Annotated in this window: 124 protein-coding genes, 4 tRNA genes and 1 riboswitch (2 of these 129 cut by a window edge); of the genes, 58 read left to right on the forward strand and 70 right to left on the reverse strand. The window is 68.7% G+C overall.

Annotation, left to right across the window (positions count from 1 at the left end; translation table 11 throughout):
- Nucleotides 1–403, reverse strand: partial view of a hypothetical protein gene (locus ACIBG8_RS44105; RefSeq protein ID WP_397349244.1) — the 5' portion only. 272 nt of this gene lie to the left of the window's left edge; the window shows 403 of its 675 coding nt (coding positions 1–403); its start codon is at nucleotides 401–403; its stop codon lies off the left edge, out of view.
- 99 nt (nucleotides 404–502) lie between these two features.
- On the opposite strand from ACIBG8_RS44105, the gene ACIBG8_RS44110 reads away from it, so the two are divergent.
- Together ACIBG8_RS44110 and ACIBG8_RS44115 are read left to right on the forward strand one after the other, a co-directional pair.
- Nucleotides 503–2473 carry an NAD(P)-binding protein gene (locus ACIBG8_RS44110; protein ID WP_397349245.1) on the forward strand — a complete coding sequence of 657 codons (1971 nt, stop codon included), beginning with the start codon at nucleotides 503–505 and terminating at the stop codon, nucleotides 2471–2473.
- A complete protein-coding gene (locus ACIBG8_RS44115; protein ID WP_397349246.1) occupies nucleotides 2470–3321 on the forward strand; it encodes a PrsW family intramembrane metalloprotease in 852 nt (283 codons plus the stop codon). Before ACIBG8_RS44110 ends, ACIBG8_RS44115 begins: the two co-directional genes overlap by 4 nt.
- Here ACIBG8_RS44115 and ACIBG8_RS44120 read toward each other — a convergent pair.
- Together ACIBG8_RS44120 and ACIBG8_RS44125 are read right to left on the reverse strand one after the other, a co-directional pair.
- A complete protein-coding gene (locus ACIBG8_RS44120; RefSeq protein WP_397349247.1) occupies nucleotides 3254–4204 on the reverse strand; it encodes an acyltransferase family protein in 951 nt (316 codons plus the stop codon). The two genes, ACIBG8_RS44115 and ACIBG8_RS44120, sit on opposite strands and share 68 nt — an antisense overlap.
- 38 nt (nucleotides 4205–4242) lie before the next feature.
- Nucleotides 4243–5178 carry a HEAT repeat domain-containing protein gene (locus tag ACIBG8_RS44125; protein ID WP_397349248.1) on the reverse strand — a complete coding sequence of 312 codons (936 nt, stop codon included), beginning with the start codon at nucleotides 5176–5178 and terminating at the stop codon, nucleotides 4243–4245.
- 224 nt (nucleotides 5179–5402) lie between these two features.
- Here ACIBG8_RS44125 and ACIBG8_RS44130 point away from each other — a divergent pair, with 224 nt between their 5' ends.
- From ACIBG8_RS44130 to ACIBG8_RS44145, 4 genes are read left to right on the forward strand one after another with little or no spacing between them, the layout of a single operon-like run.
- Nucleotides 5403–7460, forward strand: coding sequence for a nitrate- and nitrite sensing domain-containing protein (locus ACIBG8_RS44130; RefSeq protein WP_397349249.1), 2058 nt, complete (start codon nucleotides 5403–5405; stop codon nucleotides 7458–7460).
- Nucleotides 7457–7864 carry a roadblock/LC7 domain-containing protein gene (locus ACIBG8_RS44135; protein WP_397349250.1) on the forward strand — a complete coding sequence of 136 codons (408 nt, stop codon included), beginning with the start codon at nucleotides 7457–7459 and terminating at the stop codon, nucleotides 7862–7864. The genes ACIBG8_RS44130 and ACIBG8_RS44135 overlap by 4 nt, the downstream gene beginning before the upstream one ends.
- Nucleotides 7861–8220, forward strand: coding sequence for a DUF742 domain-containing protein (locus tag ACIBG8_RS44140; protein ID WP_397349251.1), 360 nt, complete (start codon nucleotides 7861–7863; stop codon nucleotides 8218–8220). The genes ACIBG8_RS44135 and ACIBG8_RS44140 overlap by 4 nt, the downstream gene beginning before the upstream one ends.
- Nucleotides 8201–8767 (forward strand): GTP-binding protein, encoded by a 567-nt coding sequence (locus ACIBG8_RS44145; protein WP_397349252.1) that lies wholly within the window; start codon nucleotides 8201–8203, stop codon nucleotides 8765–8767. Before ACIBG8_RS44140 ends, ACIBG8_RS44145 begins: the two co-directional genes overlap by 20 nt.
- Before the next feature lie 42 nt (nucleotides 8768–8809).
- Here ACIBG8_RS44145 and ACIBG8_RS44150 read toward each other — a convergent pair whose 3' ends face one another.
- The 4 genes from ACIBG8_RS44150 to ACIBG8_RS44165 all read right to left on the reverse strand — a co-directional run bounded on the left by ACIBG8_RS44150 (nucleotide 8810) and on the right by ACIBG8_RS44165 (nucleotide 13776).
- Entirely contained in the window at nucleotides 8810–9187 is a 378-nt protein-coding gene (locus ACIBG8_RS44150; RefSeq protein ID WP_397349253.1) for a DUF742 domain-containing protein, read from the reverse strand.
- Complete coding sequence (locus tag ACIBG8_RS44155; protein ID WP_397349254.1) at nucleotides 9184–11388, reverse strand: nitrate- and nitrite sensing domain-containing protein; 2205 nt, start codon at nucleotides 11386–11388, stop codon at nucleotides 9184–9186. Before ACIBG8_RS44155 ends, ACIBG8_RS44150 begins: the two co-directional genes overlap by 4 nt.
- Before the next feature lie 63 nt (nucleotides 11389–11451).
- Nucleotides 11452–12114, reverse strand: a complete 663-nt coding sequence (locus tag ACIBG8_RS44160) for a DUF998 domain-containing protein (protein ID WP_397349255.1) — start codon at nucleotides 12112–12114, stop codon at nucleotides 11452–11454.
- Between the two features lie 51 nt (nucleotides 12115–12165).
- Nucleotides 12166–13776 carry a TIGR02452 family protein gene (locus ACIBG8_RS44165; RefSeq protein WP_397349256.1) on the reverse strand — a complete coding sequence of 537 codons (1611 nt, stop codon included), beginning with the start codon at nucleotides 13774–13776 and terminating at the stop codon, nucleotides 12166–12168.
- Between the two features lie 210 nt (nucleotides 13777–13986).
- Here ACIBG8_RS44165 and ACIBG8_RS44170 point away from each other — a divergent pair, with 210 nt between their 5' ends.
- A complete protein-coding gene (locus tag ACIBG8_RS44170) occupies nucleotides 13987–14565 on the forward strand; it encodes a hypothetical protein (RefSeq protein WP_397349257.1) in 579 nt (192 codons plus the stop codon).
- 6 nt (nucleotides 14566–14571) lie between these two features.
- Here the strand turns inward: ACIBG8_RS44170 and ACIBG8_RS44175 are convergent, their stop codons facing one another.
- Together ACIBG8_RS44175 and ACIBG8_RS44180 are read right to left on the reverse strand one after the other, a co-directional pair.
- Nucleotides 14572–14760 (reverse strand): hypothetical protein, encoded by a 189-nt coding sequence (locus ACIBG8_RS44175; RefSeq protein WP_397349258.1) that lies wholly within the window; start codon nucleotides 14758–14760, stop codon nucleotides 14572–14574.
- Between the two features lie 64 nt (nucleotides 14761–14824).
- The gene (locus ACIBG8_RS44180) at nucleotides 14825–15274 is read right to left on the reverse strand and encodes a MarR family winged helix-turn-helix transcriptional regulator (RefSeq protein WP_397349259.1); all 450 of its coding nucleotides are present in this window, start codon (nucleotides 15272–15274) and stop codon (nucleotides 14825–14827) included.
- Nucleotides 15275–15317: 43 nt separating this feature from the next.
- Here ACIBG8_RS44180 and ACIBG8_RS44185 point away from each other — a divergent pair, with 43 nt between their 5' ends.
- A complete protein-coding gene (locus ACIBG8_RS44185) occupies nucleotides 15318–15824 on the forward strand; it encodes a VOC family protein (RefSeq protein WP_397349260.1) in 507 nt (168 codons plus the stop codon).
- On the opposite strand, the gene ACIBG8_RS44190 is transcribed toward ACIBG8_RS44185, so the two are convergent.
- Together ACIBG8_RS44190 and ACIBG8_RS44195 are read right to left on the reverse strand one after the other, a co-directional pair.
- Nucleotides 15821–18301: a YhgE/Pip family protein gene (locus ACIBG8_RS44190; RefSeq protein WP_397349261.1), complete on the reverse strand. Its 2481-nt coding sequence runs from the start codon at nucleotides 18299–18301 to the stop codon at nucleotides 15821–15823. The genes ACIBG8_RS44185 and ACIBG8_RS44190 overlap by 4 nt on opposite strands.
- Nucleotides 18298–18921 carry an ATP-binding cassette domain-containing protein gene (locus tag ACIBG8_RS44195; RefSeq protein WP_397349262.1) on the reverse strand — a complete coding sequence of 208 codons (624 nt, stop codon included), beginning with the start codon at nucleotides 18919–18921 and terminating at the stop codon, nucleotides 18298–18300. The genes ACIBG8_RS44190 and ACIBG8_RS44195 overlap by 4 nt, the downstream gene beginning before the upstream one ends.
- Nucleotides 18922–19006: 85 nt before the next feature.
- Between ACIBG8_RS44195 and ACIBG8_RS44200 the strand changes: the two genes are divergently transcribed.
- Nucleotides 19007–19399 carry a hypothetical protein gene (locus ACIBG8_RS44200; RefSeq protein WP_397349263.1) on the forward strand — a complete coding sequence of 131 codons (393 nt, stop codon included), beginning with the start codon at nucleotides 19007–19009 and terminating at the stop codon, nucleotides 19397–19399.
- Nucleotides 19400–19460: 61 nt separating this feature from the next.
- Complete coding sequence (locus ACIBG8_RS44205; RefSeq protein WP_397349264.1) at nucleotides 19461–20354, forward strand: transposase; 894 nt, start codon at nucleotides 19461–19463, stop codon at nucleotides 20352–20354.
- A gap of 21 nt (nucleotides 20355–20375) precedes the next feature.
- Here ACIBG8_RS44205 and ACIBG8_RS44210 read toward each other — a convergent pair whose 3' ends face one another.
- The 3 genes from ACIBG8_RS44210 to ACIBG8_RS44220 form a co-directional block, all read right to left on the reverse strand.
- Nucleotides 20376–21641: a TIGR04013 family B12-binding domain/radical SAM domain-containing protein gene (locus tag ACIBG8_RS44210; protein ID WP_397349265.1), complete on the reverse strand. Its 1266-nt coding sequence runs from the start codon at nucleotides 21639–21641 to the stop codon at nucleotides 20376–20378.
- 10 nt (nucleotides 21642–21651) lie between these two features.
- Complete coding sequence (locus tag ACIBG8_RS44215) at nucleotides 21652–22197, reverse strand: hypothetical protein (protein ID WP_397349266.1); 546 nt, start codon at nucleotides 22195–22197, stop codon at nucleotides 21652–21654.
- Nucleotides 22198–22271: 74 nt separating this feature from the next.
- The gene (locus tag ACIBG8_RS44220; RefSeq protein ID WP_397349267.1) at nucleotides 22272–22502 is read right to left on the reverse strand and encodes a hypothetical protein; all 231 of its coding nucleotides are present in this window, start codon (nucleotides 22500–22502) and stop codon (nucleotides 22272–22274) included.
- Nucleotides 22503–22539: 37 nt separating this feature from the next.
- Between ACIBG8_RS44220 and ACIBG8_RS44225 the strand changes: the two genes are divergently transcribed.
- Nucleotides 22540–23154 (forward strand): hypothetical protein, encoded by a 615-nt coding sequence (locus ACIBG8_RS44225; protein ID WP_397349268.1) that lies wholly within the window; start codon nucleotides 22540–22542, stop codon nucleotides 23152–23154.
- 130 nt (nucleotides 23155–23284) lie between these two features.
- On the opposite strand, the gene ACIBG8_RS44230 is transcribed toward ACIBG8_RS44225, so the two are convergent.
- On the reverse strand, nucleotides 23285–23422 hold the full coding sequence (locus ACIBG8_RS44230) for a hypothetical protein (protein WP_397349269.1): 138 nt from the start codon (nucleotides 23420–23422) through the stop codon (nucleotides 23285–23287).
- A 246-nt stretch (nucleotides 23423–23668) separates the two neighbouring features.
- On the opposite strand from ACIBG8_RS44230, the gene ACIBG8_RS44235 reads away from it, so the two are divergent.
- A complete protein-coding gene (locus ACIBG8_RS44235; RefSeq protein WP_397349270.1) occupies nucleotides 23669–24490 on the forward strand; it encodes a protein phosphatase 2C domain-containing protein in 822 nt (273 codons plus the stop codon).
- Between the two features lie 6 nt (nucleotides 24491–24496).
- Here ACIBG8_RS44235 and ACIBG8_RS44240 read toward each other — a convergent pair whose 3' ends face one another.
- The 3 genes from ACIBG8_RS44240 to ACIBG8_RS44250 form a co-directional block, all read right to left on the reverse strand.
- Nucleotides 24497–24721 carry a hypothetical protein gene (locus tag ACIBG8_RS44240; RefSeq protein WP_397349271.1) on the reverse strand — a complete coding sequence of 75 codons (225 nt, stop codon included), beginning with the start codon at nucleotides 24719–24721 and terminating at the stop codon, nucleotides 24497–24499.
- Between the two features lie 262 nt (nucleotides 24722–24983).
- A tRNA-Ser gene (locus ACIBG8_RS44245) sits at nucleotides 24984–25072 on the reverse strand.
- 131 nt (nucleotides 25073–25203) lie between these two features.
- Entirely contained in the window at nucleotides 25204–25764 is a 561-nt protein-coding gene (locus ACIBG8_RS44250) for a YceI family protein (RefSeq protein ID WP_397349272.1), read from the reverse strand.
- Nucleotides 25765–25859: 95 nt separating this feature from the next.
- On the opposite strand from ACIBG8_RS44250, the gene ACIBG8_RS44255 reads away from it, so the two are divergent.
- Nucleotides 25860–26366 (forward strand): MarR family winged helix-turn-helix transcriptional regulator, encoded by a 507-nt coding sequence (locus ACIBG8_RS44255; protein ID WP_397349273.1) that lies wholly within the window; start codon nucleotides 25860–25862, stop codon nucleotides 26364–26366.
- On the opposite strand, the gene ACIBG8_RS44260 is transcribed toward ACIBG8_RS44255, so the two are convergent.
- Nucleotides 26335–26820: a SigE family RNA polymerase sigma factor gene (locus ACIBG8_RS44260; RefSeq protein ID WP_397349274.1), complete on the reverse strand. Its 486-nt coding sequence runs from the start codon at nucleotides 26818–26820 to the stop codon at nucleotides 26335–26337. The genes ACIBG8_RS44255 and ACIBG8_RS44260 overlap by 32 nt on opposite strands.
- 201 nt (nucleotides 26821–27021) lie before the next feature.
- Here ACIBG8_RS44260 and ACIBG8_RS44265 point away from each other — a divergent pair, with 201 nt between their 5' ends.
- Complete coding sequence (locus ACIBG8_RS44265) at nucleotides 27022–27972, forward strand: hypothetical protein (protein ID WP_397349275.1); 951 nt, start codon at nucleotides 27022–27024, stop codon at nucleotides 27970–27972.
- Nucleotides 27973–27975: 3 nt separating this feature from the next.
- Nucleotides 27976–28764, forward strand: coding sequence for a MauE/DoxX family redox-associated membrane protein (locus ACIBG8_RS44270; protein WP_397349276.1), 789 nt, complete (start codon nucleotides 27976–27978; stop codon nucleotides 28762–28764).
- Between the two features lie 99 nt (nucleotides 28765–28863).
- Here the strand turns inward: ACIBG8_RS44270 and ACIBG8_RS44275 are convergent, their stop codons facing one another.
- The gene (locus ACIBG8_RS44275) at nucleotides 28864–30045 is read right to left on the reverse strand and encodes an AAA family ATPase (RefSeq protein ID WP_397349277.1); all 1182 of its coding nucleotides are present in this window, start codon (nucleotides 30043–30045) and stop codon (nucleotides 28864–28866) included.
- Between the two features lie 222 nt (nucleotides 30046–30267).
- Between ACIBG8_RS44275 and ACIBG8_RS44280 the strand changes: the two genes are divergently transcribed.
- The 3 genes from ACIBG8_RS44280 to ACIBG8_RS44290 are packed head-to-tail and all read left to right on the forward strand — an operon-like array spanning nucleotide 30268 to nucleotide 32388.
- Entirely contained in the window at nucleotides 30268–30738 is a 471-nt protein-coding gene (locus tag ACIBG8_RS44280; RefSeq protein WP_397349278.1) for a SigE family RNA polymerase sigma factor, read from the forward strand.
- Nucleotides 30735–31925, forward strand: coding sequence for a hypothetical protein (locus ACIBG8_RS44285; protein ID WP_397349279.1), 1191 nt, complete (start codon nucleotides 30735–30737; stop codon nucleotides 31923–31925). Before ACIBG8_RS44280 ends, ACIBG8_RS44285 begins: the two co-directional genes overlap by 4 nt.
- A gap of 4 nt (nucleotides 31926–31929) precedes the next feature.
- Nucleotides 31930–32388 carry a MaoC family dehydratase gene (locus ACIBG8_RS44290; protein WP_397349280.1) on the forward strand — a complete coding sequence of 153 codons (459 nt, stop codon included), beginning with the start codon at nucleotides 31930–31932 and terminating at the stop codon, nucleotides 32386–32388.
- Here the strand turns inward: ACIBG8_RS44290 and ACIBG8_RS44295 are convergent.
- From ACIBG8_RS44295 to ACIBG8_RS44320, 6 genes are all read right to left on the reverse strand, one after another.
- Nucleotides 32370–32618 (reverse strand): hypothetical protein, encoded by a 249-nt coding sequence (locus ACIBG8_RS44295; protein WP_397349281.1) that lies wholly within the window; start codon nucleotides 32616–32618, stop codon nucleotides 32370–32372. The genes ACIBG8_RS44290 and ACIBG8_RS44295 overlap by 19 nt on opposite strands.
- Nucleotides 32615–34132, reverse strand: coding sequence for a radical SAM protein (locus ACIBG8_RS44300; RefSeq protein WP_397349282.1), 1518 nt, complete (start codon nucleotides 34130–34132; stop codon nucleotides 32615–32617). The genes ACIBG8_RS44295 and ACIBG8_RS44300 overlap by 4 nt, the downstream gene beginning before the upstream one ends.
- A complete protein-coding gene (locus tag ACIBG8_RS44305) occupies nucleotides 34129–34848 on the reverse strand; it encodes a prolipoprotein diacylglyceryl transferase (RefSeq protein WP_397349283.1) in 720 nt (239 codons plus the stop codon). Before ACIBG8_RS44305 ends, ACIBG8_RS44300 begins: the two co-directional genes overlap by 4 nt.
- Nucleotide 34849: 1 nt before the next feature.
- Nucleotides 34850–35278, reverse strand: coding sequence for a hypothetical protein (locus tag ACIBG8_RS44310; protein WP_397349284.1), 429 nt, complete (start codon nucleotides 35276–35278; stop codon nucleotides 34850–34852).
- A gap of 222 nt (nucleotides 35279–35500) precedes the next feature.
- Entirely contained in the window at nucleotides 35501–36127 is a 627-nt protein-coding gene (locus tag ACIBG8_RS44315) for a response regulator (protein WP_397349285.1), read from the reverse strand.
- On the reverse strand, nucleotides 36124–37257 hold the full coding sequence (locus ACIBG8_RS44320) for a sensor histidine kinase (protein ID WP_397349286.1): 1134 nt from the start codon (nucleotides 37255–37257) through the stop codon (nucleotides 36124–36126). The genes ACIBG8_RS44315 and ACIBG8_RS44320 overlap by 4 nt, the downstream gene beginning before the upstream one ends.
- A gap of 132 nt (nucleotides 37258–37389) precedes the next feature.
- On the opposite strand from ACIBG8_RS44320, the gene ACIBG8_RS44325 reads away from it, so the two are divergent.
- Complete coding sequence (locus ACIBG8_RS44325; RefSeq protein WP_397349287.1) at nucleotides 37390–37932, forward strand: hypothetical protein; 543 nt, start codon at nucleotides 37390–37392, stop codon at nucleotides 37930–37932.
- Between the two features lie 58 nt (nucleotides 37933–37990).
- A tRNA-Arg gene (locus ACIBG8_RS44330) sits at nucleotides 37991–38066 on the forward strand.
- Nucleotides 38067–38133: 67 nt separating this feature from the next.
- Here ACIBG8_RS44330 and ACIBG8_RS44335 read toward each other — a convergent pair.
- Both ACIBG8_RS44335 and ACIBG8_RS44340 read right to left on the reverse strand, forming a co-directional pair.
- Nucleotides 38134–38274 (reverse strand): hypothetical protein, encoded by a 141-nt coding sequence (locus ACIBG8_RS44335; RefSeq protein WP_397349288.1) that lies wholly within the window; start codon nucleotides 38272–38274, stop codon nucleotides 38134–38136.
- 166 nt (nucleotides 38275–38440) lie between these two features.
- On the reverse strand, nucleotides 38441–39352 hold the full coding sequence (locus ACIBG8_RS44340; protein WP_397349289.1) for a hypothetical protein: 912 nt from the start codon (nucleotides 39350–39352) through the stop codon (nucleotides 38441–38443).
- A gap of 234 nt (nucleotides 39353–39586) precedes the next feature.
- Here ACIBG8_RS44340 and ACIBG8_RS44345 point away from each other — a divergent pair, with 234 nt between their 5' ends.
- Nucleotides 39587–40303 carry a hypothetical protein gene (locus ACIBG8_RS44345; RefSeq protein WP_397349290.1) on the forward strand — a complete coding sequence of 239 codons (717 nt, stop codon included), beginning with the start codon at nucleotides 39587–39589 and terminating at the stop codon, nucleotides 40301–40303.
- Here the strand turns inward: ACIBG8_RS44345 and ACIBG8_RS44350 are convergent.
- From ACIBG8_RS44350 to ACIBG8_RS44370, 5 genes are all read right to left on the reverse strand, one after another.
- Complete coding sequence (locus ACIBG8_RS44350) at nucleotides 40234–41895, reverse strand: WD40 repeat domain-containing protein (protein WP_397349291.1); 1662 nt, start codon at nucleotides 41893–41895, stop codon at nucleotides 40234–40236. The genes ACIBG8_RS44345 and ACIBG8_RS44350 overlap by 70 nt on opposite strands.
- A gap of 92 nt (nucleotides 41896–41987) precedes the next feature.
- Nucleotides 41988–42515 (reverse strand): hypothetical protein, encoded by a 528-nt coding sequence (locus tag ACIBG8_RS44355; protein WP_397349292.1) that lies wholly within the window; start codon nucleotides 42513–42515, stop codon nucleotides 41988–41990.
- Between the two features lie 22 nt (nucleotides 42516–42537).
- Complete coding sequence (locus tag ACIBG8_RS44360) at nucleotides 42538–43899, reverse strand: nitrilase-related carbon-nitrogen hydrolase (RefSeq protein WP_397349293.1); 1362 nt, start codon at nucleotides 43897–43899, stop codon at nucleotides 42538–42540.
- 34 nt (nucleotides 43900–43933) lie between these two features.
- Nucleotides 43934–44404 (reverse strand): hypothetical protein, encoded by a 471-nt coding sequence (locus tag ACIBG8_RS44365; RefSeq protein ID WP_397349294.1) that lies wholly within the window; start codon nucleotides 44402–44404, stop codon nucleotides 43934–43936.
- Between the two features lie 152 nt (nucleotides 44405–44556).
- Nucleotides 44557–45108, reverse strand: coding sequence for a TetR family transcriptional regulator (locus tag ACIBG8_RS44370; protein ID WP_397349295.1), 552 nt, complete (start codon nucleotides 45106–45108; stop codon nucleotides 44557–44559).
- A gap of 96 nt (nucleotides 45109–45204) precedes the next feature.
- Between ACIBG8_RS44370 and ACIBG8_RS44375 the strand changes: the two genes are divergently transcribed.
- From ACIBG8_RS44375 to ACIBG8_RS44395, 5 genes are read left to right on the forward strand one after another with little or no spacing between them, the layout of a single operon-like run.
- Nucleotides 45205–46980: an MDR family MFS transporter gene (locus tag ACIBG8_RS44375; RefSeq protein ID WP_397349296.1), complete on the forward strand. Its 1776-nt coding sequence runs from the start codon at nucleotides 45205–45207 to the stop codon at nucleotides 46978–46980.
- Nucleotides 46977–47360: a hypothetical protein gene (locus tag ACIBG8_RS44380; protein WP_397349297.1), complete on the forward strand. Its 384-nt coding sequence runs from the start codon at nucleotides 46977–46979 to the stop codon at nucleotides 47358–47360. The genes ACIBG8_RS44375 and ACIBG8_RS44380 overlap by 4 nt, the downstream gene beginning before the upstream one ends.
- A complete protein-coding gene (locus tag ACIBG8_RS44385; RefSeq protein ID WP_397349298.1) occupies nucleotides 47357–47599 on the forward strand; it encodes a hypothetical protein in 243 nt (80 codons plus the stop codon). Before ACIBG8_RS44380 ends, ACIBG8_RS44385 begins: the two co-directional genes overlap by 4 nt.
- A gap of 11 nt (nucleotides 47600–47610) precedes the next feature.
- Entirely contained in the window at nucleotides 47611–48063 is a 453-nt protein-coding gene (locus ACIBG8_RS44390) for a universal stress protein (RefSeq protein WP_397349299.1), read from the forward strand.
- A gap of 17 nt (nucleotides 48064–48080) precedes the next feature.
- A complete protein-coding gene (locus ACIBG8_RS44395) occupies nucleotides 48081–48794 on the forward strand; it encodes a M15 family metallopeptidase (RefSeq protein ID WP_397349300.1) in 714 nt (237 codons plus the stop codon).
- 115 nt (nucleotides 48795–48909) lie between these two features.
- Here the strand turns inward: ACIBG8_RS44395 and ACIBG8_RS44400 are convergent, their stop codons facing one another.
- The 3 genes from ACIBG8_RS44400 to ACIBG8_RS44410 are packed head-to-tail and all read right to left on the reverse strand — an operon-like array spanning nucleotide 48910 to nucleotide 50524.
- A complete protein-coding gene (locus tag ACIBG8_RS44400; protein ID WP_397349301.1) occupies nucleotides 48910–49767 on the reverse strand; it encodes a helix-turn-helix domain-containing protein in 858 nt (285 codons plus the stop codon).
- 14 nt (nucleotides 49768–49781) lie between these two features.
- Nucleotides 49782–50315 (reverse strand): DUF6879 family protein, encoded by a 534-nt coding sequence (locus ACIBG8_RS44405; RefSeq protein ID WP_397349302.1) that lies wholly within the window; start codon nucleotides 50313–50315, stop codon nucleotides 49782–49784.
- On the reverse strand, nucleotides 50312–50524 hold the full coding sequence (locus ACIBG8_RS44410; RefSeq protein WP_397349303.1) for a hypothetical protein: 213 nt from the start codon (nucleotides 50522–50524) through the stop codon (nucleotides 50312–50314). Before ACIBG8_RS44410 ends, ACIBG8_RS44405 begins: the two co-directional genes overlap by 4 nt.
- 598 nt (nucleotides 50525–51122) lie before the next feature.
- Between ACIBG8_RS44410 and ACIBG8_RS44415 the strand changes: the two genes are divergently transcribed.
- Complete coding sequence (locus ACIBG8_RS44415) at nucleotides 51123–51272, forward strand: hypothetical protein (RefSeq protein ID WP_397349304.1); 150 nt, start codon at nucleotides 51123–51125, stop codon at nucleotides 51270–51272.
- Between the two features lie 93 nt (nucleotides 51273–51365).
- Here ACIBG8_RS44415 and ACIBG8_RS44420 read toward each other — a convergent pair whose 3' ends face one another.
- From ACIBG8_RS44420 to ACIBG8_RS44455, 8 genes are all read right to left on the reverse strand, one after another.
- Entirely contained in the window at nucleotides 51366–51716 is a 351-nt protein-coding gene (locus ACIBG8_RS44420) for a hypothetical protein (protein WP_397349305.1), read from the reverse strand.
- A gap of 42 nt (nucleotides 51717–51758) precedes the next feature.
- Nucleotides 51759–52493, reverse strand: a complete 735-nt coding sequence (locus ACIBG8_RS44425) for a hypothetical protein (RefSeq protein WP_397349306.1) — start codon at nucleotides 52491–52493, stop codon at nucleotides 51759–51761.
- A gap of 32 nt (nucleotides 52494–52525) precedes the next feature.
- On the reverse strand, nucleotides 52526–53998 hold the full coding sequence (locus tag ACIBG8_RS44430) for a terminase large subunit domain-containing protein (RefSeq protein WP_397349307.1): 1473 nt from the start codon (nucleotides 53996–53998) through the stop codon (nucleotides 52526–52528).
- Nucleotides 53991–54491 carry a hypothetical protein gene (locus ACIBG8_RS44435; protein ID WP_397349308.1) on the reverse strand — a complete coding sequence of 167 codons (501 nt, stop codon included), beginning with the start codon at nucleotides 54489–54491 and terminating at the stop codon, nucleotides 53991–53993. Before ACIBG8_RS44435 ends, ACIBG8_RS44430 begins: the two co-directional genes overlap by 8 nt.
- A gap of 560 nt (nucleotides 54492–55051) precedes the next feature.
- The gene (locus tag ACIBG8_RS44440) at nucleotides 55052–56539 is read right to left on the reverse strand and encodes a YfjI family protein (RefSeq protein WP_397349309.1); all 1488 of its coding nucleotides are present in this window, start codon (nucleotides 56537–56539) and stop codon (nucleotides 55052–55054) included.
- A complete protein-coding gene (locus ACIBG8_RS44445; protein ID WP_397349310.1) occupies nucleotides 56536–56862 on the reverse strand; it encodes a hypothetical protein in 327 nt (108 codons plus the stop codon). Before ACIBG8_RS44445 ends, ACIBG8_RS44440 begins: the two co-directional genes overlap by 4 nt.
- Nucleotides 56862–57113 carry a hypothetical protein gene (locus ACIBG8_RS44450; protein ID WP_397349311.1) on the reverse strand — a complete coding sequence of 84 codons (252 nt, stop codon included), beginning with the start codon at nucleotides 57111–57113 and terminating at the stop codon, nucleotides 56862–56864. The genes ACIBG8_RS44445 and ACIBG8_RS44450 overlap by 1 nt, the downstream gene beginning before the upstream one ends.
- Entirely contained in the window at nucleotides 57100–57324 is a 225-nt protein-coding gene (locus tag ACIBG8_RS44455) for a helix-turn-helix domain-containing protein (RefSeq protein WP_397349312.1), read from the reverse strand. Before ACIBG8_RS44455 ends, ACIBG8_RS44450 begins: the two co-directional genes overlap by 14 nt.
- A 95-nt stretch (nucleotides 57325–57419) precedes the next feature.
- Here ACIBG8_RS44455 and ACIBG8_RS44460 point away from each other — a divergent pair, with 95 nt between their 5' ends.
- On the forward strand, nucleotides 57420–58220 hold the full coding sequence (locus tag ACIBG8_RS44460; protein ID WP_397349313.1) for a helix-turn-helix transcriptional regulator: 801 nt from the start codon (nucleotides 57420–57422) through the stop codon (nucleotides 58218–58220).
- Nucleotides 58220–59491, forward strand: coding sequence for a tyrosine-type recombinase/integrase (locus ACIBG8_RS44465; RefSeq protein WP_397349314.1), 1272 nt, complete (start codon nucleotides 58220–58222; stop codon nucleotides 59489–59491). The genes ACIBG8_RS44460 and ACIBG8_RS44465 overlap by 1 nt, the downstream gene beginning before the upstream one ends.
- 81 nt (nucleotides 59492–59572) lie before the next feature.
- Here the strand turns inward: ACIBG8_RS44465 and ACIBG8_RS44470 are convergent, their stop codons facing one another.
- Nucleotides 59573–60343: a L,D-transpeptidase gene (locus tag ACIBG8_RS44470; protein ID WP_397349315.1), complete on the reverse strand. Its 771-nt coding sequence runs from the start codon at nucleotides 60341–60343 to the stop codon at nucleotides 59573–59575.
- 192 nt (nucleotides 60344–60535) lie between these two features.
- Between ACIBG8_RS44470 and ACIBG8_RS44475 the strand changes: the two genes are divergently transcribed.
- From ACIBG8_RS44475 to ACIBG8_RS44490, 4 genes are all read left to right on the forward strand, one after another.
- Nucleotides 60536–61252, forward strand: a complete 717-nt coding sequence (locus ACIBG8_RS44475; RefSeq protein WP_397349316.1) for a hypothetical protein — start codon at nucleotides 60536–60538, stop codon at nucleotides 61250–61252.
- A gap of 83 nt (nucleotides 61253–61335) precedes the next feature.
- Nucleotides 61336–62175: an NUDIX domain-containing protein gene (locus ACIBG8_RS44480; RefSeq protein ID WP_397349317.1), complete on the forward strand. Its 840-nt coding sequence runs from the start codon at nucleotides 61336–61338 to the stop codon at nucleotides 62173–62175.
- The gene (locus tag ACIBG8_RS44485) at nucleotides 62172–63137 is read left to right on the forward strand and encodes a permease (protein WP_397349318.1); all 966 of its coding nucleotides are present in this window, start codon (nucleotides 62172–62174) and stop codon (nucleotides 63135–63137) included. The genes ACIBG8_RS44480 and ACIBG8_RS44485 overlap by 4 nt, the downstream gene beginning before the upstream one ends.
- Nucleotides 63134–63802: a TIGR03943 family putative permease subunit gene (locus ACIBG8_RS44490; protein ID WP_397349319.1), complete on the forward strand. Its 669-nt coding sequence runs from the start codon at nucleotides 63134–63136 to the stop codon at nucleotides 63800–63802. The genes ACIBG8_RS44485 and ACIBG8_RS44490 overlap by 4 nt, the downstream gene beginning before the upstream one ends.
- 3 nt (nucleotides 63803–63805) lie before the next feature.
- On the opposite strand, the gene ACIBG8_RS44495 is transcribed toward ACIBG8_RS44490, so the two are convergent.
- Nucleotides 63806–64117 carry an STAS domain-containing protein gene (locus ACIBG8_RS44495; protein WP_397349320.1) on the reverse strand — a complete coding sequence of 104 codons (312 nt, stop codon included), beginning with the start codon at nucleotides 64115–64117 and terminating at the stop codon, nucleotides 63806–63808.
- Between the two features lie 94 nt (nucleotides 64118–64211).
- Here ACIBG8_RS44495 and ACIBG8_RS44500 point away from each other — a divergent pair.
- Nucleotides 64212–64298: transfer RNA gene (locus ACIBG8_RS44500), tRNA-Ser, on the forward strand.
- Between the two features lies 1 nt (nucleotide 64299).
- Here ACIBG8_RS44500 and ACIBG8_RS44505 read toward each other — a convergent pair.
- Nucleotides 64300–65790 carry an AAA family ATPase gene (locus tag ACIBG8_RS44505; RefSeq protein ID WP_397349321.1) on the reverse strand — a complete coding sequence of 497 codons (1491 nt, stop codon included), beginning with the start codon at nucleotides 65788–65790 and terminating at the stop codon, nucleotides 64300–64302.
- Nucleotides 65791–65992: 202 nt separating this feature from the next.
- Between ACIBG8_RS44505 and ACIBG8_RS44510 the strand changes: the two genes are divergently transcribed.
- Both ACIBG8_RS44510 and ACIBG8_RS44515 read left to right on the forward strand, forming a co-directional pair.
- Complete coding sequence (locus ACIBG8_RS44510; RefSeq protein WP_397349322.1) at nucleotides 65993–66949, forward strand: NAD(P)H-quinone oxidoreductase; 957 nt, start codon at nucleotides 65993–65995, stop codon at nucleotides 66947–66949.
- 5 nt (nucleotides 66950–66954) lie between these two features.
- On the forward strand, nucleotides 66955–67467 hold the full coding sequence (locus tag ACIBG8_RS44515; protein ID WP_397349323.1) for a bacterial proteasome activator family protein: 513 nt from the start codon (nucleotides 66955–66957) through the stop codon (nucleotides 67465–67467).
- Here ACIBG8_RS44515 and ACIBG8_RS44520 read toward each other — a convergent pair.
- Complete coding sequence (locus tag ACIBG8_RS44520; protein ID WP_397349324.1) at nucleotides 67458–68264, reverse strand: HAD family hydrolase; 807 nt, start codon at nucleotides 68262–68264, stop codon at nucleotides 67458–67460. The genes ACIBG8_RS44515 and ACIBG8_RS44520 overlap by 10 nt on opposite strands.
- 224 nt (nucleotides 68265–68488) lie before the next feature.
- On the opposite strand from ACIBG8_RS44520, the gene ACIBG8_RS44525 reads away from it, so the two are divergent.
- The 3 genes from ACIBG8_RS44525 (at nucleotide 68489) to ACIBG8_RS44535 (ending at nucleotide 71112) form a co-directional block, all read left to right on the forward strand.
- On the forward strand, nucleotides 68489–68692 hold the full coding sequence (locus tag ACIBG8_RS44525; RefSeq protein ID WP_219534920.1) for a cold-shock protein: 204 nt from the start codon (nucleotides 68489–68491) through the stop codon (nucleotides 68690–68692).
- 102 nt (nucleotides 68693–68794) lie between these two features.
- Nucleotides 68795–69742, forward strand: a complete 948-nt coding sequence (locus ACIBG8_RS44530) for a hypothetical protein (protein ID WP_397349325.1) — start codon at nucleotides 68795–68797, stop codon at nucleotides 69740–69742.
- Nucleotides 69739–71112: a hypothetical protein gene (locus ACIBG8_RS44535; RefSeq protein ID WP_397349326.1), complete on the forward strand. Its 1374-nt coding sequence runs from the start codon at nucleotides 69739–69741 to the stop codon at nucleotides 71110–71112. Before ACIBG8_RS44530 ends, ACIBG8_RS44535 begins: the two co-directional genes overlap by 4 nt.
- On the opposite strand, the gene serS is transcribed toward ACIBG8_RS44535, so the two are convergent.
- From serS to ACIBG8_RS44555, 4 genes are read right to left on the reverse strand one after another with little or no spacing between them, the layout of a single operon-like run.
- Nucleotides 71076–72338 (reverse strand): serine--tRNA ligase, encoded by a 1263-nt coding sequence (serS, locus tag ACIBG8_RS44540; protein ID WP_397349327.1) that lies wholly within the window; start codon nucleotides 72336–72338, stop codon nucleotides 71076–71078. The genes ACIBG8_RS44535 and serS overlap by 37 nt on opposite strands.
- Before the next feature lie 21 nt (nucleotides 72339–72359).
- Nucleotides 72360–73280: a prephenate dehydratase gene (pheA, locus tag ACIBG8_RS44545; RefSeq protein ID WP_397349328.1), complete on the reverse strand. Its 921-nt coding sequence runs from the start codon at nucleotides 73278–73280 to the stop codon at nucleotides 72360–72362.
- 13 nt (nucleotides 73281–73293) lie between these two features.
- Nucleotides 73294–73689: a DUF4446 family protein gene (locus ACIBG8_RS44550; protein WP_397349329.1), complete on the reverse strand. Its 396-nt coding sequence runs from the start codon at nucleotides 73687–73689 to the stop codon at nucleotides 73294–73296.
- Nucleotides 73690–73724: 35 nt separating this feature from the next.
- A complete protein-coding gene (locus ACIBG8_RS44555; RefSeq protein ID WP_397349330.1) occupies nucleotides 73725–74897 on the reverse strand; it encodes a glycosyltransferase family 87 protein in 1173 nt (390 codons plus the stop codon).
- A gap of 48 nt (nucleotides 74898–74945) precedes the next feature.
- On the opposite strand from ACIBG8_RS44555, the gene ACIBG8_RS44560 reads away from it, so the two are divergent.
- Nucleotides 74946–77054 (forward strand): hypothetical protein, encoded by a 2109-nt coding sequence (locus ACIBG8_RS44560; protein WP_397349331.1) that lies wholly within the window; start codon nucleotides 74946–74948, stop codon nucleotides 77052–77054.
- On the opposite strand, the gene ACIBG8_RS44565 is transcribed toward ACIBG8_RS44560, so the two are convergent.
- Genes ACIBG8_RS44565 through ACIBG8_RS44575 form a run of 3 tightly spaced genes read right to left on the reverse strand, consistent with a single transcriptional unit; the run spans nucleotide 76936 to nucleotide 79347 of the window.
- Nucleotides 76936–78297: a glycosyltransferase 87 family protein gene (locus ACIBG8_RS44565; protein WP_397349332.1), complete on the reverse strand. Its 1362-nt coding sequence runs from the start codon at nucleotides 78295–78297 to the stop codon at nucleotides 76936–76938. The two genes, ACIBG8_RS44560 and ACIBG8_RS44565, sit on opposite strands and share 119 nt — an antisense overlap.
- 23 nt (nucleotides 78298–78320) lie before the next feature.
- A complete protein-coding gene (locus ACIBG8_RS44570; protein WP_397349333.1) occupies nucleotides 78321–79010 on the reverse strand; it encodes a glycosyltransferase in 690 nt (229 codons plus the stop codon).
- Nucleotides 79000–79347, reverse strand: a complete 348-nt coding sequence (locus ACIBG8_RS44575; protein WP_397349334.1) for an STAS domain-containing protein — start codon at nucleotides 79345–79347, stop codon at nucleotides 79000–79002. The genes ACIBG8_RS44570 and ACIBG8_RS44575 overlap by 11 nt, the downstream gene beginning before the upstream one ends.
- 216 nt (nucleotides 79348–79563) lie before the next feature.
- On the opposite strand from ACIBG8_RS44575, the gene ACIBG8_RS44580 reads away from it, so the two are divergent.
- A complete protein-coding gene (locus ACIBG8_RS44580; protein ID WP_397349335.1) occupies nucleotides 79564–79968 on the forward strand; it encodes a hypothetical protein in 405 nt (134 codons plus the stop codon).
- A gap of 106 nt (nucleotides 79969–80074) precedes the next feature.
- On the opposite strand, the gene ACIBG8_RS44585 is transcribed toward ACIBG8_RS44580, so the two are convergent.
- Entirely contained in the window at nucleotides 80075–81160 is a 1086-nt protein-coding gene (locus ACIBG8_RS44585; RefSeq protein WP_397349336.1) for a sensor histidine kinase, read from the reverse strand.
- Nucleotides 81157–81846: a response regulator transcription factor gene (locus tag ACIBG8_RS44590; RefSeq protein ID WP_397349337.1), complete on the reverse strand. Its 690-nt coding sequence runs from the start codon at nucleotides 81844–81846 to the stop codon at nucleotides 81157–81159. Before ACIBG8_RS44590 ends, ACIBG8_RS44585 begins: the two co-directional genes overlap by 4 nt.
- 110 nt (nucleotides 81847–81956) lie before the next feature.
- Between ACIBG8_RS44590 and ACIBG8_RS44595 the strand changes: the two genes are divergently transcribed.
- Genes ACIBG8_RS44595 through ACIBG8_RS44605 form a run of 3 tightly spaced genes read left to right on the forward strand, consistent with a single transcriptional unit; the run spans nucleotide 81957 to nucleotide 83076 of the window.
- A complete protein-coding gene (locus ACIBG8_RS44595) occupies nucleotides 81957–82130 on the forward strand; it encodes a hypothetical protein (protein WP_397349338.1) in 174 nt (57 codons plus the stop codon).
- On the forward strand, nucleotides 82127–82369 hold the full coding sequence (locus tag ACIBG8_RS44600) for a DUF6412 domain-containing protein (protein WP_397349339.1): 243 nt from the start codon (nucleotides 82127–82129) through the stop codon (nucleotides 82367–82369). The genes ACIBG8_RS44595 and ACIBG8_RS44600 overlap by 4 nt, the downstream gene beginning before the upstream one ends.
- Before the next feature lie 53 nt (nucleotides 82370–82422).
- Nucleotides 82423–83076: a YidC/Oxa1 family membrane protein insertase gene (locus tag ACIBG8_RS44605; protein ID WP_397349340.1), complete on the forward strand. Its 654-nt coding sequence runs from the start codon at nucleotides 82423–82425 to the stop codon at nucleotides 83074–83076.
- Here ACIBG8_RS44605 and ACIBG8_RS44610 read toward each other — a convergent pair.
- Nucleotides 83060–83482, reverse strand: coding sequence for an ATP-binding protein (locus tag ACIBG8_RS44610; protein WP_397349341.1), 423 nt, complete (start codon nucleotides 83480–83482; stop codon nucleotides 83060–83062). The two genes, ACIBG8_RS44605 and ACIBG8_RS44610, sit on opposite strands and share 17 nt — an antisense overlap.
- Before the next feature lie 151 nt (nucleotides 83483–83633).
- Nucleotides 83634–85562: a PAS domain S-box protein gene (locus ACIBG8_RS44615; protein ID WP_397349342.1), complete on the reverse strand. Its 1929-nt coding sequence runs from the start codon at nucleotides 85560–85562 to the stop codon at nucleotides 83634–83636.
- A gap of 28 nt (nucleotides 85563–85590) precedes the next feature.
- On the opposite strand from ACIBG8_RS44615, the gene ACIBG8_RS44620 reads away from it, so the two are divergent.
- Complete coding sequence (locus tag ACIBG8_RS44620; RefSeq protein ID WP_397349343.1) at nucleotides 85591–86151, forward strand: methylated-DNA--[protein]-cysteine S-methyltransferase; 561 nt, start codon at nucleotides 85591–85593, stop codon at nucleotides 86149–86151.
- Here the strand turns inward: ACIBG8_RS44620 and ACIBG8_RS44625 are convergent.
- From ACIBG8_RS44625 to ACIBG8_RS44635, 3 genes are all read right to left on the reverse strand, one after another.
- Nucleotides 86148–87488, reverse strand: a complete 1341-nt coding sequence (locus ACIBG8_RS44625) for a purine-cytosine permease family protein (RefSeq protein WP_397349344.1) — start codon at nucleotides 87486–87488, stop codon at nucleotides 86148–86150. The genes ACIBG8_RS44620 and ACIBG8_RS44625 overlap by 4 nt on opposite strands.
- A riboswitch (TPP riboswitch) is annotated at nucleotides 87478–87591 on the reverse strand. (Overlaps the previous gene by 11 nt.)
- A 31-nt stretch (nucleotides 87592–87622) precedes the next feature.
- A complete protein-coding gene (locus ACIBG8_RS44630; protein ID WP_397349345.1) occupies nucleotides 87623–88459 on the reverse strand; it encodes a hypothetical protein in 837 nt (278 codons plus the stop codon).
- Between the two features lie 2 nt (nucleotides 88460–88461).
- Nucleotides 88462–89010 carry an RNA polymerase sigma factor gene (locus ACIBG8_RS44635; RefSeq protein ID WP_397349346.1) on the reverse strand — a complete coding sequence of 183 codons (549 nt, stop codon included), beginning with the start codon at nucleotides 89008–89010 and terminating at the stop codon, nucleotides 88462–88464.
- Nucleotides 89011–89092: 82 nt separating this feature from the next.
- Here ACIBG8_RS44635 and ACIBG8_RS44640 point away from each other — a divergent pair, with 82 nt between their 5' ends.
- Both ACIBG8_RS44640 and ACIBG8_RS44645 read left to right on the forward strand, forming a co-directional pair.
- On the forward strand, nucleotides 89093–89416 hold the full coding sequence (locus tag ACIBG8_RS44640; protein ID WP_397349347.1) for a rhodanese-like domain-containing protein: 324 nt from the start codon (nucleotides 89093–89095) through the stop codon (nucleotides 89414–89416).
- Nucleotides 89417–89486: 70 nt separating this feature from the next.
- Nucleotides 89487–90845, forward strand: a complete 1359-nt coding sequence (locus tag ACIBG8_RS44645) for a serine hydrolase domain-containing protein (RefSeq protein WP_397349348.1) — start codon at nucleotides 89487–89489, stop codon at nucleotides 90843–90845.
- Here the strand turns inward: ACIBG8_RS44645 and ACIBG8_RS44650 are convergent.
- Both ACIBG8_RS44650 and ACIBG8_RS44655 read right to left on the reverse strand, forming a co-directional pair.
- Nucleotides 90784–91665 (reverse strand): Fpg/Nei family DNA glycosylase, encoded by an 882-nt coding sequence (locus ACIBG8_RS44650; RefSeq protein ID WP_397349349.1) that lies wholly within the window; start codon nucleotides 91663–91665, stop codon nucleotides 90784–90786. The two genes, ACIBG8_RS44645 and ACIBG8_RS44650, sit on opposite strands and share 62 nt — an antisense overlap.
- Nucleotides 91666–91711: 46 nt before the next feature.
- The gene (locus ACIBG8_RS44655) at nucleotides 91712–92209 is read right to left on the reverse strand and encodes a DM13 domain-containing protein (protein ID WP_397349350.1); all 498 of its coding nucleotides are present in this window, start codon (nucleotides 92207–92209) and stop codon (nucleotides 91712–91714) included.
- A gap of 60 nt (nucleotides 92210–92269) precedes the next feature.
- Here ACIBG8_RS44655 and ACIBG8_RS44660 point away from each other — a divergent pair, with 60 nt between their 5' ends.
- Entirely contained in the window at nucleotides 92270–92920 is a 651-nt protein-coding gene (locus ACIBG8_RS44660; RefSeq protein WP_397349351.1) for a GPP34 family phosphoprotein, read from the forward strand.
- Nucleotides 92921–93023: 103 nt separating this feature from the next.
- Here ACIBG8_RS44660 and ACIBG8_RS44665 read toward each other — a convergent pair whose 3' ends face one another.
- Nucleotides 93024–93965, reverse strand: a complete 942-nt coding sequence (locus tag ACIBG8_RS44665) for an LCP family protein (RefSeq protein WP_397349352.1) — start codon at nucleotides 93963–93965, stop codon at nucleotides 93024–93026.
- A 527-nt stretch (nucleotides 93966–94492) separates the two neighbouring features.
- On the opposite strand from ACIBG8_RS44665, the gene ACIBG8_RS44670 reads away from it, so the two are divergent.
- Together ACIBG8_RS44670 and ACIBG8_RS44675 are read left to right on the forward strand one after the other, a co-directional pair.
- Nucleotides 94493–95839 (forward strand): hemolysin family protein, encoded by a 1347-nt coding sequence (locus tag ACIBG8_RS44670; RefSeq protein ID WP_397349739.1) that lies wholly within the window; start codon nucleotides 94493–94495, stop codon nucleotides 95837–95839.
- Complete coding sequence (locus ACIBG8_RS44675) at nucleotides 95836–96855, forward strand: hemolysin family protein (RefSeq protein ID WP_397349353.1); 1020 nt, start codon at nucleotides 95836–95838, stop codon at nucleotides 96853–96855. Before ACIBG8_RS44670 ends, ACIBG8_RS44675 begins: the two co-directional genes overlap by 4 nt.
- Before the next feature lie 297 nt (nucleotides 96856–97152).
- Here ACIBG8_RS44675 and ACIBG8_RS44680 read toward each other — a convergent pair.
- Nucleotides 97153–97235 (reverse strand) — tRNA-Leu (locus ACIBG8_RS44680).
- Nucleotides 97236–97395: 160 nt separating this feature from the next.
- Between ACIBG8_RS44680 and ACIBG8_RS44685 the strand changes: the two genes are divergently transcribed.
- From ACIBG8_RS44685 to pknB, 7 genes are all read left to right on the forward strand, one after another.
- Entirely contained in the window at nucleotides 97396–98136 is a 741-nt protein-coding gene (locus ACIBG8_RS44685) for an FhaA domain-containing protein (protein WP_397349354.1), read from the forward strand.
- Nucleotides 98137–98153: 17 nt separating this feature from the next.
- Complete coding sequence (locus ACIBG8_RS44690; protein ID WP_397349355.1) at nucleotides 98154–98624, forward strand: FHA domain-containing protein; 471 nt, start codon at nucleotides 98154–98156, stop codon at nucleotides 98622–98624.
- Nucleotides 98621–99883 (forward strand): Stp1/IreP family PP2C-type Ser/Thr phosphatase, encoded by a 1263-nt coding sequence (locus ACIBG8_RS44695; protein WP_397349356.1) that lies wholly within the window; start codon nucleotides 98621–98623, stop codon nucleotides 99881–99883. The genes ACIBG8_RS44690 and ACIBG8_RS44695 overlap by 4 nt, the downstream gene beginning before the upstream one ends.
- Complete coding sequence (locus tag ACIBG8_RS44700) at nucleotides 99884–101302, forward strand: FtsW/RodA/SpoVE family cell cycle protein (RefSeq protein WP_397349357.1); 1419 nt, start codon at nucleotides 99884–99886, stop codon at nucleotides 101300–101302.
- A complete protein-coding gene (locus ACIBG8_RS44705; RefSeq protein ID WP_397349358.1) occupies nucleotides 101299–102762 on the forward strand; it encodes a peptidoglycan D,D-transpeptidase FtsI family protein in 1464 nt (487 codons plus the stop codon). The genes ACIBG8_RS44700 and ACIBG8_RS44705 overlap by 4 nt, the downstream gene beginning before the upstream one ends.
- The gene (locus ACIBG8_RS44710; protein WP_397349359.1) at nucleotides 102759–104081 is read left to right on the forward strand and encodes a serine/threonine-protein kinase; all 1323 of its coding nucleotides are present in this window, start codon (nucleotides 102759–102761) and stop codon (nucleotides 104079–104081) included. Before ACIBG8_RS44705 ends, ACIBG8_RS44710 begins: the two co-directional genes overlap by 4 nt.
- A 91-nt stretch (nucleotides 104082–104172) precedes the next feature.
- The gene (gene pknB / locus ACIBG8_RS44715; RefSeq protein WP_397349360.1) at nucleotides 104173–106017 is read left to right on the forward strand and encodes a Stk1 family PASTA domain-containing Ser/Thr kinase; all 1845 of its coding nucleotides are present in this window, start codon (nucleotides 104173–104175) and stop codon (nucleotides 106015–106017) included.
- 126 nt (nucleotides 106018–106143) lie between these two features.
- Here pknB and ACIBG8_RS44720 read toward each other — a convergent pair whose 3' ends face one another.
- From ACIBG8_RS44720 to ACIBG8_RS44730, 3 genes are read right to left on the reverse strand one after another with little or no spacing between them, the layout of a single operon-like run.
- Nucleotides 106144–106719: an anthranilate synthase component II gene (locus ACIBG8_RS44720; RefSeq protein WP_397349361.1), complete on the reverse strand. Its 576-nt coding sequence runs from the start codon at nucleotides 106717–106719 to the stop codon at nucleotides 106144–106146.
- Nucleotides 106716–106874, reverse strand: coding sequence for a hypothetical protein (locus ACIBG8_RS44725; RefSeq protein WP_397349362.1), 159 nt, complete (start codon nucleotides 106872–106874; stop codon nucleotides 106716–106718). Before ACIBG8_RS44725 ends, ACIBG8_RS44720 begins: the two co-directional genes overlap by 4 nt.
- A gap of 2 nt (nucleotides 106875–106876) precedes the next feature.
- Nucleotides 106877–107491, reverse strand: a complete 615-nt coding sequence (locus ACIBG8_RS44730; protein WP_397349363.1) for a class E sortase — start codon at nucleotides 107489–107491, stop codon at nucleotides 106877–106879.
- Nucleotides 107492–107636: 145 nt separating this feature from the next.
- Here ACIBG8_RS44730 and ACIBG8_RS44735 point away from each other — a divergent pair, with 145 nt between their 5' ends.
- Nucleotides 107637–107882 carry a cell division protein CrgA gene (locus ACIBG8_RS44735; protein ID WP_397349740.1) on the forward strand — a complete coding sequence of 82 codons (246 nt, stop codon included), beginning with the start codon at nucleotides 107637–107639 and terminating at the stop codon, nucleotides 107880–107882.
- A 36-nt stretch (nucleotides 107883–107918) separates the two neighbouring features.
- On the opposite strand, the gene ACIBG8_RS44740 is transcribed toward ACIBG8_RS44735, so the two are convergent.
- Nucleotides 107919–108492 carry the 3' portion of a rhomboid family intramembrane serine protease gene (locus ACIBG8_RS44740; protein ID WP_397349364.1) on the reverse strand. The gene runs 305 nt beyond the window's last position, so only the last 574 of its 879 coding nucleotides appear in the window; its start codon lies off the right edge, out of view; it ends in the stop codon at nucleotides 107919–107921.

Here is a 108492-nt window from a genome sequence, read left to right on the forward strand (position 1 = left end):
CCATCCCGTCCGGCAGGATGACGAGCGCCTGGGTGACGGACCCCTTGGCCGAGGCGTACGAGACGACCGCGGTCGGCGCGTCCTTGGCCCTGGTGGCGTCGAGCTGGCCGGCGGTCGCGCACTGCGGCTTGTCGAAGGTGGCCTCCCGCATCGCGGCCAGCCCGGTCTTCGTGGCCTTGAGCGAGCCGAACGCGCCGCTCTCCGGGCCGTAGACGACCCGCATGCCCTTCGGCGCCGCGATCAGCGCCTCGCCCAGCCTGCGCGCCTCTCCTGCCCGGCTCGGAGAAGGCGTGGGAGCGGGAGCGGCGGCCTGCCCGGCCGAACACCCCGAAAGCGCCACGATGCCGATACTTATTACCGAAATAGCCTTTTTCATCTTTTCCCCATTTGACGGCGGAACCATTTCCGAAAACGCTAGGGGAACTTTCCTATTCGCGTAAATGTTTCTCGTCATACTGCGCGCCCCGAGGTCGCATTTCCGCCTCCTTGTGATGATCGCGCCATGGAGATCAACCCGCGTCGGGCACGCGAACTCGGCATGGGCCGCCCCATTACGCGCCGCGACTTCTTCGACGGCGTCGCCATGGCCGCCGGAGCGGCGGCGCTGGGCGCCGCGGCGGGCTGCGGTCCGGGCTTCAACAACTCCGAGACCGGCGTAATCGGCACGCCGGGCCTCGAGGTGCCGACCGACGTGACGTTCCCGCCGACGCTGCACGGGCTCCAGGGCAACACCGCGTCCGCGCTGAGCGTGCCGCACGCGCTGCGCGACGACCGCTTCTGGCAGTACGTGGGCTCGCCCCAGTCGACCGGAGAGAACTACGACCTCGTCGTGGTCGGCGGCGGCATCAGCGGCGTCTCGGCCGCCTTCGAGTGGCTGCGGCTCAACCCGAGCGCGCGCATCCTCATCCTGGACAACCACGACGAGATCGGCGGCCACGCGCGGCGCAACGAGTTCACCCCGCGCGGGCGCAGCGGACCGCTGATCGGCTACGGCGGCTCGCAGTCCATCGAGGCGCCGTCGGTGTGGACGCCCGAGGGCAAGAACCTGCTCAAGCAGCTCGGCGTCGAGGTGCAGAAGTTCGAGAAGTACTTCGACCAGAAGCTCTACGACAAGCACAAGATGTTCGACAGCGTGATGTGCGACCGCGAGACGTTCTCCACGGAGAAGCTGATCCGCTACACGCCGGGCATCAAAGCAGAGGAGTGGGTGAACCAGCTGCCCATCGCCCCTGAGGCGCGCAAGGACCTGCTGATGCTCTACACCAACCCGCCGGACTGGTTCCCCGGGCTGACGCAGGAGCAGAAGGAGGACAAGCTCGCCGCCCTGACCTACTCGGGCTTCCTCAGGAACGTCTGCAAGGTCCACCCGGACGTCGAGCGGTTCTGCAGGACCATGTCGAGCGACGAGTGGGCCTACGGCACCGACGCCTTCGGCGCGATCGACGCCTGGGGCAGCGCCGACGGCTGGGACTACCCGGGCTTCCAGGGGCTCAAGCTCAACGGCGACAAGGCGTCGAAGTACAACTCGCCCAGCATGAAGAAGGAGTGGGACGCCGACGACGCGTACATCTACCACTTCCCCGAGGGCAACCAGGCGCTGGTGCGGATGATGGTCGGCCGGATGATCCCCGGCTTCTCCAGCTCCACCGACATGGACGGCATCACCACGGCCAGCTTCGACTACAGCAAGCTGGACCGCGGCTCCAACCGGGTGCGCTTCCGCCTGTCCAGCCCCGTGGTGTCGGTCGAGAACGACGGCAGCCCGGACACCGCGAGCACGGCGACAGTCGGCTACTTCGACGGCCACCAGATCAGGACCGTGCGCGCCGGCGCCGTGATCATGGCTTGCTGGAACATGGTGATCCCCTACCTGGTCCCGGCGCTCCCGCCGGAGCAGAAGACCGCGATGCACCAGGCGGTCAAGATGCCGCTGTTGTACGCCATGGTCCAGCTACGCAACTGGGAGGCCTGGCAGAAGATGGGCATCAACCACACCAGGTGGACCGGCGCCTACTGGTGCGTGTCCGAGCTCGACTACCCGGTCAGCATGCCGGGCTACGAGTGCCCCAAGGACCCGAGCCAGCCGATCAACGTGCACATGATCGCCACCCCGTGCCAGCCCGGCATGTCCCCGTCGGAGGGCGCGGTCGCCGGGCGGCACGTGCTGCTCAAGACGGACTACTCCTACATGGAGTACACGATCCGCGACCAGCTCACCCGGTTGCTCGGGCCGGGCGGGTTCGACCCGGGCAAGGACATCGAGGCGATCACGGTGAACCGGTGGGGACACGGGTACGCGCCCGAGTACTGCCGCCCGTGGAACCTCTTCTACCCGGACGGGCCCACGCCCGCCGACGCGGCGCGCAAGCAGTTCGGCCGCATCGCGATCGCCAACTCGGACTCCATCCCGGCGGCTTACGCGGACGCCGCCATCACCGCCGCCTACCGCGCCGTCGGGGAGCTGTCGAAGTGAAGACCTGGCTGAAGATCTTCCTCATCGGGCTGGCGCTGTGGGCGGCGACCGTCGCCGTCACGGCCTGGACGGAGAACACCAACCTCGTACCGACCGTGGTGCTGCTCGGCAGCTTCCTGGTCCCCGTGACGTTCGTCGTCTGGGCGTACGGCAGGCACAGGTCGCAGGAGGTCACCGTCGAGCTGCTGTTCACCGCGTTCGTGGTGGGCGGCGTGCTGGGCGTGCTCGGCGCCTCGATCCTGGAGAGCTGGCTGCTCAAGCCGTCCCTCTGGACGTATGTCGGCGTGGGCCTCATCGAGGAGGGCGTCAAGCTCCTGGCGCTCATGTTCGTCACCAGGCACCTGACCAAGCGCACCACGAGGGACGGCCTCGTGCTCGGCGCGACCGTCGGCTTCGGCTTCGCCGCCTTCGAGAGCGCGGGCTACGCCTTCAACGCCCTGTTCACCAGGGAAGGGCTGTCGCTGTCGCAGGCCGTCGAGACCGAGGTGCTGCGCGGGCTGCTGGCGCCGCTGGGCCACGGCCTGTGGACGGCGATCATCGGCGGCGTGCTGTTCGCCGGTGGCGGCATCACGGTCCGGCTGGTGCTCACCTACCTGGGCGTCTCGATGCTGCACGCGCTCTGGGACTCCATGCGCGGCCTCGCGATCGCCCTCACGCTGCTGTTCACCGGCAAGTCGTGGCAGTTCGACGCCCTGCGCATCGGCCAGGTGCCACAGGCGACGAACGGCCAGGTCAACCTCTATACCGCGCTCGACTGGATCGGCCTGGTGGTGATCTCGGTCATCGCCCTGATGTGGTTGCGCTCCATCGACCGCTCAGCACGGCACGGGGTTCCACGGCCCACCTGAAGACGGCGCGGACCGGCGGCGTGCAGAGCAACGTCGCCACCACGACGCCGAGCACGACAGAGAGCGGCACGCCCAGCTCGAACCGCTCCGCTACCTTCACCACGAAGCCGTGCAGCAGGTAGGCGTACATGGTCGCGGCGCCCAGCCCGCTGAACCACGTCCTGCGGGCGGGCGTCACGGCCAGGAACGCCGCCACCAGCACCGCCCCGACCACCAGCAGCGCCAGCCTGACGAGGCTCCCGGCGAGGTCGTCCACCCCGATGGCCGCGTTGGACTGGCGCCACCTGATCCACTCCGTGGGCACCATCGTGTGCACCCGGAGCGCGACGACCGCCCCCACCGCGAGCACGACCGCACCGGCGATCCTCCACCTGCGCAGGCGCTCCAGGTGCTCGGGCCGGAGCACCAGCCCGGCCACGAAGAACGGCAGCAGCCCCAGCGTGCGGTTCATGGACAGCTCGTCGGGCAGCGCGACCGTCCCCGCGGCCAGCGACACGACGACGGCGATCGCCAGCGGCCGGCGCACCTTCGTCCACAGGGGTGTGGACAACCGCCACAGCAGCAGCGACATCAGGAACCAGGTCAGATAGTACGGATCCAGGAGAGACAGCTCGAACTTCCCGTACAGCAACAAGCGCGGCAGCGAGTAGGCCACCTCGAAGATCACGTACGGCACGCCGAGCGCCACGAGCAACTTCCCCGCGTCGGGCCGCGCCCCCGACAGGTAGCCGCTGAGCACGATGAACAGCGGCATGTGGAAGAGGTAGACGTAGAAGTAGAGCGCGTGCGCCACCGGGTCGTCGCGCAGGTCCTCCACCAGGTGCCCGCACACGACGAGCACGATGGCCAGATACTTCGCGTTGTCGAAGTACGGGTCTCTCACAGCCCACGCACCCTAGCCGGACGGCGTGGAACGGCTGACTAACCTTGGGTGACCTCCCGGTGAAACCGTGCCCTGGCCGCGTCGAGCGCCCTGATCCGCACGTCGGGATGCGGGTCCAGGCACAGCTGCTCGATGAGCTGTCCGGCGATGACGAGCCGGCTGCGGATGAGCAGGTCGGCCAGTCCGGCCCGCACGCCGGGGTTCGGGTCGGCGGCCGCCGCCACGATCGCCTCGGTCTCCTGCCCTGCCCTGATGAGCGCGGCCAGCGCCGCCCACCGCACGTGCGGCGCCGGGTCGCGCAGCGCCTCCAGGCAGCGCCGCTGCCAGCTCGGCGCCTCGATGGCGGCCAGCGTCCTGACCGCGTCCATGCGTAACTGCTCGCGCGCGTGCCCGAGCAGCGGGCCGACCTCGCTGGCCGCCAGGTCGCGGATGTCCTGGTTCTTCGCCGACAGCCGCCCGAGCGACGCGCGCGCGGCCGCGGCCGCCCACCTGCCGTCCCAGGTGCCCTTGCCCAGCGCGGCGACCAGGGCGCGCACGACCTCGTGGTCGGGGTGGCGCAGCTCGCCCAGCGCCTCGGCGGCGTCGCGGGACAGCCGCAGCTCGCGGAGGAAGTCGAGCAGCCGGTCGCGCACGGCGTCCGGGTCTGTCCTGCCGATGGCCCTGATCACCCGGCCGACGAGCCACTGCTCGTCGTGGTCGAGCAGCTGCGCCAGCCGTACGGCGGTCACGGCTCCCGGGCCGCCGACGCGCTCCATGGCGCGGACCGCGTCCCAGCGGATCATCACGTCCTCGGCCATCAGCTCGAGGTCGAGCACCCGCAGGAGCCTGGCCCGCCAGCGGGCGGCCACCTCGGGCTGGTGGCGCAGGCGCGGCCAGAGCGTGCCGAGCCCTCTGACGGCCTCGCGCCACTCGAAACGGGTGGCCGGTCCGCGTTCGAGCACGCGGACGTAGTGCGCTATCTGCGGCTCGCTCACCGAACGGTCGCGATGGGGGTGCTTCGACCGGGAATTCATCTCGCGACTTGCCCCACTAATCACGGTAATCGTCGGGGTTCTCCCCTGCGCCGGAACCTACATCGGTGCTAGTCTCCTGTGCGATCTTACGGAGGTTCATTCACACAAAAGTGGAAATGCGCCTCGCACTCCGAGGTTGGGACATGGGCTCGAGAAACCGGTCGATTCGGTTCAAGATCTTTTTGTTGCTGCTTCTACCTCTACTGTCCCTGAGCGCGCTGTGGGGCTTCGTCCTCAACCTCACCGTGGGCGACGGCCGGGCCCTGTCCCAGGCCAACACCCTGTACGAGACCATCGGCGTCACCTCCACGGACTTGGGAACGCAGCTGCAGGCGGAGCGTGCCCGCTCGGCGATGGCCGTGACCACCCGTAAGCTCACCGAGGACCTGGGCGAGCAGCGCGCCCGCACCGACCGCTCGGTCACCGCCTTCCACAAGGCCGTCACGAAGGCGGGCGACGCGGTCGGCACCGACCTGCGCGGCTCGCTCGACGCGCTCGGAGCCGAGCTCGGCAGGCTCAGCGGCATCCGCGCCGACATCGACGGCGGGCAGAGCTCGCGGCTCGGCGCGATCAACGAGTACAACCGGGTGCTCGACTCGCTGCTGCACCTGTACGACCACCTCTCGACCGTGCCCGACCTGCCGATCTTCCAGCAGGCCTCGGCGCTGCAGACGATGGGCAGCGCCCGCGAGATCATCGCCAGGGAGAACGCGCTCGTCAGCGCCGCCCTGGTCGACCGCACCATGACGGACGCCGAGGTCGCCGCGTTCGCCGAGTACGTCTCAGCCCGGGTGTTCCTTCACGCGCGGGCCAGGTCGGCGCTCGACGCCACGTTGCGCGTGCCGTACGACAAGCTCTTCGGCGGGCCGGAGTTCGCCTCCTACGCCCTCGCCGAGGGGCGCATCGTCGCCACCGGGGCGCCGCCGGACGACGGGCGCCGGTGGACGGAGACCCTCGCCGAGGTCAGCACCGAGCTCGACCGCATCGGCGTCGCCTCCAACGAGATCCTGGCCGCGCGCTCCGCCGACGTCGCGAGCAGCGTGCACACCAGGATCGCCATCGCGGGCGGCGTCGGCCTGCTCGCCGTCGTCGCCTCGATCATCATCTCCGTCCGCTTCGGCAGGCGGCTGTCCGGCGAGCTCGCCGGGCTGCGCTCGGCCGCCCTCGACCTGGCTCAGGCGCGGCTGCCCAGCATCGTCGAGCGCCTGCGGGCCGGCGAGGAGGTCGACGTCAGGGCAGAGGCGCCGCCGATCAACGTCAGCGGCTCCACCGAGATCGTCGACGTGGCCCGGTCCTTCGGCACCGTGCAGCGCACCGCCGTCCAGGCTGCCGTCGGCCAGGCGAACCTGCGGCGCGGCGTCGCCCAGGTCTTCCTCAACCTCGCCCGGCGCAAGCAGGGACTGCTGCACCGCCAGCTCACGCTGCTCGACGGCATGCAGCGCCGTACCCACGACCCGGACAGCCTGGAAGAGCTCTTCCGCCTCGACCACCTGACCACCCGCATGCGCAGGCACGCGGAAGGCCTGATCATCCTGTCCGGCGCCGCGCCTGGGCGCGTGTGGCGCAGGCCCGTCTCCGCGCTCGACATCGTCAGGGCGGCGATCGCCGAGGTCGAGGACTACACCAGGGTCAGCGTCGACACGATGCCGCCGGGAGCCGTCGACGGCACGGCTGCCGCCGACCTCACCCACCTGCTCGCCGAACTGGTCGAGAACGCCACCATCTACTCCCCTCCCGACACCGCCATCGAGGTGCGCGGCGACACGGTCAGCAACGGCTACGCCATCGAGATCGAGGATCGCGGGCTCGGGCTGACCACGGACGAGTACGCCGCCTACAACAAGCTGCTGACCGACCCGCCCGAGTTCGACCTCGCCGACAGCGACAGGCTCGGCCTGTTCGTCGTCGCCAGGCTCGCAGAACGGCACGGTATCCAGGTGATGATGCGCGCCTCCCCCTTCGGCGGCACGCTGGCCATCGTGCTCATCCCGCGCAAGCTGCTCGCCGAGGCGGAACAGCCACCGCCGCAGCCGCGCCCGCTCGCCGTGGTGAACGGCGAGTTCCACGCCGGCCTCCCCAGGCGGGTACGGCAGGCCAACCTCGCCCCACAGCTCAAGGCACCGGAGCCGGAGCCACCGGTCAGTGAAGAACGCTCGCCGGAAGAGGCGCGCGACCTGTTCTCCGCCTTCCAGCGGGGCACGCGGCGCGCCAGAGAAGAATCCAACGACGAGGGGGAAGCATGAGCACGCCCATGACCAACACAGGTGAGCTGAACTGGCTGCTGGACGACTTGACCACAAGGGTCGGAGCCGTACGGCAGGCGGTCATCCTGTCGACGGACGGCCTCGTGGTCGGCTTCTCCAAGGGCCTGCACCGTGACGACGCCGAGCACCTGTCGGCCGTCGCGGCGGGCTTCCAGAGCCTGGCGCGAGGCGCTGGACGCCATTTCGGCGGCGGTGACGTGCGGCAGACCATCGTCGAGATGGAGTCGGCCTTCATGTTCGTCACCGCCGCCGGGCAGGGCACCTGCCTCGCCGTACTGGCCGACTCCGACGCCGACGTCGGCCACATCGCCTACGAGATGGCGATGCTGGTGAAGCGGGTGGGCCAGCACATCACGACCAGTCCACGTACGGCCGCGTCATGACGGAACCACGGTGGATGGACGAGGACGCGGGGCCGATCGTGCGGCCCTACGCGCTCATCAACGGGCGCACCAGGTCGTCGGGCGAAGGCCTCGACCTCATCGCCACCGTGACGGCGACCGGCGTGCCGGTCGCCGGCCTCGGGCCCGAGCAGGAGCACATCCTGCGCGTGGCCCGCTCCCCCATTTCCGTCGCCGACGTGGCCGTCGAACTCGACCTCGCGGTCGGGGTCGTCCGCGTCCTCATCGGCGACCTGCGTGACCAAGGACTCCTCTCGGTGTCGTCGCCCTCCTCCGCGGCACCGCGGCCGAGTGAGCGCATTCTCAAGGAAGTGATCAATGGACTCCGTGCTCTCTGAGGACCCCGTCGCGCTGAAGATCCTCGTCGCCGGTGGGTTCGGGGTGGGCAAGACCACCCTCGTCGGCGCGATCAGCGAGACCAAGCCGCTCAAGACGGAGGAGGTCCTCTCCGACCGCGGTGTGGGCATCGACGACCTCGACGGCGTAGAAACCAAGACCACCACGACGGTGGCCATGGACTTCGGCCGCATCACGATCCGCGAGGGTCTGGTCGTCTACCTGTTCGGCACGCCGGGGCAGGAGCGCTTCTGGTTCATGTGGGACGAGCTGTCGTACGGCGCGCTGGGCGCCGTAGTGATCGCCGACACCCGGCGGCTCACCGACTGCTTCCCCTCGATCGACTACTTCGAGCAGCGCGGCACCCCGTTCGTGGTGGCGGTCAACTGCTTCGACGGTGCGGCCAAGCACAGCATCGACGACGTCCGCATCGCCCTCGACCTCGACCCCGAGGTGCCGGTGCTGCTGACCGACGTGCGCAGGCGAGCCTCGGCCAAGGAAGTGATGATCACCCTGGTCGAGCACTCGCTCAGGACGCTGACTAAGTAGATGGCGACGCTGCGCGCCGCAGCTGGGTCGCTCTGAGCCCAGCTAAAGCGCCCTGAGCCCGCTGATCACCTCGCGGAGGAGGCTCTCCGTCGGGGTGACCGCCGACGCCTGCGGCGGGCGCACCTGCAGCAGGCCGTAGTCGCGCAGGTCGCCCACGAGGACCCGCACGACCCCCACCGGCAGGCCGAGGACGGAGGCGAGCTCGGCCACCGGCTTGCTCTGGTTACGCGGGAGGTGCCCCATCAGCCTGCGGTGCTGGCTGCCCAGGTCGGCCTGCGACGGCGGCTGCACGCCCGTCGCGGCCACCACGGCCAGCAGGTCGATCGCGGTGGACGCGGTCCTGGTCCGCCCGCGCGTCATCGCGTAGGGCCGCACGACCGGCCCCGCCTCCTCGTCCACCCACTCGGTCTCGCCGCTCACGAGTCGGAACCCCCATCATGGTCGCTGTCCTGCCGTCCACGCTGCCAGCCGGACTGCAGCGAGGACAGCAGCGCCCTCGCCTCCTCCGGTGACCGCTCCTCCGCCTGAGGGACGGCTTCTTGCGGCTGCTTGAGTCGTTGGGGCAGGTTCGCCTGCCGTACGCGCCTGGGGAGCTCCCGTTCGGGCGTGGGAGCGGCCTCCAGCGGTCTGGGCGCGGCGTTCTCCACCGGCTTCGCCGTGCGGGTCCTGCGCGGCAGGCCGCCGTTCTGGTCCGGCTGCCTGGTGGGCATCACGGTGACCGAGACCAGCTCGCGCTCCGGCGGCGCGGTCGGGGCCACGTCGATCAGTGCGGACGGCACGAGCACGATGGCCGTGGTGCCGCCGTAGGGCGAGGGCTTGAGCGTGACCGTCACGTGGTGCTTGGCGGCCAGCATGCCGACCACGGCGAAGCCCAGCCGCTCGGTGTGGGCCAGGTCGAAGACCTGCTGCCCGGCCAGGCGCTCGTTGATCGCCTGGCGGGCCTCGGCGGTCAGGCCCAGGCCGCGGTCCTCGATCTCGACCGCGAAGCCCCTGCCGACGAGCTCGCCGCGCACCGACACCTCGTTGCCCGGCGAGGAGAACGTGGTGGCGTTCTCGATCAGCTCGGCGAACAGGTGCATGAGGTCGGCCACGGCCGCGCCGGACACGCCGCACTCGGGCATCGGGTAGACCCTGACCCTGGTGTACTCCTCGACCTGGGCGGCGGCCCCGCTCAGCACGTCCTCGAACGGGATCGTGCCGCGCCACCTGCGGCCCGCCGTACCTCCGGACAGGAGGACCAGGCCCTCCGCGTGGCGGCGCATGCGGGTGGTGAGGTGGTCGAGCCTGAACAGGCGCTCCAGCGCCTCCGGGTCCTCGGTGTCGCGCTGCATGTCGTCCAGCAGCTTGAGCTGGCGCTGCACCAGGCCCTGGCTGCGCCTGGCCAGGTTGCGCAGCGCCTCGGCGATGCTCTCGCGCAGCCTGGCCTGCTCGACGGCCGCGTCCACGGCGGTGCGCTGGACGGTGTCGAAGGCGTTGGCGAGGTCGGTGACCTCGCTCGTGGACCCGTCGGCCACCGCGATCGGGGGCGCCTCCCTGTCGATGTCGACCTGCTCGCCCTTGCGCAGCCGGTCGACGACGCGCGGCAGCCGCACCTCGGCCAGGTCCAGAGCGGTACGGCGGAGCCCGGCCAGCTCGCGGGTGATCACCCGGCCGACGCGGATGGAGACGAAGATGGAGAAGATGACCGCGATGAGCCCGAGGACGCCGGCGATGCCCGCCCGCGCGATGATCGCGATGCCGGCCGGCTTCATCCTGCCGAGCAGCTTGTCGCCCGTGCTCCACACGCCTTCGGCGTACTGCTTGAGCACCGGGTCAGCGGTGCCGCGCCACAGCTCGATCGGGGTCCTGGTGCCGGCGACGTAGCCGTTGAGGTAGGTCTCCATCGTCGTGTACTGCGAGGACGTGGTCGCCTTCACGAACGGCGCGCGCAGCTCATCGTCGAGGTCGCCCAGCGCCTTGGGCAGCAGGAACGTCCTGGCGCCGTCGATCCTGGCCAGCAGCCTGGTGTCCTCGTCGCCGAGCTTGCCGTTGGCCGCCACGACGAGCGCGTGTTCGCGGCTGAGCAGCTCGCGCACCTGGTCGGCGGCGATGAGGCCGGTGGCCTGGCGGTAGAGGTCGACGTCCGTGCTGAGCGCGAAGGTGGCGTAGAGGCGGTGGACGGCGTCGGAGACCGTGGCGTACTCGCTGACGAGCTTGCCCGGGGTCATCCCGCCGTCGTCGACCTGCCGCCTGATCACCGCGAGCCGGTCGATCGCCGTGAACAGCGCGGTGAGCTGGGTCTTCATCTCAGGACTCAGCTCGGACTGGACGCCGTCGGCGTTCGCCTGCTCGGTGAGCGTCTTCCTGATCTTGTCGGTGCCCGCCCTGGCCTGGGCGACGGCGGCCGGGTCCTTGGGGACGCCGGCCATCCGCTCGGCCGAGGCCAGGCGCTCCGTCTGTAACTGACCGACGAGCGCGTCGGTGTTGTTGATCACGCTGGTCCAGATGGTCTGGATCCTCAGCAGGCCGAACGCCTCGCCAGAGGTCGTTCCAGCGGCGAATCCCCACAGAGCGACCAGGGAGATCAACGGGATGACGAGCAGCGCCGAGATCTTGAATCTGATGGATCTGCCCGATGCCATGACACCCGCTCCCGGATAGAAGATCGCGGGAGAGGATAGCACTGATACGCCAGAGATTGTGATCTATTCGTGAGAAATGCGGGGATATCTCATGAAGTGGAGGCTGATGCTCTGCTGCCAGGTCAGCTGCACCAGCCGTACGGCCAGCGCCCCGAGCAGCGCCACCTCGGCGCCCAGCAGGACCCGCTCCACCAGCCCGATCATCACCCGGTCGCCGGGCATGGCCACGTAGGTGATCGCCAGCAGCCCGAACCCGCCCGCCAGCGCCAGCCACTCCACCGGCCTCGCGACGGCCTTCCAGCGGGCGTCCGCGTTGAACCGGGGCACCAGCATCGCGCCGGCCAGCGGGAGGCTGACGAAGGCGGCGACGGAGACGTAGCGGTGGATCTGCGCGGTCAGGTCGAGGTCGAAGCCGATGGGCGTCGTGGGGACCAGTGCGGCGACGATGAGCGCCACGCTCCAGACCATGAGCAGCTTCTCCGGCGCGCCCTTGATCGGCGCGCCCGCGTTGCGCAACCCCTGCAGCAGCGCCAGCAACCCGAGGCCGAGCACCGCCATCGCCACCTCGGTGATGCCACCCCGGTCGGACACGGCGTATTCGCTGATGGTGATGTTCATGGGGTCGAGGTAGGAGTCGGGGCCGAACTGGCCGACAACCACCGCGATCACCGAGAAGACGATCGCCCCGAGGGCGATCAGCGGATACGTGCGCCTGACCTGCTTCATACCTCTACCCTCCCGCTGGAGGGCGTTCGAAACATCAGGCGGAACCCTGAGTCAACCCCGGAAGACCCTGCGGAAAGCACTCAGGGCCGGCTCCCCGACCACGGCGAAGACCACCCGCTCGAACGGCGCGCCCTCCAGCCGCGCGCGGAAGGCCTCGGCGATCACAGCGGGATCGTTCCCCGCCCCGCCGCACCCCCAGGCGCCCAGCACGAGCGTGCGGTGGCGGTACTCCTGGGCGACCGCCAGGAGGTGCCAGATCCGCTCGACGAGCGTCTCGTGCAGGTTCTCTTTGCGCGGTGGCCCGGCCCCAGGCGCGACCGCCGAGAGCACGGACACGGTGTACGGCTCGGCCAGCAGGGCGCCGTCGTCGTCCCTGAAGACGCGCACCACCGGCGAGTAGGCGACGTGATGGCGGTAGAGCGGGGCCACCTTCGCGTCCTGGACGGCGTAGAAGGCGCTCGCGGCGCGCAGCGACAGGTGCAACGTGGTCGCACGGACGAGGCTCGTCTCCTGCGCGTGCTCACCCCCGGTGAACCCGTTTCCGAGCGGTCCTGGCGCGGCGAAGTTGAGCACGAGCACCCCATCGCCCAGCCTGGCCGCCGCCTGGAGTGTGGTCTCCTCGACCACCTCGACGCGCGTGACGGCCTTTGTACGCCTCCAGCTCTTGCGCACTGTGCCTTCCTCGCGGACCACTACCTGGTCGGTCTTCTCGCCGAGCTCGACCTGCTCCCCGTCACCGTTGACGTACCACCCGCGCTCGATGATCTCCATCGTCTCCGCGGTCAACCGGGCCGCCCGCATCTCGGCGGGGGTGGGCGGCGTGCGCAGGGTCGCCATCGCCGCTTCCGGATTCATCTTGAGGTCCTGGCGGTCGTACCAGTGGCGCAGCTCGGGCTGGGTCAGGTTGCGGACCTCCAGGTGACCCCTGAACTTGACGATCATCAGCGAGCCGACCTGGACGACGGCTTGACTGCCTCCGCGCAGGAGCTTCACCAGGCTGGTCGCCGCCACCTCCTGCCACTGGGTCAGCCCGTTCGCGGTTCCCTCCAGGGCGGCGCGGAGCAGGGCGGACTGCTCGGTCGCGCTCGCCGAATCGGGCAGCGACCCGCTCCGCCTGCGCGCGCCGAGCTCCCTGCCGTAGCGCAGGCCGAGCCGCGAGCTGTAGACGATCTCCAGCTCGAAGGCGGGGATGAGGTGCTCCAGGGCGGTGAGTACCGCCCTGACGAGATCCCGGTCGGGCACGTAGATCCAGATGGGGAAGCCGATGACGGCTGCCTCCTCGTCGAGCAGGGCATCGGCGGATCGCTCCCAGTTGACCCAGCGCCTGTCCGCGCGCACCTCGTCGGCGGAGCCGTACATCGGGAAGACCCTGCTCAGCCCGGTGATGCGGAACTGCTTCATCACCCGCTCCGAGGGCCGGATCAGCGCGACTTCCGAGCCGCGCGCCCAGGCCCGCTTCAGGCCGCCGACGAGCACGCCCATGCCCGTCGAGTCGAGGTATTCGACCCGGGTCATGTCGATGACGCAGATCTTGGGCGCTGCCTTGTTGAACAGTGTGATCAGCACCTCACGCAGCTTGGGCGCCGTGTAGACGTCGATCTCGCCCACCGGGGTGACAAAGGCCAGCCGTCCCTCGATGCGGACGTCGACTGCCAGATCCACGCCATCTCCCGCCCACGCGCTCTTGACCATCGTAAGCTCAGGACGTGGACAGACGCCTGCCTTCCCGGCGGTCCGACCTACGGCTCGTCCCCATCTCGCTTGCCCTCACGGTGACCTTCACGCTGGCCGCACTCACCCTGGCGGCCGTGGTCGTCGGCGGCCTCTGGCTGACCGGCGTCGCTGGCCGGGGGGCTGCTGTCGTTCAAGGGCGTGCAGTTCTTCGGCACGGCGACGGGGTTCGCCGACGCCTCCTTCGGCGGGGCGGACGTGCGCTTCGACCACTGCAGGTTCGCCGCCGGGGCGATCCAGTTCGAGCGCGCCGGGTTCAGCGGGGGGCGGGTCTGCTTCGACAGCGCGAGGGTGGCAGGGGCGGAGGTCTCCTTCGCTCACGCCGCGTTCACCGGTAGCGAGATCTCCTTCCGGCAGGCGTGTTTCCCGTCAGGGTCGTCCTCGTTCGCCGACGCGCGGTTCTCGGCAGGTTCTGTGTCGTTCGCCGGCGCCGAGTTCACCGGGGGCGACCTGCTGTTCGAGGGGGCGTGTTTCGAGGGGGCGAGCGTCGGGTTCCGCGGGGCGTGGCTGTCCGGGGGGCGGCTGTCGTTCGACGGGGCCGAGGTGAGCGGCGGGTCGCTGGATCTCCGCTCCGTGACGTTCAACGGAGGTGTGGCCGACTTCAGCGGGGTGCTGGAGTGGACGCCTGGGGCCCTGCTCGCGCCGTGGGAGAGCCCAGGGCTGGTCCCCCCGGCGGTGCCCGGCGACAGCCACCGGGCACCTCCCTTGGTCGCGGACTAAGGGCTGCTACAGGCCGGAAGGGTCGCGGCCCACGCTGATCTCCTCGGCGATGCGGAGGATCTCGGACTCGGCCACCCCTGGGGCCTTGGGCACATATCTGAGCAGCGCGTCGACCACCACCGGCACGGGCTGGCCCGCGTATCGTGCGGCAACACCGTGAACCGCCCTGAACAGCGCAGTATCGAGATCCGTCATCTTCCCCGTCTCCTCATTCGGCTTCCCGGGGTCACGCTACGACGAGCCGCCGACAGTTTTCGCGCTACGACTCCAGCGTGTTCCGCACCGCCGTACAGATCTCGTCAAGGCTGCGCACCTGAGCGGGGGTGAGCGCGTCGAAGAGGCTGCGCCGTACCTCCTCGACGTGGCCGGGCGCGGCGGCCTCCAGGGCGGCGAAACCCTCGTCGGTGAGGTGGGCCACGAATCCCCTGCGGTCGCTGGAGCAGGGGGCGCGCTCGACCCAGCCGCGCTCCTCCAGGCGGTTGACCGCGTGCGAGAGGCGGCTCTGCGAGCACTGGGCGCGTACGGCCAGGTCGCTCATGCGCATGGAGCGCCCCGGGGTCTCGGAGAGGGCCACGAGGATCATGTAGTAGGTGTGCGGCATCCCCGCCTCGCGCTGCAACTGCCGGTCGAGGGCCTCGTTCACCAGCTGCGTGGCCGCCAGGAAATTGCGCCACGCGCGTTGCTCGTCATCATCCAGCCACCGCGTCATGGAGGTATAGTACTTGAGAGTTCAAACACTTAGGGAGTGAATCATGCCGGTCCAGCGGCTCAACCACGCGGTCCTGTACGTCAGGAACGTCGAGCGCAGCGTCGCCTTCTACCGCGAGGCCCTCGGCTTCGAGGTCGTGATGGGCATGCAGGGCGCCGCGTTCCTCCAGGCGGAGGGGTCCAACAACGACCACGACCTGGGGCTGTTCCAGATCGGCGACCAGGCGGGCCCCACGACGGCCGGCCGTACCAGCGTCGGTCTCTACCACCTGGCCTGGGAGGTCGACACGCTCGACGAGCTGGAGCGCATCGCGCTCAAGCTGAGCGAGCTCGACGCCCTCGTCGGCGCCTCCGACCACGCCACCACCAAGGCCCTGTACGCCAAGGACCCCGACGGGCTCGAGTTCGAGGTCTCCTGGCTGGTGCCCGCCGCGCTGATCACCGACGACGTCCTGACCGCGCGCAAGGGCATCCAGCCGCTCGACCTGGCGGCCGAGAAGGCGCGGTACGGCGGGCAGACCAGGGGCGGCGTCGGCATCTCCGTGTCCTAGAGGGACAACACCGGGTGGAGCCGGGTCACGCTCCACATGCGCCGTTTGCGCGCCGCGATGGTCGAGCACACCAGCCCGAGCGCCAGGAACAGCACCAGCACCCCGGCCGCCTGGTAGACGGGCACGACGTACCCGCCGCTGATCAGCCTGCGCAGCGCCGAGACCACCCACGACATCGGCAGCCACTTCGAGATCGCCTGGAAGAACTCGGCGGACGTCTCCACCGGATACGTGCCTCCCGCCGAGGTGAGCTGCAGCATCAGCACCGCGAGCGCCACCACCTTGCCCACCGGCCCGAGCAGCGCGTTGGCCGCCTGCACCAGGGCCATGAACGCGGCTGAGGCGAGCGCGAGCAGCGCCAGCATGCCCGGCCAGTTCTGCACGTGCAGCCCGAGCCCCCACTTGAGCACGGCAGAGATCGCGCCCACCTGCAGCACGCCGAGCCCGGCCGCGGGCAGCCACCCGGCGAGCGCCGCCCGCCAGCTCGGCGTGGCGCTGGCGACGACGCGCGGGTTGAGCGGGCGCAGCAGCATGTAGGTGATCATCGCGCCGACCCACAGGCTGAGCGGCAGGAAGTAGGGCGCGAACCCGGTGCCGTAGTTGGGCACGGGGTCGTCGATCCTGGTGTTCACCCTGATCGGGTCGCTCATCATGTCGGCGCGCTCGGAGCGCTCCGTCGCGTCGTAGTCGGGGATCTGGTCCTGGCCGTCGCGCAACGCGTCGGCGAGCTTGTTCGCGCCCTTGTCGAGCTCCCCCAGCCCGCCCTGGAGCTGTACGGCGCCGCCGTACAGCTTGGCGAGTCCCGCGTCGAGCTCGCCCGCGCCGGCCGTCAGCTTGATGAGGCCCGCGTCGAGCTGGTCGGCGCCGGTGACCAGCTTGCCCACCCCGTTGTCGAGCTTGGTCACTCCGCCGACGAGGGTGCCGATGCCCTTGTCGAGGGTGCCGGCGCCGGTGGCGAGCTTGCCCAGGCCGCCGTCGAGCTTGACCGCGCCGTCCTCCAGCTTGGCCACGCCCTCGCCGAGCTTGATCACCCCGGCGACGGCCTGCCCGGTGCCCTTGTGCAGCTTGGCCGCACCTGCGGCGAGCTTGCCCAGACCCGTGTCGAGCTGGTTGAACTTGTCGCGCGCCTCCTCCAGCTTCTTGCCGAGCGTCGGCGCCTCGGCGGCGAGCAGCCGCGCCAGCCTCGCCACCTCCAGCGCCCGCCTCTCGAAGTCCTTGAGCTCGCCCAGATGCTCGCCGACGAACGCGTCGACCCAGTCGGCCAGCTCGCTCAGCCTCTTCGCCGCGTCGACCGCCGCCTTGAGCAGCGCCTTCAAAGCCGGATCGAGCTCGGGATGGGCGTCCATGTACGCCTTGAGCTCCTGGTACGCCTTGTCGGCCCGGAGCCTGGCCGCGTGCACCCGGTTCGGCAGGTCCTCCAGGCAGTCGGCCAGGAAACCCGCGGCGTCCGCGACGAACAGCGCCATCCGCTGGATGTCCTTGCTGTTCTTGTTGAGGAACGGCACGGCCACGTCGGCGACCGAGTTGACCACGCCGCTCAGGCGGTGCACCTGCGAGTAGACCTCGGCGTTGCCCGCCGCTAGCTGGGCCGCGCCCTTGTCGAGCTGCGCGGCGCCGTCGGCCAGCTTGCGCACGCCCTTGCCCGCCGTACCCAGGCCCGCTGCGAGCTTGCCCGAGCCCTGCTTGGCCGTGATCAGGCCGGTGAGCAGCTTGCCGGCGCCCTGCTGGAGCGCGTTCGCGCCGTTCACCAGGGCGCCCGTGCCCTGCTTGGCGGTGCCGAGCCCGGTGGCCAGCGCTCCCGCTCCCTTACTGGCTGTGCCGAGCCCGTCGTGCAGCGTCTTTGTGCCGGTTTGCGCTGACGACAGGCCGTTGACGAGTTGTCCTGCTCCGCCGTACGCCTTGCTGGAGCCGTCGGCCAGCTTGCCCGCGCCGTCGGCCGCCTCGCCCGTCGAGTCGTGCAGCTTGGAGAAGGCGACGAAGATGCTGTCGAGGTATTTGCTCACGGCGCTGTGCGCGGCGCTGGCCTGGACCTCGGCGAAGACGGCCTTGGCTATCGTCTCGATCAGGTAGCTACGGCCCTGGTCGATGTGCACGTCCAGGTATGCGGGCTCGGGCGTGCCGTCCTTGTCCTTGGGCGACTCGACCTTCTGGGTGAAGTCGGCAGGGATGGTGAGGCTGACGTAATAGCGGCCCTCCTCGACGCCCAGGTTCGCCTCCTCGGGCGAGACCTCGTGCCAGTCGAAGATCTTCCTGTCGATCAGCTCGTCGGCCAGCTCCTGGCCCTGGCTGCCCTCGTCCAGCATGACGAGCGCCGCGGGGAGGCGGCTCAGGTTGTCCTGCGGGTCCCAGAACGCCCACAGGTACAACCCCGCGTAGAGCAGCGGGATGAGCACGATCGCGACGATGGCCGCGCGGGTCAGGCGGCTGCGCGCGAACCTGCGCAGCTCGAACCTCCCGAGCCCCAGCGCCGGGCTCATGCCCGGTCCAGCGGCAACGTGACGACCTGGGTGGCGTTGGGCGGCGGGTCCACGCAGGCGGCGATCACCGTCTGGCTGAGCCGTGTGAGCGGTTCCCACACCGCAGCGTGGCGGTCCGCTGTGACGCCCCTGCCGACGTCGTCGACCAGCACCACCTCGGGCCGCTCCAGCAGCGCCAGCGCGACCCCGAAGTGGATGATCTGCACCGGGTCGAGCTCATCCGCCGTCATCTTCGGGTCGAGGTCCAGGCCTACGGCTTTGAGCGCTTCCGTCATGCGGCTTCTGGTCGTTTTCGGCAGCATCCAGCCCTGCCCGGTGAGCCGCTCACTGACGTGCTCGCCCACGGTGAGGCGCGCCTCCAGGTCATTGACCCCGGGGAGTACGGCGAGCGCCGCCACCTTGTGGATGCGCCGCGGTTTCACCTGGCCCGCGACGGTGACCGTACCTTGGGTTGGTTTCATCCGGCCGGCCAGCGTGAGCAGCAGGCTCGTGCGGCCGCTGCCCGACGCCCCGGCCACGGCAACGAGGCTGCCCTGCTCCGCGGCGAACGAGACACCACGGTAAACCCAGCCCTGCGGCCCCTTCAGCGACAGGGCGGCAGCCTCGACATGCTTCGACACGAAACAGACCGTCCCACCCTTCAGGTGGAAGGCTTGCTACGCCACCACGGTGTTTTCCGGGATTTGGTGGAGTTACCGTGGCAATATGCCGAGCGATCCCGACCACGTCCTCGACGCCATCGACGGCGTCGTCGACGACTGGGAGGGGCTGAGCGCCGACTCGATGCGCTGGGCCCCTCCACAGGTGGAAAAACCGTCAACCTTGCAGGACGACCTCTTCCGCGAGGCGTCCGAAATCTTCGGCCCGCTGGTCAACACGGTGACCGAGATCTTCCGCCCGTTCAGCGGGATGCTGGAACGCGCGCTGGACCTCCTCGAAGAGCCCTCTGAGCCGTCGCCCTCCTTGGACGTTCCGCCCGAGACGGACTCCTGCCAGTGCCTCTGCTTCCGGCACGAGGACCAGCCGGGCGTCTGCACCGGGATCGCCACCGGTTCCGCCGACGGCATCCCCATGTGCTCCTCGTGCATGACGGCCTAGATCGCTGATGTGAAATGCGTGATTGGCTGCGGACATGTCGAAGGGCGTCCATGGTCGGTGTGTGAGAACTGACCTAGACGCCCTTCTGATCGCACTCTACGTGCATCTGGACGATCACGTCATGCCTTCCCGGCAAGGCCCGCGACGGCGGGGCCGGCCGCCGGTGCTGACCCCGGCCGAAGCGGTGGTCGTGGCGGTGGCGCAGGTGCTGCTGCGCTGCGATCAAGAGCGCTACTGGCTGCGGACGGCCGCGGCCCGGATCGGTCATCTGTTCCCGCGGCTGCCGTCCCAGGCCGTCTACAACCGGCAATTGCGCGGCCTGGGCCCGCAGATGTCGGCGGCGGCGTTATGGCTGGCCCGCCAGATCCCGACCTGGCACGAACCACTCAGGCTGATGGACGGTACCCCGGTTCGCTGCGGCGCCTCACGAGTGACGGTCAACCGCTCCGCCCTGGGCGAGATCGCCGGATACGGCATGGACAAGTCCCACCACGCCTTCTACTGGGGCGCCAAACTGATGCTGATCACCACCGCCGACGGCGCGGTGACCGCCTTCAGCCTGGCCTGCCCCAAAGAACTCGACGAACGCAAACAGGCTCTTCACCTGCTGCACATCCACCCAATCGCGCCCGGGCCCTGCCCGATCGTCTGCGACAAGGGCTTCGCCGGCGCCGGCATCGAGAAAGCCGCCGCCGACCTGGGCCACCCGCTGATCCGGCCAACCCGTGACGACGAACCCGCCCATCGTCCGTTCCCCGGCTGGCTACGCCAACGCATCGAAGCGATCATCTGGACCCTGAAGAACCAACTCGGCCTCGAACGCCACAACGCCCGCCACACCGACGGCCTCTGGGCACGTATCAGCCAGCGCATCCTCGCCCTCAACACCGTCATCTGGCACAACTGGAACACCGGCGCACCCGTGAAACGGTCCCTGACCCCCTACGACCACTGACCCGAATTTCACATCAACGATCTAGCCCGTACGGCGGCGCCGGGTGCGGCGGGGGTAGGCCTTGGCGGTCTCGGCGAGGCGCGCCGAGTGTTCCGCCTGCTTGCGCCAGTGGCCGTACGCGTCGCCGCGCTGGGCCAGGCGGTCGAGGTCGCGCATCGTCTCCAGCGGGATGAACGCCGGAGCCGCATCCCGCCACGGGGTGCCGGGCAGCGGCATGAACGTGTGCGTGTGGATGCGCGCGCCCATCTCCACCAGCTCCTCGGCCAGCCGTAGCGACTCCGCCTGGTCGGCCGCCTCCTCGCCCGGCATGCCGAAGATGAAGTCGACGTTCGGGCGGAAGCCGTACTCCAGGGCGATCCGTACGGCGTCGCGGACCGGCTGGGCGCCGTGACCTCGGCCCGAGCTCTTCAGGATGCGGTCGGAACCGGACTGGGCGCCGATGATGATGTTGTCGTTGGCGACGTAGCGCTTGAGCAGCCGCATCGCCTCGGGGGTGACGTGCTCGGGGCGGATCTCCGACGGGAAGCTGCCGAAGAACACCCGGCCGTTGGGTGGCAGCGCTTCCTTGACCGTGTCCAGGAGTTCTTCGACCGCGTGGAGGTCGGGGTCCGGTCCGGCTGAGCCGTACGACATCGAGGTGGGGGTGATGAAGCGGACATCACGCAGGCCCATCTGCACGACGTGCTCGCGGACGCTTTTGACCGAGCGGTGGCGGAACTGGCCGCCGAACATGAACGGGGTCTGGCAGAAGCGGCACGTGTAGCGGCACCCGCGGGTGATCTCGATCGGCCCGTTCTTCTGCGTGGGGAAGGAGTTGAAGGCGTCGAGCGGCAGTTGGGGCGCCGGCGGTGTGCGCAGAGCCGTGCCGTCACCGTCCTTGATCGCCAGACCTGGGACCTCGGTGAGCTCGGTCCCTTCCCTCAGCGCGGTGACCAGAGCGATGATCGTGGACTCGCCCTCGCCTATCGCCGCCAGATCCCAGCCCTGGTCCAGGACGTGTTGGGGTTCTGCGGTCGCATGTACCCCGCCCGCTATGTGCCGTGCGTTTTCTCGCTTTTCGATGGTGTTCAGCTCGGCGGCCATGGCTTCGGCGTCGGGAGAGTAGAACGACCAGAGGACGAGGACCTCGTCCGTGGTGGCTTCCGCGATGTGCTTGGCGGTTTCTTCAGGCGTGGTGCCGAAGCGGAGTTCGCACGGTGTTTTCGCGGATTGCAGGGCGGCCAGGAGGGCGTGGATGCCGTACGTCACGGCTTTGCGGTAGCGGACGACGACGGTCACATCTCGCACACGCCGCAGCCTATTGGACCCACCACCATCCGTCCCCGAGTTCCCATCGCGCATGGCCGAGATCGCCCGCTGCGGTCTGGAGGACGCCTTGCGGGCGGTAGGCGATACCCACGCCCGTCTCCGCCCGCCAGTCCTCCCAGACGGGGAGATAGAGCGTGTTTCCTTGGGGCCGTACCTCGCCGTTCATGGTGAACCAGCCCATCCACGCGGGGACGGTCAGGGGGCGGCCGTTGTCGAAATCCTCGGCGAGGTGGCGTAAGGAGTCGCGGTGGAGCCAGAAGTTCGTCTGCACGAATGCGGTGTTCCAGTCGGCTGTCCTGACGAAGGCGCCCAGGCCTGTCCCGACGATGAGCGCACCGATGAAGAAGGCGTATTGCTTAAGCCTGAGAAAGGAGAGCCACACCTTCGCGTTCCACACGATCACCCACAGCCAGGCGAACACGAGGATCAGCAGGGAGAGAAACGTCAGCTCCCTGGTGATCGGAAGCCAGAAGAACTCGACACCTCCGAGGAGGAGCCAGCCGGCGGCGGCCATGGACATCTGAAAACGAGGCACCGCCCCACCTTCGCGCACGGCGGCCGGTGATTTCCGGATCTGCACAACCCCTACACAAGATCCCTACGCGGGGTTCATTTCCGCTGGAGAGCCGCTTCCAGGCGCAGGGCCAGCCCGGTGACCGTCACGAGCGCGAAGACCCCGAGAACCTGCCACGGCGGCTCACCATCACCAACCACCAGCGCCCCGCCACAGAGCACGAGCCCGAGCACAAGCGCCACCGTGCCGAACGCGTAGGTCGCGTCGATCCCCTGCGGGTCATACGGCGGATCGATCCGCCGCGACGGCTTCTCCGGCTGATTCACACCCGCAAGCCTCCCACGAGGGTGCGACACTCGGCGAGTGGAGAAGGCGTTGGAACGACTGCGCGAAGCGTTCGCCCGCTACCCACGCCGAGCCGTACTCGAAGGCTGCCCACACTGCCGAGGCTCGGTGACCGTGGACGACCACGACCTTTTCTCCCTGACCATCAGCCTGGGAAACACCGTAGGAACCAGCGACGACGTGAAAAGCTTCGTCCCCTTGCTGCTTGAACGCCTAACTGTTGGCTATGAGCTGGACCCGAGCATGGTCATGGCCAAACTCACCCAAGAACACTGGCGAACCTGGCCAACAGCCGAACAGAAGGCAATCGACGACTACCTGATGGCGGTGTGGCGAACCCTGCTGACCACTTACCCCGCAAAGCTCGGCAGCTTGAGCAACGCATCCGATTTCCTGAGCACCGTAGAAGCGGACGACTTCCTCAAGGAGTGGGACAACACCCAAGGCATAGCCCCCGACCGCCACCTGGCCTCATTGGTGGAAGCCTGGATCCACGACCCCACACTCCCAACCCAGGTCATCAACTGGTTGCGCCGAGACGTGATCCGCGAACGCCTGTACAAGGCATTCGAACGAGACCACACGGAGCCCTGGTCCAACGATTTCGCCCGCGCCCACGACTACCTGACCTGACTATGTCTCCTCAGGCACCGCGTCGCACCACGCTCGCTACCCAGCCACAAGGCTCAACTCCACCTCGGCCACCTGACCGCCTGGTGGGTTATCGCGACCTTCTCTGAGCCTGAGGTCGCCGCCGGAGGCGCTATTTACGGCCGCGCAGCAATGTCACAGTCAGCCAGATGACGGTGGGGAGGAGCAGCAGCAACAGCGCGATACCGCTCGCGACGAGAAGTGCGTCGTCGCTCGACGACGAGTAGATGAAGGCATCGTCGTCGTCCATCCTGTGACGGTATCGGAAGAGGGGTTCGGTGTCGTCGTGTGGAAGCGGCCCGAGAACGGCCCCCAGGCCGCACAAGCAGCGTGCGTCCGAGCGCAGCGCTTAGCGGCCCCGCCCCTTGATCCATCAACGGCGGGTGAGGAGGATCGGCGAGACCGGTCGTACGCGTGGACTACGACCCCACGACCGGGGAACCAGTCAGGTCCGAACTGGCAGGGTTCGCTCTACCACTACGACGAGGAGGAAAAGGTGCACGCCACCTTCGCCACAGCGCCGGCGCCCGGCCGCGCCAACGAGGACTACGTCGCCACCGCGTCCGGCATCGCCGTACTCCTCGACGGTGCAGGCACTCCCCCAGGCTCCGAGTCCGGCTGCACCCACGGCGTCGCCTGGTACTCCCACACCCTCGGCTCCACCCTCCTCGCCTCCATGACCCAACGCGCAGACAACCTCACCGAACTACTCAGCGACGGCATCAAGGCCGCCGCATCTCTCCATGACGGCACGTGCGATCTAGGCCATCCCGGCTCCCCGTCCGCAACGGTGATCATGCTCCGCCGTACGGCCAGCACTCTGGAATGGCTCGTCCTGGCGGACTCGACCCTCGTCCTGGACGTCATCGGTACGGCAGAGCCAGTGGTGATCACCGACGACCGCGAAGCGCAGATCGGAGCCCGCTACCGCGCAGCCATGGACGCCCTCGACTCCGGCAGCCCCGAACACGTCCAGGCCCACCGCGAGTACGTCGAAGCCATGCGCGCCCACCGCAACCACGGCGGCGGCTTCTGGGTCGCCGCCACCGAACCCCTCGCCGCCGAACAAGCCCTATCAGGCAACGTCCCCGCCGACCAGATCCGCGCAGCTGTGCTCCTGAGCGACGGCGCATCCCGCCTGGTCGACCGCTTCCACCTCGCCACCTGGCGACAGGCCCTCGACCTGCTTGACCAGCACGGCCCCGACGCACTCATCCACCAGGTCCGTACAGCAGAGCACTCCGACCCCCACGGCCACCGCTGGCCACGCGGCAAGACCTACGACGACGCCACCTGCGCATACATCGTCGATCTCTAGCCGACGTCAGCTCAGGCGTTCGAGCCGCTGGATCCAGTCCTGCAGAGCCGCATGGACCTCGTCTCGGTCATAGCCTCTGAGCACCAGCTCGAAGAGCCCGTTGTCCATCTCGGCGCGCAGGTCATCCGCAGTCATCTCGCCAGAGCCAGCCAGCGACCGCTCAACGCGTGCTTCCAGCTCGTTGACCTGCCATCTGTTGTAGCCACGGAACCGAACCTTGAAATCTGGCACATGCGGATCATGACAGACCCACCGTCTAGCTCGCGAGCGGACAATTCATGCTCACTCGACAGAACGCCTAGTTCCTGTCGGCAAGATCTCACCACCTCAGCGCCTTCTCCGCGCGGGACCTCAGGTCCTCACAGCACCACGCAAGCTGCCTGCGGTGGCCCGCCACAGCAGGACCGGGGGCGGGTGGGTGGGCGGGTGGAGGGTGGGCGGGCGGAACGCGAAAGGCCCTCACCCCATGAAGGGTGAGGGCCTTTCCGACCTGCGGAGGATCGGGGATTTGAACCCCGGATGGTGTTGCCACCAAACCGCATTAGCAGTGCGGCGCCATAGACCTGACTAGGCGAATCCTCCCGGTAGCCACGCGGCTCAGGACAGCGTACCGGCCTTCTGACCATGCAGCAAAGCGATACCCCAAAGCGTCGTCACTCCAGGTTATCCACTGCCTGTGGGTAACGCTGTCCAAGCCTGTGGACAACCACGACCTACGCCGGGTTAGCCTCGCCCTCGATCTCGATCTTCACGACCTTGCCCACCAGCACGCCACCCGTCTCCAGAGCCGCGTTCCACGTGAGTCCGAACTCCTCGCGGTCGAACTCGGTCTTGATCGAGAACCCCCAGACCTCCTGCCCGTAAGGGTTCGTCCCGGCGCCGCCGTACTCGACCGTCAGCTCCACTTCCTTGGTGACGTCACGGATGGTGAGGTCGCCGGCGACGGTGAACTCGTCGCCCGAGTGGCCCACGACGCGGGTGCTCTGGAAGGTGATCTCGGGGAACTTCTCCGCGGCCAGGAAGTCGTCGCTGCGGAGGTGGCCGTTGCGGTCGGCGACGCCGGTGTCGATGCTGTCCGCCTGGATCGTCAGCTGTGCGGACGACTCCAGCGGGTTCTCGGCGATCGTGACGGATCCGGCGAACGAATCGAACTTTCCGCGTACCTTGCTCACCATCATGTGCTTGACCACGAAACCGATGTTCGTGTGCGCGACGTCCAGGTTGTAGGTGCCGGCGGCGGGGATGGACAGGCCTTCCCAGGTACGAGTGCTCATGATGTCTCCCTCAGAGATGCTTGCGGTGCGGATGTTTGCTTCAACAAAGGTCTACATGAGGAATATTCCGCTCGTCAACTAACGTCCTCTAGAGTATGAACGTGCTCCCTCTTGACGACCCTCGGCTGACGGCCATAGGCCTGCTGGCCGAGGTCTACGCCGGGCTCTCCGCCCGGTTCCAGCCGGTGTTCGCCGGCGCCGGGCTTTCCGAGATCGACTTCGAGACGCTGATCAGGCTGGGCCGTTCACCCCGACAGAGCCTCCGGATGAGCGACCTCGCCGCGCAGACCGGCCTGTCCACGAGCGGGGTCACCCGGGTCGTCGACCGTTTGGAACGTGACGACCTGGTGGCCCGCATCGCCTGCGCCACCGACCGGCGCGCCTCCTACGCCACCCTCACCGACAAAGGCCGTGAACGCCTCTTCAGTGTGTTGCCCGGTCATCTTGCCGACATCGAGGACAACTTGACCGGGCTGCTCGGCGACGAGGAGCTGGCGACGTTCCTGACCACCTTGCGAAAGATCAGGGATGTCGTACGGCCCTGCGCCACGGCCGGCGCCGATCTGGAGGCTAGGGCGGACGCTGAAGGAGTTCGTCTCTGAGCTTGGCCATCGCCCGCGAGACCGTGCTCTTCACCGTCCCCACGCTGATCCCGAGCCTGCTGGCGACCTCCGGCTCGCTCAGATCCTCGTAGTAGCGCAGCACGATCGCCGCGCGCATCCGCGGCGGCAGCCGTTCGAGAGCGGCCTCCAACCCCTCGAACGAGGAACATTCCCACGAGACCGGCTCGGGCAGTTCCTCGGACGGATACTCCTCCAGCCTCCGCCGTCGCCACTGCGAGATGTTGATGTTGACCATCGCCCGCCGGACATATCCATCCAGGGCGCGAAGATCCTGGATGCGATCCCAGGCCAGGTAGGTCTTCGTGAGCGCGCTCTGCAGCAGATCCTCCGCGTCACACGCGTGCCCGGTCAGCTGGTGCGCCGTGCGCAACAGAGCAGGGCCACGAGTCCGGACGTACTCGTGGAACTCCTCATCTTCCCTGACAGTCTGCATCGACGTCAGAATCGCAGCCGGATGCCCTGTTCAGGCTGAACCGGAATCCAGGATTTGTCCCTCCGACATTAAAGGTCGGTCAAGGTGGGTGGCAGCTTTGCCACCCACCGGTTGTCAACACATTCCACCGGGGATGCGTATTTTGCTCTCTTCCGAGGTGTACGACATGAGCCGCGCTCTAAGTCGTGTGACGCTATGAATGTGACAGGATTTCCGAGCGTGGAGCGCAGAAGAGCACTCGCCGCTGCCGCTCTCGGCCGCGAGGTGGGCATCGCGGGCCCCGACCCCCAGGGCGGAGACCCCCTACACGCGGTGACCGGTGTCGTCCTCGACGTCAGTCCCCATCTCATCCTGCTGGAATCCGCGGAAGGCGTCGAAGAACGCCTGGTGATCGCGCCCTGGGCCACCGCCTGGCACGGCCAGGACGTCGCCCCCGCCGATCTCCCGGTCGGCGCCCAGGTCACGATGCGTACGCTGCGCGAGGGCCGGGTCGTCGAGCGCATCTGGGCCGACACCACCCGCGCGACCGGCACCATCGTCTCCATCGAGGGACGCAAGGACGTCACCGTCGAGCTCGACTGCGGCCCGCATCGGGGACGCAGGAGCATCGTGATCCCCTACCGCGCCACCGGCCGCCTGCGGGTACGGCATCCGCAGTTCGAGCCCGGCTTCCTGTTCGACGCGATCGGCATCAGGCAGGACGGCACGACCAAGGCGCTGCTGCCCGCCACCTCGCAGCCCGCCTATCCGGCGCGAGCCGTACCGGCTCCTCCTCCGGCGTACGGGGGGGTGCAGTCGCGGATCTCGGGCACGGCGACCTGGTCGGACGCCTTCGACGAGGACGAGCGGGGCGCGGCCTACCCGATGGTGGAGCGTTCCGACGCCGGGTGCCCGGACGCGGAGGTCTCGTGTGTCGGCCTGCCGTACCTGGCCATCGGCTCCTTGCTGCAGGTGCGGAACGTGTGCGCGGACCGGTCGGCGAACATCCCGATCGTCGCGTGCGGCTGTATGGCCGGTCGGTTCTGCGACCGGTGCGTGGAGTGCGGCACGTCGCCGCGGGGGCGGATCGTGGAGCTGTCGCCCTCGTCGTTCGTCGAGCTGGGTGGGGACCTGACCAAAGGGTGCTTCAATGCCCGAGTCGGATTGGGGTGAGACGTGTTCGAATCGCAGCTGCCGGTCCTGGTCGCGCTGCTGGCCATGGGCGCCGGCGCGAAGCTGGCCACCGCGCGCAAGGACGTGGAGCCGGGTGGGCTCACCAGGCTCGGGCCCGCCGTACTCGTGCCTGACAGGTTCCGCACGCCTGCGATGATCTTCTGCGCGGGCGGCGAGCTGTTCCTGGCGACGGGTCTGCTGTTCTCCACCCATCCCTTCTTCCGCTGGGGCTCGGTCGCGTTCTTCGCGCTGTCGACCTACGTGTTGTGGGAGCTGCGCAGGCGCCGCCCCGACGCCGGGTGCGGCTGCTTCGGCGAGGTGAGCGCGGCGCCGGTCGGCCGCAGGTCGCTCGGCAGGACGATCGCGCTGACCGGCATGGCGATCGTCTCGCTCTGGTCACCGGTCGCCGGCCTGGCCGCGGTGCTCAGCCCCGGCTGGCTGACGCTGGCCGGACTGCTGGTCATCGCGGTGCTCTCGCCGGAACTGGAGGAGGCGGTCGACCGGTTGCGCTACCGCGCGCCATGCGAGCAGCGCCCGGGCGTGGAAAGCGTCAGCCTGGCGCGGCTGAAGTCCAGCAGCACCTGGCGCGCACATGCCGATGGTCTGCTCTCGACTGATCCCTATGACAGCTGGCGTGAACTGTGCTGGCGCTTCTTCGTCTTCCAGAACCATGACAAAGCCGACGTCGTCTTCGCCGTCTACCTCAGCGGACGGCACCCAGCAGTGCGCGTCGCCGTCGTCGGGACGGACGACAGCGGGTCTCTGCCGGAATATACGGCTGTATCGGCCTGACGCTAGACAGCCCAATACAACGCGATATCAACCTCTCTTGGCCTATCTAGCTTCCCCACTAGACAGGCCAAGAGAGAGCTTTACAGGCCAGCACAGGCTCTAGATTGGTTGCGCACGCAGGAACCTCCCGAAATGCGGCACGGTGAACGCGATCAGCCCGCGCTCGGCGCTGAAGATGAGCCCTTTCTTGATGAGGCTGTCGCGCGCCGGCGACAGGCTGGACGGCTTACGGCCGAGCGCGTCGGCCACGTCTGAGGTGGCGACGGGCTCGTCGCCGATGGAGGCCATCGCATGCATGTAGTCACGCTCGGCGGGGGTGGCGCGCTCGTAGCGGCTGCCGAAGAAGCCCACCGCGAGCTCCTCCTCCGCCTCGGGCGCCGAGACCTTGACGTCGTCGATCGTGATCGGGCTGCGCGGCGCGAGGTCCCACGCGACCTTGCCGTAGGCCTGCACGAAGTACGGATAACCGTCGGCAGCCTCGTAGAGGGCGTCGAGCGCCTCCTGGGTGAACTCGACCTGCTCCTCGCGCGCCGGAAGGATCAGCGCCATGTCGGCCGCCTCGCGGTCGAGCTTGTCGATACGCGCGTAGCGGAACAGCCGCTCGGAGTAGGACTTGCTGGCCGACAACACGCTCGGCAGGTGCGGCAGCCCGGCGCCGACGACGATCAGCGGACCGCCGGACTGCGACAGCTCGTGGCAGGCGGCACACAGCGCCGAGATGTCGGCGGCCTGCACGTCCTGCATCTCGTCGATGAAGAGCGCGATGCCCACCCCGAGGTCGGTGGCCACGCTCGCCGCGTCGACGAACAGCTCGGTCAGGTCGATCTCCAGATCGCCGGAGTCGGCGCGGCCACGGCTGGCCGGGACGTCGATGCCGGGCGACCAGTGCGAGGTGCCCTTGGCGGCTGAAGGGTCGCGCATCGCGAACGCCTTGAGCACGCCGAGGAACTCCTCGATGCGCTCCGGCCCGCGATGCCTGGGGGCGAGCTCGCGGATCGCCATGTGCAGGGCGGCCGCGACGGGACGGCGGATCGACTGTTCGGGACGGGCCTCGATCTTGCCGGTCCCCCACAGCCGCTGCATCGCCATCGACTTGAAGGTGTTGAGGAGCACGGTCTTGCCGACGCCGCGCAGGCCGGTGACGACCATGCTGCGCTCGGGACGGCCACGGGCGACGCGCTCGAGCACGACCTCGAACTGCTGGAGCTCTCGGTCACGCCCGGCGAGCTCCGGCGGGCGCTGCCCGGCTCCGGGGGCGTAGGGGTTGCGCACGGGATCCACGCTCTCGGACTTTATTGCCGGATATAGCGGCCGTCTTAGATTTGGGAAGAAAGCGCAAGGGCGTGTCGGTGCGAGAACCGCCATCCGGACACACCCCCCTCTACCTGGCCGAACCTCTGTTCGAGTCGATACCGAGAACTGTAGCGCGGCATCGAACAGGTGCGCGAGAGATTCGAGTAAAGATCTTTGCAACAGAACCACTCGTTCGAGCGTCCCTGGGATGTGGAGTTCGAAGACTTCGTCCGTGCCAGGGGTTCCGCCCTGTTGCGCTACGGCTACGTGCTGACCGGGAACGCCGACGACGCGGCGGACCTCGTGCAGGAGGCCCTGCTCAAGCTCGGCGACACGTGGCAGCGGGTGCGCAACAAGGACGACCCCGAGGGTTACGTGCGCACGATCATGGCCCGCCAGCACGTGAGCTGGTGGCGCAGGCGGCGCAGAGAGCGCGTGACGGACGACGTGCCTGAGGGCTCGTACGACGACAGGCACACCTTCGGCGAGCTGTGGAACGACCTGCGTACGCTGCCGCGCAAGCAGCGGGCCGTGATCGTCCTGCGCTACTACGAGGACCTGTCCGATCACGAGATCGCCGAGATCCTCGGCATCTCACGGGGAACGGTGCGCAGCCAGGCCTCGCGGGCGCTGGCCGCGCTCCGCGTGTTGCCAGGCGTGCTGGAGAGGGGACGGGCATGAGGACGGAAGAGGAGCTGGGGAGCGCGTTGCGCCAGGCGGCCGAGCGGGCGCCGGAGCGCGACCTGCTGCAGGGGCTGGGTGCGCGGCGGCGCCGCCGTTCCAGGAGAAGGGCCCAGGCGGTGCTGGCGGCCGCCGCGGTCGTGACGGTCATGGGTGGTACGGCTGTCGCCTTCTCCCGCGGGGGCGGGGAAGCGGCGGCGCAACCCGAACCGGAACCGAGCGCGATCGTCGAGACGACGCCGTCCGAAGGCAGGCCGATCGAGGAGGTCTGGCCACAGGCGATCTTCACGATGCCCGCCAAGAACGCCGACGGCTGGCGCTACCGGCCGATCACCGCTTTGAGCGCGACCGAGATTCTGCTCAACGCCGAATCGTCGTTCGAGAAGGCGGGCGCGATCGAGGTCTACAACACCGAGACCCGTACGGCCCGCGTGGTGACGAAGGTGCCGGTGACGCCGGGGCTGAAGAAGTACTTCCCGCAGGACACGGCGCACGACGCGGCCAACCTGGCCTGGTACGTGAACGCGGAGACGAAGGACGGCACCGCCGTTCGAGAGATCTGGACGGCTCCGCTGGCCGGTGGTGACGCCCGCATGGTCGCGACGTTCACCGGCGAGCACAAGCTCATGGACTCCATCGCCCTCGACGGGGAGAACGTCGTCTGGGGAGAGGACGGCAGGGAGCTGTGGACCATCCCGCTCACCGGGGGCGAACCACGCAAGTTCGCCACAGGCGCATCGCTGATCGACTGGCCGTGGCTGAGCGACGTGCCCGCTGAGATGAACAGCAATCAGTCGACGGTCAAGAACATCGCCACGGGCGAAACCCGGGAGATCAAGGCTCCCCAAGGCGCGATCGACCTGCGTTGCGGCCCGACCTGGTGTGTCGGCAGGACGAACGAGGGCGGCTTCATGCAGCGCGTCGACGGCACCGGCTTCAGGAAGAGCGGTGACGGCTTCGCGTTCGGGCTGCGGCCGTACCCGATTCTCGACCGTTTCACCGGCGAGGCGAACGGCGCGCACGACCTCGCCACGGGCACGTACGTCACCTGGAAGCGGCCGGGCAACTCCTTCGGTGTCGGCACATCGCCGGAGCCGTCCACGATCATCTACTGGGACGCCACCAAGGGCGACAAGCCCGACGAGTACCGCGTGGTGAATCTCGCCGCCGTTCCTCCAGCACAATAGGGGGATGCGGACCTTTGCCAACGTGCAGGAACTGAAGGAGGCCGTCGGCGAGACGCTCGGCCCCACCGAGTGGCGGACCGTCACTCAGGAGCAGGTCAACACCTTCGCCGACGCCACCGACGACCACCAGTGGATCCACGTCGACCCGGAGCGGGCCAAGGAGTCCCCGTTCGGCGGCACGATCGCGCACGGGTTCCTGACGCTCTCGCTGCTGCCGTCGTTCATGACCCAGCTCATGAGCGTCGGCGAGATCGAGATGGCGGTGAACTTCGGCCTCAACAAGGTGCGTTTCGCCAAGCCGGTCCCGGTCGGCTCGCGGGTGCGGGCGACCGGGCAGATCGTCTCGGTCAAGAACTCCCCCGCGGGTCAGCTGGCCGAGCTCAAGGTCTCCGTGGAGCTCGAAGGCGAACGGCGAGCGGTGTGCGTGGCCGAGGCGCTGCTGCTCTACGTGGCGAAGGCGTAGACGATCGCGCCCACCGCGACGAGCGCCAGCAGTCCGAGATAGGCGAGCACGAGCCGGGTATCCCTGAGCAGGCATTTGCTGCGGGTCAGCCCGGCTCGTCGCGCTTTGTAGTAGCCGACGAACCCCAGCACGGCGAACCCCAGCAGCGCCCACGGCCCGAACACCCAGGCCAGCAGGGCGATCGTGGCGTACACGCACAGACGAAGCGGGTCGTACGGCTCGGCCTTCATCCGCGCGCCACCGCCGACAGCCGCTGCCTGGACAGCTCGGGCCAGGCCTGGACCGCGCAGAACGGCGCGCACTGGTCCTGCTCCGCCCGGGTGCCCACGTGCACGCAGCACTGCGTGAGCCGTTCCTCGATCATCGTCGACAGGTCCATGAACGGCTTGATCGTGATCCGTACGACGCGCTCCCCCAGCATCCTGCGCAGCTTCTTGCGCCTGCCGGGCAGCGCGGACGACGCCAGAGCGAGCAGCGTCGACACCCCGAGATCACAGTTTTCACAGATATTTCGCCACAGGTCGCCGACCTGCGGGTGCGACAGCGACGACTGCTCGGACAGCAGCCCGAGCAAAGACTCCTGTACGGCCAGCCGCAGCTCGCGCGGGAGCTCGGTGTCCGCGATGCGGTTGGAGACCAGGCCGAGGTTGGCCTTGAGCCGGTCGTGGCCGATCAGCGTGGTCAGCGAGCGCCAGGCCTGCGCGTCGTCGCGGATCATGTAGCCGACCGAGCAGCAGTGCGGGTGCGAGCAGGGCAGCGCGGTGAGGTCGCGCCAGGTCACCAGGCCGCCGGTCTGCGGTTCGAGGCGCTTGAGCACGCCGGTGTGGGTGAGCCGGTCCATCGGGTCGATCGCGCTGCTGCGCCCGGAGCCGAACTGCGGCTGGATGGAGACGCCGCCGACGAACGGGGTGTCCAGCGCCAGCCGTACGACGTCGCCTATCTCGCCGTCGTTGACGCCCAGGGCCACGGTCATGACGAGGGTGGTGAAGATCTCGCGCTCGGACAGGCGCTCGACGGCCAGCGCCTTGAACCGGCGCAGGTCGCCGCCGCGGTGGTGGCGCGAGGCCTCGGCCGAGACCCCGTCGTACTGCAGGTAGACCTCGACCCGCTCGCGGTGCTCGGTGAGCAGGTCGAGCAGGGTGTCGTCCTGGGCGAGCAGCATGCCGTTGGTGTTGATCAGGATGCGGGTGATCGGCCGGGCCATGAGCTCGTCGAGGAGTTTGCCCAGCTCCGGGTGGAGGGTGGGCTCGCCGCCGCTGAGCATGAGGACGTCGAGCTTGCCGTTCTCGCGCTCCAGCCGCTGGTCGACGTTGGCCAGCACGTCGGCGAGCGGGACGATCCCGGCGAGGTCCGGTGAGCTGTCGGCGAAACAGGTGGGACAGCGCAGGTTGCACGTCTCGACGATGTCTTCCAGCAGGATGCAGGTGTGCTGGGTCTGCATCTCCGGCAGGCCCTTGAGGTAGGCGCCGGGGATCGGAGCAAAGTTTCCCGAAATATCCGGCACGTGCTGCTTGGTGGGAGCGGTCCATTCCTCCAGGTACGCCATGATCTCGGGGTCCTCGTCGTAGAGGGTCCTGATCAGGCCGTGCTTGCGGCAGCCGCGTTCCAGCCAGACCTTGCCGTCCCTGTCGACCAGGTAACCGCTGAGCCGCTGCACCTGCTCCAGCGGGTCCTCGCAGTGCGGGCAGAACGCGTTGACGTATCGCAGGATGCGGTCCCCCCGCAGTCCCATCCCGGTGCTCACGCTGCCACCTCTCTCTTCAGCAATGGGTCGTAGAAGCCTCGGCGGTAGCCGTACACCAGCCGTCCTGCGATCAGCGCCATGCTCGGGATCAGGAACCACTGCGGCTGCGTCAGATCGAGCCAGACGGTCTCGTTCGCCCTGGTGAACTCCACGAGGAACCGGAAGACGGCGTACGCGGCAACGTACAGGGTGAACAGCTCGCCGGGCTGGGTCAGGCGCTTGCGCGCCCACATCAGCCAGGCGAAGGCGGCGAGCTGGAAGATGATCTCGTAGACGAACGACGGGTGCATCGCCTGGCCGGTCAGGCAGCCTGGGCACTCCGGGGTCGTCGCCGGGGCGTGGATGCCCCACGGCAGGTCGGTCGGGCGGCCGGGCGCCTCGGTGAGGTGGCAGCCGATCCTTCCGATGGCCATGCCGAGCGCCACCGCTGGGGCGAACAGGTCGCCGGTCTTCTCGCGGTGGCCGATGATCTTCTTGGCGATGAGGACGCCGACGTACGCGCCGGTCAGGCCGCCGAGGATGCTGCGGGAGCCGTACAGCCAGAAGCCCTCGAAGTATTCGGCGAAACCGGCCAGACGCATGCCGATCGCGCCGCCCACCAGGGCGCCTGCGACGGTGGCCAGGGCCTGCTCGTTGAGCGCGCCTCGGCGGCGGGCCTCGTGGACGTAGACGACGGCGGCTGCCAGTACGCCGAGGGCTACGAAGAGTTCGTGCACGTCAGGTGTACATGCCGGGGTTCAGGCCGGTGCAGAATCCGGCGGAGACGATCGAAGCCAGGGCCCAGCCGATCATCAGGCCCAGGCCCAGGCCTTTGGACCAGGGTTTGCGGACGATGAGCAGGGTTATGCCGCCGCCGAAGGCGATCAGGGCGAGGAGGATGGCTATGGCGGCGAAGGCGGCGCGCTGGTTGCCGCTGCCGCCGAGGCCGAGGGCTACGAAGGCCAGGATGACGTTGATGACGAAGTAGATGGCCACGCCGGCGAAGGCCAGGCCTACTACGGTGCCTGCGTTGCTGGCCTGGGTTGGCGGCGGCGGCCCGTATTGCCCAGGCCCCGGGTACGGCCCGCCCTGCGGTCCTGGCCCCTGCGGACCTGGCCCTTGCGGCGTGCCGTACGGACCACCCTGCTGACCTGCCCCGGGCGGCATCCCATAGGGACCCCCCTGGGACCCCGGCCCTGGTTCTTGTTGGCCCTGGCCCGGTCCTTGTGGCGTGCCGTACGGGCCGCCCTGGGGTCCTGGGTTCTGGGGCGGGGTCGACGGGCCGTTGGCCGGTGGGTGGCCCTGGTGAGGCCCGTTCGGTGGGCCGTTGTGCGGGTCCTCTGGGGGTGGGCCCTGTGGTGGCATGCTCACGAAGGTCAGACTACGGGCCTAGGTCCCTTCCGCGTAGTAGATGGCCGCTTGGACGCGACTGCGCAGCCCCAGCTTGCCCAGCACCCGGCTGACGTGCGTCTTGGTGGTCGCCTCCGCCATGTCCAGCTCCCGCGCGATCTCCGCGTTGGACAACCCGCGCGCCACGCACGCGAGCACCTCCCGCTCCCGAGGCGTCAGGCCCTCCACCTCCTCCGGCTCCCGCCGTACGGGCTGACCGGCGAACGCGGCGATCAGCCGCCGCGTCACCGACGGCGAGATCAGCCCATCCCCGCGAGCCACCAGCCGCACCGCCGCGACGAGCCCGTCCGCGTCGGTGTTCTTGAGCAGGAACCCGGCCGCCCCCGCCCGGAGCGCGCCGAAGACGTACTCGTCGATGTCGAACGTGGTCAGGATCAGCACATCCGTGACCCCGGCCAGCTCGCGGGTCGCGGAAATGCCGTCGAGGCGCGGCATGCGGATGTCCATGAGCACGAGGTCGGGTTTGAGCTCCCTGGCCAGCGCGACCGCCTGCTCGCCGTCCGCCGCCTCCCCCACGACCTCGATGTCGTCGGCGCCCTCGAGGATCATCACGAGCCCCGCCCTGACCGCGGCATGGTCGTCGGCCACCAGCACGCGAATGCTCATCCGCTCTCCTCATCCATAGGCAACCTCGCCCGAACCCGCCACCCGCCGGCGTCGCGGGGCCCCGCCTCGAAGTCGCCGCCGACCAGGGCGGCGCGTTCGCGCATGCCGATCAGCCCGGCCCCCGACCCCGGCAGCCCGGCCCGACGCCCGTTGACCGGGTTGTCCACCGTTAACGTGACGTCCCGCTCGCCGTAGACCACGTCCACGGTCGCCCGGTGATCGCCGTGTTTCATGGCATTGGTCAGCGCCTCCTGGACGATGCGATATCCCGCCAGATCCACCGAGACGGGCAGCCCGCGCGGTTCCCCGACGACGGTCAGCTTCGCCTCGACGCCTGCCGTACGCGCGCGTTCCACCAGGTCACCAACGTCGGCCACGCGCGGCCGGGTCGCCTCGGAGTCGTCGCCCTCGCTCCTGAGCAGCCCGATCATGGACCGCATCTCGGTCATCCCCTGCACGCTGTTCTCGCGCACCGACTCCATGATCTTCCTGATCGTGGCCGGATCGAGGTCCTTGCGCGACAGCGCGGCCGTCGACTGGATGGCGATGGCGCTGAAGTGGTTGGCGATCATGTCGTGCAGCTCGCGCGCCATCCTGGTCCGCTCGGCGGTGATCGCCGCCTCCCTGTCCAGCTCGGCGAGCCTGGCGACCTGCTCGGCGCGCACCCGCTCGGCCGTGGCCTGGTCGCGCTGCTGGCGCAGGACCATCGCGGTCGTCACGGGGATCACGAGCACCAGCCCCGCCTGGATCAGCATGACGGCCAGCGCCCGCCAGTCCTGCGCGAGGTACCAGTAGACCGCCCCGAAGACGACCGCCAGGATGCTGCACATGGTCAGGATCCAGCGGGTGTATCTGACCGGGCCGTAGAGCGCGGCGGAGTAGAGGTTGTCGGTGAGCACCAGCATCGTGCCCAGCGAGGGGCCGAACGCGACGTCGAGCCCGAGGGCGGCCACGCCGCAGCCGAGCGCCGCCATCGGCGCCCGCCGCCTGACCACGACCCCGGCGCACGCGACCGCCAGCGGGATCACCAACAGCCACTCCGGCGTGTTCCTCGGCTGGTAGGCGCCGCCCAGGAACAGCACGAAGCCCATGACGAAGGCTCCGAGTGCCCCGAGCGTCGACTGTCGCATGCCCTCATGACATCATCCCGAGCGGACCACCGGCTCACCCGCACGGGCTGCCTGTGGATACACAGAAGGTTGTACACAGGCTCATCACCAGCGACGATGTGCCACGCGCGAGAGAGCCTGAGGATAGAAGCCATGATTGTCGCCGTAATCATCGGATGCGAGATCGGCTTCTGGGTTCTGCTCGGTCTCGGCCTTGCCTGCCGCTACCTGTGGAACCAGCGCAAGCTCAGCACCGCCCTGCTGCTCGCCGTACCCCTCCTCGACCTGATCCTGCTGGCGGCGGCGGTGATCGACATGCGCGGCGGCGCCGTAGCCGACGTCAGGCACGGCCTCGCCGCCGCGTATCTGGCCTACTCCATCGTGTTCGGCCACCGCACGATCCGGTGGGCGGACGCCAAGTTCCACCACAGGTTCGCCAACGGCCCGGAGCCGTGGAAGCCGCCGCCGGGAGGAATGGCCCGTGCGCGCTACGAGTGGGGCATGTGGCTACGGATCGTGCTGGCGTACGGCATAGCCTTCGCGATCGTGGCGATCCTGGCGTGGTTCGTGGGCGACCCGACACGCACCGAGGGGCTGTTCACTTTCGTGTATGGCCTGGTGAAGGTGCCGTTGATCGCGCTGATCTGGCCGGTGAGCTACACGCTTTGGCCGAAGAAGGAGCGTGTGGAGAGCTGATTGGGGATATCTGGTTCGAGGCACGGGCGAAGACCCGCTATGCTTGCTTACACAGCGAGCAGCCGTAGCTCAATGGATAGAGCATCTGACTACGGATCAGAAGGTTGGGGTTTCGAGTACCTCCGGCTGCACCACAGCTGAAAGGCCCTCCGGGATCATCCGGGAGGGCCTTTTGCATGCCCGTACAGCTGCGTTGTACAGCTACGGGTTCAGACTCTGGTTCAGCCGATCGAGCGCCTTCCTGGTCTCCGGCGACGGGATCTGCGTGTAGACGCGCGAGTGGACGTCGAGGGCCGCCAGGAGTGACGCACAGGTGCACCGGGTGTCATGCACTTCAGCCATCGCCCCCGCCTCCTTGCACCTTCCTGCACACTGCTGGCAGTGCTTGAGTGCCGTGACGCAGAGCCCGAACAGCGGCAGGGACGCCCGCGGAACCCGATCAAGCCGGATAGGTCGTAGAGCAGGCGCTTCTGCAAGCTCTGGCGCTGGGCCTCAGCCGATCCATGGCCTAGTCATCCGGTGGTTCCGGTATCCGCCAGGTGATCAGAAAGCGCTGCTCTGGGGGAAGCCCCGGCCGGCCAACCGTCTTGCCCTCTTTGATGAGGTAGATGAAGATCACCCAGTGGGCTTCCTCGGAGACTTCCGGCCAGGTCTCCGGGGAGAGAGTCATAACCTCCCTCATGAGGCTCGGGTCCGACTCCGCGCGCAAGACCTCCTCGTGCTCCTCTTCGTCTACGCTGTCGTCGCAGTGAAACGCCTTGATCGAACGCGCCAGCAGGTTCGGCTCGGCGCGCAGGCGCCGGATAATCTGGTCGCAGGTGAAGTCGAAGGCCTCGCGGGCCTGGTCTGCATCCATCTCCTGGCCGGGGGACTGGTAGCCGTAGGGACTCCCCCCTTCGCCCACGTACTCACCCTTCAGAATGCGCAGTAGGGCGTACAGGAAGAACTCGGCGCCGTGCTCCTCGATGACGCGGAGGTTGACCTTGACCCACTCCTCTTCGGAGATCAGCGGGGCGTGCCGGACGGTGAGCGCCGGGTCGAGCTCGACCGCGTAGAAGGGGTTGATCATCACTCCCGCGACCATCTCGGGAGTCCATGAGCCGCCATCATCGCCCCAGCTCTGCGCTAGGACGAATTCTCGGGCCGACTTAAGGGCGCCCGCATCGCCTTCCTTGACTTCGCGCCACAACAGAAGGAAGCGCGCCACCTCGGCATCCGGGTCACGGGGTGGTCGGCAGGAGCCGGCAAGGAACGAGACGATCGACTCGACGGTCTCCCAGCGGGGGGTGCGCAAACCCTTGAGCGTGCTCCGAACGCCCTCGTGGCTGACCGTCGCGGGATAGGAACCGTCCCTGATCGAATCGCTGACCCGGCGGTGGCTGGGCCGCCCCGCCGCCCGGTGAAGCTCCTGCAACGCCATTGTCAGGCCTCGAAGGGCCTCGTGCCTTTCCGGGTTCTGTGAGCTTGACATGGGCAGCGCCCTTGCTTTCAAGTGTCATATTTTGTCAACAGTCTAGGGAGGGTGGGGAGCACACGAGTCAGCTTCCGTCAATTTCCACGATCGGCTGTCAACAGCCGACACCTCCGACCAGAGAGCGGTGAAGATGGTTTAGGTGACAGGAAATCGCTCGCGCCGTTTAATCAAGGAGGAGCCATGCATATACCTGCCTACGCTCTGGGTGAGCTCCTGGACGCGATGCCGGCTACAACGAGCGAGAACCAGGCGCTGGGCGTCAATTGCGCCCTGTGCGAAGAGTCCTTTGCGAGTTCTGGGAAGCAGCGCATCGCGGTGGAGCCTGGCAACACCGATTCCCTGTGGGCGTGCCGGGAGTGCCTTACCGCATTCGTCGCCCAGGTCCGCCGAAAGCGCTACGCAGCGAGCGGACGCGCTGTGCAGAGGCAAAGCGGCACGTTGCCAGCGTTGAAGCGCTACCTGTCGTCGATCGAGAACGTTCGGCGCGCCGGAGAGGCGATAGAGCGCCTGGCCGAGGCTGGAGACCTGGAACCACTGCAGCTCGCTTGGCTGGTGATCTCCCTGGAGTCCGCACACGCATGGGCGGTGGAGGAGCGACCCGAGCCGTTGTCCGCGGACACGGAGGGCGGCGCTGAAGTGAAACGCGTCGAGCTCGCACTCTTCCTCCAGATGTACCGGGTCAGGAGCTTAGTGGCGAACGTCTTCACCTATTACCTCATTAACGAGGCTGCCCCAGCCGAGCCCGAGATGTGCGCTGAGTTCGAGTGCCCGCCGGACTGTCAGGGGCGCCACGATGCCAAACATATCGACTGCGGTCCCGACGACATCTATGAAGCCCTGGCGCGGCACGGCGTGACCGTTCGGGAGGACGATATGAACGCAGAGGCGACCTCGTGAACTGGAACACCCTGACACTCTTCATGCTCGCGGGTTTCGGCTTCCTCACCCTCATGATCACTCAACTGAGGGAGGTCTTGGCCAAGCTCCCAGAGTTGATTCGGATGTTCCGTGCAGTTCACCGCGCGATCGACGAAAAGCGTAATGAAGCAGGTGAATAATTGATTGTGCTCTTCTCCACGTTCTCGGAGGATTGTCGCGACCGACGTCCCTGCGGTTCGTCGGGGGTACCTCCGGGGCGGCAGGTCTGTGAGGTCCCAGACGCGGATGCTGCCGTCGTCGCCGCCCGAGACGGCGATGGGCTTGCCGTCCAGCGTCGTCACAGCGACTCCCGTAACTGCCCCGTGGTGCCCGGGGAACGGGGGCAGGAGGGGCTCCATCGTCTTGGGGTTCCAGACGATCACCGTGCCGTCGGCCTGCCCGGTCACCAGCACCGTCCGGGAGCCTATGTGCGCAACAGTCATGGCCGGCGAGTGGATTCGGAGGGCTTTGCCGTATGGCTTGCCCGTTACAGCGTCCCACATGTGGATGCTTCCCCATTCAGGGGCGAACTTGCCCTGGACGAAGACGATGCTCCTGCCGTCGACCTGACCGATCGCCAGGGATTCGACAGCGGTCTTGCTCATGATGGGCTTGCCCATCGGCTGGCCAGTGGCCGGGTTCCACAGCTGCACCTGCGCGCCACTGGCGGTCGCAGCAAGACTGTCGCCGACCGCGACGGTGTCCACGCTCTTCGCGCCGCTGATCGGGCGAAGGTAGGTGTCCCCCGACAGGTCCCAGAGCATGGCCTTGCCGTCCTGCGTCGGGATGCCCACGCGGGATCCGGCTACCGAGAGATGGGCGGGGCCGCCATGGGAGGTAGGCAGGATGTCGGCATCGTCCACCCGCTTGCCCGTCGCCACGTCGCGGACCGCCACTCCGTGCTCGACATCGCCGTACACGATGACCGGCTTCCCGTTACGCATGGCCGTGGTCATGGGAGAGAACTCGATGCACGAGCACGAGAGGGGCGCTCGAAACGGCCGGTGGGTTGCCAGGTCCCACATGCGGATCGTGTCGTCGCTACCGGTGGTCACGGCGATGGTCTTCCCCCGGACCGTGGTCACGGCGAGTGACTTGATCCCCCCGCCATAGCCGTAGAACGGCTTGCCGAGCTGTTTGCCCGTGCGCAGATCCCAGACCGTCAGCATCGCGTCGAGATCGCCGATGACCAGGATCGGCGTGGTGCGAAACCGTCCCACGGCCGCGACATGGTCCAGGAGATCGTCTTCGTCCCAGCCGTGGCCGATGAGTTCACCCGTGGCGAGGTCGGCGACCTGCAGCGTCTCGTCCCTGCTTGAGATCGTGACGGTCTTGCCGCCGAGCTCGAACAATCTGCTCGGACCGGACTCCCCCAGGGTGACGGCGCCGGTGGCCAGGTCCCAGCGTTCCATCCGATCGTCGTCCTCGCCGTCAGGACCGGTAACGATCGCCACACCGCCCTGGATGGCCATGCTGCGCATGTAGGTGATCGATGTCACCTTGGCGGTGGCCAGGGCTTTGCCCGTGCTGAGGTCCCACGAGCGGAGCACCCCGTCCTCGTCCCCGGTCACGGCTACGGTGGTCGCGCCGAGTTGCCCGATCGCTCCGACGCGAGGTTCGCCTCCGTGCCCTTCCATCGGGGCGCCGATCGGCCGGCCTGTGGTCAGGTTCCAGAGCTGGAGCGCTCGAAGGGTTGCTTGCCTTCGGTGAGTGCGACATGCGCTCCGCCGAGCGAGCCGACGGCCAGCAGGTTGGTGTCGAGAGTCCCGGTCTGCATGGGCGGGGTCAGCGGGCGGCGCGCGCCGAGATCCCAGGTGCGCAGCGTGCCGCCGCTGACAACGGAGATGTCCTTGCCGTCCCAGCGGTGCAGCTCGATGTGGTTCACGCCGTCCTGACCTGCAGGAATGGGCGCACCGATGAGCTTGTGCGTGGCGAGGTCCCAGATACGCAGCAGGTCGTCGCTGCCACCCGTGACGATCACCGGTTTGCCGTTCACCATGCCGACCGCCGGAGCGACGGTCCGGCTGCTGTGGCCGTACATGGCGGACCCGAGCTGACGGCCATGCACCGGCACCGGATGCCCGGTGATCACAGGGGACAATGGGGTGGGGGCTGCGCGAGGGTCCGCGGTGCACGCGACGGTAAGGGTGAGCAGCCCTAACGCGACCGCAAGCGCCTTGAATGTTGCCACGACGTATCCTCCCGCAGGTCGACTAGACGATCAATGGCGGCCTCCTGCGTGCGCAGACGGCAATACCCGCCCCCGCCAAGCACAGCCAGGCGAACCAGTCGCCCCACTGGGTCGCCACCGTGTTCACGCCCTCGGTGGTCACCGTCGCCGTGGCGATGGTCAGGTTGTGGTCGCTGGTGGTGGTCTCAGTCGTCATACGACCGTAGGGGTCGGTTAGGGTCAGGCGGCCGTTCGCTCCGCTGCGGGCCAGCGAGAAACCGTTCTCGATCCCGCGCATGATCGCCATCCGTGAGTGCAGCCACCCGTCGGCGTCCAGATCCCAGGCAGGGGCCAGCATCAGTGTCGCGCCGCCGCGGCGGTAGTCGCGGGCCAGGGCGGGGAAGTCGAGGTCCTTGCAGATCGTCACGCCGAGCTCAGCCACGGTCAGGATGCCCTTGCCAGGCTCGTACGGCTCGACGCCGGGGATCAGGTGCTGCTTCTGGTAGGTCTGGGGCGCGCCGCCGGTCGGTGGGAAATATACGGCTGTGTTGCGGTTCGTGTCGGTGACGATTACCCCGGCCACGATGGTCATCGAGCGGTCCTTGGCCAAGGTGCGCAGTGGGGTGGTGATGGTCGGCAAGTCGGCGTTCTTGGTGATGAAGGCGCCTTCGGCCAGGACCGCCATCTCGGTACCAGTGGGCAGGGCGCGCAGGCGGTCGAGGGTTTCCTTCAGCTTCGTACGGCCTCGCTCCGTGTCCACGGGCGCCCAGTCGCCCTGCTGCCCGGCGGCCAGCAATGCCACCGTACGGCTGGCCGTACCAGGAGCGACGGACAGGCGGGCCAGGCCGTACCCGAGAGAAGCCACAACCAGGGTGAGGGCGATCGCCGGGGCCAGGACCCGGCGAGTGGCCAGAGCGCAAGGTACGCAGATGAGGAGGAAGCTGATCCCCCAGTTGCCGGTGAGCGCCGCGAGCTGGGCCACCGGCAAGACGTCGGTCTGCGTGTAAGCCAGGCTCCAGAACGCCCCGTTGGGCGTGGTGATCGACACCAGGTACTCGGCCCCCACCCACAGGCCCGGCGCCGCCAGTGCGGCGAGCACCGGCCGGCCGCGCAGGACGAGCAGGCGGAACACCAGCGTGACCGCCGCCGCCACCAGCGCGGGGACCACGATGCTCGCCACGGAGAGCGGGATCGGCATCTCCAGGAGGTCGCGCTGGTAGGTCCACATGTTCATCCCGCCCGCCGTCCAGGCGACGGCCGCGGCGACGCCCGCGGTCCAGGCGCGCATCCGCGGGGCGACCAGGAGCATGGGCAGCGGGATGAGCCAGGTGAGCAGGGGTAACGGCTCGAGTCCCGTACCGAAGAAGTGCAGGAGAGCGGTCAGGAGAACAGCGATGAGGGGCATGCCGCAATGCTGCCGAGCCGGCCCGACGGGCGAATCACCGCGAAGAGTGATCCCCGGAGTCACTCGCTCGGACCAGGGTGTCGAGCCGTACGCCGGTGGCGGTCTTGACGGCCTGGACGATGTCCAAACCGGTCAGTACGGCGGTGCCGACGCTCATCCCGGCACGCTCGTCACACCACGCCATCAACCTGGCCGGATCGCCCAACGGCTGGGCGAAGTGCATCAGGCTGACGTACCAGCGGTCGCGCCGCCAATCCTGGAAGGCGCCCGCCTCACCCAGTTCCTCGGCGAAGCGGTCGGCGAGCTTCTCCAGTGCCCCGTCGACCGGCTGGCCCTCGACCAGCACCCCGCCCCGGTGCAGGGTGACCCCGCGCAGACGGACCCGCACCGGCAACATCCCGCGTACCGCCCGCCGAGCGGCCCCTCCATAGAGAAGCAGGTCCGCGGCGGGGATCACCGACCGGTAAGGCTCCAATGACCGCAGCGTGAAGTGCAGTGTCTCCACCCCATGCACCCAATGGCCAGGAACCATGATCTGCCCCAAATGAGATGACAAATCCGCCAGACGACCCAGCACTGCCCCTGAAGGGCGGAGCACCGCCGAGGCGCCCCAACGGGGATGGCCCTCCTTGAACGGGATGTCGTAGGTGAAGTCGCTCAGGAAGATCCCTCCAGGCAGATCTCGAAGAGGCGGGTCAGGCGCTCCACGTCGCCCTCCTCCGGCCCGAGCAACCGCCTCATGCTGCCGATCCCCAGAAACAGCGCCGTAGCCAGTCGCGCGCGCGCCATCGCGTCCGGCCCCTCCAGACTCGCCGCCAGCGGACCGAGGACGGCGGTGCGGAGCCGTTCGCGCAACAACACCTGCACCTCGGGGTCCCCCGCCGAGCGTTCGAGTGAGCGCAGGATCGGGCTCTCCGGGTCGGAGTGCATGCGCAGCGCGGCGTACTCGGCCAGCCGCCTGGCCAGCCCCGCCGGGTCGCCCTCGATGACCTGCCGGACCGTGGCCTCCCCGGCGAGGACTTCGCCGAACAGCCCGGCTTTCGAGCCGAAGTAACGCCCCACCAGGGCGATGTTGGCCTCCGCCGCCGCGGCGATCATGCGGACGGTGACGTTCTGGTATCCGTGCTCGGCGAAGAGCAGGCGCGCCGCCTCCAGCAGCCGGGTGCGCGTGGCCTCGCGATCGCGCGGCCGCTGCTCGATCAGCTCCATGACAGAACTGTACGGGGCCGAGGCCACTTGCCGAGCGGCTAGTAAACATGCGTATACTCAACAAGTCTAAAGTTCGCGTATCGAGGATGTGGTGTCTTGGCAATCCAGACACAGACCGCGCCCCCCGCGAGACGGCAGTACTCTCACCGCGAGATTCTCGAGATCATGTCCGGGCTCATGCTCGCCATGCTGACCGCGATGATCTCGACGTCAGTGGTGGGCACGGCGCTGCCGACGATCGTGGGCGAGCTGGGCGGCCAGGACCAGTACTCATGGGTGGCCACGGCGGCCATGCTGACCATGACGGTCTCGACCCCCCTCTGGGGCAAACTGTCTGACCTCTATGGAAGAAAGCTGCTGTTCCAGACCGCTCTGGGGCTGTTCGTCATAGCCTCGCTGGCGGCCGGGTTCTCCCAGGACATGGGGCAGCTGATCGCGGCGCGAGCCGTACAGGGACTTGGGGTGGGCGGTCTGTCCGCTCTGGCCCAGGTGATCCTCGGCGACATCGTGTCGCCCAGGGAGCGGGGCCGCTACTCCGGCTACATGGGTGCGGTCTTCGGGATCTCGACGGTCGCAGGACCGCTGCTCGGCGGGTTCATCGTCGACGCCGACTGGCTCGGCTGGCGCTGGTGCTTCTACGTCTGCGTGCCGTTCGCTCTGGTGGCGTTCGCCGTCATCCAGAAGGTGCTGCGCATCCCGAAGGTCAGGCGGAACACCTCGATCGACATCTGGGGCGCGTTCACCATCACGGCCAGCGCGAGCGCGTTGATGCTCATGCTGACCCTGGCGGGCACGGAGTTCGAGTGGAACTCCTTCTGGACCTACTTCCTCGGCGCGGTCAGCGTGGTCTTCCTGCTCCTGGCGGTGTTCGCCGAGCGCGGAGCGCGCGACCCGATCCTGCCGCCGCGGCTGTTCCGCAACAGGACGTTCGTGCTCACCAGCCTCGCGTCGCTGTTCGTCGGCATGGCGATGTTCGGCGCGATGATCTACCTGCCGCAGTACCTGCAGATCGTCAAGGGCATGAGCCCGACCGCCTCCGGCCTGATGACGCTGCCGATGGTGATCGCGCTGTTCATCGCCGGCGTGGTCTCCGGGAAGATCGTCACGAACACCGGCAGGTGGAAGATCTTCCCGGTCGCCGGCCTGCTGCTGGTCGCGCTCGGCCTGTTCATGCTCTCCCAGCTCCACGTGGACTCGGAGAAGTGGCTGATCGGGCTCGACGTGGCGGTGCTCGGCATCGGGCTGGGCCTGTCGATGCAGATGCTCATCCTCGCCGCGCAGAACGCGGCCGAGCTACGTGACATGGCGGCGACCACGTCAGGCGTGTCGTTCTTCCGCTCGCTGGGCGGCGCGATCGGCATCGCGGCGTTCGGCGCGATCCTCACCAACCGGATCAAGGACCAGCTCGGTGGCGGCGGGTCCTCGCCCAAGATGGGCACGCCCGACCAGATCCAGCACCTTCCGGTGCACATCAAGAACATGGTCCTCGAAGCCTTCACCAACGGGCTCGAGACCGTCTTCATGGTCGGCGTGCCGATCGCGCTGCTCGGGTTCGTGGCCGTGCTGCTCCTCAAGGAGCTGCCGCTGCGCACCAACCAGCCCGCTCCCGCAGGACCCAAGCCGCTCAGCAAGGACGACATGGTCCTGGCCGGGCTGATGCTCGAACTCATCGCCCAGCGGATCGAGCGAGTGAACGGCGAGCCGTCCGCGCTGCTGTCCGCCGTCGCCCGCATGGCGCCGCCCGACGGGCGCACCGAGAAGGAACGGGCCAGAACGGTCGCCGAGACCGTGCTCCGCCCCACCTCCCGCGCCCTGATCTCGCAGGCGGCGCCCACCGATAAAGCCCTCGTCACAGGAGGAGTCGCACAGTGATTCGCAAGTTCGTGGGCGCGGTAGCGGCCACCCTGGCGCTCATCGCCGGGCTCTGGCTGATGATCGCCCCGTTCGCCCTGGGCACGCAGCCCGAGGGCGCTGACTGGACAGATCCCACCAAGTCCGAGTTCTTCGCCGGACTCGGCGTCGCGGTCGTCGCCCTCGTGGCGCTCGGCGCGTTCGTCGCGGCCATCTACGAGGACCTGGTCGTCCGCGGCCTGGTCACCGTACGCCAGCGGGTCGTCGAGCCCGAGCCCGCACCCGTCGCCCAGCCGACCGGCGGGTCGTCGGCCGAGCTGGCCGCGCTGCTCGCCCCGCTCGTCGAGGCGCTGCGCGAAGACATGTCTTCCAAGAACGGCGCTGTCGAGGTGAAGCGATGAAGGCCAAGCTGGGCGTCGGAGCCCTGTTCGTTCTGTTCCTGGCCGGGCTCTGGCTGGTCGCCGCGCCGTTCGCGGTCGGCTACCAGCCGCGTGGGGCCGCCTATGCCGACTCCACGATCAACGACATGTGGGTCGGCGGCGCGCTCGCCGGGCTGTCGTTCGTGGCTCTCGTCGTCTACGCGGCAGATGCGCTGCGTGACCTCGCGAGCCGGGGACGGCACGCGGACCCGACCCACTAGAGGGGTGCGAGGTGGTCCCGTACCACCTCCCCAAGGGCCGTTTCGAGATCGGCAAGGACGGCTCGGGCCTGCTCGTCGTGGGATTCGACGGGACGGGTCCGAGCCGCAACGCGCTGGCGTACGCCGCCGGTCTCGCCCGCAGGGAGAACGCCACTCTGCTGATCGCGTTCGTGGAGTCGCTGAGCGGCGCCGCGCTCTGGTTCTTCGCCGGGTCGCCGATCATGCCTGACCTGGTGCCCGACTTCCGCGACGAGTTGCACGACGAGCTGGGGCCGCTCGGGGTGCCCTGGCGGTTCGTCAGCGTACGCGGTGACACGGCCAGGGCGTTGGAGTCGCTCGCGGCCGAAGCCCAGGCCGACGCGATCATCGTCGGCAGGTCTCGATCCTCCTGGAGGTTCTTGACGGGAAATGTTCCCCACTCTCTGGTCAAATCCGCCAGAAGGACCGTTCTCGTCGTTCCATAGTCACTTACGGTGGCCAGATGAAGCGTGCTGCCGCTCTGGCGTTCCTGCTGACCGCCTCCGTGGCCTGCGGCGGCTCGACGCCGATCGCCTCGCCCACGCCGTCGCAGGCGGCCACCACGGAGACGGTCCCGCCGATCGAAGAGAGCGCCACGCCCACCGGTCCCCCGGAGTTCACCTCCAAGGTGAGCAAGGTGGACCGCGACGAGCTCCCGTACTCCTGGAAACCAGGCTGCCCGGTGCCGGTCGCCGACCTCCGCAAGATCACCCTCACCTACTGGGGGTTCGACGACAAGGCGCACACCGGCGAGCTGGTCGTCCGCGAGACGGTCACCGACGACATCGTGACGGTCTTCGAGAAGTTGTACGGCTGGCGGTGGCCGATCCGGCGCATGGAGCTGGTGGACGCCTACAAGGGCGACGACTACGACTCCATCGACGCCGACAACACCTCGGCGTTCAACTGCCGGGCGGCGACGGGGTCCACGAACTGGTCCAAGCACGCGTACGGCGAGGCCATCGACGTCAACCCGCGCGAGAACCCGTACGTGACCGCCGACGGCGGAACCGCCCACAAGAACGCCCGCGAGTACGACACCCGCCCGTTGGACAAGCCAGGCGTGATCAACGCCGGCGACCGCGTCGTGAAGGCCTTCGCCAAGGAGGGCTGGGAGTGGGGCGGCGACTGGTCAGGCACCAAGGACTACCAGCACTTCTCCAAAGGTGGGGGCTGAGGCCAGGAACGATCTTCTGGTCTTGGCCCTGACCTGGTGTTTCTTGTCTCGCTAGATCTCACCGATTCCCCGGTGATCTCGACCTCATGTGCCCTCGTTGTGCCCTGCGGCATCCCTATTCGTCCTCGTCCAACGCTTGGATCGCGGTTGTGATCAGGGCTCGGGCGGCCTTGCCGTACACCGCGAGTTCGGCCAGTGCGGCGAACGTCGCGGCGTACATGGCGATCTCGTGGGGCTGCGTGATCGTCAGGTGGCCCGACACAAGTTCAACCGTCACCTCGGCGGTGTCGAACATGAAGAAGCCTTCGGGCGGCCACATGGCGGAGCGGTCTGTGCCGAGCGGAATGATTCCCAGGGAGATCGACGGCAGGGTGCTCACCGTGAGCAGGTTGCCGAGCTGCCCGACCATGACGTCGGCCCCGCCGATGGGATGGCGAAGGACGCTCTCTTCCAGCACCACCGCGAACCTGTGATCGCCCCTCTCGATGATCCGCTGCTTCTCCAACCTGACCCGTACGGCCTCCTCGACATCGTCGGAGAGGCTGCGCCGCTGCATGAGCGAGGTAAGCAGAGCGGAGATGTAGGCACCCGTCTGCAACGGTCCGGGGATGAGCTGCGAGGAGTAGATGCGAAAGTGGCGAGTTCTCTCCCATAGGGGGATCACCGACTCCTGGGCCACCTTCAGCCCGGTGCGCTCCATGTCCCGCCACTCGACGAACATCCCCTGAATCGCCTGGAGCGAGGCGACGAGATCGACGGCTTGACTCGGGACGTCGCAATGCCGACACCAGGTGGCGATGTCCTCGGTCGATGGCGGGCGGCGGCCGTGCTCGATCCGGCTGACCTTGGAGGAGTGCCATCCCGCCATCCGCGCCAGATCGCGGCCGGACAGGCGGGCATCCTGCCGGATCTGGCGGAGGCGGGCAGCGAGAACGTCGAGTGCTTGCTGGGCGCTTGAGGATTCGTAAGGCACTGGCGGTAGAACGCTCAGATAGCGGGCTTGTAGTCGTTGTGCGGGATGGCGCGTTGCCAAACCGCCTCGAACGCCGATGCGCACCTTTCGATTACGCCCTGATCGGTGACCTGCTCTGCGTCGAGCCAGTCGCCGTTGCCGTTGAAGTGGTTGATCAGCAACGTCTCATGGTCGAAGAGCCAGAAGTCGTTGCCGGGCAGTAGCAGATCTGTGGCTTGCCGACGAGGCAGCCAGCGCACCTCCTCTCCCGCGCGGATGTTGGGGAACGTGATGTCGTACTCGTAGTGGATGTAGGAACTGATCGGTTCGGAGACGACGCGCGCCCGTCGCATCGCGACACCCCGTTCCACCGCGTCCACGATGTTCTGGAGCCAGGGTCGCCACCAAGACGCGCGGTCATCGGGATCGAGCCTGTGCCCGGTTTGCCAGGCGTCGTAGTCCGGGTCCTCCAGCATGTAGCCATCGCGCATTTCCAGGTGCAGCGCCGACTTGCGGCACTGGCGTAGCGCGCTGTCGATCTGTGATGCCGGGGTGACGGTTGGCGTCACTTGGGCACCGCCGGGAGGAACCGGATCATGCGCTGAGGGAATCGGATGATGGCCTCCCCTGCGGGGATGTTCCCGATTTCGGCGAGGGTAGCGGGGGCTATGGCGGTGTACCCCTGCGCCAAGATGTCGCCGGTGTCGGTGTCCAGCCAGAACGTCGGGGAGCCACCGTTGGGGCTTTCGGGGTCCTTGCCAAGGAACTGGAGTGCCATGGAGTCCTCCGATGGTCGATGTGTCTGTGCCCGAGTTTGCGTCTCCCCACAACCCACATCAAGAGAATTGCCGAAGTTTGCCAGCTCTCCCTGAGGGCGTCGCACCCATACGTGCACGACGCAAAGCTGGGCAATCTCGTTGAGGCACCCATCAGACGTTACTTAGCGTCGCGGCTATGCCCTCCATTTGGCCCCGACCAGGGCACACCCCGATCTCCATCAATGGGTCTCCCCTTGATCCTTCGGATCTCCTTGCGGTGCCCGAGTTCGACACCTGGCTTGGGGAAGATGGCAGGCTCCACGGAAGGCACCGCAATTCCGGTGCACTGATCGACGCGGACAACCCGCGTCAGCTTGCCCTCCGGGCGCTGGCAAAGCGTGTGACCTGGACCTGGCGTACAGCAGGTAGAGCCTGATGAGCGCTGACCCTGTCCAGCGGCGGCCACGTAACACCCGTGACAGTGCCGATTGGGAGTGCCCGGGGGTCGAGCTGACGCTCCACCCTGCGCGTGCCCAAATCGGGTACCGCTCCGTGGAATGGCGGACTGCCCGGCCCGATTATTGGCGGGTGGTTGAGTGGACCTGTGCTTGCCAAGCGATGGTATTCGAGCTGATCAGCTACGGCGGTCAGTACGCCGTTCACAAGATCGTACAGACCGATCCGCCCGCCCACTCGTTCGCTGGCCCGTGGCCGCATCGTGAGGCCCGCATGTGGTGGATGCGGATCGTGGCCGGACAGGTCCGCTAGCCCGCGCGGCGGGCAGAGCGTCACCCTCCCTGCCCGCCGCGCGTGGTGTCCCCGTGTTCTTGACCATGGAGGGCGAGAACACGGGGACACTGTCTACCGGCTGCGGGCCGCGCGGCGCGCGGCCCGGAGGTCGTCCACACTCCGGGTCTCCTGCGCGCCACCGTTGAAGTCGCCGCCGGATCGCCCGGACGCGGCCTCCTTGTCGTCCTTGGCCTCCTGCCGCGCAGCGGCGGCCTCCAGGCGGTCCAGGTACTCCCGGCACAGCTCGATCTTGCTGCGCGCCTGCTCGGCCTCGTCCAGGATGGCGGCCAGCCGGTCGAGCACCTGCTTGGCGTTCGCCCGGACGGACGCGGCCTGCATCGGGTCGCCGCTGGCGTGGGCCTGGTGGAGGCTCTGGCGGAGCTCGGCTACGGCCTCGCCGATGGTCTTGCCCGTGGTGGTCATGAAGACTCTCCTCTTTGCTGATCTTGTGTGTCGAGGTGTGGGTCAGGCACCGCTACCGGCCCGCCCGGTCTTGACTACCTGGCCGTCCGTGATCGTGCTGCCGCTGCCGTTGGCCTCGATGTCCGCCATCAGCTCCGCCTTGCGGAGCGTGCGCTCGGGGTCCTCCTCCAGGCGGCGGACCTGCTCACGGGCCTGCGACAGAGTCCGGATCAGGGTCTCCCAGGACTCGCCGACCTTGAACTGAAGCCGGGCCGCCGCGCCCCGCTCGCCCGGGGTCGCCTGCGCAATGCCGCGCTCCACCTGGCCCATGGTCTTGTTCAGAGCCAGGGCGGACATCGCCTGATCGCCGCGCGCATAGGTGGGCAGCTCGGTCTTGATCGCGGCCAGCGTCGCCAGGTCGCCCGCCTGGGTGGCGGCCTTCACCAGGTCGTCCACGTGGTCGCCGTGGTCGAGCTGCTGGCGCACCCGCGACCATGCCGCCTGCCGCTGCATCTCCCGCAGCGTCTCGGTCTGCGGGTCGTCGGCGGTGGGCTGAGCGGTGATCCACTCCTCCACCCCGGCGTGGGCACGGCGGGCCTCCTGCTCGATCTGGTCGAGCTGGGCCATGGCCTCCTGGCGGAGCTTGGCGGCCTGCTGGGCACGGTAGTCGGGGGCGTACCGGTCATCCCGGGTGACCTTACCCAGGGCGGCCACGAGGTCCTGGCGGACGGCGGTAACCCTGCCGGGCAGCAGGTCAAGGTCCATCTTCTTGGCCTGGGCGTGGATCTGCGTAGACATGTTGATCTCCTTCTTGTTGTTCGTCGTGTGAGTCACCAGGCGTTCTCCGGCGACCTCTCGCCCCCGCTGGGAGCGGTGATGGCGGCGGGCAGGTCCAGCGGCACGGCCTCCTGTGGGATCAGGAGACCGTGGCCGGTCTTGAGTGCGTCCTCCTCCGTCTGCCGTATCCGGCGGACAGATCTGCGGGCGTAGGTGGTGTTCAGGCAGCTCACGGCCTGCATGGCGGCCATGGCCAGGTCGTCATGGCCGATGCGGGCGGGAACCGAGATCTGCACCATGCCGGAGGCACTGTGGGTGAACTGGAGGCTGTGGAGCTGACGAAGCAACTCCGGGTGCCGGGGCAGCACAAGGCGGCCCTGCTGGAGAAGGACCTTGAGCTTGCCGAACCCGGCTTGCTTGCGCCGCACATCGGTCCAGACCGGAGCGACCCACGGCCGGACACCTGCCCGCCACAACCGTTCCGTCAAGGTCTGGGTGGGCGCACCGCCGACCCCGTTCGTCTCCGATGCCCAGCACCGCACATCGAACGCCGACCCGATGGCCACCAGCCGGTCGATGAAGTCGCCGTACGGCATCCGCGCGTGCGACTCCAGCCACGGCAGGTAGAACGGCACGTCCTCCCCGAGAACCTGGTGGTTCCACCCCCGGTCGTCCAGCGGGGCCATCAGGACCACGGCGTTCGCGTCCTGGGCGAACCCCCAGTCAAGCCCCGCCGCCCCGCCCAGCGGGCAGTGTTCGCCCCAGGTCGCTTTCACCCGTTCCGGCGACCACAGCTCGTAATCGGCGACGGCACCAAGCAGTTCCTCAGCGGTGAAGTAGGCGGTCTGATCCTCCACCCACTCCGCCAGCACTTCCTGACGGAACACCCACTCGGGGTCTTGCTTGCGCCAGTCCTCCAGCAGCGAGGCGTCCACCAGCGGGGAGACCGTACTCGGCCAGTGGAAGGAGGCGTACCCTTCCGCTCCGTTGACCCCCAAGTGGTAGAGCTGGGAGAAGAAGCGGTCGCGGCCCCCGAACGGAGTGGAGGCCAGCACCACCCGCGACTCAGGGCGAGCGATGATCGAGTACCGGGCAGCCCGCCACAGGTCGTCGGGAATCTGGGCGGCCTCGTCCAGGATCAGCAGGTCCACCGACTTGCCCCGCACCTGCTTCTCGCTGGCCGGTACGCACCGGATGGTGCTGCCGTTGGTCAGGGTGACCCGCGAGGCGTTGTCGTCCACCACCGACCCCGCCAGCAACGGCGAGGAGGCCAGCGCGGAGATCTCGGCCATCAGGTCCTTGGCCGCGTCCTCCCCGGCGCTCAGGACCAGCACCCGGTAACCGGCCTGGGTGAACGCCCCATGCAGAGCGATCACCGCAAGCGTCCTGGACTTGCCCGCCTGCCGTCCGCAGCACATCGCCCGTGTCCGTGCCGGGTTCAGTGCCACCTGGGCCTGGTGGGGCCACAGCGGCTCTCCGATCAGCCGTTCGGCGAACACTCGCACATCCCGCAGTCCCTCAACCATGCCTCACCTCCTTGTCGTCGTTGCTGTCGTCGTCCTGGTCGGCGCGGTCCAGGCCGGACAGCAGCTTGGCCATGTCCACCCCGGCGGCAACCACGTCACGCCCCAGACGCGCGGCGCTCAGCGGGTCCAGACCCAACCGAGACCGCTCCCGTGCCGCCCGGTTCTCCGCCCGGTGCAGCAACGCGTAGGCGGCCCGCACCCGCTCGTCTGCAAGGTCGCCGACCCCATCGCCAGACACCTCGGCCAGCCCCTCCAGGTAGGCCACCATCAGCCGCACCTGAGCCTCCGCCCGCGCCCACGCCTCCAAGGCACCCCGCCAACGCGGCTTGCCCAGGTAGGCGCACTCCGGGTCGGCCAGCACCTCGGCCACCAGCTCCCGCGCCACCGGATCGACCTTCCGCAGCGAGTAGACCCCGTGCCGGACCGACAGTTCATGCCCCGGCTCGAAGGGGGGCCGCTGCCCGGGGAACCGGGGAGTCCATCCATCAGTCATCACGGCCCCCATTCGAGGTCCATGGAGAACACACAGTTCTTCCTGAACCCGGCTTCGCCATAGCTCCTGAGCTGGAGAAACACCGTTGGGCCACGACGGCAAGGGCACACACAGGGCACACACGCAGATAGGCCGACACGTTTTCCCAGCTCAGGGGCTTGCAAGACACGTCGGCCCACGGGGTCTCATCTCGACCCCTCGCGCGCGCGGCATTTCTACCGATCACCAAGGCGGCACGCCCCCGCCGCTCCACCAGTCCCGGGGCGTTCCGGCGGACCTGAACCCACCCCTTCCCGCCCCAAGAGTGGAGACGGTGGTGACAGAAGCACGAATTGCCGTCATGACCTGCGCTTTCGTTGTCACCACGGGCGCGGACAACCGAGTGACAGAACCAAGGACTTGTGCGGTGAGCTGCGGGAACATCTGTCACCGGCCAAGGAGACTCATCCCGACCCACCCTTGTGTCACCACCGATGCCTTCCGTCAGCCGCTTGTCACCGCTAGCCGGTGACGCCTGTTCGCCCTGGTCAGGAGCGGTTTCGAGTGCTTTTGTCACCATGTCACCAGCCCTTCGGGTTGACCTCGTACCGGGTGGGCTTGCGACCCCCGGTCGAGGGCTCGATCGTCCGGCGGGTGTATCCGTTCTGCTCCAGGAGGGCCAGGATCGTCATCAGGTCACCAGCGGCCTTGAACCTCCGGTGCATCCCTCGATGCGCCTCGCGCTGTGTGAAGTCCTTGCGCTCACCGATCCACTTCAGGACCGCCTGTGCGTCCTCCAGCAACGGGTGGGCGCGCATCACGCCGAACGCGGCCATTGCGTGCTCTATGTAGTAGCGGGCGAGCTCAACGGCGCGGCCCATGGTGTCCTCGCTGATCGAGGTCTGCGCCCCCCTCGTCGGGTTCTCGGCGAGGTGGAGCAAGCCAGCCAGCCGGGCTGTGTGGCCTGGGAGCTTGGCGGCCCATTCCTGTAGGTTCTCCAGATCCCCTGACCCTCGTCGGAGACGTGGTTCAAGCTCCTCTCGCCATTCGGTGTGCAGCTTCAGCGCTCCTGGGGTCAGGGTGACCACGGCGGGGTCGGTCCAGTCGGACAGGCCGATGATCAGTCCCATCACGGTGTCGCGGTAGCGGTCCAGCACCACCTGATCCAGCAGGTTGGGAGTGAGGTTTCGCCACCCCACCATGTCCGGGGGAACGGCGAACAGCACCCGGGCGAGCGCGCCCCGTCCGTGCATCTGCCTCTTGGCCGCGATGTCGCGCAGGAGTTGCGGCTGAAGGCAGATGCCCATGGTCAGAGCGGGCCGCTCCACAAACTCCTTGCGGCCTCGTCGATCGACCACCAGCCGGTCTCCGGCGTGACCCTTGAGCACGAGTTCGAGGTTGGGATGGCCGCTGGTATACCGGCCCATGATCACCTCGAAGAACGTGCCCTCCGCGCTGAGGATCGCCAGCCGCCCGCCCTGCTCGACCAACAGCGAAGTGGCGGTCTCGGGGGTGATGTCGTCGGCGCTCAGGCGCGGCAGGACGGGGACGTCCATCTCCTCGGCCATGCGTGCGGCATCTGCTGCCGTCTCCACCTCCTCAGGGTTCTTGGCCCTCTTCCGCGACGCCTCCGCACGGGCCATGGCTTTGCGCTGCTGCTTCTCCACCTCCTTGATCTTTTCCTCGATGGCTTCCTTAAGGACCTTCTCCGCCGTGAACACCGGGTCGAGCATGGACCGGAAGGCGGGCGACTTGCCCGACCCGGGCGGCATGGCGATGGCCACCATGAGGTTCAGCGGCTCGCGCCATTGCCCACGCACGGCGACCTCGGCGCGGCCACCCGCAGCGGTGGCCAGCACCGCCAGGGCCAGCCCGCCCGGCAGGTCCTCGGGAACCTGCACCTCCTCCGCGACCCCACGGACCATCTCGGCGATGTAGCCGGGGAAGACGTCGGTGGGGAAAGCCGGAAGCTCCGCGCGGGTATCGAACGGGACAGGGTCCTCCCAGTCGTCGGTGGAGGCCACGTCTTCGGCGGTGAAGCCGGGGACGTGATCGAACGGGTTGCTCACTCGCCCTCCCCTGTGGCCCCGATTTCGGCCGGACGCTTCGCGTCCCACCGAGCCGGGCCGCCCGTGTAGTCACCGTGCAGGAGGACCGGGACGACGAGACGGCGGGCCTGAAGCTCGGCGTTGGTCGGCGGGCTGGCCGTACGGCGGACCCGCTCGGCCAGCGCCTTCCACACCTGGGCGATCTCGTGGTGGGCGTGGGCGTAACCGACCTCCCACCCCGACCGGTGGCCGTCGCGGTAGCCGTCGGAGTACATCTGGGCTTCGCGCTTGTGCTGGCCGTCGAGATCGTTGACGAGCTTGCGCATCTCCTCCAGGTCACCCATCACGCCACCTCCGGCACGGCCAGAGAGCCGGGCTCCCGCAGGAGGCGGTTCAGGGCGGCCAGCTCGTTCATGCGCCGGAGCAGACGGTCACGGTCGCGCGGGTGGAGCCGGGCGAGGAGCTGAGCCGTGCTCGGCTTGGGCGCACGGGCTACCCTGGCCTTGTTGTCGTTGAGCTTGCTGGGCGCAGCGACGTTCTGGCGGCCCTGGGAGGTGGAGCTCCTGGGGCCGCACTGCTTCTTAGGCGACGACATCGGCACCGCCGCCCTGGTTCTGGTCGAGCCACTTCTCGATGTCCGCCCAGCGGTAGCGGATGTGCCTGCCAACCTTGATGTACCTCGGCCCGACACCACGCCAGCGCCACTGGACGAGAGTCTTCTGCGGGATGCCCAGGTAGTCGGCCACCTCCGGAGTCCCGGGGAGTGGGCCGTTCGGCTCCTTGATTGAGGTCTTACGGATCGCCATCACCTTTCGTTTGAAACGGATGAATTTCTCTCTCTTCATCCCCAAGGGTCTCGAAAGGCTGGCTTCAAGTCAAGCGAGAAGCTAGGCTTCGCTTCATGAGCAAAACACGAGGTGAAAGCACTCGCGATACCGGCTTGAAGGACAAGCCGCGTCGCTGGTCGAAGGAGGAGTGGCGCGATGCAGTGGCGGAGGCTCCACCGTTCTCCGTCGCCCTGGGCCAGAAGCTCCGGACGGTCCGAGAGGGGAAGGGCTGGACGACGGAGGACATCGCCACATCCGCCCAGGGGTATGGGCTTGGCTGGCACCGCACGACGGTCGGGCAAATCGAGTTGGGCAAGCGCGCTCTAAGCGCCATCGAGCTACTGATGCTGCCCTTTCTGTACGGCAAGCCGCTCGTGAAGCTTCTGCCTGGCGAGGTTGCCCACCTGACCGACACGACCGCCGCGAGTATCGACTACCTCGTCCCCTTCGCGATCACAGGCGAGGTGTGGGACCAGCCGGGCTCCGGTCACCTTCACCGGCCTGGGCGCTTCCACTTCAAGGGGCAGGAGGAGCGCGTTGGGCGCTTCGTCCAAGCCCTGCGAGACCAGCCCAACCCCTGGCCGCCGGAGGCCGTGGCCGCCCACACCGGTATCCCGGACGAGGCCGAAACAAAGGCCGCGAAGCGGCTGGACACCACCCCGCACTATGTCGCCTATGCGGCCCGCATGACGTGGGGCCACGGCCTTACCGCCGAGCGAGACACCCGGCTCAATCAGCGCCCGGACACCCCCGCCGACCGCCGTGCCCTCCAGGCTGCTCGCGGCCACGTCACCCGGGAATTGATCAACGAGCTAGACCCCGTAATCCGCAGGCTCGAAGAGCAGCGCACCCCCACCCCCTCCAAGGAGGACTAATGGCCGTCTACGACCGCTGGCACAAGTCCCGTGTCAAGCCTGGTGATCCGACGTGCAAGGAGCACGACAAGCCCCCCACCACCGACCACGGCAAGGGCGAGCGCTGGCAGGTCCGCTGGCGTGACGAGCAGGGCGACCAGAAGAAGCGGAACTTCGAGAAGAAGGGCGAAGCCGACGCCTACGACGCCAAGGTCAGGAACGACCTCAAGACGGGCGACTACATCGACCCCAAGGCGGGCAAGGTCACTTTCCGCCAGCGGGGTGACATGTGGCTAGGCTCCGCCACCTTCGGACAGGCCGTGTCCGACCACATCGCCATGCGGCTCCGGGTTCACATCTATCCGACCTTCGGCCACCTGGAGATGCGCATCCTCGCTAACCAGCCGTCGCTGATCCAGAAGTGGATCAAGAGCCTTCAGGGGAGGCTCGCGCCGACCTACATCAAGGTCCTGTTCGCCCACGTCTCCGCCGTCTTCTCCGCTGCCGTGGAGGACAGGGTCATTCCCCGGAACCCGTGCCAGGCCAAGGGGATCAAGCTGCCCCCGATCGTCCAGGGCAAGGTTCAGCCGTGGCTGTTCGAGTGGGTGGACGGCATGCGGGATGCTCTCCCCGAGCGGTACGAGGTCATGGTGGACATCGGGGCGGGGCTTGGCTTGCGGCAAGGCGAGATCTTCGGCCTGTCGGTGGAGGACGTGGACTTTCTGCGCCGTGTGGTCCACGTGCGGCGGCAGGTGAAGGTCATCCGTGGACGGCTGGTCTACGGGCTCCCCAAAGGTGACAAGGAACGGGATGTTCCCCTCCCGGACTCGGTCGCGCTGCGGTTGTCGGCGCACCTGGCCGCGACTCCCGCCGTGAACGTCGATATGCCATGGGACCGCCTGGACGGCGAGCGCAAGGAACACCGCCTGATCTTCACCACGGTCACGGGCAAAGCGGTCCACCGCGACTACTTCAACGAGACGTTCTGGCGTCCCGGGCTGGTCACCGCTGGAGTCGTCCCGCCGCCCGCCAAGGGCGAGAAGCGCAAGTCGTACCGGGAGCACGGCATGCACGCCCTCAGGCACTTCTACGCGTCGGTCCTGCTGGACGGCGGGGAGTCCATCAAGGCACTCAGCGTGTACCTCGGCCACCACGACCCCGGCTTCACCCTGCGCACGTACACACACCTGATGCCGTCCAGCGAGGACCGCACCCGTAAGGCCGTGGACGCCGTTTTCGGGGCACAGAATTCCCCGGCGAGTGCCCTGGTTGTGCCCTCTACGGGCAGCTAGCAAGCTCCGGTGCAGGTCAGAGCCCTAAGCAGGCTCAGAATCACGACTATCAGCACTTCAGCAAGGGCGGCGGCTGAGACCTCAGTCCGCGATCAGGACGGGCGTGCCCAGTGGGAGCTTCACCAGCACCTTGAGCGCCGACGGAGGCACCCTGACGCAGCCGTGGGTGACCGCCTTGCCGAACACCTTGGGGTCCGGCCAGCCGTGGAAGGCGACCGTACCCGGCCCGCCGCCGAAGGAGTCGAGGGTCTGCGAGTGCGTGCCGAGCGGCAGGATGAACGGGCTGTACTTCTTCTCCTTGGGCGCCATCAACGCCAGCAGGAAGGTCCGGCCCACCGGGGTCGGTGACTCGGGCGAGCCCACGGCGACCGTCCAGGTGCCGACCTTCTTCGCCCTGACCTTCTTGCCCTTCTTGGTGTAGCTCACCACGGCCAGCTTCTTGTCGCTCAGGTCCACGACGACCCGGAAATGGGAGCTGGCCCGCTGGAGACCCTTGCTGCGGATCCACCCCGTCGCGTAGTTGGGCTTGCTCGGCAGCAGGACGCGGACCCAGCCGCTGCGCGACTCGACCACCGGCACCCACGTGGGGCCGCCGAGCTGCGTGGCAGGCAGGACGGCGACCGCCTTGCCGCCCGGCGCGGGGTAGACGCCCACGGCGCGCTTGGGGTGGACGACCAGGCCGCTCAGCTTGCCGAACTTGTCGCTGTCGAGCGGGAGGCCGGTCAGCGAGGTGAAGGTGGTGGCCTTGGGCAGGGCCGCCGGACGGGCGGCGACGGCTGGGGCCGGGGCGGAAATACCCAGGGCAGCGACCATGGCCACGGCGATCGCCGCTCGGCGAGGTGCATGGAACACGATCGACTCCTGAGATAACCATCCGGCGCTGGTTGATAACGGTTTGGAACGATTGAAACTACTACGAGTAATTGGTGGGACATTGTTACACACAAGCGCCCCAAGGGGCCCATGATCGCTCAAGTTATGTATGAGGTGCCCGTGACTACCGGAAGAGTCTCCCCACTACGCCGCTGGTTAGCGGTAGGCGCCATGATCATCGTGGCGGCGCTGGCCGCCTTCGTCGTCGCGGGTACCGCGTCCGCCGCCCCCAAGGGGGACAACGGCGACGTCAAGGTCCACGAGAGCACGACGCCCGAGGACGACCAGCGCGACGAGCCGCACGTCTGCGTCTTCTACCTCGTCGGGTTCAAGTTCGACAAGGCCCAGTCCGTCTCCTGGGAGATCAAGTCCTGGCCGCCCACGGGCAACGGGACCACGGTGAAGACCGGCACCCTCACGCTCGACTCGAACGGGCACGGCCGTACCGCCGACATGACCCTGCCGAACGGGCACTACAAGCTGTACTGGAACTTCACCGGCGAGAACGGCAGGGCCAAGCAGAAGGTGTTCTGGGTGTCCTGCACCCCGACGACCCCGACGCCCACCCCGACCCCTTCGTCCACGCCGAGCTCCACACCGAGCTCCACACCGAGTTCCACACCGAGCTCCACACCGAGCTCCACACCGAGCTCGACTCCCACGCCGTCCTCGACGCCGACTCCCAGCTCGACCCCGACGCCGTCCTCGACGCCCACCCCCACGTCGACTCCTACGCCCACGCCGTCCCCCTCGCACTCTCACCACGAGGGGCACACGGACACCGACTGGGGCACATGGACCGAGTCCGACACCCCTGCGGACGAGGGACAGCCCACGCCCGCGCCGACGCCCACGCCGGTGAAGACCGACGTACCGGTGACCGGCTGACGAATCACCCCTGAAGGCCCGGGTCCTCTGGACTCCGGGCCTTCGGCGTCCCCTGAGGAACCGACTTCCGCGAGAATCGGTCCATGGCGGCGAAGGATGGCGATGGGTGGACCGTGTGCGAGCGCGGGCACCGGCACTGGGGTCTGTACGGCGCGGCCGGGCTGCTGGCCGTACACCATGACGACCGGGGCGCCCCGCACGTCCTGATGCAGAAACGGTCCTGGTGGAGCCATCACGGGGGCACCTGGGGGCTGCCCGGCGGGGCCAAGGACAGTCATGAGGGTGCCGTCGCCACTGCGCTCAGGGAGGCCTGGGAGGAGGCGGCGCTGGTCCCCGACGGGCTGCGGGTGCAGGGGGTCTATACCGACGACCATGGCGGGTGGGCGTTCGAGACGGTGATCTGCGAGGCGGACGCGTTGCTTCCCGCGGCTCCGGCCAACGGGGAGAGCGCCGAGCTCCGGTGGCTGTCGCTCGCCGAGATCGATCGGAAGAACCTGCATCCCGGGTTCGCGGAGAGCTGGGGAGAGGTCCGGCGGGAACTGAGTCCTGGCACGCTGGTTCTCGACATCGCCAACATCGTCGGCGCCCGCGCAGAGCGTGGCTGGTGGAACGACCGGCTGGGCGCCGCGACGAGGCTGCTGGGCGAGGTCGCGGGGCGCGGGTTCGACCATCCGGTGCTGTCTGAGTGGTTCCCGCGGGTGGTGGCGGTCGTCGAGGGGCAGGCCAGGGGCGCCCTGGCGCCGGACCCGGTGGAGGTGGTCGACGCGGAGCACAGCGGCGACGACGCGATCGTCGACGTCGTACGGCACGCCAGGCCGTGGGAGAACGTCACGGTGGTCACCGCGGATCGGGGACTCAAGGAGCGCATCGCCGCGCTCGGGGCGACGACGACGGGACCGAGATGGCTGCTCGCCCAACTGTGACCAACGAGGTGCCCCCGGAGACCTGGGGGCGCGGGCCGCAACGGCCCATTCCGGTGCTGTTCATCACGGTCGTCCTGCTGCTCATCGTGGGGCGGTTCGTGCTCGCGCCCCACCTGACCGCGCCCGCGCTGCAGACCTGGGCCACGGTCTTCGTGGCGATCTGCGTGCAGGCGTTACCCTTCCTCGTCTTCGGCGTCGCCCTGTCGGCGGCTATCGCGGCGTTCGTCCCCGCTTCCTTCTGGACGAGGGCGCTGCCCAAGCGGCCCGCGATGGCCGTTCCCGTGGCCGGGCTGGCGGGGGCGGTGCTGCCCGGGTGCGAGTGCGCCTCCGTGCCAGTGGCGTCCGGGTTGATGGCGCGCGGCGTGACCCCCGCGGCGGCCCTGGCCTTCCTGCTGTCCTCTCCGGCGATCAACCCCGTCGTCCTGGTCGCGACGGCCGTGGCCTTTCCCGGGCAGCCGCTCATGGTGCTGGCCAGGTTCGCCGCCTCGCTGGTGGCCGCGGTGTGCGTCGGCTGGCTGTGGCTGCGGTTCGGCAAAACCGAGTGGATAAGCAACCGGGCGCACGCACACGGCTCGTTCGCCGAGGCCATGCGGCACGACCTGCTGCACGCGGGCGGGTTCCTGATCGTGGGCGGGCTGGCGGCGGCGACGCTCAACGTGGTGGTGCCGCGCGAGTGGCTGACCGCCGTGGCCGACGTGCCCTGGGTGTCGATCCTCGCGCTCGCCCTGCTGGCGGTGCTGCTGTCGATCTGCTCCGAGGCGGACGCGTTCGTCGCCGCCTCGCTGTCGGCCTTCTCCCCCACGGCGAAGCTGGCCTTCATGGTCGTCGGGCCGATGGTGGACCTGAAGCTGATCGCGCTGCAGGCGGGCACGTTCGGCCGGGCGTTCGCGGTCAGGTTCGTGCCGCTCACCCTGGCCCTGGCGATCGGGGCGAGCCTGCTCGTGGGCGGGGTGCTGCTGTGAACCGGGTGTCGCAGAACCTCGTGCTGATGTTGCTCGGCGGGGCCATCCTGCGGATCTCCGCCTTCTCCACCACCTACGTCAACTACGTCAAGCCGGGCTTCCGGCCCTTCCTGATCGCCGCGGGCGCGGCGTTGCTGCTGCTGGGGATCGTCTCGTGGCGCAGGATGCCGGAACACGAACATCCAGGGCCGAGAGTGGCCTGGCTGCTGTGCCTGCCGGTGCTGGCGATCTTCCTGATCGCGCCGCCCGCGCTCGGCTCGTTCGCCGCCTCGCGGTCGGACGCCGCGCCACCTCCGCCGGTGCAGACGGGGTACCAGCCGCTCGAGGGCGCGACGGCCATGCCGATGGGCGAGTTCATCGGGCGGGCCTGGGGCGAGGGGCAGACGCTCAAGGGGCACGTGATCACGCTCACCGGGTTCGTCACGCCGTCGAAGAAGAAGGACCAGTGGTACGTGACGCGCATGCAGCTGTCGTGCTGCGCGGCGGACGCCTACGCGCTCAAGGTCGCCGTGCGGGGCGCGGCGGAGCCTGAGGAGAACACCTGGGTCGAGGTGACCGGGACCTGGGTACCCCACGTGGGTAAGGTCCCCAATGGGGTGGTGTGGGCAGAGCTGGAGGCGTCCTCGGTGGAGAAGGTGGACGAACCGGCTGAGCCGTACGAGTAGGGGTCAGGCGGGGAAGGCGGCGCTGAGTCCGGTCACGTCGAGCACCCGGCGCAGAACCCCCTGCACCTGGATCAACCTGAACATGCCGCCGCGGGCCCGCAGGTTCCGCTGCAGCTGGATCAGCGCCCACAACCCGCTCGAATCGCAGAAGGTGAGCCGCTCGGCGTCGACCACGACGGTGTCGTACCCCTCGGCGACCAGTTCGTCGAACCGGCGGCTGAGCTGGGGGGCCGACAGCTTGTCCAGTTCCCCGACGAGCCGGACGAGGACGCAGGACGCCTCCGACCGCTCAATCTCGACGCTGAGCTCTGCCAAAGGTCGCCTCCCTGCTGGAAGTCTCACTCGACGCTACACCGACTGTGCGGGGAGCGTTAGGCCCCGCACAGCCGCTATCGTGGTGAGGCGCACTGGAGGGTTCGCATAGTGGACGAGTGCAGCCGCCTTGAAAGCGGCCAGGTCAGCGATGGCCTCAAGGGTTCGAATCCCTTACCCTCCGCTCAATGACCCCCTTCTGGGGCAAACCCATCGCCCACGCACGCCGCGAGCTGGATGAAGGCCTCCCTCGTCGGCTCCTGCAGCCGGTCGAGGTCGATCTCCGCCCCCTCCTCCAGGTGCGGGTCGTACGGCACGCGGATCACCGCACGGCACCTGGCGGCGAAGTGCGCCTCCAGCTTCTTGATGTCCACAGCCGACTTGGAACGCGGCCGCACGCTGCACAGCACCACGGTCGCGTCCTTCACCAGGTCGCCGTAGTGATGCGCCTCGAGCCAGTCCAGCGTCGCGGAAGCCGCTCGCGCGCCGTCCACCGACGGCGAGCTGACCAGCACGATCTGGTCGGCAAGACCCAGCACGCCGCCCATCGCCGAGTGCAGCAGACCGGTGCCGCAGTCGGTGATGCAGATGGAGTAGAAGTTCTCCAGCACCTGCGAGACCGCCTGGTAGTCGGCGCCGCTGAACGCCTCGGACACCGACGGGTCGCGGTCGGAGGCCAGCACCTCCAGCCGCGACGGCGCCTGCGAGGTGAACGCCCTGATGTCGACGTAGCGTTTGACCTGCTCACGCTCGTTGAGCAGGTCGCGTACGGTCGCCGACGTCTCCAGCACCAGCTTGTCCGAGAGCGTTCCACGATCAGGGTTGGCGTCGACCGCGATCACGCGGTCGCCGCGTACCTGCGCGAGGGTCGCGCCCAGCCCGACCGTGGTCGTCGTCTTGCCGACCCCGCCCTTCAGGCTGAGTACGGCCACGCGGTGGTGTCCGGTGGCGACCGGCGTCCGCGCCCTGGTGAGCAGCTCGCGCCGGAGCCTGACCTCCAGGGGCTCGCCCGGCTTGATCCAGCCGCCGGACGCCTTGTAGATCAGCCTGCGCCAGCCCTTGGACGGGGCGTTGCGCCTGCCGCGCAGCAACGACTCCGGGTCGAGGCTGTCGGCGGACGGCCGTGCGCCCGCTGCCGGCCGTACCGGGATGGAGAAGGTCGGCGTCGGCGTCTGCGCCGCCCTTCGCCTGCCCGGGGTGGGCACGACGGCGGGTGCGGGCGGCGGCTCCGGGGTGAAGACCGAGACGACGGGCTCGGGCTCCTCCGGTTCCTGCTCAGGCTCGGGCTGCTCGTCGATGGCCTCGGGGAGCCGTGGCCATTCCGGCGGGCTCGGCCAGTCCTGCGGGCCGGTGTCGTTCAACGGTTCGAACATGCTGCGCGAGGCCGTCGGCACGTCGGTGTCGTCCGGCCTGGGCAGCGGCTTGAGCGGGGCCAGGAAGGAGTCCTCTGTCTCCTCCTTGCCCAAACCGGCCGGCGGCGCCGTTTCCAGCCACTCGGTCACGTCGGCCTCGGTGGCCGGCACGTCCTCTGCGGCAGGGCCGTACACGGAGTCGACCGCGGCGCGGAACAGTGGCGGCGTCGGTGTCTCCTGCTCGGCGGGAACAGAGAGCCACGGGTCACTCGGATATGGCGAGACGGTCAGCTCCCCGTCGGGGCCGACTGCCGTGGCGCTCACACTTACAGGTGCGTCCTCTGTCTCCTTGATGGCATCGAGCCAGGCAAGCTGTTCCTCGAGAGATTCTTCACGATCGTGTCTTGCCACCGTGTTCCCCCTCGGGATGGGTGTAAAGGGGCAGCAAACACATTGCAGATTAACGCCCCGTGTTCCGATGAACGCGCTCAACCCACAACTTCCTTGCCGGGCTACCGTGTTCCCTATGCGAGCCATCGTGATCACAGCGTTCGGCGGACCCGAGGTTCTGGAGTGGCGCGAGGTGCCGGATCCACGCCCTGAGCGGGGAGAGGTCCTCATCGAGGTGACCGCGTCTGCGGTCAACCGGGCGGACATTCTCCAGCGAGTCGGGATGTACAACCCGCCGGAGGGAGAATCCCCTTACCCCGGGCTGGAATGTTCTGGAATCGTGACCGAGGTCGGTGCGGACGTCGTCGGCTTCGCCCCTGGCGACGAGGTCTGCGCGCTGCTCGGCGGCGGCGGATATGCCGAGCGGGTCGCGGTTCCGTGGCAGCAGGTCATGCCCGCGCCGTCCGGTGTCTCGCTGAAGGAGGCGGCCGGGCTGCCCGAGGTGGCGTGCACGGTCTGGGCCAACGTCTTCATGACGGGACGGCTCAGGCGGCAGGAGACGCTGCTCGTGCACGGCGGCGCGAGCGGGATCGGCACGATGGCGATCCAGCTGGCCAAGGCTTTCGGGTCGCGGGTGATCACGACCGCGGGCTCGGCGGAGAAGCTGGAACGGCTGCGCGAGCTCGGCGCGGACGAGGTCATCAACTACCGCGAGGAGAACTTCGCCGAGAAGGCGGAGGCCGACGTCATCCTCGACATCATGGGCGCCAAATACCTGTCCGGAAACATCCAAGTCTTGCGGACGGGTGGGCGGCTGGTGATCATCGGGCTCCAGGGCGGCATCGTCGGCGAGATCGACCTCAGCGCGCTCATGAGGAAGCGCGCCGCCATCCACGGCACCATGCTCCGCAACCGCTCGGCCGACGAGAAGGGCGTCGTCGTGCGTGGCGTCGTCGACAACGTGTGGCCGCTGGTGGAGGCGGGAGCCGTACGTCCTGTCGTGTACGCCGAGGTTCCCCTGGCGGAAGCGGCGGAGGCGCAGCGCATGCTCGATTCCGGGGACCACATCGGCAAGATCCTGCTAGTACGGTGAGGAATATGAACGCTGAGGACAACAACACCCCACACATCGTGGTTGTAGGTCCTGACTTCCAGGGCCAGGACGATAGCGGTGACGAGGAGCGCTCGATCACCAACCTGGTCGAGCAGCCCGCCAAGGTGATGCGCATCGGCAGCATGATCCGCCAGCTGCTCGAGGAAGTTCGCGCGGCTCCCCTCGACGAGGCCAGCCGCAAGCGGCTCAAGGAGATCCACGCCAGCTCGATAAAGGAGCTCGAGGACGGCCTGGCCCCCGAGCTCGTCGACGAGCTGGAGCGGCTGTCCCTGCCGTGGACCGACGACAACGGCACGCCGCCGAGCGAGGCGGAGCTGCGCATCGCGCACGCCCAGCTCGTCGGCTGGCTCGAAGGGCTGTTCCACGGCATCCAGACCACGCTGTTCGCGCAGCAAATGGCGGCGCGCGCCCAGCTTGAGCAGATGCGCAGGGCGCTGCCCGGCGGGTCGATCCCCGAGGGCCCCCAGGCTCCCGGCGGGTCCGGCCCCTACCTGTAGAGCTCCTCGAGCACCTGCGCCACCCCGTCGTCGTTGTTGGCGGCCGTCACGTGGTCGACGGCGGCCAGCACGTCGGGGTGCGCGTTGGCGACCGCGTACGACGTGCCTGCCCAGCTCAGCATGGGCAGGTCGTTCGGCATGTCACCGAAGGCCACGACCTGCGCAGGCTTGATGTCGTTGCGCTCGGCGAGCGTCGCCAGCGCGGTGGCCTTCGTGACGCCCTGCGCGCTCATCTCGATCAGCGCTCTGCCGCTGGAGTGCGTCGCGGTCACCAGGTGGCCGACCAGGTCGTCCACGGTGGCGTGGAGGCGGTCGGGGTCCATCTCGGGGTGCAGCGCCAGGAGTTTGGCGCACGGGCGCGAGGTCAGCGTGGACGTCCCGACGCGGAGTCCGGCTACTGCCTTCTTGTCCCATCCGCCCAGCCTGAATTCCGACTCGTGCGCAAATCCCCCTTCGTACTCGACCGAAAAAGCCAGTTCGGGCACGTTCGCTCGTAGCGCAGCGACCACTTCGCCGAGCACCTCGGTGTCGATCAAGTGAGATTCCACTATCCGCTCGGTGTGCAGGTCGTAGATGAGCGCGCCGTTGGCGCAGACGGCCAGCCCGCGGTGGCGGACTGCGCCCGCCACGCTGCTCATCCACCTCGGTGGACGGCCCGTCACGAAGACGAGCACGGCTCCTGCGTCCTCGACTCTGGCGAAGGCGGCGGCGGTTCTCGAGGAGATCGTGCCGTCTGTCCGCAACGCGGTTCCATCAAGGTCTGTCGCGACTAGACGCGGTACGGGAAGGCTCTGCATAACAGGTTCCAGTTTGCACTGTGATGCCCCCCGCCAGAAATCTTCCTAGCGAGGGGAACACCAACAGACCGGAATGGTGTTAGATGTGATGGCGTTGTATTAGCTGATCCCGTAGTGAAAACCAGCATGACTTTGTCTGAGCCACCCCGGGTTGCTGCTGTACGACACAACCGGGACTCGCGAGGTGTGAGTCCCATAGATACACATCCTGAGGGAGAGCTTTTATGGCTCAGGGAACCGTCAAGTGGTTCAACGCTGAAAAGGGCTTCGGCTTCATCGCTCCGGACGGCGGTGCACCGGACGTGTTCGTGCACTTCTCCGAGATCCAGGGCAACGGCTACCGCAGCCTCGAAGACGGCCAGCGGGTCGAGTTCGAGATCACGCAGGGCCAGAAGGGGCCGCAGGCCTCCCAGGTCCGTGCCATCTGACCTGTAGCAACGAGACAGGGCGGGGTTCGCTTCCAGCGGGCCTCGCCCTTTCGTTTGTATAACGGGCCGAACCAACGCAAGCCGGGCGGCGTCTACCCGTGCATGAGACGCGTATGGCTGATCCTGCTCGCGATACTCACCCTGAGCGCCTGCTCCCCTACCTGGCGGCCGTCGGTCGACGAGGTCCAGGTGCGCGGTCGCGACCTGGTCGCCACCTTCGAGGACGGCGGCGCCGTCTCCTCCCGTGACGGCGGCAGAACCTGGCAGCCGTCCGACGCCCCGTCGCTGACGACCCAGACCAGCATGTGCGTGCCGAAGAAGGCCCGCTGCTACATGATCGATCCGGGCCGGCTGAAGGTGCTGGAGTCCGACGACGGCAAGGCGTGGCGCACGTCGTGGGAGATCCCCTCCGGCCAGGCGGAACTCCTCGGACGCAACCTCGGCGGGACCCCGCAGTCGGTCTCGCTCGCCGTACAGGCGACCTCGCGCGGCCACGTGGTGGCGGTGGCCAACCAGGCGGACGGCCTGGCGATCCGCGACGAGGACGGGGTCTGGCGGCGCGTCGCCTTCGACGACGACCACGACGTGACGGCGCCCGTCGACCTCGACCAGAACGGCCCGATCGGCATCGAGTCGTGGGTCGCGCTCATGGTGGGCGCGTGGGTGCTCCTGGCCGGCTTCGCGATCGCCAGCGGCAGGGCCGGGCTCGCCGCCCTGGCCTCGATCGGCTTCCTGGCGCTCGTCATCGGCGTCCCGACCGCCGCCTTCTCGGCAGACGGGCCTTTCTCCATCGCCGTGCTCTGCAGCTTCGCCCTGGCGGGGATGCTGACCGGCTCGTGGATCACGGCCGGCCTGCGCGGGCGCGCGCTGGGCACCGTGCTGGGGACCGGGGTGCTGGTGTCGCTCGGCGTGCTCGCGCCGTTCCGTGCGTGGAGCATGGGGCTGCTGCCTGGGTACGACATCGCGCTGCAGATGTCCGTCGGTCTGGGGCTGCTCTTCGTGCTGGTCGGGCTGGCGCTGGTCTACCGGTGGGGTCGGAGCGATCGGTGAGATGGTTATGCCATCCCGCCACCTTCGTCGCCGTGATCGTGCTGGTCGTCAACGACCACCTGCTCAAGGCGGCGTGGCCCGGGGTGGTGACGGGGAAGCTCAGCGACGTCGCCGGGCTCGTCGTGGCGCCGGCCGTCGTGGCGCTGTTCCTGCCCCGGCGGGCGGACCTGGTCGCGGTGGTGGTGGTCGGGGTGGGGTTCGCGGTCGTCAAATGCACGCAGACGGGCGCAGAGCTCGCTTCCCAGGGGTGGACCTTGGTGGCGGGGCCATCACAGGTCCTGGCCGATCCTACGGACCTCCTGGCCCTTCCGGCGCTGGGGGTGGCGTGGTGGATCAGATGCCACCCCTTGCCGGTACGGCGAGCCCAGATCATCTGCACGATCCCTTTGGCGGCCTTCGCGGTGCTCGCCACCTCCCCACTGCCCGGGGTGCCCCAGGCCAACTACGTGGAGGTGACCGCCGAGGGGATCATCGTGACCGGCTTCGACACCATGCCCATGGTGTCGGCGGACGGGGGCGCCACCTGGCACGCCCGCCAGCGGCAGGACGACCTTCCGGCCCGTGAGGCGCGGACGAGCGCTTGTGTGGGCCAGCACTGCTACAGGGTCGTGTCCCGTCGCATGAAGGTCATGGAGTCGAACGACGGGGGCGCGACCTGGGGTGTCTCGTGGGAGGTCTCCGCCGGGCGGGCCAAGCTGCTCGACCGGGTGCTCGGCGAGCCGCGCTGCTGCCGCCGGCGCCCGCCGGAGTCCGAGTCGCTCGCCGTACAGGCTCGGCCGGGTGGCGGGCACGTCGTGGTGGTCGCGAACGAGCGGGACGGGATCGCGGTCCGCGACGAGAACGGGACCTGGCGGCGGCTCGGTTTCGTCGGAGCGGGTCTGGGCGAGCCGACCCCGCTCAGCCACCTCGGGAGGTACGTCGGAGACGAGACCCGGGTGGCCGTGCTCACCGGCCTGTGGGCGATGATCGCCGCCCTCGTCGCCGTCTCAGCGCCGGGTTCGGCGAGCAGTCACAGCATGACCTGGCTGGCGCTGGGCGGCGTGCTGCTGATGATGCCCTACCCGTATCCGGAGACCTTCATCTTCACCGACAACCCGCTGCCCTGGCTGGTCGCGGTCCCGGGCGGCGTGGTGACCTTCACCATGCTGGTCCTCGCGCTCGCCCGGCTGCGCACCGTCGCGTCCGCGCTCCGGCCGCTCGCCCTGGGGGTCGCCGTGGCACTCGGGATCGCGCTGCCGTTCTACGGGTGGAGTGCGGGCGTCCCCGATGACTACGGCACCGCCGTAGCCCTGGCCGTCGTGATCGGGCTGGGCGTCGGCGGTGCCGGGTTGCGCTACTTGATCGGCTCCAGCACGTCCAAGCCCACATAAGGCCGCAGAGCCGCAGGAACCACCACAGAGCCATCCGCCTGCTGGTGGTTCTCCAGGATCGCCACGATCCACCGGGTGGTCGCCAGCGTGCCGTTCAGCGTCGCCAGGTGCTGCGGCTTGCCGTCCTTGTCCCGATAGCGGGCCCCAAGGCGCCGCGCCTGGAACTCGGTGCAGTTGGACGTCGAGGTCAGCTCCCGGTAACGCCCCTGCGTCGGGATCCACGCCTCGCAGTCGAACTTGCGCGCCGCCGACATCCCCAGGTCCCCGGCCGCCGTGTCGATGATGCGGTAAGGCACCTCGATCTTGGCGAGCATGTCCTTCTCCCAGCCCAGCAACCGCTGGTGCTCCTCAGCCGCGTCCTCGGGACGGACGTAGGAGAACATCTCGACCTTGTCGAACTGGTGGACACGGATGATGCCGCGGGTGTCCTTGCCGTACGACCCCGCCTCGCGGCGGAAGCACGACGACCAGCCCGCGTAACGCAGCGGAAGCTCCTTCTCCGGCAGGATCTCGTCGGCGTGGTAGCCCGCCAGCGCGACCTCCGAGGTGCCGACCAGGTAGAGGTCGTCCTCGGGCAGCCGGTAGATCTCCTTGTCGTGCGCCACGGCGAAGCCGGTGCCCGCCATGGTCTCCGGCTTGACCAGCACCGGCGTGATCATCGGGACGAACCCGGCCTCAATCGCCTGCTGCATGGCCATGTTGAGCAGGCCGAGCTGCAGCCGCGCGCCGACGCCGCGCAGGAAGTAGAAGCGCGAGCCGGAGACCTTGGCGCCCCGCTCCATGTCGAGGGCGCCCAGCCGCTCGCAGAGCTCGAGGTGGTCCTTGGGCTCGAAGTCGAAGACACGCGCCTCGCCGACGGTCTCGAGCACGACATAGTCGTCCTCGCCGCCGTGCGGAGCCGCCTCTTCGACGATGTTCGGGACGGTCAGGATGACCTCGTCGAGCTCGCCCGCCAGCTTCTCCGCCTCGGCCTCGAGCGACTTGACCTGGACCGCGAGGTCCTTGGCCCGAGCCAGGAGCGCCTGCTTCTCCTCACCGGAGGCCTGAGAGACCGACTTGCCCAGCGACTTCTGCTCGGCGCGCAGGGACTCGAACGAGGTCAGCGCGGCGCGGCGGCGCTCGTCGAGCTGGAGCAGCGTGTCGACGACGGCATCATCTTCACCGCGGGCACGCTGCGACGCCCGGAGCCGGTCAGGGTTCTCACGGAGGGTACGCAGGTCAATCACAGAACAAAGGCTACCGGTCCGTCACACGCGCCCGGCTCGAATTTTCGACAGCCAGTCGCCCGCCTCGGCGAAGTCGGGGTCGGTCGTGCCGCGCTTGATCTGGGGCGCGACCTTGTCGGCGCGCGCGTAGCTGCCCAGAAAGCGCACCTCGCCGCAGATGCGGTGCAGCCCGGAGATGGCCTCGCCGACCCGCGCGTCGGCGACGTGGCCCTCGAAGTCGAAGTGGAAGAAATAGCGCCCGATGCCGTCGCCGGTGGGGCGCGACTCGATGCGGGTCAGGTTGACCCCGCGTACGGAGAACTCGGTCAGCATCTCCAGCAGCGCGCCCGGGTGGTCGTCCGCGAGGAAGACCACGAGCGTGGTGCGGTCGGTGCCGGTCGGCGCGGGCAGCGGCCCAGGGCGGCTGACCCTGACGAACCTGGTGACGGTGTCGGAGCGGTCGCCGATGTTGGCGGCCAGCTCGACCAGCCCGTAGTGCTCGCCCGCGATGCGCGCGGCGATGGCCGCGTCGTACGGCGAGCCCGGCAGCGCCACCTCCTGCGCGGCCGCGGCCGTGGAGGGCGCGGACACCACGACGGCGTCCGGTAGCTCACGGGCGACGAAAGCGCGGCACTGGGTGATCGCCGCCGGGTGGGTGTAGACCCGCTTGATGTGCACCAGCTCGGTGTCCGGCCGCGCGAGCAGCGAGAACTGCACGGGCAGCAGCAGCTCGGCGTTGATCAGCAGCGGCTCGCCCCAGGCGAACTCGTCGAGGGTCGTGGTGATCGCGCCTTCGAGCGAGTTCTCCAGCGGCACCACGGCGCCGTCGGCCTCGCCGGAGCGTACGGCGTTGAGCGCTGCGGGCACCGTGGCGCACGGCAACCGCTCGGCCGAGGGCTCGAGAATCCGCAGGGCCTCTTCGGTGAAGGTGCCCTCGGGACCGAGGTAGGCGAGTCGCGACATAACTACAGGGTAACTACCGCCTGGCCATCTGGGGCTCGATCTCGGGACCCAGGCCCAGCCTGGCGGCCCGTACGGCCTCTTCCTCTTCAGGAGACAAAGGCAGCCGGCCCTTGCCCGCGACGATCGGCCGCACGTAGGTGCGCGTCTCGGAGCGCCCGTTGATGGAGGTGAGCACGATCCCGTCGCCCAGCCCGTTGATCATGGCGACGGAGAACGACAGCCGCCCGGTCATCTCCTCCAGAGCGTCGTAGCGGTAGACCGCGACGTCGCGGATGGCCTTGAGATCCCCCTTGCTCTCGCTCACCTGCCTGGAGATCATCTGCTGGCAGTCGTCGACCGCCGCCCTTGCCTGCTTGAGCGCGACGTAGCCGATGACGACGCCGCTGACTCCGGCGAGCGCCCCGATCATGACCCATACGGTAACCAACACAGGACCGAGAGTAATCAATCGGTCAAGATCTTACGGCGTTTCCGCAACCAGGAGCCGAGCAACCAGACCAGGACGAGCGCACCGAGGCCGTAGCCGTTCTGCACGATCTTCCCCAGAACGGGGCTGAGCACGGGGATCTCCCACGATTTGATGGTCACCCCCCACCACGGGACCGGCAGCACGTAGAAGAGCCAGACCCCGGCGGCCACCCGCAGCCGCACCGGATCGCTCCAGGGCCCGACCAGCGCGCCGAGCACCACGACGACCCAGGCCAGGTGGTGGATCCAGGCGACCGGCGAGAGCAGCACGGCCATCAGCCCGACCAGCGCGACGGCGGTGACGACCTCGCCGTCGAGATACGCGCGGCGCGCCCAGCGGAAGCCGTACCAGCCGACGACGGCCACCAGGACGAGCCACAGCAGCGTCTCCAGCCACGGCCATGGCAGGTAGAGCCGGATCAGCATGCCGCGCAGCGACTGGTTGGTGGTGGCCGCGTTCGCGCCGAGCCGCTCGGGGTCGAGCAGCGCGGAGAACCAGAACTCGGCCGCGTCCTTCGGAATGACCACGAAGGGCAGCAAAGTCAGCAAACCTGCCCCGAAACAGGCCATCCAGAACGTCTTCCACTGCCGCGTGATCAGCAGGTAGATCAGGAACACACCAGGTGTGAGCTTGACCGCGGTCGCGAGCCCGATGAGGAAGCCGCGCGGCCACCACGGCCGCTTGGCTGCGCAGTCGGCCAGGCAGAGCGCGACGAGCATGATGTCGACCTGGCCGAAGCGCACCTGGTCGCGGATCGGCATGAGGTAGGTGCAGGCGACCATGAGGAACGCGAACACCCACGGCCCGCGCCTGGTGAACGCGAACCACACGGTCACGCCCAGGGCGACGAAGATGCCCGCCGTCCACACCCACTGGGCGGTGTCCCAGGACATCATCGCCAGAGGTACGGCCAGCAGCGCCGCGATCGGCGGGTAGGTGAACGGCAGCAGCTGCGGCGCCGGGGTGACGAAGTCGTAGACCGGCCGCCCGTCGAGGATCATCTGCCCGCCGGTGCGGTAGACGTCGAGGTCGACGAGGCGCTGGTCGCCCGCGTTGGTCAGCCATTCATGCACGAGCGGCCACGCGGCAAGCGCGATGACCAGGGCGGCGACCCCCCAACTCCACCAACGCACATTGCCACGTGTCACGTTGATGCACGTTACCGTGGCTCTTGCCGATCAAGGGGGTTACCGGGGATGCGACGACTGCTGCTCGTCATGTGGTTGCTGGCGGCTGCGCTCGTGTCCGGGGGTACGGCGGGCGCGACGGCGGCGAACAGGGTCGCGCTCGTCGGCGTGCCCGGCCTGCAGTGGAGCGACGTCGACCAGTCACGCACCCCCAACCTGTGGAAACTCACCGCGGACGGCGGCTCCGCCTCGCTGTCCACCAGGGCCGTGCCGCCGCCGAACAGCGGCATCACCTGCCCGGTCGCCGGATGGCTCACCGTCTCGGCCGGCCAGCGGGCGGGCTCGGCCGACAGGAACTGCACCCTGCCCCCCACGCCCACCCAGCAGGGCGAGGGCGCGACCGTGCCGGGCTGGAAGGAGCTGGCCGCGTTCAACGCCGCCACCTCCTACCAGGCGAGGATCGGCGTCCTCGGCCAGACGGCGGGCGACGTGACGGCGATCGGTCCGGGCGCCGCGCTCGGCGCAGCCGACATGAACGGAAATGTCGCCCACTACCTCAGCGATCCAGCAGGACTCGGGGACGACTACGGCCTGGTCGTCATGGAGGCCGACGCCCTGGCCAAGGGCTGGATCGGCCTCGGGCTCAACGCCGACGGCACCCCCAAGGACCTCCCCGCCGACCTGAGGAAGCAGCTCGCCGCCCAGGCGGACGCCCAGATCGGCAGGCTCCTGGCCCGCCTCACCCCCGGCACCAAGGTCCTCCTGGCGGGCGTCTCGGACACCACGGCCACCGCGCACCTGCACGTCGCCCTCGCCACGGGCTTTTCCGGCTTCCTCACCTCGTCGTCCACGCGCCAGGAGGCGCTGGTCACCAACACCGACCTCACCGCGACCACGCTGCAGCTCCTCGGCCTCGCCGTACCCGAAGGAGTGGTCGGAAGGGCCTGGCACGACGGCGGCGGCGCGCCGCAGGCGACCGCCGCCCGCGTCACTCAGCTCGCCGACGCCGACCTGGCCAGCCAGGTGCTCAGGGAGGTGCGCCAGCCGTTCTTCATCGTCTTCGTCGCGGTCCAGCTGCTGTTCTACCTGTTCGCCGCGCTGGCCGTACGGCGGCGCTGGGGCGGGGCGCGGGTGCTCGGCTGGACCAAGGTGGTCGCCGTGGTGAGCGCCTCCGTGGGCGTGTCGACGTTCCTGGCGCAGCTCGTGCCCTGGTGGAGCTTCGTCAGCCCGATGGCCTCGCTGATCGTCACGATCGTCGGGTTCTCCTGCGCGATCGCCGCGCTGGCCTTCGCCGGGCCGTGGCGCGGCCACGTGCTCGGCCCGCTGACCGTGGTCGCCTCGATCACCTCGCTCGCCCTGCTGCTCGACGTGATGACCGGCTCGCATCTCCAGGTCAACGCGGTGACCGGGTACGAGCCGGTGACCGGCGGGCGCTTCTACGGCTTCGGCAACATCGCGTTCGCCGTCTACTCGACCGGCACGATCCTGGCGCTGGCCGGGATCGCCGCGTTCGTCAGCAGGAAGGTCGCACTGGTCGTCTGCGCCGCCTACGGCCTGCTGGCGATCTTCGCGGACGGCTGGCCCGGCTGGGGCGCCGACTTCGGCGGCGTGCCTGCCTTCGTGCTGGGCTTCGCCGTCTTCTACATCCTGCTCACCGGCGCCCGGGTCTCGATCGGCAAGCTGGCGGTCGTCGCCGGAGCCGGTGCGGTGCTCATCGCCGGGCTGGCGATCGTCGACTGGCTGCGCCCGGCCGAGACCCGTACCCATCTCGGCACGTTCGTCCAGCAGTTCCTGGACGGCCAGGCGTGGACGGTGGTCGGGCGCAAGCTCGGCGCGATGCTCGGCACGCTAGGCAACTGGCAGCTCACGCCGCTGTCGCTGGGCGCGCTGGCGTTCCTGTTCTTCGTGCTGGCCAGGCCGTCGCGCTGGGGCGCCTCGGCGCTCAGCCAGGCCTACGCGCTCGCGCCGACCCTGCGCGCGGGCCTGTTCGGCGTGCTGACCTGCGCGTTCACCGGGTTCCTGATCAACGACTCCGGGGTGGCCATCCCGGCGATGGCGCTCACGGTCGCGGTGCCGCTGGCTCTGGCAGCGTCCGTGCGCGCGCTGCAGCTCGCCACGCCCACCAGCCCAGACCCAGCGTCAGCGCCAGCAGCGCCCACGGCACCACCTGCGCCCTGACCACGGTCACCAGCCAGCCGAGGTTCTCCGGCTGCATCTCCTGCCTGGCCGGGAGGTAGCCCAGCGACAGCACGGTCAGGTGCGCGGCCAGGAAGACGTCGACGCGCGACGCCGCCATCAGCGCGACCACCGCGAAGGCGAACCCGTCGTACCAGGGCAGGATGTACGGCGTGGCGAACACGTAGGCCGTCATCAGCACGGCGGCCACCACGGGCGCGTCAGCCTGCCGTCCGACCGCCCTGAACATCAGCCACGCCAGCGCCACGATCACGAGCACCGCGCCGACCTGCAGCGCCGTCCGGTAGGCGCCGCTGCCGAAGAGCCCCTGCAGCCATCCCTGGACGAGCTTCCAGTAGGACGCCCAGGACACGGCCTTGCTGGTCGTGCTCAGCGGAGCCAGCGCCCGCACGCCGACCAGGGCGTAGCCGACCGCGACCACGGCCACGGCGGAGCCCGCCATGACCGCCAGCCGTCCCAGGTTGCGCCGCAACTCCCAGGCGGGCCCGAGCGCCACCAGCCCGGCGTTGACCTTGACCCCCACGCCGAGCCCGAACAGCGCCCCGGCCAGCAGCGGCTTGGCGCGCAACGCCAGGGCGGCGGTCACCAGCGCGATGGCCAGGGTGTCGACGTGCATCCCCGCGACCAGGTGGTAGAGCAGCAGCGGGTTGGCCGTCCAGAGCAGCGCGGCGCGCGGCGTCAGCCGTTGCAGCAGCAGCCCGGTCGCGATGAACGCGGCCGCGTTGACCAGGGCGAGCACCAGGATCGTCACCCGCAGCGAGTCGCCGCCGATCCAGCTCGCCAGCGCCTGCACGCCGGTCGCCACCGGGCCGTAGACGCTCGGCTCCTCGCGCCACGGCTTCTCCACCGCGTCGGCGATCGGGTCGCCGGGCAGGTCGACCGCGCCGTGCGTGTAGGGGTCGATCCCCAGCGTCACCATCCGCCCGTAGACGGCGTAGTTGAGGTGGTCACCCGAGCCCGAGGGCGGCAGGAACGCCAGGATCCCGGCGGCCACGCAGCCCAGCAACATCAGCTTCCGGCCCGTCAGGTTACCGAGGATCCCGCCGATCAGCCCCAGCCCGCCGAGGACCACCGCGAGCGCGGCCATCCCGATGACGAGGTATGGCGACGGCCGCAAACCGAGCGAGAAGCCGCCGACGTCGGGAACCACCGCGGACGGCCCGAGCACGCCGATGGCGATCGTGAGCCCGATGGACAGCACGATGGCGTGCGGGGCGAATCTCACCCGCACATTCCAGCACACCCGGCTCAGCGGGAAAGCCGGGCCACCAGAGCCCGCGCGACGTCACGCAACTGCCCGGCGCGGTGCAACTGGGCGTGCCAGTCGGTGCCCGTCGCCCGGTGCGTCATGTCGACCTCGACCTCGACGACGCGGAAACCCCTGCGCATCAGGTCGATGAGCATCGCGGTCTCCACGCCCCAGCCGTGCGCGAGCGGCCTGGCCGCCTCGAAGGCCTCGCGGGTGATGCAGCGCTGGCCGTTGAGCGGTTGTTTCGGCTCCCAGCCCGTCGCCCGGCGCACGCCCTCGCGGGAGAGCTTGACGACCATGCCGAGGCCGCCGAGCTTCACGCGCGTGGCGAAGACAGCGGTGGCCAGGTCGGCCTCGCCCCGCCGTACAGGCTCGATGAGGGGCGCGGCGGCCAGCGCCGTCTCGCCCAGGTCGGCGTCGAGGAACAGCAGGTGGCGCGGCACCTCCTCGTCGAGCAGGCGCACCGCCTCCGCACCGCTCTCCATCGCGGCCGCCTTGCCGCGGTTGCGGCTGTGGCGCACCACGCGGGCGCCGGCGGCGCGCGCCACCCGGCCCGTCTGGTCGCCCGAACCGTCGTCCACCACCACGACGAGGTCGACGCCCGGCAGCCCGAGCGCCGCCTTGACGGTCGCGCCGATCCTGTCGGCCTCGTCCTTGGCGGGAATGACGACCGCTGTGTCAGCTGTCATTGGAGATAAGGAACTCCTCGGGGACCTCGTCGTGCACGGTGAACACCGAGTCGAGCCCGGTCACCTGCAGGATCTTCCGTACGGCAGGCCGAGGAGCGGCGACGTCGAGCTCGCCACCCTGCTCCTTGATGCGCTTGAGCGCCGACAGCAGCACGTTCATCCCCGTGGAATCACAGAAATCCACGGCGGACATGTCGATGACCACCCTGTGCGGCCCGTCCTGCAGCAGCCGAGTGAACTCGGACTGCAGGCGGGGCGCCGTATAGAGGTCGATTTCGCCGGCGATCGCCACAATCGCGTGCCCGGCATGTGATCGAGTCGAGACTTTCAGCTCCACAGAGGGCAGGCTAGCGGCGTAGCGCCCCCGGGTCACGTTCTCACGCCGATAGAGGTCGTCAGGTTTTTGTCCCCCGTTTGGCCTCCACGGAAACGGAGAGTACGCGAAACTTGACTCAGTGATACCGGCGAGGCCGGAAAGGGGGGTGGCCCGGCCCCCTCGCTCCGGTCGCGAACAGTGAGAAAGGGGACTGAGCGAGGAGCTCGGGCGACGAACATGAACAGAGATCATTCTGAGGATCCCCAGCGACAGCGACTGCGCGAGCGGCTGGAAGCCATCCTGCTGCGTACGGCCAAGTCCACCTCCTGGCACGACGAGGCGGGGCACCTGCGGACCCTGGTGAACCACGAGGGGTTCGTTCCGGTGCGCACGCGGCTGGCGAGCGAGGACCTCGACTTCCTGGCCGAAGCGCGTGACGACCTGCTCACCTTCGCCGAGCTGGGCCTGCGCCTGCTCGACCTGCACCAGCCCCGCGACGCCGGCGGCATCACCAGCGACGCGGCTCATCCGATCCTGCGCTGCAGAAGCTGCATGTGGCGCTGGCCCTGCCCCACCTTCCGAGCCATGGCGGAGTCCTTCTGCGCCGAACACCTGCCAACGACCCGGGAACTGTCGGCATAACGGATCTCACCCCCGTCGCCCAGGGGCGAGACACCTCCCTGCTTGTCCCATCGCGCCGCCGTGCGCGTCTTCGGCGACCTCACCGCGACCGACCTCGCCGCCCGCATCATCGGTCAGGTAGGGGGATGCGGATCTCGAAGCGGCAGCCTGGGCCGTCGTTGACGACGCCGATGACGCCCGAGTGCGCCTCGACGATGCCCTGGGCGATCGCCAGGCCGAGGCCCGCGCCGCTGCCCCTCGCCGGGCTGCGGGCCGCCTCGCCCCTGAAGGCGACCTCGAAGACGCGGCCCAGGTCGGCCTCCGGGATGCCGCCGCACTCGTCGGCCACCGTCAGGCAGGCCATGTCGCCCTCCACCCGGGCGCTCAACTGCACGACGCCCTCCGACGGCGTGTGCCTGATGGCGTTCACCACGAGGTTGCCCAGCGCCCTGCTCAGCGCGCTCGCGTCCGCCTCGACCGGCACCGGGTCGGCCGCCGCGGTGATCCGTACCCCCTTGGCTCTGGCCAGGGGCTCGACGCCGGCCACGGTGTCGGCGACCAGGTCGGCCAGCCCGACCCCGCTCACGGACAGCCGCAGCGCGCCCGCGTGGATCCTGGACAGCTCGAAGAGGTCGTCGACCATGCCGGACAACCGCTCCACTTCCAGCCTGATCTGCGCGTGGTAGCGGCCGACCGTCGGGGCGTCGGACACGACGCCGTCCTCGAGCGCCTCAGCCATCGCCCGCATCCCCGCGAGCGGTGTACGCAGGTCGTGGCTCACCCACGCGACCAGCTCGCGCCTGGCGTCCTCCAGGGCGCGCTCGCGGGTGTAGGCCTCCTCCAGCGTGTTCGCGATCGTCTGCAGCTCAGCCGGCAGCCCTTCGGGCGCGACGAAGGGCGCGGACCCGACCGCCTCGACCAGCCGCCTGCTCTCCCCCACCACCCGGCGGGCCAGGACGAAGGCGGTGCCGAGCCCGACGAGCCCGCCGACGGCGACCACGCCGAGCACGATGACCTGCGCCTCACCGCCGATGATCATGCGGAGGATGATCGCCACGAGCCCGGCCAGCGTGGCCACGACGGCCACCACGACGACCACGGCGAGCATCACGCCGATGGAGCGGGTGCGCAGCCATCCCAGGATCGCGATGCCGAGCACCCCCACCAGCAGGCCGAGCCCGGCGGTGATGGTGACGATCTCCAGGAGGTTCACGACAGGGGCTCGTACCGGTAGCCGACACCCCAGACGGTGACGATCCTGCGCGGCTCGGTCGGGTCCTGCTCGATCTTCTCCCGCAGCCGTCTGACGTGCACGGTCACCGTGGAGGAGTCGCCGAACGACCACCCCCACACCTGGTCGAGCAGCGCCGAGCGGCTGAACGCCTGCCTGGGGTTGCGCATGAGGTAGGCCAGCAGGTCGAACTCGCGCGCCGTCAGCATGATCTCGGCCCCGTCCAGCCGCACCTCGTGCGCGCCCACGTCGACCACGAGGTCCGCGTCGCGCAGCACGCCGGTGCCGCCCGTGACGGAGGCCCCGCGCGCCCGGCGGAGCACGGACTGCACCCGCAGCGCGAGCTCGCGCGGGCTGAACGGCTTGGTCACGTAGTCGTCTGCGCCGGTCTCCAGGCCGACGACGCGGTCGATCTCCTCGCCCAGCGCGGTCAGCATGATCACCGGCACCGGCCAGCGCTCCCTGAGCTTCCTGCACACCTGCAGCCCGTCGATCTTGGGCAGCATGAGGTCGAGCACCATCAGGTCGGGCGGGTCGGCCAGCGCCAGCCGCAGCGCCTCCGCCCCGTCGCCGACGCACTGGACGTCGTGGCCGTCACGCTCGAGGTACCTGGCCACGACCTCGGCGACGGTCGGATCGTCGTCGACGACCAGGATCCGCGTGTTCACCTGTTCACCGTACGGCGAAACACCAGGTGAGCGGCAGTCATGTCACCGGACCGTAAGACCGTTACGTCCGAAAAGTCGCGGATCTTGGCTCCAGGACGTACGGTTGCCCCATGGGTCGCATTCTCATGCTCGTCGCCGGTGTGCTGCTGGCGGCCTTCGTGCTCTTCAACTTCATCCTGCCCATGGTCCTGGGGCTGCTGAAGATCGCCCTGATCATCGGGGTTATCGGGGTCATCGTCTTCCTCGTCGTCACCGTGGTCGGAAAGTCGTCCTCCTCCTCGTGACGTTCCTGATCGCCCTGCTCGCCGATCCCGCAGGGCTCATCGCCTTCAGCGTGGTCGCGGGTATCGGCGTTCTCCTGCTCGCCGCGTGGGCGAGCAGGCTGCTTCCGGTCCACGGCAGTGACGGACCGGCATTTCCGCTCGTCTACGCCCGCGCGACGGCCTTCCTGCGCCAGCGCGATCCCGACGCCGCCGGGAAGCCGCGTCCACGAGCCCCATCACCCAGCCCCGCTTTCGGTTAAGCGGGGCTTCTTCCCCAAGCCCCGATCCTTCTTCCCGATCGAGGGCTTTTCACATGATCGACTCACTTGTCGCTTTTCTGACCACGCATGCCGACCCTGCGCTGGCCATCGTCCTGTTCACGCTCGCCGTACGGCTCCTGCTGCTGCCGCTCGTCATCAAGCAGGCCCGCTCCGCCAAGATCAAGGAAAGGCTCGCACCGAAGCTGCGCGAGCTGCAGAAGCGCCACAGCAAGAACCCGGAACGGCTGAGCAAGGAGATGACCGCCTTGTACGCCAAGGAGGGCAGCTCACCGTTCGCCGGGATCCTGCCGGGGTTGGCGCAGGTGCCGTTCATGTGGCTGATGTACCGGGTGGCCACGCACCCGACCGCGCTCGCGGGCCACTACCTGTTCGGTGCTCCGCTGGGTCAGAACGTCGCCGGGGTGGTCGCGAGTTTCGGTCTGGTCAGTGTGCCATTTCTGGTCTTTGCGCTGGTGATCGTCGGCCTACTGGTGGTGGCGTGGCTGATGTCGCGCAGGATGCGCGCGGCGGCCACGGCGGACCAACCGGAGATGCTCCGGAAGATCCTGCCGCTGCTGCCGTTCGCGTCGGTCGTCACCGCGGCCGTGCTGCCGCTGGCGGCCGGGCTTTACTTGCTGGTCTCGACGGCCTGGACGGCCGCCGAGCGGACGGTGCTTTTCCGGCCCGTCACTAACCAGCCTCTCTGAGCGCGGGAACCTGGCCATTCGCCACGGTGTGCGGCGCGGGCAGAACGGCCCACACCGTGGTGGTCTCGTCGTCGTGCCGCACTCCCCAGCGCTCTGCCACGTATTCCACGATGCCAAGCCCCCTGCCGCCCAGCGAGGACAGCGTCGGGCGGCCCGCTCGCGGCTCCGTGGCCGCCCCACCATCGCTGACCGCTACCTCGACGTGCTCGTCACTCCACAACCAGGCCACCCTGACCATGCCGGATGGCAACGGATGAGCGTGCCGCAGGGCGTTGCTCAGCAACTCGCTCACCACGAGGACGGCATCGTCGATCGCGTTGGCGTAGACCCCCCACTCCTGCAGGTCCGTGCTGAGGCGCTGGCGTGCGACGGCGACGCTCGAAGGTGCGTATGGCAACAGCACCACGCTCGACACACCAACCTCCCCGCTCCCAGATCCCCCCGAGAGAACACTCCCCGGTACGACCGAAATGCCCCGTTACTCGGTCCCAGAAACCGCGTCTCGATCACAGCTTGTACACATTGGACGATAGATCAGCTCATCCGTGACCGCCCCGTTACCGCATCGGTGTGTCGGGTTCGATATTGGACGCGCCATTAAGAACCAGACGCATCCGGGTTCCGCCGCCGGGGCGAGGATGCGCGCTGACATCGCCCCCCTGCGCCCTCGCGAGGCTGCGCACGATGTAGAGCCCCAGGCCGACGCCGCCGAACCGCCTTCTGTCCCCGCTGTCCACCTGGACGAACCGCTCGAACACCCGGTCACGATCACTGGCCGGGATGCCCACGCCCTCGTCGTCCACCACCACGACCACGCTGTCGTCCTCCGGCCACGCCTCCACGCTGATCAGCCCCCCGTTGGGGGCGTACTTGAAGGCGTTCTCGAGTAACTGGCCCAGGATGATGTCGGTGGCCAGCGCGTCGCCCGTCACGTACGGCAGGCCCTCGGGGATGACCACCTCGACCCGGTGCTTGTCGGACAGCACGGGCAGCCCGAGCGTGGCCGCCTGGACGCGCTCGGCCAGGTCGAAGATCTCGTTGCGCACCGACAGCTCGTCCGCACCCGCCCTGGCGCCGAGCAGCAGGTGGTCCATGAGCTGCCCGAGCGATCTGGCGCGCTCGGCGATGGTGTGCACGGCCGAGCGGCGCTCGGCGTCGGTCAGCTTGTCCCAGCGGGCGTCGAGCGTGCTGGCGAAGCCGCGCACGACGGTGATCGGGGTGCGTAACTCGTGGCTGGTGGTGGCCAGGAACAGGTCCTTGGCCTCCTCCAGCTCCTTCGCGGTCGTCACGTCGCGGAAGTCCACGACGATCTCGCCGGTCTCCTCGATCTCGGCGCTGACCACGTCGAGCCAGCGGCCGGTCTCCATCTGGAAGGTGAGCTTCTCGCCCGGCTGCGGCAACGGGAAGGGCGGCGGGCCGCCGATCACGTCGTCCTCGGCGAACCCGGTCAGCTCGCCGGCCGCCGGGTTCCACTGGATGACCCCGCCGAGCCCGTCGAGCACCGCTATGCCGTCGGCGCTGGCGTCGAAGACGGCGCGCTCGTGCGCGCGTTGCCGTACGGCCTCCTGATAGGCCACGGCGTTGCCGACGGCGATGCCCGCGTGGCCCGCCAGGAGTTCGAGCAGCTCCAGCTCGACGTGGCCCGGCTTGGCGTTGGCGAAGAGCGCGTAGAGCGCGCCGTAGGGCCGCCCGCCGACGGCGGCCAGGCCGAGCGCGATCGTGTGCAGGCCGGGCAGCTCCGCCCAGATCAGGTCGCCGAGCCCCTGCGACTCCAGCATGACGGTCTTGCCCGTACGCAGCAGCTTGCCCACCAGGCTGGTCCGCAGGTCGGAGGTCGCGCCCTTGATCGACGCGGGCAACTGGTGCGCGCTGACCACGCGCAGCCGTTCGTTCTCGATGAGGACGAACCCGCCGCCGTCCGCGCCGGTGAGCTCGGTGAGGCTGGCCGCGATGCGGTCGAGGACGGCGGGCAGCTCCAGCTCGGCGTTGATGTCGCCGACCACGTCGGTGAGCCTGCGCACCAGCCTGGCGCGGCGCGCCCCACGGTCCCTGGCCGCCCGGTCGTCCTGGGTGAGGTGGTGGACGCTGACGTAGCCGATCACGGACGAACCGTGGACCAGTGCGCTGGTGTCGACTCGTAAATCGAGCACGCTGCCGTCGCGCCTGAACCGTTTGGTGCGCAGCGAGACCTGCCCGCCGGTGCGCACCCGTTCGAGGACCGCGTTGTGCTCGGCGGTCAACTCGCCCGGGACGATCGGCGCTCTGCGCCCCACGATGTCGGCTGCGGCCCAGCCGAAGAGCCGCTCGGCAGCCGGGTTCCAGACGAGCACCGTCTGGTCCCTGTCCAGGGCGATGATGGCGTTGGGAGAGCTCGCGAGCACCGCCAGGGCGATGTCGTCGCTGTCGCCCCTGTCGTCGCCCACACCTCCATAGTGCCGGTGACGTGCTCCCTCCGCAGGCCGATCCGTCCGATACGCTGCGGTCATAGGTTCCCGTAGGTGAAAAGGGTGAGGTATGTCGACTGGTGAGCTCGACGCCCTGCTGCGGGTGACCAACCCCGACTACCGCGGCGAGGGCCCGCCGGACATCGCCTTCGGCACCTACGACGGCGCGGTGGGCCGCCTGGTGCTCGCCGTGACCGCCAAGGGCGTGGTGACCTGCTCCTACGAGGAGGAGAACACTGTCTTCGACCGGGTCACCCAGCACGTGAGCCCCTCCATCGGGCCGGACGCGCGCAGGCTCGACCCGGTGCGCAGGGAGCTGGACGCCTACTTCTCCGGCCGCCTGCGCACGTTCACGAGCTCGGTCGACCTGCAGCTCGCCACGCCGTTCTCGCGGACCGTGCTGCAGATGGTCATGGCCGTGCCGTACGGCGGGACCACCACCTACGCCGACCTCGCCGAGCGCATCGGCCGGCCGCAGGCGCTGCGCGCGGTCAGCAACGCTATCAGCTCCAACCCGGTGTGCGTGATCGTGCCGTGCCACCGGGTCACGCAGGCGGACGGCTCCCTGGGCACGTACGCCGGGGGCGACGCGGCCAAGGAGCGCCTGCTGCGGGTCGAGAAGACCGTCTAGCGCCGCCGTACGAGCCCGATGGCCAGCGTGATCAGCGCGGCCACCAGGAACGAGCCGAGCGCGCCGTTCATCCAGCCCTGCCTGGTGAACCCGATGGCGTCGCGGACTCCCGCCCACATGCGATCCCACTTCTCGATGGTCACGGCCGACGTGGTCAGCCAGTAGGCCACGAAGCCGAGCGCCCACGGGATCAGCATCGACCAGCGCGACGGCGCGTTCTCCGCGGTGTTCCACCGGGCCGAGCCGCCGAGCAGGAAGTAGTCGACGACCAGCACGGCGAACATCGGCACGAACACCGCGCCGATCACGCTCAGGAACGCCGCGTAGGAGTTGACGTTGACGAGCAGCGCCACGCCGATGGTCAGCAGGCCGATGACGAGCGAGAAGATGCGCCGGTCGACGCGCGGCATCAGGTTCTGCAGGGACATCGTCGTGGAGTAGTTGTTGGCGAACGACTGGTCGGTCTCCCTGATCACCAGGATCCCGAAGAACAGCGCCCCCAGCGGAGCGGCGACGAACGGGCCGAACACCGCCGTGCTGTCCGCCGTGACGGCGGCCGCCCCCGCGATGGCCACCGCATAGACGCCCAGCCCCAGGCAGGCGACCTGGGCCAGCGTGTAGCCGCCCACGACGCCGGTGAACGCCGCCCTGCTCGACCTGGAGTGCCTGGCGAAGTCGGCCGCCATGGGCACCCAGGAGACCGACAGCGCGATCACCAGGTCGACGGCCGGCGCGAAGCCGTCCCAGGAGCCGCCGGTCTGCGGGCCGACCTGGGAGAGCAGCGAGTACGCGAACCACGCCATCGCCACGACCACCCCGATCGTGACGTAGCGCCGCAGGATCCTGATGGACCCGAGCGGCCAGATGGTCAGCGCCGTGGTGAGCACCCCGGCGACGACCACCCACACCCCGTACGGCACGGCCGTGCCGAAGATGGCCGTCGCGCCCTTGGAGATCACCCACAGCTCGAACGCGCCCCAGCCCAGCATCTGGATGATGTTGATCACCGTGGGGACGTAGGAGAGCTTCGCGCCGAACAGACCGCGCAGCAGCACCATGGACGGCTGCCCGGTCTGCGTGCCGGGGATGGCGGACAGCCCCACCATCGCGGTGCCGATCAGGCTCCCGACGACGGCAGCCACGAGGGCCGCCGTCAGGGTCAGGGGGGCGTCACCGGTGGGGTTGACCAGCCAGAGGGCGCTGGAGAAGCCGAGGAGGCTGACTCCGAGGTTGGCCCAGAGGGCTCCCTGGTCGAGCACGCCGAGCGCTTTGGGAGGTGCTTCTCCCAGCGTCAGAGGGACTTCCGCGTGCTGGGGGTCATCGACGACATGCGTCATCACACACTCCCTACGCCGGCATTACCCGGACAGGTTCATGCGGTCGGCAACAGCGGTAGTTGCCCTCTCAGCCTGGTTGCCCCAAGCTCCCGCGGTTCTGAAGTTTCGCCCAGGATAATGCCATACGTCGGTTTCTAGGAAGGCGGGCCCTGGCAGCCCATGCGTACCCAGAGTGCCTCGTCCTCGCCCGGGTCGATCATTTCCGGGGCCGCGGAGAGCTGCGCGTGGCCCTCGCTCACCGGGGCGCCGTCGATGACGTACCAGTTGTCCGGCACCGCGGAAGGCTCCTCCTCGCCGTACTCGGTGACGGAGTCGACCGTCACACCGCGCTCCTGGAACAGCCGCTTGACCTCGCCGACGGTCTTGTTGACGAAGTTCACGCAATGCATGACCTCGCCGTCGTCGTGAATGCTGCTGACGACGTCGTACCTCTCGCCAGGCTTCGCGGCGCGGCCGAGGTCCACGGTGGCCTGGCCCTTGAAGTCGACGGGGACCCTGATGCCGAGCGGGCAGCCTCCCGTCTCCTCGCACTCCGGTACGTCGATCGTCTGGATCTCCTCCGGGAGCGAGTTGTCCGGGCGGTAGGCCGTGATCTCCCCCACGTGCCCCGGCGAGGCCGACGTCAGCGTCAGGGTGACGTTGATGCCGCGCGCCCTGAGCTCCGCCTGGATCTGCTCCGAGGAGGCGTTCAGATCCTGGACCGTGATGACGTAGTAGCCGTTCTCCACCGTGATGTCGAGGGCCGCCGCCGGTTGCGGGGTGAGCACTGCCCAGCTCACCGCGGTCACGGCGGCGGCGGCCAGCGCGACGGCCGGCAGCGCGAAGCGCCGGAGGATGCTGGTGCGCCGAGCGGGAGCGGGCATGGCCTGGGGCTCCGCTTCCATTTCCATGATCTCGTGCATCAGCTCGTACGCGCTGGGGGTCAGTCCCGGCCCCGGGTCGGGGGCCAGGGAGGCTACGAGGTTGTCCATGCTCACGAGCTCTCCTTGACGAGTGCGGGGGCGAGGGTGACGGCGCGCGTGCCGTACCTGCTGACGTCGACGTCCGATGCGGCCAGCTCCGCTGCCAGCCGCTTGCGCGCCCGGTGCAGGCGCAGCCGTACGGCTCCGCGCGAGATGCCGAGCACCTTGGCGATCTCCGCCGTGCCCAGCCCCTCCCAGCCGACGAGCGACAGCAGCTCCCTGTCGTCGCCGGACAGCCGCGCGAACGCCTCACGGGCGGACTCGGGGTGGCGCTGCTCGACGACGGAGCTCGCCCAGCGGGTGAGGTCCTCGCGCAGCTTGACGGCCAGCGCGGTGCGCCTGGCCTCGCCGCGGTAGTGGTTGGCCAGCACGTGCCTGGCCACGCCGTACAACCACAATCTGGCCTCCTCGCCCTGCGGGACGTCGGCGAGACGGCGCCAGGCCGTCGTGAACGTCTCCGCGATCACGTCGGCCGTGTCGTCGGGGGAACTTGAGCGGCGCGCGACGAATCCAGAGACGGCGGCGTAGTGCGCCGTATAGATCTCCTCGAAGCGCTCCAAGGGTTTTCCTTCCACGTGAGAGGAGATGTCCGGATGTCGCAGAGTGTTTCAGGGGTTTCTCGAGGCTGGGAGAATGAGGGTCATGAACGTTCCCGAGATCGAGGCCCGCGAAGTCCCGGCAGACGCCTATCTGCTCGACGTCCGCGAGCAGGACGAATGGGTCGCCGGGCACGCCCCCGAGGCCGTGCACATCCCGCTCGGCCAGCTCCAGGCCAGGGTCGAGGAGGTGCCTGCCGACCAGACCGTCTACGTCGTGTGCCGCGTCGGCGGGCGCTCCGCGCAGGCGGCCGCGTGGCTCAACCACATCGGGCGCGACGCGATCAACGTGGGCGGCGGCATGCAGTCGTGGGAGTTCGCCGGGCGGGCGATGGTGAGCGAGAGCGGCGGGCCGGCCTTCGTGGCCTGACTTTCGTCAGGGGTGACGGGTGCCGTTGGTGTGATGTGCGGGACTACCTGCGATTTCTACCGTTTGGTGCATGACATTCGCCCTGGCACTCAGCGCCGCGCTCGCCCTCACCCCCATCTCCGCCGACCAGTTCGTCAAGGACTACATGGCGGAGACGAACCTTCCCGGCGCCGTCGTGGTCGTCACCAAGGACGGCCAGGTGGTCCACGCCGCCGGGTACGGCCATGACGCCGGCGGGAAGCCGCTGACCGCCGACTCGCCGATGCCGCTGGCCTCGCTGTCCAAGTCGTTCACCGCTCGGGGCGTGATGCGCCTGGTGGAGCAGGGCAAGGTGAAGCTGGACGCGCCGGTGCGCTCCTACCTGCCCGAGTTCACGATGGCCGACCCGCGGTACGTGAAGATCACGGTGCGGCAGCTGCTCGACCAGACGTCCGGCATGTCCGACTCCACCTTCCCCGAGCTGACGCTGGACGCCCCGGCCACGTTGAAGGACTCCGTAGCCATGCTGCGCGACGCCAAGCTGGCCGGCGAGCCGGGCGAGAAGTTCCGCTACCACAACCCCAACTACGCGGTTCTGGCGCGGATGGTGGAGAAGGTGGCGAACAAGCCCTTCGCCGACTACATGGCGGCCGAGGTCTTCGCCCCGCTCGGCATGAACTCCACCAGGACCGTCGACCTCACCACGCAACAGCCGGGCGCGAGCAGGGGCTACGTGCGCGCCTACGGCCAGGTGATCCAGCGCGAGCAGCCCACGTGGTTCGTGAACGGCGGAGCCGGTGTCGTCAGCACCGCCAACGACCTGGGCAGGTGGCTGATCGCGCAGAAGGGCCAGGTGGGCGCCGACGGCACGTACTCGGCTGGCTGGTCGTCGGCGAGATCGGCCGCCGGCACGCCGCTCCTGCACCACACCGGCTGGCTGCTCACCCACAACTCGGTCCAGACCGTCATCCCGAGCAGCGGGTACGGCATCGCCGTCGTCACCAACACCGGCATGATGTCCGGCGACGACGCGGTGAACATCACCGAGGGGCTCATCCAGCTCACCGAGGGCAAGGCCGCGGAGATCACCGAGCCGTTCACCATGAAGAGCGACTACGTCCTGGCCGCGCTCACCCTGCTGAGCGCCGGGCTCGGCGTGCTCGGGGTGGTGCGCGCGCGCAGGTGGGCCAGGCGCGGCGGGTGGTGGCGCTGGGTCAGGCTGGCCGCCTACGCGGTGCCGATCGTGGCCTTCTTCACCGCTGCCGACCTGTTCGGGCTGCTGATGAACAGGTCGGGCACGCTCGGCATGATCACTTACGTCTGGCTCGCGCTGTTCGTGTGGCTGGCCGTCTCCGCGCTCGCCGCGGCAGCCGTCGTCGCCGCCAGGATCATTTCAGCAGTTTCGACATCCGCCGGTCGGCGAGCGGCTTCCCGCCCGTCTGGCACGTAGGGCAGTACTGCAGGGAGGAGTCGGCGAACGACACCTCCCTGATGGTGTCGCCGCAGACGTCGCACGCCTGGCCCGCCCGGTTGTGGACGCGCAGGCCCGACTTCTTCTCCGCCTTCAGGTCCTTGGCCGCCAGCCCGTGCGCCCGCTCCATCGCCTCGCGCAGCGTGGTCACGATGGCCTCGTGCAGGTCGGCGATCTGCGCGTCGGTCAGCGTCGCCGCGATCTTGAAGGGCGACATCTTGGCCGCGTGCAGCACCTCGTCGGAGTAGGCGTTGCCGATGCCCGCGATGATCTTCTGGTCGCGGAGCAGGCCCTTGATCTGGGTACGGTTCCCGCCCACGATCGCCTTGAGCGCCTCGACGGTGAAGTCGTCGGCCAGCGGGTCGGGGCCGAGCGCCGCGACCCCCGGCACTTCTTCCGGATTTTTCGTGACGTAGACGGCGAGCCGCTTCTGGGTCCCCATCTCGGTCAGCTCGAACCCCGGCGCCAGGCCCAGCTCGTTGGGCGACAGCCGTACCCGGACCGCCAGCCCGCTCTTGCCGCCGGGACGGACGGGCTTCGCGCCCGAGAGGTCTTCCTTCCAGCGCAACCAGCCGGCCCTGGCCAGATGGATGATCAGGTGCAGCCCGTCGCAGTCGAGGTCGAGGAACTTGCCGTGCCTGCTCACGCCGGTCACGGTGAGACCGCCGAGCGCGGTGACGGGCGGGTCGAACGTCTTGAGCGCCGAGAAGGCGACGACGTCGACACCGAGGATCGTGTGGCCTACCGCCCGCTCACGCAGGAACTCGGCGAGCGACTCCACTTCGGGTAGTTCCGGCATGTCTCCAGAGTAAGACCCACCGGGTTATGCACAGGTTGTGGATAAGTCAGGCGAGGGCGGCGGCGCCGAACGACACGCTGAAACGCCTGCACCAGATGGTCACGCTCCTGAGCTTGGCGAGGTCGGCCGAGGCCGGGATGGCGTAGTTGGCGTTGCCCTTGTTGCCCTTCAGCTCGCCGAGCTCCACGTACCTGCCGTCGTCGAAGGTGTGCCACTGGTCGGTGACCGGCTGGTCGCTGAGCCAGACTCGCAGATCGGGGCCGTCGGACGTGGCGAGGTCCTCGATGCGGAGGACGCGCTTGCCGTCCGGGAGCTGCAGCACCTTGGCCTTGCCGGTGGTCGCGTGCTCATGGGTCACGAAATTTCCGGACGACAGGACCTTTGTGGTGGGCTGGGCGGCGGCTGACGCCGTCGCCGTCGCCACGGGCGCCGCCTCGTTCACGACGACCGTGGTGAACAGGCGCCACGGCTGGAACAGATACAGCCCCGCCGCGACGACCAGCGCCGCCACCAGCCACGTCGCCGGGTGCCTGAGGATTCTCATGTCATCCACATCACCACGAGGATGGCGCGCAGAGACTTACGTAGCGCTTACGGTCGAAGGATGAACGTGACCATTGCCGAAGAAGTCCTCCTTCTCGCCCACAGCGAGGACGAGGGCAAGCAGCTGATCGGCTCCAACGAGCTGGACGCGGCGCTGGGCGGCGCCATCCTCGCCGAGCTGGCGCTCGCCGGGCGCATCGAGTTCTCGGCGAAGAAGGTGCGGCTCACCGACGCCGCTCCGGTCGGCGAGCAGGAGCTGGACGCGACGCTGGCGCGCATCGCCGAGGACGGCAAGGAGCGCAAGCCCGAGTGGTGGGTGGGCAAGCTGCACTCCAGCAAGCTGCGCAAGCGGCTGCTCACGCACCTGGCGGACACCGGGGTGCTCAGCGAGCAGCGCGGCAAGGTGCTGGGCATCTTCCCCACGACGCGGTGGCCGGAGGCGGACGGGCGGGTCGAGGGCGAGGTCCGCGAGCGGGTGGCGAGCGCGCTGGGCGGGGCTGACCCGTCCGAGCGTACGGCGGTGCTGATCGCGGTGCTGCACGCGGCGAAGCTGGATCGGAAGGCGTTTCCCGAGGCTTCCAAGGAGCGCATCAAGGAGATCACCGAGGGCGGGTGGGCGGGTGAGGCGGTCGCCAAGACGATCGCCTCCATCAACGCCGCCATCGCGGTCGCCTCCACGGCCGCCGTCATCGCGGCCACGACGGCATCCTGACCCAAAACCCCTTCAAAGCGCCCACCCCTGAGGGGGCCGCCCTCCCTGGAGGGCCTGCACCCCTCAGGGGGGTTGCTCTCTTTGGGGGTTTCTTTGGGGTGGGTCAGTTGGTGTCGAGGACGTCCTTGGGGACGGGCTTGTCGGCCTTCAGCGCGTTGAAGAGGGCGAGGGCTTTGGTGGTGTCCCACTTGACCGCGTCCCCACCGTCAGCGAGGCGCTCGTTGCCTCCGAACGGCACGACGGTGGTGACCGGGCTGCCGCCCATCGACAAGCCCAGCGAGAGCATGTCGAACGCCCCGCTGCTGCCGTCCACCGTCACCGCGTCCGTGGCGCTCTTCGCCAGCGGGATCGACGTGAACGGGTTGATCAGCACCCCAGGGCTCGCCGCCTTCTTCACCACCGCGCCGAGGAACTGCCGCTGCCGCTTCGTCCGCTCGAAGTCCGGAAGCGCCCCACCCTTTCTGGTGCGTACATAACCCAGCGCCTGAGCCCCCGTCAGGACCTGCTTGCCCTTCTTGAGCTTGAGCCCAGCCTTGGGGTCGTCCACGTCCGCCCGCACGTTGATCTCGACCCCGCCGATCGCGTCCACGATGTCGACGAACCCGGCGAACCCGATCTCCATGTAGTTGTCGATGTGGATCCCGGTGACCCCCTCGACGGTACGCACCAGCAGCTTCGGCCCCCCGAACGTGTAGGCCGCGTTGAGCTTGTTGCGCCCCTTGCCGGGAATCGTGACCGCCGAGTCGCGCGGCAGGCTCACCAGCGTTGGCTTGTCACCGTTGTCGGAGATGTGCAGCAGCATCATCGAGTCGGTGCGCTGCCCCACCGCCCGCCCGGTGGCGAGCTTCCTGCGCTCGGCGGCCGACAGCCCCTTGCGGCTGTCCGACCCCACGAGCAGCCAGTTCGTGCCGGGCGTGTCCGCAGGACGGCCCTCGTAGTCGTCGAGCACCCCGTCGATGCTGGTGATCCTGGAGTTGATCCAGAAGAACGTTCCCACGCCCGCGACCAGTGCCAGCACCAGCAGTACGGCCAGCCCGATCAGCACCCCCTTGACCGGAAAGCGCCTGCGAGGCCCCCGCGGCTCCTTCGGCTGCCTCGGGGCTGAAAGCGGCTTGACCGGGCTGTCGCCAGAGCGCTGCCTGCCGTACACCTTGGAGCGACCGCCCTGCGGGGGCGGCGGAGGTGGGGGCGCGGGCTGCTCATAGCGTGCCGTACCAGGTATTTGGTGAGCGGGCGCGCCGGCGGCACGCGGGACGTCACCGTCTCTGCCCGGCAACGGGCGGCGGTCGTCCGGCGAGCGCATCGCGCGTGTGCGATCGTCCTCAGACACGTCTATATCCCCCCTCGGTTGCTTAGACGCTACGTCCAAGCCCTGCCTAGTACAGACATCTCCCCAAGGTTTTCCCATGGAAAAGTACGTAGAAGAACCTCTAAGTCATTCCGGAAACATCTGATGCCACCTGGGCCGTTACGGTTATGGACGACCTCTATCGAAGGGAAGATCGTGTCCACTCCGGACCCTTGGAGTAGTCGCCCGTGCGCACGCACGGGAAATTCTGCGAGCTCGCCCCGGTGAGCGCCTATCTGGGGCTGCTTGCCCTGTTCCTCCTCACCGCAGCGACCGGCTACTTCGTCGCCCAGGAGTTCGCGTTCGTCGCGGCCGACCGGGGCGTCCTGCGCGAGCAGGCGGCCGCCGGCGACGCCGCGGCGGAAAAGGCGCTTCAGGTGACCTCCCGCCTCTCCTTCATGCTTTCCGGCGCGCAGCTCGGCATCACGGTGACCGCGCTGCTCGTCGGCGCCATCGCGGAGCCCGCGATCTCCGTCCTCGTCCGCCCGTGGCTGACGTGGCTGCCGTCCCAGGGGATGGTGACGGGCGTGTCCCTCGCCATCGGCGTGTTCTTCGCCACCGTCGTGCAGATGGTGCTCGGCGAGCTGGCGCCCAAGAACCTGGGCATCGCCAGGCCTGAGCCGGTGGCCAAGGCCCTGGCCGGTTCGACGCTCGTCTACCTGAAGATCGCCGGGCCGGTCATCAAACTGTTCGACTCGGCGGCCACCGGGCTGCTCAGGAAGGTCGGCGTCGAGCCCGTCGAGGAGGTGGAGCACGGCGCGACCCCCGAGGAACTGTCCAGGATCATCGCCGAGTCCACCCAGGCGGGCGAGCTGCCCCCGCGCCTTTCCGAGCTGCTGGAGCGGGCGCTGGAGTTCGGCGACCGCAACGCCGAGGAGATCATGGTGCCGCGCCCCCGCGTCGTCGTGCTCCGCGCCGACCGGCCCATCTCCGACCTGGTCGAGACGATGCGCGAGTCCGGGCACTCCCGCTATCCGGTGATCGGCTCCGACGGCGACGTCGTGGGCGTGACCGGCGTGCGCGAGCTGCTCACCTCGGGCCGCGAGGACGGACAACTGACCGAGATCACCAGGCCGGCGGTGCTGGTCCCCGACTCGCTGCCGCTCCCCCTCGTCCTGGAGCGCATGCGCCAGGCCAAGGACGACATCGTCTGCGTCATCGACGAGTACGGCGGCCTGGCCGGCGTCATCTCCGTCGAGGACCTGGCCGAGGAGCTCGTGGGCGAGCTCGTCGACGAGAACGACCCGGAGCCCGCCGGAGCCGTGGAGCAGCCGGGCGGCGTCTGGGACGTCCCGGGCACCTTCAGGCTCGACGAGGTGGAGCGGGCCACCGGCCTCGCCCTGCCCGAGTCCGACGACTACGACACCATCGCCGGCCTGGTGCTGGCCAAGCTGGGCCGCATGCCGGAGGAGGGCGACACGGTCACCGTGGAGCTGACCCCGGAGACCGACCCCTTCGCCGAGGACGACCAGCAGCACCTGGCCGTCATCACGGTCCTCTCCCTGCAGCGCAGGGTCCCCGAGTGGGTACGGCTCTCGCCCGCCCCCGCCACCGTGGAGGCCGCGCGATGAGCCCGCTCACCATGATCGCCCTGAGCGTCGCGCTCCTGGGCCTCAACGCCCTGTTCGTCGCGGCGGAGTTCGCCTTCGTCTCGGCCAGGCGCCACAGGCTGGAAGAGGCGGCGACCGGCGGCGGCAGGCTGACGAGGATCGCCGCCAAGTCGGCAGTGGGCGGCGGCAGGCAACTCTCGCTGATGCTCGCCGGCGCCCAGCTCGGGATCACCCTGTGCACCCTGGGCCTGGGCATGGTCACGGAGCCGGCCATCGAGCACTACCTGGAGCCGGTCTTCGCCGCCATAGGCGTCCCCGACGGCCTGAGGGTCCCCATCTCCCTGACCATCGCCCTGGCGCTGGTGACCTTCCTCCACATGGTCATCGGCGAGATGGCCCCGAAGTCCTGGGCGCTGACCCACCCAGAGCTGGCTGCGATGTTCCTCACACTCCCGTTCAGAGCGTTCACGACGGTCATGCGCCCCTTGCTCTGGGCCCTGAACGGCTTCACCAACCTCGTCCTCCGGCTCTTCGGCGTCCACGCCAGAGACGAACTGGCAACCACGAGAACGCCCAGACAGCTGGCGATGCTGGTAGGCGAATCAGGCCGCATGGGCCTCCTGGACCGCGAGGAACACGACCTCCTGACCAGAGCCCTGCGCCTGGAGGCCGAGGGAATCGAACGCCTGATGGTCCCCCTCCCCAAGGTCATCAGCGTCTCCCCCACCGCGGGCGCCACCGAGATCAAGAAGGCGGCGGCGACGAGCGGCCACCTCAGGCTCCTGGTCCGCGAAGGCGACGACATCAGAGGCGTCCTCCACGCCCGCGACGCCGTACTGCAGCCTGAGAGCCTCGCTGGCGACCTGGCACGCCCGATGCCACGTCTCCCGTGCGTCACCCAGGTCCCGGAAGCCGTGACGGCACTACAGGAGGCCAGGGCCCACCTGGGCCTGGTGATGGGCGGCGACGACGTCATCGGCCTGGTGAGCCTGTCCGACCTTCTCGGCGTATTGCTGGACACCCGCGCTCAGCTCTAGGCGTAAACCAGCGAGCGCACCACGCCCGGCCGTCAGCCAGACGAAAGTGGTCTGCAAGCGGCCGGGCGTAGCGTCTCCCGGGACGGCGCGAGCCGTACACACAAGGTTTCTTGAAAGAAGAAAGCCCCGGCCCTTGCGAACCGAGGCGCTTTTTCGTCAATGTGGGTCTGCCTGAACCGGCGCAGAAAGCTTGTCAGCCGATATTGGGGGTCCGGGGGGGCAACCCCTGGTGTAAACGACGAGAAGGCTTGGGGAAGTTGCCCGAAGGGCAACAACCACAAGCCTCCTACCTTCGAGTGCGCGAGGAGGGATTTGAACCCTCACGTCCTTTCGGACACACGGACCTGAACCGTGCGCGTCTGCCGTTCCGCCACCCGCGCTTTTGGGTGCGGAGAAACAGTAGCACGGATCAGCTGGTGGTACTGAACCCGGATACGATCGCAGAAGACACGGAAGCGGAGGAGCTGGGCGCGAGAGCTGACGAGCGCCGCAATAGCGCCGCGAACGTGGATCATGTGCACGGAGGAAGGGAGGTACCCGGTGGGAGTCCTTCAGCGCTTCGAGCGAAGGCTCGAGGGCTTGGTTGAGGGGGCCTTTGCGCGGGCGTTCAAATCTGACCTTCAGCCTGTCGAGGTCGCCAGTGCGGTCCAGCGAGAGATGGACGAGCGCGCGGCGATCGTCGCTCAGGGTCGAACGCTTGTGCCGAACGACTTCGTGGTTGAGCTGTCCACGACGGACAGCGAGAGGCTCGAGGTTTACGCCGACAGCATCAGCCACGAGCTGGCCAACCTTGCCAGGGAGTACGCCAAGGAGCAGGGCTACTCCTTTGTGGGACCGGTCCGGGTCCGCTTCGAGACGGCCGCCGACCTGGCTGTGGGTCTGTTCAGGATCCGCTCCGGCGTCATTCGTGGCGCGACCGTGGAGCAGGACGAGATCCGCAAGCCGGCCAGCGACACGCCCGCGGCCCGGCCACACGCGTTCGGCGGGCGGCCCAGGCTGCTCGTCTCGACGCAGGACGATCCGCAGGGCGACCGCTCCTACGAGCTCACCACCCCGGTGACCTTGCTCGGCAGGGGCACCGACTGCGATCTTCGTCTTGTGGATCCCGGCGTCTCGCGGCACCACGCGGAGCTGCGGGTCGAGGGGCAGGTGGTCGCGCTCGTCGATCTGGGGTCAACGAACGGCACTTTCGTCAACGGCCAGCCGGTACGCAGGATCGAGCTCCAGAACGGCACTCGCGTGACGTTGGGGCGCACGACTCTGGTGTTCCGGCGCGATTAGGGGTAGACAAACGGTCCATGTCCGAGCTCACGCTGCTGCTGATCCGGCTCGCCTTCCTGGCGGTGCTGTGGTTCTTTGTCATTGCCGCAGTCGGCGTGATCCGGACAGACTTGTTCGGATCACGTACGGCTCCCGCCTCGCCACGCAAGCCGGCCAAGCCGCCCAAACCGGCGGCCAAGCCGTCAAGTAAGAAGGGGTCGCCACGCCAGCTGATCGTGACGGGTGGCCCCCTGCAAGGCACCACCATCAACCTCACGGAGTCCCCCATCACCATCGGCCGGGCCAACGACGCCACGCTGGTAGTCAACGACGACTACGCTTCCAGCCGGCACGCCCGACTCTTCCCCCAGGACGGTCAGTGGATCGTGGAAGATCTTGGCTCAACCAACGGCACGTATCTCGACCGCTCCAAAGTCACCCGTCCGACCCCGGTGCCGCTCGGTGTTCCGATCCGCGTCGGCAAGACAGTCATTGAATTGCGCAAATGACCATCGCACTCCGCTACGCCGCCCGCTCGGACGTCGGCCTCCTCCGCGAAGGAAACGAGGACTCGGCGTACGCTAGCGGGCGCCTGCTCGCCGTCGCAGACGGTATGGGCGGGCACGCACACGGCGAGGTGGCCAGCTCTGTCGCCATCGCCGCCATGGCCTCGCTGGAAGAGGCCCAGGAGGGTGGTGACCTGCTCTACGCCATCGAGGCTGCGGTACGCGACGCCAACCGCAAGCTGCACGAGATGGTCGGGCGGGACCCCAGCCTCAAGGGAATGGGCACGACCCTCACGGCGATGCTCTGGAACGGCACGCAGGTCGCCCTCGTGCACGTCGGCGACTCGCGCGCCTACCTGCTCAGGCGCGGCGAGCTGTACCAGATCACCCACGATCACACCCTCGTCCAGCAGCTCGTGGACGACGGCAGGATCACGCCGGAAGAGGCGGCCACCCATCCCCAGCGGTCGATCCTGCTGAAGGCGCTGGACGGCAGCGGCGAGGTCGAACCCGATCTCGCGCTCCGCGAGGCGCAGGTCGGCGATCGTTACCTGCTGTGTTCCGACGGCCTGTCCGGGGTGGTGAGCGCGGAGACGCTGCACGCCACGATGACGAACCTGGACGATCCCGACGAGGTCGTGCGCCAGCTCATCGACCTGGCGAACAGGGGCGGCGGGCCGGACAACATCACCTGCGTCCTCGCCGACGTCGTCGAGTTCGCCGACGGGCACCAGGTGCCCGCCGAGGCGGCCGTGGTCGGCGCCGCGGGCATGAACAGGCTGCGCCACCCTCCGGACGCTCCGTCGGGGCGAGTGAGCGCGGTGACCGCACCCCAGCCGGTGTTCACGGACGACGACTACGACGAGCCGGTCGCGCACGCCCCGGCGCGCCGTCGCCGCCGCCTGTGGCCCGTGCTGGTCCCCGTGCTTCTGATCGCCATCGCTGCCGCCGGCTACTTCGGCTGGCAGTGGACCCAGGCCCAGTACTTCGTCGGCGCCAGGGGCGACGAAGTGGTCGTTTACCAGGGGATCCCGCAGGAGGTCGGGCCGCTCCAGTTCTTCAAGGTCGTGCAGGCCACCGGTAAGAGCCTCAAGCAGCTCCCGGAGACCGACCAGGCACTGATCAAGGACGGCATCCCCGTCGACAGCCCGGCATTGGGCTTGCAGAAGGTTGCCAGTTTGAAGTTCACCTCAGAAGCGAAGTCCACCCCGTCGGCCTCGGCCTCCGCCACCCCGACGGCGACCAAGACGAAGTCGCGGTAGATGAGCGAAGCTTCAGCGGCCCCCGTCCCCATGCCGGCCAAGCGGCGCGGGGCTCAACTGGTCATGCTCGCGGCCGCCGTCCTGATCGTCATGGGCGCCTACGCCAACGTCGGGCTGGCCGTCGAGGGCAAGCTGCCCTCCGGCATGCTGACGTACGGCCTGAGCCTCGCCGTCCTGATGAGCGTCGCCTACCTCGTCCTGGCCAAGTTCGCGCCGTGGGCGGACCCGCTGATCCTGCCGCTGGTGACCCTCGTCAACGGGCTCGGCCTGGTGATGATCTACCGGCTCGAGCTGGCTGAGATGGCCGGCGCGTCGTCGGCCAACCAGATCATGTGGACCGCCGTCGGCGTCGTGATGTTCGCGGTGACGCTCATCGTGATCCGCGACCACCGCATGCTGCAGCGCCTCACCTACACGGCAGGCGCCGTGGGCCTCGTGCTGCTCGCCGCGCCCGCCCTGCTGCCTGGCAGCATCAGCGAGGTGCAGGGCGCCAAGATCTGGATCCGCCTGGGCGGGTTCTCCATCCAGCCGGGCGAGTTCGCCAAGCTGGCGCTGGTCGTCTTCTTCGCCGGTTACCTGGTGGCCAAGCGCGACGTGCTGGCGCTGGCCGGGCGCAGGCTGCTCTTCATCGACCTACCGCGCGCCCGCGACCTGGGCCCGGTGCTCATCGTGTGGGTGGTCAGCCTCGGCGTCCTGGTCTTCGAGAAGGACCTGGGCACCTCGCTGCTGCTGTTCGGCACGTTCGTCGCGATGCTCTACATCGCCACCCAGCGCACGTCGTGGGTGCTCATCGGCATCCTGCTGTTCTGCTTCGGCGCCTTCGTGGCCGGGCAGCTCTTCGACCACGTGGGGGCCAGGTTCGACGCCTGGCTCGACCCGTCGAACGCGATCTACTACGGCAACGACCCGGTCTGCGAGCCGGGCGGTGCGGTCAACTCGATGTGCGGCAAGAGCTACCAGGTCATGCAGGGTCTCTTCGGCCTCGGCGCGGGCGGCATCCTCGGCACCGGCCTCGGCCAGGGGCACCCCGACCTGATCCCGCTGTCGTTCTCCGACTTCATCTTCGACGCCCTGGGCGAGGAGATCGGGCTGACCGGGCTGATGGCGCTGCTGATGATCTACGCGCTGATCGTCGAGCGCGGCCTGCGCACCTCGATCGCGGCCCGCGACCCGTTCTCCAAGCTGCTCGCCGGCGGCCTGTCGTTCATCCTGGCCTGGCAGGTCTTCATCATCGTCGGCGGCGTGACCAACCTCATCCCGCTGACCGGCCTGGTCACCCCGTTCATGTCGCAGGGTGGCTCGGCGCTGCTGGCTAACTGGATCCTTATCGCCCTGCTGGTACGCATGTCTGACGCCGCCCGACGCCCCCCACCTCAGGCGATTCAGAACGAAGGACTGACGCAGGTGTTCCAGCGATGAACGGCACACTTAAGCGCGCGGCCGTGGCCTGCCTGGCGATGTTCGCCCTGCTCATGATCAACGTGAACTTCCTGCAGGGCGTCAAGGCGGACCAGTACCGCGGCGACGACCGCAACAAGCGCAAGTACTACGACCGCTACGCCGTACAACGGGGACGGATCACGGCGGGGGGCACGGTCCTGGCCCGGTCGAAGGACACGCACGACAGCAAATACCGGTTCGTCAGGGAATATCCGGACGGCCCGCTCTACGCGCACGTCACCGGCTTCTTCTCCCCCTACACGGCCACCGAGATCGAGGGCAAGGAGAACCAGCTCCTCGACGGCTCCAGCTCCGACCTGCTGCTGCGCAGGAGCATCGACCTGTTCACCGGCGAGCCGACCAAGGGCGCCAACGTCGACCTGACGATCAACCCCAAGGCGCAGAAGGCGGCCTACGACGCGTTGCGCGGGAGCGGCAAGCGGGGCGCGGTGGTCGCGCTCAACCCCAAGACGGGCGCCGTGCTGGCGCTGGTGTCGCTGCCCACCTTCGACCCGAACGAGCTGTCCGGCGTCGACCCTGCCGCGGTGAGCAGGCGCTACAACGAGCTGACCAAGAAGGGCGGCCCGCAGCCGCTGCTCAACCGGGTCATCAACGACACCTACGCGCCGGGCTCGACCTTCAAGGTGGTCACGGCGGCCGCGTACCTGGAGGACGACTCCAGCCGCGGCCCCAACACCATCGTCGACGCGCCGCAGCGGCTCGACCTGCCGAACACCACGGCCGACCTGCCCAACTACGGCGGCGCCGCCTGCGGAGCCGGTCAGGTGGAGCTCGTCTTCGCCCTGGAGAAGTCCTGCAACACGCCGTTCGGCAAGATCGGCATGGAGCTCGGCTACGACAAGATGCAGGAGCAGATCAAGAAGTTCGGCGTCGGCGAGCCGCTGGCCATCCCCCAGGGCGTGGTGCAGAGCAACTTCGGCGAGAAGGAGGACGCGGCCGCCCTGGCCCAGGCCTCCATCGGCCAGCGGAGCAACCGGATGACGCCGCTGCAGATGGCCATGATCGCCGCGGGCATCGCCAACGACGGCAAGGTCATGCGGCCCTTCCTGGTCAACAAGATCACCGACTCCAAGGGCGACACGATCGACGAGGCGAAGCCCGAGGAGCTGTCCGAGGCCGTGAGCTCGGACACCGCGGCCAAGCTGCGCCAGATGATGGTCAGCGTGGTCCAGAACGGCACGGCCAACCTCGCCCAGGTCCCCGGCGTCGAGGTCGGCGGCAAGACCGGCACCGCGGAGACCGCCGACGGCAGGCCGCCGCACGCCTGGTTCATCTCCTTCGCTCCGGCCAACGACCCTGAGATCGCCATCGCGGTCCTCGTCGAGTCCGGCGCCGCCCGCGTGGGCGACGAGGCCACCGGTGGCCACACCGCGGCCCCCATCGCGAAGGCCGTGCTGGAGGCGGTGCTCGCCAAGTGACCCAGCAGCTCGGCGACCGTTACGTCCTCCTCTCCCGCATCGCGGCAGGCGGTATGGGCGAGGTGTGGCGTGCGCGCGACGAGCTGCTCGGCCGCGAGGTCGCCGTCAAGCTGCTGCGCAGCCACGTGGCCTCCGACCCGACGTTCCTCAGCAGGTTCCGCAACGAGGCCCGCATCACGGCCGGTCTGGCCGACCCGGGCATCGCCCAGGTCTTCGACTACGGCGAGCAGCAGGACCTCGCCTACCTGGTGATGGAGCTCGTCCACGGCGAGTCGCTGGCCGCCATCCTGGCGCGCAACGGCGCGCTCGGCCCCGAGGTCGCGCTCGACGTCGTGCACCAGACGGCCAAGGCGCTGCACGCGGCGCACTCGGCCGGCGTCATCCACCGCGACATCAAGCCGGGCAACCTGCTGGTCACCCCCGAGGGGACCATCAAGGTCACCGACTTCGGCATCGCCAGGGCGCTGGAGGCAGCGCCGGTCACGCAGACGGGGACCGTACTCGGCACGGCCCAGTACGTCAGCCCCGAGCAGGCCCAGGGCTCGCCGCTGACGCCGTCGACCGACCTCTACTCGCTCGGCGTCGTCGCCTACGAGTGCCTGGCCGGGCGGGCGCCGTTCCAGGGCGACACCCAGGTCGCGATCGCGCTCATGCACCTGCACGAGCCGCCGCCCCCGCTGGGCGCCGACGTGCCGCCGCGGGTGCGCGAGCTCGTGCTGTCGCTGCTGGCCAAGGACCCTTCTGGACGGCCGGCGTCGGCGCTCGAGGTGGCCGACCGCGCCTACGTGCTGCGCGACTCGCTCGTGGGCGAGCACCAGGTCGCGGAGCTGAGCATGCTCACCGATCCGGCGGGATTCCGCATCAGGGAGGCGCTCGCCGGAACCCCGACCGTGGTCCAGCAGCCGCCGCCACCACCGCCCAGGCGGCGTCGCCGTACTGTGCTGTTGGCCACAGCGGGATGCGTGGCCGCTGTGGGCATCGGGGCGTTCGTCGTCACCGAGTTGCGTAACGCCTCCCCACCGGGGGCGGAGCCGTCCCTGCCGGTGGTTCTCTCGCCGTCGAGCAAGCCGCCGAAGACCAAGCCGCACACGCGGCGACCGTCGTCGGTTCCGGCCACGTCGAAGAAACCGGTACCCTCACCGTCGGCTACGGTAAGCAAAACGGCCACTCCGACCAAGGGGCCGACGAAGCCACCGCCGACCCCGACTCCGACCCCGACTCCCACACCAACCCCAACCCCCACCCTGACGCCGACCACGCCACCACCAACGGACTCGCCTGACCCGGGTGACACAAACCCGCCGAAGGAGGAGACGTGATGCGTCATGGGGTCGATGATGGACACCGGCGGCCGCGAGAACGCGCGGTCCGGGCCGGAACCGAGATGAACGGTAAGGGACAGTGCAGGAAATGACTCAGCCTCGGCTACTCGGCGGTCGCTACGAGCTCGACGGTGTCGTCGGGCGCGGCGGCATGGCCGAGGTGTATCGCGCCCGAGACATCCGGCTGGACCGCATCGTCGCCATCAAGACGCTTCGGTCCGATCTGGCGAGGGATCACACCTTCCAGGCCCGCTTCCGCCGTGAGGCGCAGTCGGCCGCCTCGCTGAACCACCCGGCGGTCGTCGCCGTCTACGACACGGGTGAGGACAACTCAGAGGGCGCGCCCGTGCCCTACATCGTGATGGAGTACGTCGACGGGCACACGCTGCGCGACCTGCTGCGCAGGGATCGCAGGCTGCTGCCCGAGCGCGCGGCCGAGCTGGTCGACGGCATCCTGCGCGCCCTCGACTACAGCCACCGCGGCGGCATCGTGCACCGCGACATCAAGCCGGCCAACGTCATGATCACTCGCAACGGCGACGTCAAGGTCATGGACTTCGGCATCGCGCGGGCCATGGCCGACTCCGCTGCCACCATGACGCAGACCGCGCAGGTTATAGGGACAGCGCAGTATCTGTCGCCCGAGCAGGCGCGCGGCGAGCGGGTCGACGCCCGCAGCGACATCTACTCCACCGGCTGCGTGCTCTACGAGCTGCTGACCGGGCAGCCGCCGTTCACCGGCGACTCCCCCGTCGCGATCGCCTACCAGCACGTGCGCGAGGAGCCGATCCCGCCGTCGCAGATCGACCCCGAGATCCCCAAGTGGGCCGACGCGATCGTGCTCAAGGCGATGGCCAAGGACCCGGCGCACCGCTACCAGAGCGCCACCGAGATGCGCCAGGACATCCAGCGCGCCATGTCCGGCATGCCGGTCGACGCGCAGACGATGTCGCTGTCCAACAACTACGGCAGCACGCGGACGATGTCGGCCACCCAGGCGGGTCCCGCCACCGGCCGCACCAACGCGATCCCCGCCTACGAGTACGGCGACGGGGAGGGCGGCGGCGGTGGCCGCGGCGGCCGGCGCAGGGCCTCCGGCGGCGGGGGCAACAAGGCGCTCAAGACGGCTGCCTGGATCATCATCCCGCTGCTGATCATCGGCGCGTTCATCGGGGTCGGGTACAGCTTCCTGAGCTCCAAGGAGACGCCGACGGCGCAGAACGTCAAGCTGCCCGCGCTCGCCACCCAGACCCTCACCTCCGCCAAGGCGCAGCTGGACGCCCTCGGGCTCAAGTACGAGGTCATCGAGGAGTTCAGCTCCGACGTCGACAAGGGCTCGGTCATCAGCACCGACCCCGCCGCCGACGCCATGGTCCCTGCGGGCTCCACGGTCAAGCTGACGGTCTCCAAGGGCATCGAGAAGGTGGCGGTCCCCGACGGGCTCATCAACATGAAGCCCGAGGACGCCAAGGCGGCTCTGGAGGCCGTGGGGCTGAAGGGGACGGTCACCTACAAGCCGTCCGGCAAGAAGCAGGGCGTGGTCTTCCAGGTCGACCCCGAGTCCGGCACCGAGGTCGACAAGGGCTCGTCGGTCAAGCTCGTGGTTCCGGAAGAGCTGGTCTCGCTGCCCGGCGTCGTCGGCATGCGGGTCGACGAGGCGGTGAAGGCGCTGAAGGAGCTGGGCTTCAAGGTCAGGCAGGAGCCGCAGGCGAGCGACGTCGTGCCGAGGGGTCAGGTGCTCCAGCAGAACCCGGGGCCCGAGGCGAAGCTGAAGAAGGGCACGACGATCACGCTGATCGTGTCGTCGGGACCGGACCAGACGCTGCCCACGGACCAGCCGACCGACCAGCCGACGGACCAGCCCACCGACCCTGAGCCGACCGACCAGCCGACCCAGGACGACCCGCCCACCGACGACGGCGTCAGCGGGTAGCCGTTACATCAGAAAAGCCCTCCCACCGTGATGTGGGAGGGCTTTCTCTGTATTTGGAAACGTCCCCGCCGCTCGGGGGCAACGGCGGGGACGTTCACTCATTAGTCGCCCGCCACCGCCGCTGTGTTACACGATCCGGTCCAGCCAGTTGCCCAGCAGCTTGTGCCCGTGCTCCGACAGCACCGACTCCGGGTGGAACTGCACCCCCTCGACGGGCGCCGAGCGGTGGCGCAGGCCCATGACGACCCCGTCGGCCGTCCGCGCGCTCACCTCCAGCACGTCGGGGACGGTCTCGGGCAGTACGGCGAGCGAGTGGTAACGCGTCATCCGCACCGGGGACGGCAGGTCGGCGAACACGCCCAGCCCGTCGTGCTCGATCGGGCTCGTACGGCCGTGCATGAGCTCGGGGGCGCGCGTCACGGTGGCGCCGAAGGCCACGCCGATCGCCTGGTGCCCCAGGCACACGCCGAGCAGCGGCTTGCCCTGCTCGACCGCGTAGTGGACCAGGGGCACGCTCACCCCGGCCGCCTCCGGCGTACCGGGTCCGGGGCTGACGAGCACGGCGTCGAACCCTGCCGCGTCGTCGACGCTCACGTGGTCACGAGGGCGGACGTCGCAGGTGGCGCCCAGCTGGCGCAGGTACTGCACGATGGTGTGCACGAAGCTGTCGTGGTTGTCGACGACGAGGACATCGGGACTCACTTGCGTACGGTCACCTCGTCCAGGGTCACGGCGGGTTCCAGGAGGGGGAACACCGCATACCAGAGTACGGCTCCCGCGAGCCCGGCCAGCGCCAGGGCGAGCAGCAACCGCGCTCCGAGGCTCCCGGGGAGCTTTTTCCACAGCCAGCCGTACATGGTCACACCTTCCTGAGCTCGGTCTCCTTGAGCACGCCGTACACGATGAGGCGCTGGGCGGCCGAGTACTCCGGGTGGCACGTGGAGAGGGTGATCATGGGGCGGATGGCGCTGATGTCGGGCTTGCCGGGCACCGGGGCCACCACGTCCACGTCCGTGGGCTCCACGACCTGCTGCGACGTCACCCGGTAGGTGTACCGCGCCTCCCTGGCCTCCACGACGATCTCGTCGTCCCGCTCCAGCTCGTCGATGCGGTTGAACGGCGCCCCGTACGTGGTCCTGTGCCCGGAGACGACGAAGTTGCCCACCTGCCCCGGCAGCGCCGTACCCGGGTAGTGACCGGGCCCCTGCTTCAGGTGCTCCTCGTCCACACCCTCCACCACCGCGTAGTGGTAGTCGCGCCCCAGCCTCGGGATGCGCAGGAGCGCCACGGCCCGCCCCAGCCGGATCTTGTCGATCTTCCTGGCGTCCTGCTCCTCGTGCAGTTGCGACTGGAGAAGTGCCTGCTGGCGCTGGGTGTAGGCGCTCGTCCCCCACAGCAGGTAGGCGCAGAACAGCAGCATGACGAGCCCGCCCGTGATGCTCAGCTCACCAAAGGTCCGCAGCAGTGCCCGCACCCTGGTCAGGGTATTCGTGACCGATCCGTTCTCCGGGGATCGCCATGTCCTGCGCGTGGCGACTATCCTGGGCCACGCTTCAACTACGCTTAACAGAGAGCCTGTGGACGATCCGGAAGCCCAGGCCCGCAGCAGGAGTCACAAAGTGCCCAAGTCCAAGGCTCGCAAGAAGGCGGTTTACACTCCGCCGCAGAAGTCGCAGACGGTCAAGGTCAGCCCGCGCTGGCTCGCACCGACCATGGTGGCCTCGTGGATTATCGGCATCCTGTGGATCGCCATCTATTACGTGGCTCCCAGCACGCCCTTCATCGGCGATCTGCACAACTGGAACCTGCTGATCGGGTTCGTATTCATCATCTTCGGTGTGGTGCTTTCCACCCGCTGGCGTTAGTTCTTTCCACAGTCTTTTCCACAACCTGGGGAAGACTCAGCTGAGGAGCATGGTGGCCCTGGTGACCACCAGCACCGCGAGGACGGCCGCCGTCCCCACGAGCCCCGCCACCTGCACGAGGGTGCGGGAGTTCTTGGGGGCATAGGCCAGCACCGCGGCTACGACCGCGCCCGTGACCAGCCCGCCGACATGCGCCGTCCAGCTGAGCTGCACGCCGCCCAGGATGCCGGGGATGAGCTGCGGCAGGAACGTGAGCGCCAGGTTGAGCACGATGAGGACGACCACGCCACGCACGTCGAAGCGCAGCTTGCGGCCGACGATGAAGATCGCCGCGAACAGCCCGTAGACGGCCCCTGACGCGCCCGCGCTCAGTGCGTCGAAGGAGTCGAACCACAGGCTCAGCACCGATCCACCGAGCGCGCTGAGCAGGTAGAGCGCCGCGAATCTGACGTGGCCGAACGCCCGCTCCAGGTTGGGGCCGATCAGGAAGATCGCGTAGCCGTTGAGCGCCAGGTGCAGGACGCCGAAGTGCAGGAACGCGCTGGTGATCATCCGGTAGTACTGACCGTCGGCCACGACGGCATAGACGTTCATCCCCAGCGCGTACGTC

It is taken from the genome of Nonomuraea sp. NPDC050556 (assembly GCF_044457355.1).
GTDB lineage: Bacteria > Actinomycetota > Actinomycetes > Streptosporangiales > Streptosporangiaceae > Nonomuraea.

Coding starts and splice junctions, on each gene's coding strand:
- ACIBG8_RS44480 (WP_397349317.1), top strand. CDS start 61,336: ATGGCGGCGAAGGATGGCGATGGGTGGACCGTGTGCGAGCGCGGGCAC.
- ACIBG8_RS44335 (WP_397349288.1), bottom strand. CDS start 38,274: ATGGCTGAAGTGCATGACACCCGGTGCACCTGTGCGTCACTCCTGGCG.
- ACIBG8_RS44140 (WP_397349251.1), top strand. CDS start 7,861: ATGACGGAACCACGGTGGATGGACGAGGACGCGGGGCCGATCGTGCGG.
- ACIBG8_RS44370 (WP_397349295.1), bottom strand. CDS start 45,108: ATGGAGCTGATCGAGCAGCGGCCGCGCGATCGCGAGGCCACGCGCACC.
- ACIBG8_RS44595 (WP_397349338.1), top strand. CDS start 81,957: ATGGGTCGCATTCTCATGCTCGTCGCCGGTGTGCTGCTGGCGGCCTTC.
- ACIBG8_RS44180 (WP_397349259.1), bottom strand. CDS start 15,274: ATGACGCGGTGGCTGGATGATGACGAGCAACGCGCGTGGCGCAATTTC.
- ACIBG8_RS44700 (WP_397349357.1), top strand. CDS start 99,884: ATGAGCGAAGCTTCAGCGGCCCCCGTCCCCATGCCGGCCAAGCGGCGC.
- ACIBG8_RS44315 (WP_397349285.1), bottom strand. CDS start 36,127: ATGAGCATTCGCGTGCTGGTGGCCGACGACCATGCCGCGGTCAGGGCG.
- ACIBG8_RS44625 (WP_397349344.1), bottom strand. CDS start 87,488: ATGACGCATGTCGTCGATGACCCCCAGCACGCGGAAGTCCCTCTGACG.
- ACIBG8_RS44310 (WP_397349284.1), bottom strand. CDS start 35,278: ATGCCGCCCGGGGCAGGTCAGCAGGGTGGTCCGTACGGCACGCCGCAA.
- ACIBG8_RS44460 (WP_397349313.1), top strand. CDS start 57,420: ATGAGCAAAACACGAGGTGAAAGCACTCGCGATACCGGCTTGAAGGAC.
- ACIBG8_RS44320 (WP_397349286.1), bottom strand. CDS start 37,257: ATGCGACAGTCGACGCTCGGGGCACTCGGAGCCTTCGTCATGGGCTTC.
- ACIBG8_RS44435 (WP_397349308.1), bottom strand. CDS start 54,491: ATGACTGATGGATGGACTCCCCGGTTCCCCGGGCAGCGGCCCCCCTTC.
- ACIBG8_RS44160 (WP_397349255.1), bottom strand. CDS start 12,114: ATGAAGCAGGTCAGGCGCACGTATCCGCTGATCGCCCTCGGGGCGATC.
- ACIBG8_RS44135 (WP_397349250.1), top strand. CDS start 7,457: ATGAGCACGCCCATGACCAACACAGGTGAGCTGAACTGGCTGCTGGAC.
- ACIBG8_RS44185 (WP_397349260.1), top strand. CDS start 15,318: ATGCCGGTCCAGCGGCTCAACCACGCGGTCCTGTACGTCAGGAACGTC.
- ACIBG8_RS44250 (WP_397349272.1), bottom strand. CDS start 25,764: ATGAGCACTCGTACCTGGGAAGGCCTGTCCATCCCCGCCGCCGGCACC.
- ACIBG8_RS44385 (WP_397349298.1), top strand. CDS start 47,357: ATGAAGGCCAAGCTGGGCGTCGGAGCCCTGTTCGTTCTGTTCCTGGCC.
- ACIBG8_RS44155 (WP_397349254.1), bottom strand. CDS start 11,388: ATGGCATCGGGCAGATCCATCAGATTCAAGATCTCGGCGCTGCTCGTC.
- ACIBG8_RS44520 (WP_397349324.1), bottom strand. CDS start 68,264: ATGCAGAGCCTTCCCGTACCGCGTCTAGTCGCGACAGACCTTGATGGA.
- ACIBG8_RS44260 (WP_397349274.1), bottom strand. CDS start 26,820: ATGCAGACTGTCAGGGAAGATGAGGAGTTCCACGAGTACGTCCGGACT.
- ACIBG8_RS44570 (WP_397349333.1), bottom strand. CDS start 79,010: ATGACAGCTGACACAGCGGTCGTCATTCCCGCCAAGGACGAGGCCGAC.
- ACIBG8_RS44655 (WP_397349350.1), bottom strand. CDS start 92,209: ATGAGAATCCTCAGGCACCCGGCGACGTGGCTGGTGGCGGCGCTGGTC.
- ACIBG8_RS44455 (WP_397349312.1), bottom strand. CDS start 57,324: ATGGCGATCCGTAAGACCTCAATCAAGGAGCCGAACGGCCCACTCCCC.
- ACIBG8_RS44645 (WP_397349348.1), top strand. CDS start 89,487: ATGACATTCGCCCTGGCACTCAGCGCCGCGCTCGCCCTCACCCCCATC.
- ACIBG8_RS44420 (WP_397349305.1), bottom strand. CDS start 51,716: ATGACCACCACGGGCAAGACCATCGGCGAGGCCGTAGCCGAGCTCCGC.
- pknB (WP_397349360.1), top strand. CDS start 104,173: ATGACTCAGCCTCGGCTACTCGGCGGTCGCTACGAGCTCGACGGTGTC.
- ACIBG8_RS44395 (WP_397349300.1), top strand. CDS start 48,081: ATGAAGCGTGCTGCCGCTCTGGCGTTCCTGCTGACCGCCTCCGTGGCC.
- ACIBG8_RS44630 (WP_397349345.1), bottom strand. CDS start 88,459: ATGGACAACCTCGTAGCCTCCCTGGCCCCCGACCCGGGGCCGGGACTG.
- ACIBG8_RS44620 (WP_397349343.1), top strand. CDS start 85,591: ATGTCGACTGGTGAGCTCGACGCCCTGCTGCGGGTGACCAACCCCGAC.
- ACIBG8_RS44200 (WP_397349263.1), top strand. CDS start 19,007: ATGCCGAGCGATCCCGACCACGTCCTCGACGCCATCGACGGCGTCGTC.
- ACIBG8_RS44510 (WP_397349322.1), top strand. CDS start 65,993: ATGCGAGCCATCGTGATCACAGCGTTCGGCGGACCCGAGGTTCTGGAG.
- ACIBG8_RS44530 (WP_397349325.1), top strand. CDS start 68,795: ATGAGACGCGTATGGCTGATCCTGCTCGCGATACTCACCCTGAGCGCC.
- ACIBG8_RS44110 (WP_397349245.1), top strand. CDS start 503: ATGGAGATCAACCCGCGTCGGGCACGCGAACTCGGCATGGGCCGCCCC.
- ACIBG8_RS44430 (WP_397349307.1), bottom strand. CDS start 53,998: ATGGTTGAGGGACTGCGGGATGTGCGAGTGTTCGCCGAACGGCTGATC.
- ACIBG8_RS44640 (WP_397349347.1), top strand. CDS start 89,093: ATGAACGTTCCCGAGATCGAGGCCCGCGAAGTCCCGGCAGACGCCTAT.
- ACIBG8_RS44465 (WP_397349314.1), top strand. CDS start 58,220: ATGGCCGTCTACGACCGCTGGCACAAGTCCCGTGTCAAGCCTGGTGAT.
- ACIBG8_RS44410 (WP_397349303.1), bottom strand. CDS start 50,524: ATGGCACTCCAGTTCCTTGGCAAGGACCCCGAAAGCCCCAACGGTGGC.
- ACIBG8_RS44425 (WP_397349306.1), bottom strand. CDS start 52,493: ATGTCTACGCAGATCCACGCCCAGGCCAAGAAGATGGACCTTGACCTG.
- ACIBG8_RS44190 (WP_397349261.1), bottom strand. CDS start 18,301: ATGAGCCCGGCGCTGGGGCTCGGGAGGTTCGAGCTGCGCAGGTTCGCG.
- ACIBG8_RS44175 (WP_397349258.1), bottom strand. CDS start 14,760: ATGACGGATCTCGATACTGCGCTGTTCAGGGCGGTTCACGGTGTTGCC.
- ACIBG8_RS44255 (WP_397349273.1), top strand. CDS start 25,860: ATGAACGTGCTCCCTCTTGACGACCCTCGGCTGACGGCCATAGGCCTG.
- ACIBG8_RS44230 (WP_397349269.1), bottom strand. CDS start 23,422: ATGGACGACGACGATGCCTTCATCTACTCGTCGTCGAGCGACGACGCA.
- ACIBG8_RS44415 (WP_397349304.1), top strand. CDS start 51,123: ATGGTATTCGAGCTGATCAGCTACGGCGGTCAGTACGCCGTTCACAAG.
- ACIBG8_RS44475 (WP_397349316.1), top strand. CDS start 60,536: ATGATCATCGTGGCGGCGCTGGCCGCCTTCGTCGTCGCGGGTACCGCG.
- ACIBG8_RS44695 (WP_397349356.1), top strand. CDS start 98,621: ATGACCATCGCACTCCGCTACGCCGCCCGCTCGGACGTCGGCCTCCTC.
- ACIBG8_RS44525 (WP_219534920.1), top strand. CDS start 68,489: ATGGCTCAGGGAACCGTCAAGTGGTTCAACGCTGAAAAGGGCTTCGGC.
- ACIBG8_RS44705 (WP_397349358.1), top strand. CDS start 101,299: ATGAACGGCACACTTAAGCGCGCGGCCGTGGCCTGCCTGGCGATGTTC.
- ACIBG8_RS44675 (WP_397349353.1), top strand. CDS start 95,836: ATGAGCCCGCTCACCATGATCGCCCTGAGCGTCGCGCTCCTGGGCCTC.
- ACIBG8_RS44725 (WP_397349362.1), bottom strand. CDS start 106,874: ATGTACGGCTGGCTGTGGAAAAAGCTCCCCGGGAGCCTCGGAGCGCGG.
- ACIBG8_RS44550 (WP_397349329.1), bottom strand. CDS start 73,689: ATGATCGGGGCGCTCGCCGGAGTCAGCGGCGTCGTCATCGGCTACGTC.
- ACIBG8_RS44580 (WP_397349335.1), top strand. CDS start 79,564: ATGAACAGAGATCATTCTGAGGATCCCCAGCGACAGCGACTGCGCGAG.
- ACIBG8_RS44340 (WP_397349289.1), bottom strand. CDS start 39,352: ATGGCGTTGCAGGAGCTTCACCGGGCGGCGGGGCGGCCCAGCCACCGC.
- ACIBG8_RS44445 (WP_397349310.1), bottom strand. CDS start 56,862: ATGGGTGACCTGGAGGAGATGCGCAAGCTCGTCAACGATCTCGACGGC.
- ACIBG8_RS44345 (WP_397349290.1), top strand. CDS start 39,587: ATGCATATACCTGCCTACGCTCTGGGTGAGCTCCTGGACGCGATGCCG.
- ACIBG8_RS44290 (WP_397349280.1), top strand. CDS start 31,930: ATGCGGACCTTTGCCAACGTGCAGGAACTGAAGGAGGCCGTCGGCGAG.
- ACIBG8_RS44650 (WP_397349349.1), bottom strand. CDS start 91,665: ATGCCGGAACTACCCGAAGTGGAGTCGCTCGCCGAGTTCCTGCGTGAG.
- ACIBG8_RS44295 (WP_397349281.1), bottom strand. CDS start 32,618: ATGAAGGCCGAGCCGTACGACCCGCTTCGTCTGTGCGTGTACGCCACG.
- pheA (WP_397349328.1), bottom strand. CDS start 73,280: ATGTCGCGACTCGCCTACCTCGGTCCCGAGGGCACCTTCACCGAAGAG.
- ACIBG8_RS44690 (WP_397349355.1), top strand. CDS start 98,154: ATGTCCGAGCTCACGCTGCTGCTGATCCGGCTCGCCTTCCTGGCGGTG.
- ACIBG8_RS44360 (WP_397349293.1), bottom strand. CDS start 43,899: ATGCCCCTCATCGCTGTTCTCCTGACCGCTCTCCTGCACTTCTTCGGT.
- ACIBG8_RS44285 (WP_397349279.1), top strand. CDS start 30,735: ATGAGGACGGAAGAGGAGCTGGGGAGCGCGTTGCGCCAGGCGGCCGAG.
- ACIBG8_RS44605 (WP_397349340.1), top strand. CDS start 82,423: ATGATCGACTCACTTGTCGCTTTTCTGACCACGCATGCCGACCCTGCG.
- ACIBG8_RS44615 (WP_397349342.1), bottom strand. CDS start 85,562: ATGACCGCAGCGTATCGGACGGATCGGCCTGCGGAGGGAGCACGTCAC.
- ACIBG8_RS44450 (WP_397349311.1), bottom strand. CDS start 57,113: ATGTCGTCGCCTAAGAAGCAGTGCGGCCCCAGGAGCTCCACCTCCCAG.
- ACIBG8_RS44660 (WP_397349351.1), top strand. CDS start 92,270: ATGAACGTGACCATTGCCGAAGAAGTCCTCCTTCTCGCCCACAGCGAG.
- ACIBG8_RS44515 (WP_397349323.1), top strand. CDS start 66,955: ATGAACGCTGAGGACAACAACACCCCACACATCGTGGTTGTAGGTCCT.
- ACIBG8_RS44325 (WP_397349287.1), top strand. CDS start 37,390: ATGATTGTCGCCGTAATCATCGGATGCGAGATCGGCTTCTGGGTTCTG.
- ACIBG8_RS44145 (WP_397349252.1), top strand. CDS start 8,201: ATGGACTCCGTGCTCTCTGAGGACCCCGTCGCGCTGAAGATCCTCGTC.
- ACIBG8_RS44560 (WP_397349331.1), top strand. CDS start 74,946: ATGCGACGACTGCTGCTCGTCATGTGGTTGCTGGCGGCTGCGCTCGTG.